This is a genomic window from Streptomyces sp. NPDC085900 (assembly GCF_044540925.1).
Taxonomy (GTDB): domain Bacteria; phylum Actinomycetota; class Actinomycetes; order Streptomycetales; family Streptomycetaceae; genus Streptomyces; species Streptomyces gilvifuscus.
This window is the reverse complement of the sequence record NZ_JBITSP010000003.1, coordinates 113,337-227,064: the sequence shown is the minus strand read 5'-3', so window position 1 is coordinate 227,064 and position 113,728 is coordinate 113,337. Positions and strand designations below refer to the sequence as shown.

Genomic DNA, 113,728 nt, shown 5'->3' with positions numbered 1-113,728 from the left:
CCGACAGCCCGTGCGGCGCGTACACCCGCCAACGCCCGCCGGCCTCCAGCCGCACGCCCAGACAGCACGTGGTCGCGGCGAAGCTGTCGATCGCCGCCTCACTGGACTCGTACGGCGGACACGGCACCCCGAACCGGTCCTCGTACCACAGGTGCACCCGCGCCTCGTTGCGGATCTCCACCTCGGCCGGGAGGCCGGCGAAGACCTCCCGGCCGGCCCTGATCACGGCGTCCTCGGCCTCCCAGGACAGGTCGCGGGCGTCGTGGTAGAAGACGTCGTAGTCCTTGATGCCCTCGGTGGGCGGCCGGCCGGTGACGACGTTCCAGACGGTCTGGAAGAGGCACCCGGCCGTGAGGTACCAGCCGGGCAGCCCCATCGTCGCGCCCCGCTCCAGCACCTGGGTCAGCACGCTGTTGCGGGACAACGCCGCCCGCAGGGCGTCGAGTTGCTCATCGAGCGGAAGACGACCGATCACCCCGCAGGCCTACCACACGGGCGCCGTCAGAAGTCCTCGTCGAGATCGACCGTTCCCTCGACCGCCACCTGGTACGCCGACGGCCGACGCTCGAAGAAGTTGGTCAGCTCCTGGACGCCCTGGAGTTCCATGAAGGAGAAGGGGTTCTCCGAGCCGTACACCGGGGCGAAGCCGAGGCGGACCAGGCGCTGGTCGGCGACGCACTCCAGGTACTGGCGCATGGACTCGGTGTTCATGCCGGGCAGCCCGTCGCCGCACAGGTCGCGGGCGAACTGCAGCTCGGCCTCCACCGCCTCCCGCAGCATGTCCGTGACCTGCCGCTGGAGTTCGTCGTCGAAGAGGTCCGGCTCCTCCTTGCGGACGGTGTCGACCACGTCGAAGGCGAAGGACATGTGCATGGTCTCGTCGCGGAACACCCAGTTGGTGCCGGTGGCCAGACCGTGCAGCAGACCCCGGCTGCGGAACCAGTACACGTACGCGAAGGCGCCGTAGAAGAACAGGCCCTCGATGCAGGCCGCGAAGCAGATCAGGTTCAGCAGGAAGCGGCGCCGGTCCGCCCTGGACTCCAGGCGGTCCAGCTTGTCGACCGAGTCCATCCACGTGAAGCAGAACTCCGCCTTCTCACGGATGGAGGGGATGTTCTCCACCGCCGCGAAGGCCGCCGCGCGGTCCTCCGGGTCGGGCAGGTAGGTGTCCAGCAGGGTCAGGTAGAACTGGACGTGGACGGCCTCCTCGAACAGCTGGCGCGACAGATACAGCCGCGCCTCCGGGGAGTTGATGTGCTTGTACAGGGTCAGCACGAGGTTGTTCGCCACGATCGAGTCGCCCGTCGCGAAGAACGCCACCAGGCGCCCGATCAGGTGCTGCTCGGCGGGCGTCAGCTTCGCCAGGTCGGACACGTCGGAGTGGAGGTCCACCTCCTCCACGGTCCAGGTGTTCTTGATGGCGTCCCGGTAGCGCTCGTAGAAGTCGGGGTAGCGCATGGGGCGCAGCGTCAGCTCGAATCCCGGGTCGAGGAGATTGGCGTTACGGGTGGTCATCACTGGCAGGCCTCGCAGGACTCGGGGTTTTCCAGGGAGCAGGCGACCGCCTCGGGGTCGGCGGCCTGCTGGACGGGGACGGCGGTCTGGGCCCGGGCCGCCCGCGCGATGCGGGTCGCCGGGCGCGAGCGCAGGTAGTACGTCGTCTTCAGGCCCTTTTTCCAGGCGTACGCGTACATCGAGGAGAGCTTGCCGATGGTCGGCGTCTCCAGGAACAGGTTCAGGGACTGCGACTGGTCCAGGTAGGGGGTGCGGGCCGCCGCCATGTCGATCAGGCCGCGCTGCGGGATCTCCCAGGCGGTGCGGTACAGCGCCCTCACCTCGTCCGGGATCCAGGCGAAGTCCTGCACCGAGCCGTTCGCCTCGCGCAGCGCCTCACGGGTACGGGCGTCCCAGACGCCGAGCTCCTTCAGATCCCGCACCAGATACGAGTTGACCTGGAGGAACTCGCCGGAGAGCGTCTCGCGCTTGAACAGGTTCGACACCTGCGGCTCGATGCACTCGTAGACGCCGGCGATCGACGCGATGGTGGCGGTCGGGGCGATCGCGAGGAGCAGCGCGTTGCGCAGGCCGACGGCGGCGACGCGCTCGCGGAGGGCTGCCCAGCGCTCGGGCCAGGCCCGCTCCACGTCGTAGTGGTCGGGGTGCAGGACACCGCGGGCCGTGCGGGTCTTCTCCCAGGCCGGCAGCGGTCCGCTGCGCTCGGCGAGGTCGGCGGACGCCTCGTACGCGGCGAGCATGATCCTCTCGGCGATACGGGTCGACAGCCGCCTGGCCTCGGGCGAGTCGAAGGGCAGGCGCAGCTTGAAGAAGACGTCCTGCAGACCCATCGCGCCCAGGCCCACCGGGCGCCAGCGGGCGTTCGAACGGCCCGCCTGCTCGGTCGGGTAGAAGTTGATGTCGACCACGCGGTCCAGGAACGTGACGGCCGTGCGGACCGTCTCGTCCAGCCGCTCCCAGTCCATGCCGCCGTCGCGGACGAACGCCCCCAGGTTCACCGAACCCAGGTTGCACACCGCCGTCTCCCCGTCGTCCGTGACCTCCAGGATCTCCGTGCAGAGGTTGGAGGAGTGGACGACGTGGCCCGGCTCGGCCGTCTGGTTGGCGGTGCGGTTGGCCGCGTCCTTGAAGGTCATCCAGCCGTTGCCGGTCTGCGCGAGGGTGCGCATCATGCGGCCGTAGAGCTCGCGGGCGGGGAGGGTCCGGCGCGCCAGCCCGGCCGCCTCGGCCCTGCGGTAGGCCGCGTCGAACTCCGCGCCCCACAGGTCCACCAGCTCCGGTGCGTCGGCGGGGGAGAACAGGCTCCACTGCCCGTCGGCTTCGACCCGGCGCATGAACTCGTCCGGGATCCAGTGCGCGAGGTTCAGGTTGTGCGTACGGCGCGCGTCCTCACCGGTGTTGTCGCGCAGCTCCAGGAACTCCTCGATGTCGGAGTGCCAGGTCTCCAGGTACACCGCGGCGGCACCCTTGCGCCGGCCGCCCTGGTTCACGGCGGCGACCGAGGCGTCGAGGGTCTTCAGGAACGGGACGATGCCGTTGGAGTGGCCGTTGGTGCCGCGGATCAGCGAACCCCGGCCGCGGATGCGGGAGTAGGCGATGCCGATGCCGCCGGCGTGCTTGGAGAGGCGGGCGACCTGGAGGTAGCGCTCGTAGATGGAGTCCAGCTCGTCCTTGGGGGAGTCGAGGAGGTAGCAGGACGACATCTGGGGGTGGCGGGTGCCGGAGTTGAAGAGGGTGGGGGAGGAGGGCAGGTAGTCGAGGCGGCTCATCAGGCCGTACAGGGCGGCCACTTCGTCCAGGGCGCGGACGCTGTCGTCCTCGGCGAGGCCGGCGGCCACCCGCAGCATGAAGTGCTGGGGCGTCTCGACGACCTTGCGGGTGATCGGGTGCCGCAGCAGGTAGCGGCTGTGCAGGGTGCGCAGGCCGAAGTAGCCGAACCGGTCGTCCGCCCGCCGGTCGATCAGCGCGTCGAGGCGGTCGGCGTGCACGCGCACGAACTCGGCCGTACGGTCGGCGATGAGGCCCTCGCGGTGCCCGACGGCGACGGACTCGGTGAACGACGTGACGCCCTGCGAGGCGGCCTCGGCGGCGATGCCGATGGTGAGCAGCCGGGCGGCCAGCCTGCTGTAGGCGGGGTCCTCGGAGATCAGGCCCGCCGCCGCCTCGGTGGCCAGCTCGCGCAGCTCCGCCTCGTCGGCGCGCGCCGACCGGCCGCGCAGCACCGCGGCGGCGACCCGGCCGGGGTCGGCGTCGGGAAGGTCGGCGGTGAGCTCGGTCAGGGTCCGCAGCAGAGCGGCTTCGGTACCGTCGGTCTCCGGCGCTGCTGAGACCGGATCGGCTGGCGCGATGGTCACGTGGGGCTCTCCCTCGCTCGGCACGGGGCCTTGCGGGCAGGGGGCAGCTCACGAGCGCACGGGGCGTCGCGTCCACCGGCCCATTCCACGAGGCCCGGACGTCATGGCACCCGGGCCACGGCGGCCGGGCGCACTGTCGGCAGGTCCTCGGACTGACGCCCATACGTGGACGAACACGCATGGGTACACCGTTGCGGGACAGTTCCGGATTCGCACCGGATTCCCCTGCGGCGACAGCGAGCATGAGCATACATCTTGTGCCGGGTGGGAACAGCGCCCCCATATGTTGTGTCGCGGCGACTTCGGAGCGTGTCAGAGTGTCAACTCGTAGGTGAGGAGCGTGAACGCGTCGCCGGGGATCGGATTCCAGTCGCGGCCGGGCGCGCGGAGGAAGCCGAGGCGTTCGTAGATGCGGTGCGCGGCGTGCATCCTCTGCTGCGTGGACAGCACCACGCCGGTGCACTCCGAGGCTCTGGCCCGGTCGACACAGGCCCGTACGAGGGCCTCGCCGGCGCCCTGGCCGCGGGCCGCGCGGTCCACGGCCAGCATGCGGATCTCGGCCTCCCCGGGGCGGGCGAGGTCGGCCATCGGGCCGCCGGCGGGGACGAAGGTGACGCCGCCGAGGAGGCTGCCGTCGCGCACGGCCACCAGGACGTCGGCGGCCGACGCCCGCTTGGCGACGTCGCGCAGCTCCTCCAGGTACCAGTCGCTCTCGCCGAAGGCCAGCAGGCCGTCCTGGAGGTAGGCCCGGGCGGTGATCTCGCCGAGGGCGCCGTACTCGCCGGGTTCCACCGGCCTGATCACGATGTCCATGGGCTCGAGTCTGCCGGACGGGTACGACGACGGGCCGCCGGATTTCTCCGACGGCCCGCCCATCGTCGTAGCAACCGGTGGGGGCTAGTGCGAGGTTCCCGCCGTGGCCGGCGGCAGCTTCACCTGGACGCCCGGGTCGCCCGCGTCCGCCGTGTAGTCCTCCGGCCTGGTCTCGTCGATGCCGTCCGGCGCCTTGAAGGCCCTCAGGGCGAAGGTCAGGACCACCGCGACGACCGCGTTGAGCACGAACGCCGTCAGACCGATGTAGCCCATCTCGCCGATGCCGGGGATCTCCGCGTTCGAGCCGCCGAAGTGCTTCTGCGAAGGGTTGGTCGGCGAGGCGACGCCGTAGGCGGCGAGGGTGCCCCAGACCATGCCGACGGCCCAGCCGGCGAGCAGCGCCCAGCGGTGGAACCAGCGCGTGAACAGGCCGCCGACCAGGGACGGGAAGGTCTGCAGGATCCAGATGCCGCCCAGCAGCTGGAAGTTGATGGCGACCGTCTTGTCCATGGTCAGCACGAAGACCAGCGCGCCCACCTTCACCAGCAGGGACACCAGCTTGGAGACCTTGGTCTCCTGCTCGGGCGTCGCGTCCGGCTTGATGAAGTCCTTGTAGATGTTGCGGGTGAACAGGTTCGCGGCCGCGATGGACATGATGGCCGCCGGCACGAGCGCGCCGATGCCGATCGCCGCGAAGGCCACGCCCGCGAACCAGCTCGGGAACATGTCCTCGAAGAGCTGCGGGATCGCCAACTGGCCGTTGGTGACCTTGACTCCGGCCGCGATCGCCATGAAGCCCAGCAGTGCCAGCAGACCCAGCATCAGCGAGTACAGCGGCAGGATCGTGGTGTTGCGGCGGATGACGTCACGGCTCTTGGAGGAGAGCGTGGCGGTGATCGAGTGCGGATACATGAACAGGGCGAGCGCGGAGCCGAGCGCCAGGGTGGCGTACGTCCACTGGGTCGCCTCCGCCGGAGCGAGCGCGCCGCGCGGCTTGCCCGTCACCGGGTTGGTCTGGCTGAACGCCTGGCCGGCCTTGGCGAAGATGTCGTCGAAGCCGCCCAGCTTGATCGGGATGTAGATGATCGCCACCGCGATGACGATGTAGATCAGCGTGTCCTTCACGAACGCGATCAGGGCGGGGGCCCGCAGACCGGACGAGTAGGTGTACGCGGCCAGCACGCCGAAGGCGATCAGCAGGGGCAGGTCCTTGACGAACCAGTTGGTGTTCTCGCCGCCGCCGACGCCCATCACGTCCAGCACCGCCTGGATGCCGACCAGTTGGAGCGCGATGTACGGCATCGTCGCGAGGATGCCGGTCAGCGCGACGGCCAGCGACAGCCCCTTCGAGCCGAACCGCCCGCGGACGAAGTCCGAGGTGGTGACGTACCCGTGGCGGTGCGAGACCGACCACAGGCGGGGCAGGAAGGTGAAGATCAGGGGGTAGACGAGGATCGTGTACGGCACCGCGAAGAACCCCGCCGCGCCCGCCGCGTAGATCGCCGCCGGCACGGCGACGAAGGTGTACGCCGTGTACAGGTCGCCGCCGAGCAGGAACCAGGTGATCCAGGTGCCGAACGACCGGCCGCCCAGGCCCCACTCGTCCAGCGAGTGCTCGGTCTCGGCCCGGCGCCAGCGCGCGGCCAGGAAGCCCATGACCGTGACGGCCACGAAGAAGAAGATGAAGACGCCGAGCGCGACGCCGTTCACACCGTCCTTCACTTCGACGCACCGCCCTTCTGCGAGGCACGGGCGCGCTGGTCACGCTGCCACAGCTTGTACGCGGTCATGGTCAGCGCGGTGGAGATCAGCACCCACAGCATCTGGTACCAGTAGAAGAACGGGATGCCGATGAACGCCGGGTCCGTCTTGGCGTAGGAACCGACCCACAGCATCGCCACGAAGGGCGCGATCAGGCAGACGGCGATGACCACCCGGACCGGGGTCACCACCGGAGGTCTCACTTCGGGCACTTCGGACATACGGCGGCTCCGTCCCCTCACGATCACCTGTGATCACGTGTGTAATGCGCAGGCAATCTAGGTCACGCCGTCGCAAGAGCGGAAGACCTCGTCCGCATATCGGTATGTCGATTCCGTGAAGGCCCGACATCGGTGTCAGCAACAGCGGAAGCCCTGGCGCGGATCCTCCTCCTGACGGTCCGTCCGCATGCGCTCGAACTCGCGCCGGGAGGGCACCGCCGCGTCCGGGTGCGTTCTGCGTACGTGCGCCACGTACCGCTCGTACGCGGACTCGTCGGTCAGCTCCCGTACGTACCAGCGCACTCCACTAATCGCCCGGCGCAGCAGTGCCGACGACCGCACGGCGCTCCTCCTCCCGCTCGACTCGGGTCGGGATCAGGCCCGCCGGCGCGGTGATCCTCGACTCCACGTAGGGCGACTCGCTGAGCGTGGACAGTGCGGGCCGGCGGATGTGCCGTACGCACACGTGCAGCGCGTCCGCGATCACGACGACGATCAGCAGGGCGAGCACCGCCGACAGGACGCCGTCCACCGTGGAGTTGACGACCACGGTGTGCATGTCGTCCATGTTCTTGGCGGGCGGCAGCACCTTCCCGGCGTCGATCGCGTCCTGGAAGACGGAACGCTGCTTGAAGAAGCCGACCTTGGGGTCGCCGGAGAACACCTTCTGCCAGCTGGCGGTCAGGGTGACCGTGGCGTCCCAGGCGAGCGGGACGGCCGTGATCCACGCCCACTTCAGCCGGCCGGACTTCACCAGCAGCGTGGTGCAGACGGCCAGGGCGACGGCGGCCAGCAGCTGGTTGGAGATGCCGAAGATCGGGAAGAGCTGGTTGATCCCGCCGAGCGGCTCGTGGACGCCGACCCAGAGGAAGTAGCCCCACAGCGCGCACACGATGCCGCTGGTGACGACCAGTCCGGGCTTCCAGCCGATGTTCTTGAACGGCCGTACGACATTGCCCAGCATGTCCTGCAGCATGAACCGGCCCACCCGGGTGCCGGCGTCCAGCGCGGTCAGGATGAACAGCGCCTCGAACATGATCGCGAAGTGGTACCAGAAGGCCCGGAGGCTTCCGCCGGTGACCTTGGAGAAGATCTCCGAGACACCGACGGCGAGGGTGGGCGCGCCGCCGGTGCGGGAGAGCAGGGACGACTCCTGGACGTTCTTCGCGGCCTGCGCGAGGTCGGCGGGGGAGATGTGGTAGCCCCAACCGCTCACCACCTGCGAGGCGTTCTGCACCGTCGTGCCGATGGCGCCGGCCGGCGCGTTCATCGCGAAGTACAGCCCCGGGTCGATGATGCTCGCCGCGACCAGCGCCATGACCGCCACCGACGACTCCATCAGCATGGAGCCGTAGCCGATCATGCGGACCTGCGTCTCCTTCTGGATCATCTTCGGCGTCGTGCCGGACGAGATGAGCGAGTGGAAGCCCGACAGGGCGCCGCAGGCGATGGTGATGAAGACGAACGGGAAGAGGGAGCCCGCGAAGACCGGGCCGTCGCCGCGGGTGGCGAAGCCGGTCACCGCGTCCATCCGCAGCGTCGGCAGGGTGATCACCACGCCCAGCGCGAGCAGCGCGATCGTGCCGATCTTCATGAAGGTCGAGAGGTAGTCGCGCGGTGCCAGCAGCATCCAGACCGGCAGGATCGAGGCGATGAAGCCGTACGCCACCAGCCAGATCACCAGCGTGGAGGGTGCGAGCGTGAAGGTGCCGGCCCACGACGACTCGGCGACCCAGCGGCCCGCGACGAGCGCGAGCAGCAGCAGCGCGACGCCGATCAGGGAGACCTCGGCGACCCGGCCGGGCCGCAGGACGCGCAGATAGAAGCCCATCAGCAGGGCGATGGGGATCGTCATCGCGATGGAGAAGGTGCCCCACGGAGAGGCGGCCAGGGCGTTGACGACGACCAGGGCCAGCACGCCCAGCAGGATGATCATGATGGCGAAGGCGGCGATCAGGGCCGCCGCGCCGCCGAAGGGGCCGATCTCCTCGCGGGCCATCTGACCGAGCGAACGGCCGTCCCGGCGGGTGGAGAAGAACAGCACCACCATGTCCTGCACCGCCCCGGCGAAGATCACCCCCGCGATGATCCAGACGGTGCCGGGCAGATATCCCATCTGCGCGGCCAGCACCGGCCCGACCAGCGGACCGGCGCCCGCGATCGCGGCGAAGTGGTGGCCGAGCAGGACCCGGCGGTCGGTGGGGTGGAAGTCGATGCCGTTGTCGAGGCGTTCGGCCGGGGTGGCGCGGGTGCCGTCGACCTTAAGGACCCGGTTCGCGATGAACTTCGCGTAGAAGCGGTAGCCGATCGCGTAACTGCCCAGGGCGGCCGCGACCATCCAGGCGGCGGAGACGTTCTCGCCCCGGGCGAGTGCGAGGACGGACCAGCCCGCCGCGCCGACCAGGGCGACGAGGGTCCAGATGACGATGGTTCGGACGTTCGCGGTACGCACGAGGCGGTCCTCCCGTCCAGACGGAGTCGGGAGGACCGTAGAACAGCATCGGCGGTTGCGCTACACCATGTGCGTTACTCCATCGGCCTCTTCAGCCTCGCCACGAACTTGTACCGGTCTCCCCGGTACACCGAGCGCACCCACTCCACCGGCTCGCCGTCCTTGTCGAAGGAGTGCCGGGAGAGCATCAGCATCGGCAGGCCGACGTCGGTGCCGAGCAGGCCCGCCTCGCGCGGGGTGGCCAGCGAGGTCTCGATGGTCTCCTCGGCCTCGGCGAGGTGGACGTCGTAGACCTCGGCCAACGCCGTGTAGAGGGACGTGTACTTGACGAGGGACCTGCGCAGGGCGGGGAAGCGCTTGGCGCTGAGGTGGGTGGTCTCGATGGCCATCGGCTCGCCGTTGGCCATGCGCAGCCGCTCGATGCGCAGCACCCGGCCGCCGGCGGCGATGTCGAGCAGCTCGGCGAGGCGGTCGTCGGCGGTGATGTACCCGATGTCCAGCAGCTGCGAGGTCGGCTCCAGGCCCTGCGCCCGCATGTCCTCGGTGTACGAGGTGAGTTGGAGGGCCTGGGAGACCTTCGGCTTGGCCACGAAGGTGCCCTTGCCCTGGATGCGCTCCAGGCGGCCCTCGACCACCAGCTCCTGCAGCGCCTGGCGCACGGTCGTGCGGGAGGTGTCGAACTCGGCGGCGAGGGTGCGCTCGGGCGGTACCGGGGTGCCGGGCGACTGTGTCTCCGTCATGTCGAGCAGGTGCTTCTTGAGGCGGTAGTACTTGGGCACGCGCGCGGTGCGGACGCCTGCCCCGCCCTCGGTCTCCGCACTGCTGACGTCGCTGCTCATGCTCTGCCTTCCCGGCTGACGGATGCGGGTCACTTCGTGATCCCTTCTGTATACCGTCGCCGTCTTTGTTGGTCTAGTCCACAGGGCCAAGTGGTCTAGCGGACGAGAGTACTCCGCCGGCGCTGATTTCGCTGGTTTCTTACTTAAAGGTTCCTGCATATGTAGGTCGCATAACGGCTGGTCAGGGCGGTTTCGAGCACCCTTGACAGGCTTCATGGTCTGGTCCAAGCTCCGGGTACTGGTCTACACCATTGGTTCAGGTCCCGGCGTATGGGCGGGGAGGTGTGGGCATCCCTGAGGAGGGTGGCGTGAAGCGCAAGCTGGCAGCCGCGATCGGTATCGCGGGCATGATGGTCTCGGTCGCTGCGTGTGGGGGCGGCGACGACAAGAGCTCGACGTCCGGCACCGACGCCAAGGAGCTGACGGTCTGGCTCACCGTCGATGCCCAGAACAACTGGCCGAACCTGGTGAAGGCGGCCGACGCGGCCGTGCAGAAGAAGCACCCCGGCATCAAGATCAAGCACGAGTACTACGGCTGGCCGGACAAGAACACCAAGCTCGACGCGGTCCTCGCCACCGACAAGGCGCCGGACGTGGTCGAGATGGGCAACACCGAGATGCTCGGCTACATGGTCAAGGGCGCCTTCGCCCCCGTGGACGCGTCGAAGTTCGCGGGCTCCTCCGCGTGGCTCGACGGCCTCAAGGCCTCGGTGACGTACCAGGGCAAGACCTACGGCGTCCCGTACTACGCCGGCGGCCGCGTCGCCAACTGGCGCAAGGACCTCTTCGCCTCGGCCGGCGTGAAGTCCGCCCCCAAGACGTACGCCGAACTGACCGCCGCCCTCGACAAGGTGCAGAAGAAGGAGGGCAACAAGTTCTCCGCCTGGTACCAGCCCACCCGTGACTGGTACGCGGCCATGTCCTTCGTCTACGACGCCGGCGGCTCCATAGCCAAGGAGGAGGGCGGCCAGTGGAAGGCCAACCTCTCCTCGCCCGAGTCGATCAAGGGCCTGACCGAGTTCAAGAACGTCGTCGACAAGTACATGCACGGCGACAAGACCAAGGACGAGTCCGACCGTTACATCGTCTACGGCCAGGGCAAGTCCGGCATGATCTTCGGTGCCGCGTGGGAGGGCGCGACCTCCGCCGACCCGAAGAACGACAAGACCGGCAAGCTCAAGGACAACCTCGAGAACTTCGTGATGCCGGGTCCGTCCGGCAAGAACATGCCCGTCTTCCTGGGCGGTTCGGACCTCGCCATCCCGGTCAAGTCCAAGGCGCAGGGCGTCGCCGCCGAGTGGATCAACGCCTTCACCGGCCCCTCCGGCCAGAAGGGCCTGATGGCCAAGGGCAACCTGCCCAACAACAAGACCGACCTCGCGACCCTCAAGAACGACCCCGCGACGGCGGTCCCGGCCACCGCGGCCGAGTCCAACTGGTTCGTCCCGATGGCGCCCGGCTGGGGTCAGGTCGAGAAGGCCCAGGTCCTGCAGACGATGCTGCAGAACATCGGCACCGGCAAGAAGTCGGTCGAGGCCGCCGCGAAGGACGCGGACACCGCGATCGACAAGGTCATCAACACCAAGTGACCTGCAAGCGGGGTTCCGTCTCGGCGGAACCCCGCTGTCCGTGAGACCTGAGGGATCGCTGAGGAGCGCGCGATGAGTGCCGCAGACACCACCACCCCTGCCAAGGTGCCGCCGCCGCGGCAGGCGCCGCCACCACCGCCGGTCGCCAAGGCCCCGCGCAGAGGCGGGACTTCGGGCGGCGCGGCCACGCCCTGGCTGCTGCTCGCGCCCTGTCTGCTGATCCTGGCGCTGGTCCTCGGCTACCCGCTGGTCCGCCTGGTCACCCTGTCCTTCCAGAAGTTCGGGCAGTCCCAGCTGTGGGGCTTCCAGCCGGCCGACTGGGTCGGGTTCCACAACTTCAGCGGGGTGCTGGGCGACGGCGAGTTCTGGCAGGTCGTGCTGCGCACGATCGTCTTCGCGGCCGGCTCGGTCGTGTTCACGATGGTGCTGGGCATGCTGATCGCCCTGCTCCTGCAGCGGGTCTCCGGCTGGGTGAAGACGCTGGTCAACATCGCGCTGGTGGCCAGCTGGGGCATGCCGATCATCGTCGCCACCACGGTCTTCAAGTGGCTGTTCGACGCCGACTACGGCATCCTCAACGCGCTGCTGAGCAGGTTGCCCGGCGTGGACCTGATCGGCCACAACTGGTTCGCCAGCGGCCCGCAGGGGCTCGCCGTGATCATGCTGCTGGTGGTGTGGGGAGCGGTCCCCTTCGTCGTCATCACCCTCAGTGCCGGCCTCACCCAGGTCCCGGCCGAACTGGAAGAGGCCGCCCGGCTCGACGGCGCGGGCTCCTGGGGCGTCTTCCGTTACGTCACCCTGCCCATCCTCAAGCCGATCATCGTGATGCTCACGACCCTGTCGGTCATCTGGGACATGGGCGTCTTCCCGCAGGTCTTCGTGATGCGCAACGGCCATCCCGAGCAGGATTTCCAGCTGCTGACCACCTACTCCTACGACCGGGCCTTCGTGGTCAACGACTACGCCCAGGGTTCGGCAATCGCCCTGATCACCGTGGTGCTGCTGCTCGGTGTGGTCGCGGTGTACATGCGTCAGATGCTGAAGATCGGAGAGGTCGAATGAGCGGCACGATCGCGACGGGGCGGCGGCCCCGCAAGTCCAGGGCCGGCTGGAACCTCCTCGGTCTGCTGGTCTTCGTCACCGCCGGCTTCCCCGTCTACTGGATGCTCAACACGGCCATCAAGCCGGCCAAGGACACCATCGACCCCGACCCGAGCCTGTTCCCCACCGGCTTCACGCTCGACAACTTCCGCCGGGCACTGGACATCGCGGACTTCTGGGGCCCGGTCGGCCGCAGCCTGATCGTGTCCCTGTCCGTCGTGGCGATCGGCATCGTCGTCGGCATGCTGGCCGCGCTCGCCATCTCCCGGTTCGCCTTCCGCGGCCGCAAGATCGTCATCGTGGGCATCCTCGCCGTCCAGATGGTCCCGCTGGTCGCCATGATCATCCCGGTCTTCCTGCTCCTGAACGACCTGCATCAGTACGACAAGCTCACCGGCCTGATCATCACGTACCTGACCTTCATCCTCCCGTTCACGGTGTGGACGCTGCGCGGCTTCATCGTCAACATCCCCAGGGAACTGGAGGAGGCGGCCATGGTCGACGGCTGCTCCCGCACCGCCGCCTTCGTCCGCGTGGTCTTCCCGCTCCTCGCCCCCGGCATGGTCGCCACCTCCGTCTACGGCTTCATCCAGGCCTGGAACGAGTACCTCTACGCCCTGATGCTGCTCAGCCAGGAGCACCAGACGGCGACCGTGTGGCTCGGCAACTTCACCACCAAGCACGGCACCGAATACGCCCCGATGATGGCCGGCGCCACGATGATGGCCGTGCCGATCGTCGTGCTGTTCCTCCTCGTCCAGCGCAAGATGGCCGCGGGCCTGACCGCGGGCGCAGTGAAGGGATAACGCCCCCCGATGACGACATTCGCCAGCGGCACAGACACCCTGACGCGCGACGCCCTGACGGTCCTGCAGCCCGGTTTCACCGGCACCACGGCCCCCGACTGGCTGCTGCGGCGCCTCGGGGAGGGCCTCGCCTCCGTCGGTCTGTTCGGCCGCAACATCGCCTCCGCCGAGCAACTGTCGGTGCTGACCGCCCAGTTGCGGGCCGAGCGGGACGACGTCCTGGTCGCCGTCGACGAGGAGGGCGGCGACGTGACCCGGCTGGAGGTGCGGACCGGGTCCTCCTTCCCCGGCAACCACGCCCTGGGCGCGGTGAACGACGTCGACCTCACGCGCGACGTGGCCGCCGAACTGGGCCGCCGCCTCGCCGCCTGCGGCGTCAACCTCAACTGGGCACCGTCCGCCGACGTCAACTCCAACGCCGCCAACCCGGTGATCGGCGTCCGCTCCTTCGGCGCCGAGCCCGGCCTGGTCGCCCGCCACACCGCCGCCTACGTCACCGGCCTGCAGTCGGCGGGAGTGGCGGCCTGCACGAAGCACTTCCCGGGCCACGGCGACACGGCCGTCGACTCCCACCACGCGCTCCCGCGCATCGACGTGCCCGCCGAGGTGCTCTCCGAACGCGAACTGGCCCCCTTCCGCGCGGCGATCGCCGCCGGCACCCGCGCCGTCATGAGCGCCCACATCCTGGTCCCCGCCCTGGACCCGGACCGCCCGGCGACCCTCTCCCACCGCATCCTCACGGAGCTCCTGCGCCGCGAACTCGGCTACGACGGCCTGATCGTCACCGACGGCATGGAGATGCGGGCGATCGCCGACACCTACGGCATCGAACGCGGAAGCGTCCTCGCGATCGCCGCCGGCGCCGACGCGATCTGCGTGGGCGGCGGCCTCGCCGACGACGAGACGGTACGGCGCCTGCGGGACGCCCTGGTCTCGGCGGTCCGCTCCGGCGCACTCCCCGAGGCCCGCCTGGCGGAGGCGGCGGACCGGGTCAGGTCCCTGGCCCGCTGGACGACCACCGCGAAGGCGGCCCGGCCGCAGCCCGACGCCGACACCGAGGTGGGCCTGCGCGCCGCCCGCCGGGCGCTGCGCCTGACCGGCGCGGACACCTTCACCCCGCTCACCGACCCGCCCTATGTCGCCGCCCTCTCCCCGGTGGCCAACATCGCGGTCGGCGACGAGACCCCCTGGGGGGTGGCGGCGGAGCTGTTCCGCCTCCTGCCGGGCACGGAGACGGGCACGTTCTCCGGCGAGGACGCGGGCCTGGCCACGCTGGCCGCCGCGGGCCCCCGCCGTATCGTCGCCGTGGTCCGCGACGAGCACCGCCACCCCTGGATGGCGGCGGCCCTGGACTCGATCCTCAGGACCCGCCCCGACACGGTCGTGATCGAGATGGGCCTGCCCCAGGCACCCCCGCGCGGCACCCTGCACATCGCCACCCACGGCGCGGCCAGGGTCTGCGGCCGGGCGGCAGCGGAGATCATCGCGGGCGCCTAGCCCCCACGACGCAAAGGCGCCGGTTCCTGGACAAGGAACCGGCGCCTTTGCCACGCCCCGAAGGGGCGCGGGGAACTGCGCGACCAACCCACCACGGCCCGCGGTCCGAAGACCACGGTCACCCGGCAGACGAAACCGCCTAGATCCCCTGCCACTCAGGCTTGTTGACGTAGGTGTGCCGAAAGTAGTGCGCCAGCTTCAACTTGGACGCGGCGTCCTCGTCGACCACGACCGTCGCATGCGGATGCAGCTGCAGTGCCGACGCCGGGCACACCGAGGCCAGCGGCCCCTCCACGCTCGCGGCGACCGCGTCCGCCTTGCCCTCGCCCGTGGCGAGGAGCACCACGTGCCGGGCGTCGAGGATCGTCCCGATGCCCTGGGTGATGACGTGATGCGGCACCTGCTCGATGTCGCCGTCGAAGAAGCGCGCGTTGTCGATCCGCGTCTGCTCGGTCAGCGTCTTGATCCGCGTCCGGGAAGCGAGCGAGGAGCACGGCTCGTTGAAGCCGATGTGCCCGTCCGTGCCGATCCCGAGCAGCTGCAGATCCACGCCCCCGGCCTCGGCCAGCGCCGTGTCGTACGCCTCGCAGGCTCCCGGTATGTCCTCGGCCGTCCCGTCGGGCCCCATGAACGCGTCCACCCCGATGCCCAGCGGCTCCAGCACCTCGCGCCGCAGCACGGACCGGTACGACTCGGGATGGTCGGCCGGCAGCCCCACGTACTCGTCGAGCTGCGCCACCCGGGCCCGCGAGGTGTCCACGGCACCGGCGGCCACCTTGGCGGCCAGCGCCTGATAGACGGGCAGCGGGGTCGAGCCGGTGGCCACGCCGAGCAGCGCGTCCGGCTTGCGCCGCAGGAGCCGCGCCATGGCCTCGGCAATGATCTCGCCGCCCGCCTTGGCGTCCGGGACGATGACAACTTCCACGCTGGGCCTGCCGATCTGAAAGAGGGGGACTCAACCGGTACCTGGAAGGGTCAGGTGGTTTAGACCAATCTAACAGAGGTGATCCCTGGGGCCCAGGGGACCGCCGGCACTCCGATTCCACCCCGAGGACGGGCATCATTCGCCCCGGGGGAGTGGAATGGGTGCTGCCCCGCGGACCGAGCCAGGAGGAACGACCATGACCGCCACGACACCGGAGCCCCGGACCGACGTCCCGGGCCGGACCATGGCCCGGGAGATGGCCGAGCAGCCGGCCGCGCTGCGCCGCCTCCTGGACGAGGGAGCCCCCGCCATCGCGCAGGTGGCCCGTGAGATCGCCGCCCGCCGGCCCCGCTTCGTCCTGCTGACCGCCCGCGGCACCTCCGACAACGCCGCGCTCTACGCCAAGTACCTCCTCGAGATCCGCCTCGGCCTGCCCTGCGGCCTCACCTCGATGTCCACCACCACGGCCTACGGCGCCCGACCGGACCTCACCGACGTCCTGGTCGTCACCGTCAGCCAGTCCGGCGGCTCCCCGGACCTCGTCGCCTCGACCAGGGCCGCCCGCGAGGCCGGTGCGATCACCCTCGCCGTCACCAACAACCCCGACTCCCCGCTGGCCGGCGTCTCCGAGTACCACGTCGACGTCATGGCCGGACCGGAGAAGGCCCTCCCGGCGACCAAGACCTACACGGCCTCCCTGCTCGCCCTCTACCTCTTCGTCGAGGGCCTGCGCGGCGGCGACGGCGCCGCCGCGAAGCCGCTGCCCGACCTCGCCGAGCAGCTGCTCGCCCGCCAGGACGAGGTCCGTGCCCTCGCCGCCCGCTACCGCTTCGCCGAACGCATGGTCATCACCTCCCGCGGCTACGGCTATCCCACGGCCAAGGAAGCCGCCCTGAAGCTGATGGAGACCAGCTACATCCCGGCGCTCTCGTACTCCGGCGCCGACCTCCTGCACGGTCCGCTCGCCATGGTCGACAACGTCTCCCCGGTGATCGCGGTCGTGACGGACGGCAAGGGCGGCGAAGCCCTCCAGCCCGTGCTCGACCGGCTGCGCGGCCGGGGCGCCGACCTCTTCGTCGTCGGTCCCGCCCATCAGGTCGAGCAGGCCTCGGCCGGCTTCGTCCTGCCCACCGAGGGCGTGGCCGAGGAGGTCCAGCCGATCCTGGAGATCATCCCCCTGCAACTGCTGGCCTACGAGGTCACCATCGCCCGCGGCCAGGACCCGGACGCGCCCCGCGCCCTGGCGAAGGTCACCGAGACCCACTGAGCCCGGCCCGCCCACCCCGCCCGCGGCGGGCGGATCGCGGAAATTGCATGGCCATCTGCCCCCGCACATGAACCCACACAGGCTAGGCTGCGTGGTGGATACCAGGGAGTCCGACCAGTTGGAGTCGGTCGGGAAAATAACAACAACGAACAGCCTCCAACGCATGGACACCCCGAGTGGTCTAGTCCACAATTGAAACAGTGCGCAGCAGCACGAACAGGCTTCCGTCTTCCCCGCACAGGAAGACGGACCGAGGAACCGGAGCTCTCTGCCCTGACTGCCCCGGCTCCTCAACCTTCGGCCGATACCGGGACCGCACACCCCGCGGCCGATACTGCTCCGGGCTGCGGTGCCGGGAGGGTTGAGGGTCCCTCTCAGGCGCCGCGGCCCGCGGGTGTTTTTAGGCCACACATACCGCCAGGTACGCTCGCACACGTGCCCTCCATGAACGAACTGGTCCGCCAGCACACCGCCCTCGACGACTCCGACCTCGAGTGGCTCCATCTGCTGGTCTCGGAGTGGCAGCTGCTCTCCGACCTCTCCTTCGCCGACCTCGTCCTGTGGGTGCCCACCAGCGACGGCACCCGGTACGTGTCCGTGGCCCAAATGCGGCCCAACACCGGCCCCACCTCCTACCAGGACGACATGGTCGGCCACCTCGTCCCGCGCGGCCGCCGCCCCATGCTGGACGCGGCCCTGGACGAGGGCCGGATCGTGCGCGAGGGCGATCCGGAGTGGCGCGAGGAGGTCCCGGTCCGGGTCGAGTCGATCCCGGTACGACGCGAGGGGCGCGTCCTCGGCGTCATCGCCCGCAACACCAACCTGCTGACCGTGCGCACGCCGAGCCGGCTGGAGCTGACCTACCTCCAGAGCGCCTCGGACCTCGCGCAGATGATCGCGGCCGGCGCCTTCCCCTTCGCCAACCAGCAGATGGACATGGACGCCGCCCCGCGCGTCGGCGACGGTCTGATCCGGCTCGACGCGGACGGCATCGTCCAGTACGCCTCGCCGAACGCGCTGTCCGCGTACCACCGCATGGGCCTCGCCTCCGACCTCGTCGGCCAGCACCTCGGCAGGACCACCGCCGAACTCGCCCCGACCCGCGGCCCGGTGGACGAGGCGCTGTCCAAGGTGGCCAGCGGCTGGGCGCCGCGCGAGTTCGAGATCGAGGCGCACGACGGGGTCATCCAGTTCCGCGCCATCCCGCTCAAACCCAAGGGCACCCGCATCGGTTCACTCGTGCTGCTCCGAGACGTCACCGAACTGCGCCGCCGTGAACGCGAGTTGATCACCAAGGACGCGACCATCCGGGAGATCCACCACCGGGTGAAGAACAACCTCCAGACGGTCGCCGCCCTGCTTCGCCTCCAGGCCCGGCGCATCGACTCCGAGCGCGGCCGTGAGGCGCTGGAGGAGGCGGTGCGGCGGGTCGGCTCCATCGCGATCGTCCACGAGACGCTGTCTCAGAACCTGGACGAGCGCGTGGAGTTCGACGAGATCGCCGACCGGGTGCTGGCCATGGTGGCGGAGATCTCGCCGGGCAAGGTCACCGGTCGGCGCACCGGCCGGTTCGGCATCCTGGACGCGGAGGTCGCCACCCCGCTGTCCATGGTGCTCACCGAGATCCTGCAGAACGCCCTGGAACACGGTTTCCGCGAGGGCGACACCGGCACGGTCGAGGTCTCGGCCGTCCGCGGAGGCACCACGAAGGAGGCCCGCCTGCTGGTCACCGTCCAGGACGACGGCGTCGGCCTGCCCGAGGGCTTCGACCCGCACACCGCGGGCAACCTCGGCCTGCAGATCGTACGGACGCTGGTGGAAGGCGAGTTGGGCGGGACGTTCGACATGGTCCCGGCTCCCGACCGGGGCACCCGGGTCATCCTCGACGTGCCGGTGCGGGCCCACAAATAGACCGGCCCCCGGCCCCGCGGCAGCCGCCTTGGAGGACCACAGCAAGAAGCCCCGGACCCATTCCCGGGTCCGGGGCTCGAATGCTCGTTGCCAGCTTGTGCTGCGCATCGGGGGTACTGCGCGCTGCGGCTCGGGGGCGGGAGATGCGTACTCGCTGTACGCGCCGCCAAGCTCAGGCTTTGTGGGGCGGGTGGGTCAGGCGGAGGCCTGACGGGCCCGGTTGCGGGCGGCACGGCGCTTCATCGCGCGACGCTCGTCCTCGCTGAGACCACCCCAGACGCCGGAGTCCTGACCGGACTCGAGCGCCCACTGCAGACACTGATCCATGACGGGGCAGCGACGGCAGACGGCCTTGGCTTCCTCGATCTGCAGCAGCGCAGGACCGGTGTTGCCGATGGGGAAGAAGAGCTCGGGGTCTTCCTCGCGGCAAACGGCGTTGTGACGCCAGTCCATGGCTGCTACCTCTCCTTGGTATTACGTGCAAGTTGCTTGTGAATGTGAACGCTTTCACGAATCCCTCAACAAGTGAAGGGCCTACCGCCAGGTTCCCTGGCGTGGGTCCTGTGAATTGAAGAGGGGTTCCGGTGATCTGTGGATGCCGGTGTTGCGGGCTGTCCCGATCGCCACGTAGAGACTCGCAAACCTCAGCGGCGGATACAACCCCTTCTGGAAAGTTTTTTTTGATTCCTCGGTGTCGACTAGGTCACAGCCGTACTTCCATGGGGTGGATCCTGGCCTAAACGTTCGAGTGAAAGGACTTTAGCCCCTTCTGCTCACACAATCACACGCAGTGCACGGCGTACGCCTGTGAACGTCACGCTGGTTCGCAGTCCGAGGTGGTCGCCGTCCATCTGAAGGGGTAGGGGCACCTTCGAATGCAAGGTGAACCGGTCCAGGTCGTGCAGGGATGCCACATGCCGGCCATGGGGTCCGCGGTCCGCGGACGAAGTGAGCAACTGTGTGGCATACCGGGCAACCGCGACCGTGGACATACGGCTGAGACCGAGTACGTCGAGCCCGGTATCGAACGAGGCCTTAGGCGACGCGTACACCGGACGATTACCCAGATACGTCCAGGGCGAGGTGTTGCAGATTATGGAGAGCACCAGATCGGTCACCGGTTCTTCACCGGGTCGCTCCAGGGTGATCGTGCCGTGGCGCTTGTTCGGCTCCTGCAGGTACTGCCGTACCACCTGGCGCAGGTAAAGGGCGTGCGTGGACTTCTTGCCCTGTTCACGCTGCTGTTCCACCCGGCCCACCACGCCCGCGTCGAAGCCGAGCCCCGCGCAGAAGGTGAACCAGCGGGCGGGCGCCGCCTCGTCCTCGGTGCCCGGAGTGCCGGCCGCGAGGCCCATGCCGACCGTGCGCTCGCTGCCCTCGTGCAGAGCGTCCAGCAGCGCGCCGGTCGCGTCGACGGCGTCGTTGGGCAGCCCCAGCGCTCGGGCGAAGACATTGGTGGAGCCGCCGGGGACCACGGCCAGGCGGGGAAGCCCGTCCGGATTGGGCCCGGCGTGCAGCAGGCCGTTCACCACCTCGTTGACCGTGCCGTCGCCGCCGAGGGAGACCACGAGGTCGATGTCCTCGCTCTCCGCGGCCTGCCGGCCGAGGTCGCGCGCGTGGCCGCGGTACTCGGTGTGGACGACCTCGAGCTTCATCTCGCTGGCGAGGGCGTGGATGAGGACATCGCGCCTACGTGCGCTTGTGGTGGTGGCTGCCGGGTTGACCACGAGAAGTGCACGCATGGGTTGCAGCGTACCTACTGGGTGGTACCGGGCACAGGGCGAGGTGTGGATCAGGTAAGAGGCCGAGGCGTGAGCCTCACCACGGGCGGCGGCCTCAACCTCGCCGCGGGGGCCCGCGTCCCCGGGGCTACCCTTCAAAGGTGACCACTGAGCAGACCCCCGCCACCGAGGAAGACAGCGGCCCCCGCCCGCGCCGCCTGACCTACGCGGCCGTGCTCGCCGCCCTGGAGGGGCTGGCGCTGGTCGTCGGCGGCGTCTGGATGCTCGTGGAGGGCCTGGCGGGCGCCCCGGACGACCGCGGCTCCGCCGTCACCGGCGGCATCACCCTGATCGTCCTCGCCCTGCTGCCGCTGCTGGCCGCCCGCGGGCTGCTGAAGCGCAGGAGCTGGAGCCGGGGCCCGGCCGTCATCACGCAGATCATGGCGCTGCCGGTGGCGTACAACCTGCTGCAGGCCGACAGCGTGGCCATTCCGGCGGGGATCGCGCTGGCGGTCGTCGCCGTCGCCTCCCTGGTGCTGCTGGTCAATCCGGCGACGACCCAGGCCCTCGGGATCAAGGGTCCGGGTCGCGCACAGGACGGCGGGCGGTAGCCCCACGACGCCGTAGCGGCCGTCGGTCTACTCCTCCACCAGGAGCTTCTCCCGCAGCTGGGCCAGCGTGCGGGCCAGCAGGCGCGAGACGTGCATCTGCGAGATGCCGACCTCCTGCGCGATCTGCGACTGGGTCATGTTGCCGAAGAAGCGCAGCAGCAGGATCCGCTTCTCCCTGGGCGGCAGGTCCTCCAGCAGCGGCTTGAGGGACTCGCGGTACTCGACGCCCTCCAGCGCCTCGTCCTCCGCGCCGAGGGTGTCCGCGACCGCCGGGGACTCGTCGTCGGTGTCGGGGACGTCCAGGGACAGCGTGGAGTACGCGTTGGCGGACTCCAGGCCCTCCAGGACCTCCTCCTCCGAGATGGCGAGCTTCTCGGCGAGCTCGTGGACCGTGGGGGAGCGGCCGTGCTGCTGGGAGAGCTCCGCGGTCGCCGTGGTGAGCGCCAGGCGCAGCTCCTGCAGGCGGCGCGGCACGCGGACCGCCCAGCCCTTGTCGCGGAAGTGACGCTTGATCTCGCCGACGACCGTCGGTGTCGCGTACGTGGAGAACTCCACGCCGCGGTCCGGGTCGAAGCGGTCGACCGACTTGATCAGGCCGATGGTGGCGACCTGGGTGAGGTCGTCCAGCGGCTCGCCGCGGTTGCGGAAGCGGCGCGCGAGGTGCTCGACGAGCGGCAGGTGCATCCGGACCAGCCGGTTGCGCAGCTCCGCGTACTCCGGGCTGCCGTCCTTCAGCCCCCGCAGTTCGACGAACATGGCGCGCGCCCCGCTGCGGTCCTGTGCGTCGTGCTGCGTGGCCCGCGGCACGCTCTGCGCGTCCTGCTGGTCGTCTCGCTCGTGCTCGCTCATCGTCCCGCCCGTTGTCCTTCGCCGAGCCCTCGCCGCCGGGCGGGCCGGGGTGGTCCCCGTCGGCCCGTCCGCGGGCGTACCCGGCGCGACACCTTCCCGATCCCACTGCCCGTCGTCCAGGAGGCCGGCCGCCAGGGAGGTGTCCTCCGGGTGCGGCCGGGCCTGCTCGGGAATGCCCGCCATGCCCTCGACTGCATCGCCCGTGCTGCGGGACCCGCCCGTGCCCTCGGCCGGCAGCTCCCTTGTGCCGCGCTCTTCGTCACGCACCGGCCCGTCCCCTGTCCTCACGCCGGCCCGGGTCCCGCGCCGCGCTGTTTGTAGAGGCTGATCGAAACGGTTTTGTCCTCGTCCACGGCGGAGGAGACCTTGCCCGCGAGAGCGGACAGGACGGTCCAGGCGAAGGTGTCCCGCGAGGGGGCGTGACCGTCCGTGGTCGGGGCCGAGACGGTGACCTCGAGAGAGTCGTCGACGAGGCGGAAGACGCAGCTGAGCACCGAGCCGGGCACGGCCTGCTGGAGCAGGATCGCGCAGGCCTCGTCCACCGCGATGCGCAGGTCCTCGATCTCGTCGAGGGTGAAGTCCAAACGGGCCGCGAGACCGGCCGTGGCCGTACGCAGCACCGACAGGTAGGCACCCGCGGCCGGCAGCCGGACTTCGACGAAGTCCTGGGTCGCGGGCTCGCCTGCGATCTGGGACACCCTCACCTCCATGGTGGTACAAGCTTTACAGGGCCGAGGGTCGCCCCCCGGGGTAACGCGACGTGTGCTTCAGCGGTGACGCTATCGCGCTCTCAACTTTCCTGTCCCCAGGACCCCATCCCCTTGCCGTCACTCACAGTAAAACTGTGGACACGCTCCGTGTCTAGGGGTCTGCGGCTCCAATTGGGAAGAACGCGCGCCGGGTTGACGTACCCAGACGTCAGACGGTCGAACCGTCCGGATCGTTGCCCGTCCCCGCCCCTCCAGGGTCACACGAGAACGTGGTCCACGAAGCACCAACGCCAGTTCTCCCCGGGCTCGAACGTCCGCATGATCGGGTGGTCGGAGTCCTTGTGGTGCTCCGTGGCGTGCCGGCCGGGCGAGGAGTCGCAGCAGCCGACGTGGCCGCAGGTGAGGCACAGCCGAAGCTGCACCGGGTGCGTGCCGTCCCGCAGACACTCCGGACACGTCTCGCTCAGCGGCTCGGGGTCCGGGTGCGGCAGCGCGTCGGCGTGCGTGCACTGTTTCATGATTGCCAGGTTACGACGGCCGCGAGGATGGGCGCGCGGAAAATCGAGGGTGGGCGGACGACGATGAACGAGGGCGGGCGAGGGTCATGGACGTGATGCCACTGCTGTTGCTGGTGGCGGGCAGTACCGCGGTCGCGGCGGCGGCCCGGCGCACCCCGGTGCCGGCGCCGCTGGTGCTCGTCGCCGTGGGGCTGGTGGTCTCGGGCATCCCGGGCATGCCGGACTACACCCTCGACCCCGAGATCGTGCTGCCGCTGGTGCTGCCCCCGCTGCTGCACAAGGAGGGCGTCGAGAGCTCGTACCTCGATCTGCGTGCCTCGATGCGGCCGGTGGCCCTGCTGTCGGTGGGGTACGTGCTCTTCGCGACCTTCGTCGTCGGCTGGGCCGCCTACGTGATCGTGCCCGGCCTGCCCCTGCCCGCGGCACTGGCGCTCGGCGCGGTCGTGGCGCCGACGGACGCCGTCGCCGCGGCCGCGGTCGCCCGCCGGGTCGGACTGCCCTCCCGGATCACCACGATCCTGCAGGGCGAGTCCCTGCTGAACGACGCCACCGCGATCACCGCCTACCGGGTCGCCGTCGCGGCCGCCGTCGGCGAGGGCGCCTCCTGGATCGGCGGGATCGGCGAGTTCCTGCTGGCGGCGGTCGGCGGCGTCGCGGTCGGCCTGGTGCTGATGCTGCCGATCCACTGGCTGCGCACGCACGTGAAGGAGGCGCTGCTGCAGAACACCATGTCCCTGCTGATCCCGTTCGTCGCCTACGCCGTCGCCGAGCAGGTGCACGCCTCCGGTGTCCTCGCGGTCGTGGTCGTCGCCCTCTACATCGGGCACCGCGCGTGGGAGGTCGACTTCGCCACCCGGCTCCAGGAGGAGGCGGTGTGGAAGGTGGTCGCGTTCGTCCTGGAGTCGGCCGTCTTCGCGCTCATCGGACTGCAGCTGCCGGTGGTGCTCAGGGGCCTCGGGGAGTACAAGGGCGTGGACGCCGCCTGGTACGCGGTCGCCCTCTTCCTGGTGGTCGTCGCGGCCCGGTTCGTCTGGGTCTACCCGGGGACCTTCGTGCCCCGCATGCTGTCCACCCGGATCAGGGAACGCGAGGAGAACCCCACCTGGAGAGGGCCGATCGTCACCTCCTGGGCCGCCATGCGGGGCGTGGTCTCGCTGGCCATCGCCTTCTCGATCCCGCTCACCGTGCACGGCGGCGAACCGTTCCCGCAGCGCAACCTCATCCTCTTCCTGACCTTCACCACCGTCATCGGCACCCTGGTCGTGCAGGGCCTGACCCTGGCCCCGGTGATCCGTCTGCTCAAATTCCCCGGCCGCGACGCCCAGGCCGAGACCCTCGCGGAGGCCAACGCCCAGGCGCAGGCCTCCCGGGTCGCCGAGCAGCGCCTCGACGAACTCCTCACCGACGAGCGCAACACCCTCCCGCCGCCCCTCGCCGACCGCCTCCGCCAGTCCCTGGAGCGCCGCCGCAACGCCGTCTGGGAACGCCTCGGCCAGACCAACCCGATCACCGGTGAGTCCGTCGACGACACCTACCGCCGTCTGTCGAGGGAGATGATCGGCGCCGAGCGCGCGATGTTCGTCCGCCTGCGCGACGGCCGGTACATCGACGACGAGATGCTGCGAACCCTGCTGCGCCGGCTGGACCTGGAGGAGGCGGCGGCCTACCGGGAGGCGGTGGACGGCGCCTGAGGAAAGGGCCGCCCCGTCACCACGGCCGCCACGGTCGTCCCCCGCGCGAACGCCCCCTCCTCCGCGAGGGCGACAAGTCCATACAGCAACTTGGCGACATACAGCCGCTCCACCGGCACTCCGTGACGCTGCTCGAAGTCCTCGGCGAAGGCGTCGAGGGCGGCGGGCACGCGCGCGTAGCCGCCGAAGTGGAAACGGTCGTCCAGGTGCCAGCTGCCGCGCGGGCCGCCGAACGCCTCCTCCTGGAGCCGCCTTATGTCGGCGGTCAGGAAGCCGCCCTTGAGGACCGGTATGCCGAGGGCCCGCCGGCCGGGCGCGAGTCCGGCGGCGAGCCCGGCCAGCGTGCCCCCGGTTCCGCAGGCGATGCCGACGACGTCGGCGTGACCGCCCAGCTCCTCGCCCAGCGCCCGGCAGCCGCGTACGGCCGCCGCGTTGCTGCCGCCCTCCGGGACGACGTACGCCTCCGGCGCGCCGGCCGCGTCCAGCACGCGCGCGAGGGTGTCCGGCTCGGTCTTGAGGCGGTACGTCGACCGGTCGACGAAGTGCAGCCGCATGCCGTCGGCCGCGCACCGCGCCAGGGAGGGGTTGAGGGGCCGGCCGGCAAGCTCCTGGCCGCGGACCACGCCGACGGTCGGCAGCCCGAGGAGGCGGCCGGCCGCGGCCGTGGCCCGCAGGTGGTTGGAGTAGGCCCCGCCGAAGGTGACCAGCGTCCGGCCGGCCGCGGCTCGCAGGTTCGGCGCGAGCTTGCGCCACTTGTTGCCGACCAGGTCCGGGTGGATGAGGTCGTCGCGCTTGAGAAGCAGGCCCAGGCCGTGCCGGGCGAAGCGCGGGTCCGACAGCTCCTGCACGGGGGAGGGGAGGCGGGGGCGCAGGGTGTCGAGGCCGGTCACCCGACCATTGTGACCTGGGGCGTCACTTCAGGCGCTCGTGGATCCGCTCCCTCAGCCAGGCCATCGTGAACCCCTTCGGATCCACCTTCCCCGGCTGCCACTCCCGGTGTCCGATCACCGACCGCTCGGTCCACCCGTGATACCGGCACACCGCGGCCGCCGCCTTCTCGATGGCCTCCAACTGCGCCTGCGGCCAGGGGTCCTCGCCGTCGCCCAGGTTCTCGCACTCGAAGCCGTAGAAGTACCGGTTGCCGTCCGTGTCGGCCTCGTTGTCCGGCGGCAGCGCCTTCTCGGCGATCACCGCGCGCAGTACGTCGTCGTCGCCGAGGCCCGCGTGGTTGGCGCGGCCGTAGCCGACCAGGTGGACCGTGCCGTCCTTGGTGATCACGCCGTGGCACAGCGGACCGGGCAGGCCCGCGTAGCCGTCCCGGCAGATCTCCACCGTCCGCTCGCTGCCGCTCGATGCCGTGTGGTGGATCATCACGCCGTGGACCGGGCCCCACGGACCCTTGTGATTGCGGTTGTGATGGGCCCAGTCGCCGACCTCGACGACGGTGACGCCCTCCGCCCGGAGAGCGTCGAGAAATCTGCCCGCGGACATGGGTGAGGCCATGACCGCCTCCTTCGTGCCGTGCTGACGGCCGCCCGTTGCGGCCTCCTCGTGCCGCTTCTCTTACCGACAGTGCACGGTCGATTACACATCGTGCTCACGTCGAGGGGGCGCTTTTCGGACACCCGGCACCTCCTGGTCGGCTTTACGCGGGCCGCGTGTCTGCCCAGGCCGCCGGTGATCCATTCCCGCTCTTTCGGGTAATAGCACCGACACGTTCCGTGATGAAAGGCTGGCCACGCAGATCGCGATGGGCGGTGCGGTTCGACCGCCGTCCATGACCGGGAGGGCAATTCTCATATGTCGGTAGGCGAAGAGGTCCGTACGGAACAGGGCAGGCCGCAGCAGAGTCTCGGCACCGCCGCCGCGCGGAACCTGGCCACCACGACCAAGTCCGCGCCGCAGATGCAGGAGATCAGCTCCCGCTGGCTGCTGCGCATGCTGCCGTGGGTGAACGTGCAGGGCGGCACGTACCGGGTGAACCGGCGACTGACCTACGCCGTGGGGGACGGCCGCATCACGTTCGTGAAGACGGGCGACCGGGTCGAGGTCATCCCCGCCGAACTGGGCGAGCTGCCCGCGCTGCGCTCCTACGAGGACGAGGAGGTGCTGTCCGAGCTCGCCCAGCGCTGCCGGCAGCAGGAGTACGCGCCCGGATCGGTGATCGCCTCCTTCGGCAGCCAGGCCGACGAGGTCTACCTGCTGGCGCACGGCAGGGTCGAGAAGGTCGGCACGGGCCCCTACGGCGACGACGCGGTCCTCGGCGTGCTCGGCGACGGCTCCTACCTCGGCGAGGCCGCCCTGCTGGACCCCGACGCCATCTGGGAGTACACGGCCCGCGCCGCCACCGCCTGTACCGTGCTGATCCTGTCCCGGCAGGACGTCGAGCAGGTGGCGGAGCGCGCCGAGTCCCTGCGCGAGCACCTCCAGCGGCTGCGCTCGATTCCCGAGCAGAGCACCAACAGGTACGGCGAGAAGGAGATCGAGCTCGCCGCCGGCCACTCCGGCGAGCCGGACATCCCGCACACCTTCGTCGACTACGAGGCCCGGCCCCGCGAGTACGAACTGAGCGTCGCCCAGACCGTGCTGCGCATCCACACGCGCGTGGCCGACCTCTACAACCAGCCGATGAACCAGACCGAGCAGCAACTGAGGCTGACCGTCGAGGCGTTGAAGGAGCGCCAGGAGCACGAGCTGGTCAACAACCGGGAGTTCGGGCTGCTGCACAACTGCGAGTACGACCAACGGCTGCAGCCGCACGACGGGGTGCCCAGCCCCGACGACCTGGACGAACTGCTCAGCAGGCGGCGCGGCACCAAGTTCATGCTGGCGCACCCGCGCGCGATCTCCGCGATCGGCCGCGAGTTCAACAAGCGCGGACTGGTCCCGGAGACCATCGAGGTGGGCGGCAACCGCATCCCCACCTGGCGGGGTGTGCCGATCTACCCGTGCAACAAGATCCCCGTCACCGAGGCCCGGACCAGCTCGATCATCGCCATGCGTACCGGCGAGGCCGAGCAGGGCGTCGTCGGCCTGCAGCAGGCGGGCATCCCGGACGAGATCGAGCCGAGCCTGTCCGTGCGCTTCATGGGCATCAACGAACAGGCCGTCATCAAGTACCTGGTGACGGCCTACTACTCGGCCGCGGTCCTCGTCCCGGACGCGCTCGGCGTCCTGGAGAACGTCGAGATCGGCCGGTGGAGGTGACGTTTCGCCACCTGGAGGCGGTGTCCCCGCCCGGCCGGACGGGTAGACCTCGGTCGTATGCGCCCGGCCGGAGCCCAGAAGCCGCCGTCCGCGGACCGACCGAGGGGGAGCCCATGACCGCCGAGTCCCTGGCGGAGACCAAGCACCGCCGAGACGACGCGGGAGACCGTGCCCCGGCGGTGCGCCGCCGCCCCGCGGGGCCGGGCGCTCTCGACGGTCACGAGGCGACGGTGATCCTGGAGCGCACCCGGGCGTCGGTCGATCCCGAACTGCGCTCCGCCATCGACTCGTTGCCCGGTTCCATGCGCCGGATCGCGCTCTACCACTTCGGCTGGGAGCGCGCCGACGGGACACCGTCGGCCGGCAACGCGGGCAAGGCGATACGCCCCGCGCTCGTCCTCACCGCGGCCACCGCGCTCGGCGGACCGGCGGCGGCCGGGGCGGCCGTACGGGCGGCGGCCGCGGTGGAACTGGTGCACAACTTCACGCTGTTGCACGACGACGTGATGGACCGCGACACCACCCGCCGCCACCGGCCCACCGCGTGGACCGTGTTCGGTGACGCCGACGCGATCCTCGCCGGGGACGCCCTGCAGGCGCTGGCCCTCGGGCTGCTCGCCCAGGACCCGCACCCGGCGGCCCCCGCGGCCGCGGCCCGGCTCGCGGCCTGCGTCGTCGAGCTGTGCGCCGGACAGCACGCGGACACGGCACTGGAGCGGCGCCGGCCCGGCGAGGTCCGCCTCGACGAGGTGCTGACCATGGCCGAGGCCAAGACGGGAGCGCTGCTGGGGTGCGCCTGTGCGCTCGGCGCGCTGTACGCGGGCGCCGGGGAGGAGGACGTCGAGGCGCTGGACGCGTTCGGCCGCCAGGCCGGGCTCGCCTTCCAGCTCATCGACGACGTCATCGGCATATGGGGCGACCCGCACCGCACCGGCAAACCGGCCGGCGCCGACCTGGCGGCCCGCAAGAAGTCCCTGCCGGTGGTCGCCGCCCTGACCTCGGGCACCCCGGCGGCCGCCGAACTGGCCGAGCTGTACGAGGCGCCGTACGAGAAGGAGGACGTGGCGCGCACCGCCCTGGCCGTCGAGCGGGCCGGCGGGCGGGACTGGGCGCAGGACGAGGCCGCCGACCGGATGGCCCGCGCGATGGACGAACTGTCCCGCGCGGTCCCCGACCCGGAGGCGGCGGGCGGGTTGCTGGCGCTGGCGGAGTTCGTGACGCGGCGCACCGGCTGACCGGACCGCCCGAAGACCCCGGGGCCCACCGGCCCGGCCGTACGGCTCCTGACCCCGTACGGCCGCCGAGGGCTCCGGCCGACGGGTCCCGCACATCCCCACGGTGTGCGGGCCCCGTCATCACACCCGTCCGCCCCGCGTCGCATTTTGCCCCTGCCGTCCTCTCCCGCCTTCCGGATAGGCTCAACCCCCGTGCGACCAAGGCTGGTTGAGACGGAGGGGCGGCGCATGGGTGTGGCGATCCGGACGGCGGAGGAGGGCGACCGCGACATGGTCGTGCGGCTGCTGGACGAGGCCTTCCAGGACGATCCGGTCAGCGGCTGGGTCTTCCCGGGCGACGAGTACCGCCGTACGACGCACCACCGGCTCATGGCCGCCTTCACGGGGATCGTGCTCGCGGAGGGGCGGATCGACGTCACCGAGGACGGCAGCGCGTGCGCGCTGTGGCTGCCGGTGCCCGCCGAGGCGCACGAACCCGACGCCGACGACGCGAAACAGCTGCGGGACGCCGTCGACCCCGACAACGAGCGCGTCGAACTGATCGGCCGGCTCACGGCGGACATCCATCCCGCGGGCCGCGCCCACGAGTACCTGTGGATGATCGGCGTGCAGCCCGGACGGCAGGGCGAGGGCCTGGGCACCGCGCTGATCCGGCACGTCCTCGACCGCTGCGACCGCGAGAACCTCCCCGCCTACCTGGAGGCCAGCAGCGCCCGCAGCCGCGCCCTGTACGAGCGCCTCGGCTTCGAGCCCGCCCGCGCCCCCCTCGACCTTCCCGACGGCCCCAGCATGTGGCCGATGTGGCGCGAACCCCGCGCGCAGGCGGTAATCGGCCTACCCTGAGGGCATGGACAGCTCGGACCAGGTCTGTCCCGTCTGCGGACAGCCCGTGGAGACCGTCGTCAAGCGGCACAAAACGCTCGGCGTCTGGGTCCCGGTGTGGACGCCGGGCCCCTGCCACAACCCCGAGTGCGAGGCGTACGTCCCCGGGGGCGCCAGGCCCCGCGAGGAACCCGGCAGGACGGTCTCCGAGGAATCCTGACAGCCGCGGACTACGAGGCCGTGCGGGGCAACGGCAACGCGAGCCTCCAGCCCGTCGACAGCCCCTCCGCGGACGCCTGAGCCCCGCGCGGACCGCCGCCGAGGACGCCGTAACGTGACCCCAATGAGCGACCACATCGTCCACCTCACCGAGCGCTCCCTGTGGGAGGCCGCCCGCGCGACGGGCACCTACGAGATGTCCACCCGGGGCCGCACCCTCGGCCAGGAGGGTTTCGTGCACTGCTCCACCCGCGCCCAACTCCCGGCGACCGCCCGCCGCTTCTTCGCCGGTCTCGACGACCTGGTGGTCCTGGTCATCGACCCCGACCGCCTCGACGTACCCGTGAAGTACGAGGCGAACACGCCCGGCGGCGAGGAGTTCCCGCACGTGTACGGGCCGATACCGGTGACCGCCGTCGTGGATGTGGAGCCCTGGGCGTGACCGGCTTATCGCGCCACCGGGTCTGGCGGCGGGTGGTGATCGCGTGGGCCGTCGCGGTGGTCGTCGGAGGGGGACTCACGTTGTGGCTTCAGGACTCCGCCGCGCCGCCGCCCCCCACCCGCTGGGAGAACGCGCCGCCCTCGGAGCGGCCCGTGCACAGCGACTGCCCGGACGACGAGGGCCCCACGGTCGTCCTGTGCGCCTGGGCGACCGTCAGCCCTTCCGTTCCATGAACCGCAGCATGTTCCCCGCCGGGTCGCGGAACGCGCAGTCGCGCACCCCGTACGGCATGTCCGTCGGTTCCTGGATCACCTCGGCGCCGGAGGCCTCGACGCGGGCGAAGAGGGCGTCGCAGTCCTCGGTGGTGAAGTTGACCCCGCGCAGCACGCCCTTGGCCAGCAGCTGTTCCATCACCTCCCGGTCGGCGGGCGAGAGGTCGGGGTTGGCCGCGGGCGGCTCCAGGACGATCGACACGTCCGGCTGCAGCGGCGGCCCGACTGTGGTCCAGCGCATGCCCTCGTACTTGACGTCGTTGCGGATCTCCAGGCCCAGGACGTCGCAGTAGAAGGCGATCGCCTTGTCGTGGTCGTCGACGGCGATGAAACAGTTGTGCAGTTTCAGGTCCATGGCTCCAACCTAAGTCGACAACCGCCGTCACGTCCGTCGCGGACGCGTGTACGCGCGCACCACGCAGGGCGGGATCTCGGCGCTCTCCTCGTGCGAACGGGCCCGGTAGGAACTGGGCGTCTCGCCCACCAGCTCGGTGAAGCGGGCGCTGAAGGAACCCAGCGAGGTGCAGCCGACCGCCATGCAGACCTCGGTGACGGTGAGGCCGCCGCCGCGCAGCAGGATCTTGGCGCGCTCGACGCGACGGGTCATCAGATAGCCGTACGGCGTCTCGCCGTAGGCCTCGCGGAAGCTGCGCTGGAAGTGGCCCGGCGACATCAGGGCGGTGCGCGCGAGGGCGGCCACGTCGAGGGGCTCGGCGTACTCGCGGTCCATGCGGTCGCGCGCCCGGCGCAGCCGTACCAGATCCTCACGGTTCACCACGTCAGCATCGCACGATCCTCACCGGTCGGGCGCGGGAAGCCGAGTTGGGCTTCGCCCGCAGTTCGCCTGCTGTACGAAAGCGCTTGTTCCCATGGGGCGATGGACCACATCACGTTCCTCGTGGCGGTCGTCATCGTCACGGCTCTCGCCTTCGACTTCACCAACGGATTCCACGACACGGCGAACGCGATGGCCACCTCCATCGCCACCGGCGCGCTCAAACCCAGGACGGCCGTCCTGGTCAGCGGAGTCCTCAACATCGCCGGGGCCTTCCTGTCGACGGAGGTCGCCAAGACGATCTCCGGGGGGATCGTCGACGACACGCTCGTCAGCCCGGCGATGATCTTCGCCGGGCTGGTGGGCGCGATCCTGTGGAATCTGCTGACCTGGCTGGTCGGGCTGCCGTCGAGCTCGTCGCACGCGCTGTTCGGCGGCCTGATCGGGGCCGTGTGGGTCGGGGCCGGTTCGCACGGCGTGCACTTCGACAAGGTCGTCGAGAAGGTGCTGATCCCGGCGGTGGCCTCGCCCGTCGTGGCCGGTGTCGCCGCCCTGATCGCCACCTACTTCGCCTACCGGCTCACCGCCCGCGCCCGCAGGGGCTCGGTCACCAAGGGCTTCCGGCTCGGCCAGATCGCCTCGGCCTCCCTGGTCTCCCTCGCGCACGGCACCAACGACGCGCAGAAGACCATGGGCATCATCACCCTCACCCTGATCTCCGCGGGTGCCCTCGGGCACGACGCCGGCCCGCCGGTGTGGGTGATCGCCTCGGCGGGTCTCGCCATCGGCCTGGGCACCTACATCGGCGGCTGGCGGATCATCCGCACGATGGGCAAGGGCCTGACCGAGATCCAGTCCCCGCAGGGCTTCGCCGCGGAGACTGCCTCCACCGCCGTCATCCTGACCTCGGCCCACCTGGGCTTCGCCCTGTCCACCACGCAGGTCGCCTCCGGCTCCATCCTCGGCGCCGGTCTCGGCCGGCGGCTGGCGGAGGTCCGCTGGGGCGTGGCCGGCCGCATGGTCGCCGCCTGGCTGATCACGCTGCCCGCCGCCGCGCTGGTCGGCGGCGTGTCGGCGAGCGCCGTCAAGCACGGCGGCGACCTCGGCACGGTGGTCGTCGCGTTGGTCGGTGCCGCCCTCGCCGCGGGCATCGTCGTGCTCTCGCGCCGCAACCCGGTGCACGCGCGCAACGTCAACGACGCCCACGAGGTCACCATCCGCACCGAGCCGCCGGCCCGCGTCGGCACGGCCGCCTGAGGCAGGGAGAGTTTCGATGAGTCTGGACTGGAACGCACTCGGCCAGGTGACCGCGGTGAGCATCGGCGTCACCGTCGCCGTGGTCGTCGTCTTCGCCCTCGGGGTACTGGGTCTCGCGCGGCACGAGGGCGCCCGTGAGGAGGGCGACGGCGCCTCGTCCCTCGGCACGGCCCAGGCCGGGCTGTGCTTCCTGGCCTGCGCGGCCGTGGTGGCGTACGGGATCTGGCTGATCGTGCCGCAGTTCCACTGAGCACCGGAAAGGACCACGGGATGACGACGCCCCTGACGGCCGACCTGAAGGTCGACTACACCGACCCCGACGAGCCGGTGCTGATCCGCCCGGACGGATCGCCGATCGACACCTGGAAGGAGGACTACCCGTACGGGCAGCGCATGGAGCGCAGGGAGTACGAGCTCCACAAACGGCTGCAGCAGATCGAACTGCTGAAGCTGCAGAGCTGGGTGAAGGAGACCGGGCGCCGGATCGTCATCCTCTTCGAGGGACGGGACGCGGCCGGCAAGGGCGGCACCATCAAGCGCTTCACCGAGCACCTCAACCCGCGCGGCGCCCGGGTGGTGGCGCTGGAGAAGCCGACCGAACGCGAGCGCGGGCAGTGGTACTTCCAGCGCTACGTCGAACACCTGCCGACCGCCGGCGAGATCGTGCTGTTCGACCGGTCCTGGTACAACCGGGCGGGCGTGGAGCGCGTGATGGGCTTCTGCGACGACGAGTACCGCCGCTTCATGCGCCAGGCCCCGCTGTTCGAGCGGATGCTCGTGGACGACGGTGTGGACCTGGTGAAGTTCTGGTTCTCGGTCTCCCGCAGCGAGCAGCGCACCCGCTTCACCATCCGCCAGGTCGACCCCGTACGGCAGTGGAAGCTCAGCCCGATGGACCTCGCCTCCCTCGACCGCTGGGACGACTACACCTCCGCGAAGGTCGCCATGTTCCGCGAGACCGACACCGACCACGCGCCCTGGACGGTGGTGCGGAGCAACGACAAGAAGCGGGCCCGCGTGGAGGCCATGCGCAGCGTGCTGGCCCGCTTCGACTACACCGACAAGGACGGGGAGGTCGTCGGTCGCCCCGACCCGCGGATCGTGGGCGCGGCGGCGGGACTGCTGGAGGCGGGGGAGGACGACGACGGAAGCCGTTAGGCCGGGGAACGCCGAAGGGGCCCGCCCGGAAAACCGGTCGGACCCCTTCGGGAAGCCCGCGGACCCGCGATGGTGCACCGATCGCCGGTCCCCGCGAACGGGACGTTCGTCAGGCCTTCTTGGTCTCCCAGAAGATCTTGTCGATCTGGGCGATGTAGTCCAGGGCCTTCTGGCCGGTGGCCGGGTCGGTGGACGCCTTGGCGGCCGAGAGGGCCTTCAGGGCGTCGTTGACCAGCTGGTGCAGCTCCGGGTACTTCTCGAAGTGCGGGGGCTTGAAGTAGTCGCTCCAGAGCACGGAGACGTGGTGCTTCGCGAGCTCGGCGCGCTGCTCCTTGATGACGGTGGCACGCGCCTGGAAGTGCGGGTCGTCGTTGCCGGCCATCTTCTCCTGGACGGCCTTCACGGACTCCGCCTCGATGCGGGCCTGGGCCGGGTCGTACACGCCGCAGGGCAGGTCGCAGTGCGCGCTGACCTTGACCTTGGGGGCAAACAGGCGGGAAAGCATGAAGCGTTCCTTCCTCGTGATCGTCTTCTCAGGTGCGACATTACTCCCTGGGAGAGGCTAATTCGCGAGTGCCCCCATGGGCTTAGGACAAAAGTCCAGGGTGAGACTGAGACTGGTGGAGGATCGGACCGGGGAGGTGCCGGTGATGCCGGAGCTGTCGCAGGACGTCGAGCGCGGACGGGCGCTGCTGCCCTTCGGGGTGGCGGAGGTGACCGGACCGTCCATGGTGCCCACGCTCCACCACGGGGATCGCCTCGTGGTGCAGTACGGCGCCCGGATCCGGCCCGGTGACGTCGTCGTACTGAGGCATCCGTTCCAGCAGGACCTGCTCGTCGTCAAGCGGGCCGCCGAGCGGCGCGAGGGCGGCTGGTGGGTGCTCGGCGACAACCCGTACGCGGGCGGCGACAGCACGGACTACGGGACCGTCCCGGAGGACCTGGTACTGGGCAGGGTCCGCTTCCGGTACCGGCCGCTGAAGGCCGGTCAGCGCTCCCCGTTCGCGCTCGCGCGCTGGGCGCTGTCGGCCGCGTGGCCCGTCGTCTCCGACCGGTCGGCCTCCAGGCGCTTGCGGGCCCGGTAGGCGGCCACGTTGGCCCGGGTGGCGCAGCGGTCGGAGCAGTAGCGCCGGGAGCGGTTCGTCGAGGTGTCGAGGTAGGCGTTGCGGCACGGCGCTGCCTCGCACAGCCCCAGGCGGTCGACGCCGTACTCGGTCAGATGGAAGGCCAGGCCCATCGCCGCGATGGCCGCGTAGCCCGCGGTCGCGTTCGACGGGTGGTCGGCCAGGTGCATGTGCCACAGGGGCCGGCCGTCGTCGTCCCGGAAGTTGTGCCCCGAGATCTGGGGGCTGACGGGGAACTCCAGGAGCAGCGAGTTCAGCAGGTTCACCGCCAGTGTCTCGTCGCCGGCGTCGGCCGCCTCGAAGACCGCCCGCAGCCGGGCCCGGACCGAGCGGAAACGCGTCACGTCCGCGTCCGTCGCGCGCCGGGCCGCCTCCTTGTTCGTGCCGAAGAGGTCCCGGACCGCCTCCACCGAGGTGAGCGCGTCCTTGCCCCGCTTGGGCTCCTCGCTGTTGACGAGCCGTACGGCGTAGTCCGAGTAATAGGCCAGTTCCACTTGTGGTCCTTACGCAGGCGCTCTATGGTCGTGGGTGCGGTCGGTAACAGACGATCGTGCTTCCAGGGTATTACGAACGTCGACGGGTGGAGGGGCAGCGATGACGACTGGCGCGACGAACGCGACGGAGACCGGCGGCCGCGAGTGGGCACTCGGGTACCAGCAGTCGTGGGACCGGCAGCAGGAGTGGTACATGCCGGACCGCGAGGAGCGGTTCCGCGTCATGCTCGACATGGTCGAGGCCTGCGTCGGCACCGAGCCGCGCGTCCTCGACCTCGCCTGCGGCACCGGCAGCATCACCGCCCGCCTGCTCGACCGCTTCCCGAACGCCACCAGCACCGGCATCGACCTCGACCCCGCCCTGCTCGCCATCGCGCGCGGCACTTTCGAAGGTGACGAACGGGTGGGCTTCGTCGAGGCCGACCTCAAGGACCCGGACTGGCCCGCGCGGCTGCCGTACGACACCTACGACGCGGTCCTCACCGCCACCGCCCTGCACTGGCTGCGCACCGACGCCCTGGACGACCTCTACGGCCGGCTCGCCGGACTCGTCCGGCACGGCGGCGTGTTCATGAACGCCGACCACATGCCCGACGACACCACACCCCGCATCAACGCCGCCGAACGCATCCAGCGCCACGCCCGCATGGGCCAGGCCCAGACCGACGGCGCCCTCGACTGGGCCGAGTGGTGGGCCCAGGCCGCCAAGGACCCGGTCCTGGCCGCCCCGACGGCCCGCCGCTTCGAGATCTACGGCGCCCACGCCGACGGCGAGATGCCCTCCGCCGCCTGGCACACCCGCACCCTCCTCGCCCACGGCTTCGACGAGGCCAGGGCGGTGTGGTGCTCGCCTTCGGACACGTTGGTGCTGGCGCTGAAGTAGCTCAGTTGCGCAATGAAGTGCACATGTACAAGGTGCAGACGGAAGGCAACCTGTCGCCGCGCAGTCCCTGGCTGAACCTCTGATGCGGTTCTGAAAAGAAAATGCCGTCCACCCCGGCCGGGGTGGACGGCATCTGTCATTCGTACCAGGTCACAGCACCTTGGAAAGGAAGGACTTGGTGCGCTCGTGCTGAGGGTTGGTGAGGACCTCTCGCGGGTGACCGGACTCCACGACCACGCCGCCGTCCATGAAGACCAGGCTGTCGCCGACCTCGCGGGCGAAGCCCATCTCGTGGGTGACGACGATCATCGTCATTCCGGACTCGGCGAGGTCGCGCATGACGTCGAGGACGTCACCGACCAGCTCCGGGTCGAGGGCGGAGGTCGGCTCGTCGAAGAGCATCAGCTTCGGGTCCATGGCGAGCGCGCGGGCGATGGCCACGCGCTGCTGCTGACCACCGGAGAGCTGCGAGGGGTAGCTGCCCGCCTTGTCGGCGAGACCCACGCGCTCGAGGAGCTGGTGGGCGCGCTCCTTGGCCTCCGCCTTGTTCTGCTTCTTGACCTGCATCGGCGCCTCGATGACGTTCTCCAGCGACGTCATGTGCGGGAACAGGTTGAAGCGCTGGAAGACCATGCCGATGTCCCGGCGCTTCACGGCGACCTCGCTGTCCTTGAGCTCGTACAGCTTGTCGCCCTTCTGGCGGTAGCCGACCAGCTCCCCGTCGACGTACAGCCGCCCGGCGTTGATCTTCTCCAGGTGGTTGATGCACCGCAGGAACGTCGACTTGCCGGAGCCGGAGGGGCCGATGAGGCAGAACACCTCGCCGGACTTCACCTCCAGGTCGATGCCCTTGAGGACCTCGAGGGGACCGAAGCTCTTGTGGACGCCCTCGGCCTTGACCATGGCGAGGGACGGGTCGCGCGGGACGCTGGTGTCCGTCTGCTTGCTCAGCTTGTCGGTCATGCGCCCACGGCTCCCTTCGGCCGGCCCAGCGACAGCAGGTTGGCCCTGACCTTCTGCAACGGTGTCGGCGGCAGCTGGCGGCTGGACCCCCGCGCGTAGTACCGCTCGATGTAGTACTGGCCCACGCTGAGGACCGACGTCATGATCAGGTACCAGGCCGCGGCGAGGAAGTACATCTCCACCGGGGCGCCGGAGTTCTGGCCGATGTCCTGGGCGTATCTGAAGAGCTCTTGGAACTGGACGGCCGCCACGAGCGAGGTCGTCTTCAGCATGTTGATCACTTCGTTGCCCGTCGGCGGCACGATCACGCGCATCGCCTGCGGGATGATGATCCGCCGGAGCGTCTTGCCGTGCCCCATGCCCAGTGCCTGGGCCGCCTCGGTCTGTCCCTCGTCGACCGCGAGCAGACCGGCGCGGCAGATCTCCGCCATGTAGGCGGCCTCGTTGAGACCGAGGCCGAGCAGCGCGGTCAGCAGCGGGGTCATGAACACGGACCAGTACTGCTTGTAGAACGGCCCGAGGTCGATGTACGTGAAGACCAGGCCCAGGTTGAACCAGACGAACAGCTGGACCAGGACCGGGGTGCCCCGGAAGAACCAGATGTAGAACCAGGCGATGGACGAGGTCACCGGGTTCTTCGACAGCCGCATCACCGCGAGGACGATGCCGCCCACGATGCCGATGATCATGGACAGAACCGTCAGCAGAAGGGTCTTGTAGACACCCTTCAGGATCCGGTCGTCGAAGAAGTAGTCGGGGACCGCGCTCCAGTTGATCTTTCCCTGGCCGAACGCGTAGATGATCGCGACCAGCAGCCCGATCGCGATGACGGCGGAGACGTAGCGTCCGTAGTGCCGTACCGGAATGGCCTTGATGGCCTCCGGGCCGGCCGGGGGCGCGTCCTCCGGCCCCGCCGTCTTGTTGTCGATGTCAGAAGTCACGGGTATTGCCTCTCAGTGCCCGCTCGAACGGTGACCGCTCGCAGGGTCACTTGCCGCCGTTGATCACGGACTCCTTGACGGCGCCGTCCTCCGCGCCCCACTTGTCGAGGATCTTCTGGTACTCGCCGCTCTTGATGATCGCGTTCATCGCGGCCTGCAGCGCGTCGCGGAGCTGGGTGTTCTCCTTGGACACCGCGATGCCGTACGGCGCGGCCTCGACCTGGTCGCCGACGACCTGGAAGTCCTTGCCGCCGCCGGAGGTCTTCACCGCGTACGCGGCGACCGGGAAGTCGGAGGAGGCCGCGTCCGCGCCACCGGAGCGCAGGCGGGTCTGGGACTGCTGGTCGTCGTCGAAGGCCTCGATGGTCAGCTTCTTGCCGCTCGGGCACTTCTTCGCCTCGGACTTGGCCAGGTCCTCGGAGACGGTGCCGCGCTCCACGGCGAGCTTCTTGCCGCACAGGTCCGACCACGAGGTGATGCCCTTGGTGTCGCCCTTGCGCGTGTAGATGGAGACACCTGCGGTCAGGTAGTCGACGAAGTCCACGCCCTCGCCGACCTTCTTGCCGGTGTCGGGGTCGACGCCCTCCTGCCGGTTCTTGTTGTCCGTCATCGCCGACATGGCGATGTCGTACCGGTCGGAGCGGATGCCGGTGAGCAGGGCGTCGAAGGTACCGTTCTGGAACTGGAACTTCACACCGAGCTGCTTGCCCATCGCGGCGGCCAGGTCCGGGTCGATGCCGACGACCTTGCCCGCGCTGTCCTTGAACTCGACCGGGGCGTAGGCGATGTCCGAGCCCACCCGGATGACGCCCTTGTCGCGGATCGAGGCCGGGAGCTTGCTCGCCAGCGGGGCGGAGCTCGCGGCGGCGCTGCTGCTGGAGTTGTCCTTCTTGGTCTGGTCACCGCAGCCGGTGAGGATCAGGGTGCCTGCGACCGCGATCGCACCGACCGCGGCCAGACGGTGGTGCGCGGCGGTCGCACGACGGGTGGAGCTTGCGGTCATTTTGGGTTCCTCCGGCTGATAAGTGGAGTTGCCGATGGGTCGACGAGAACACACACCATCGGGTGTCGCGACCTCGTGGGTTTACGGCATCTTGCCATTCGGACGGAGCCGTTCAGGGGGCTGGAGATGTCAAAATCGGATAACGGGTGACCCCCGAACCCGGCCAGGTCCGGACAAGATGACGGGACCATCTCCTGAAATCCGTCATTCCGGCCGGAAGATCTCCGGTCGATCTCAGGATGCGGACCCGCGCGACGAGGTGTTGATCACTGTTCGACCGGTCGTCGAGCGCTGGTCGATGGGCTGTTCCCTACATTTGGGGACGATTCTCGTCACCTAGATGTGACCTTCCGGCGCTGTGGTGTGACCTTGCACTTAATGGACTCGTCCTCGGCGGGTCCGTCCGGTAAGAAGGTTCTTTACACCCCTCATCCGGGGCTCGTGGCGCGTGTGCGGCGCGCCCGTCGCGTATGACCCGTACGCATCAACAGATCGGGGCATGCGCGGTCCCGCCCACTTCTCACCAGGAGTGGCCACCCTCAACCATTGAAGACTTAAGGGGTAAAACAAAGTGGCAGCGGAGATCGTCAATCCTCGCAGCGACAGCAATACGGACCAGGACGGCGGGGCGGAGCCCCTCGATTCCTTCGATCCGGCGTTCGCGCTGCACCGCGGCGGCAAGATGGCCGTGCAGGCCACCGTGCCCGTCCGTGACAAGGACGACCTGTCCCTCGCATACACACCCGGAGTGGCGCGCGTGTGCACCGCGATCGCCGAACAGCCGGAGCTGGTCCACGACTACACGTGGAAGTCGTCCGTGGTGGCTGTCGTCACCGACGGCACCGCCGTGCTCGGACTCGGGGACATCGGCCCCGAGGCCTCCCTCCCGGTGATGGAGGGCAAGGCCATCCTGTTCAAGCAGTTCGGCGGCGTGGACGCCGTGCCGATCGCTCTGAACTGCACCGATGTGGACGAGATCGTCGAGACCGTGGTCCGGCTCGCGCCCTCCTTCGGTGGCGTCAACCTGGAGGACATCTCGGCACCCCGGTGCTTCGAGATCGAGCGCAAGCTGCAGGAGCGGGTCGACATCCCGGTCTTCCACGACGACCAGCACGGCACCGCGGTCGTGACGCTGGCGGCCCTCCGGAACGCCGCGCGGCTGACCGGCAGGGGCCTCGCCGACCTGCGGGCCGTCATCTCCGGCGCCGGCGCGGCCGGTGTCGCCATCGCCAGGATGCTGGTCGAGGCCGGCATCGGTGATGTCGCCGTGGCCGACCGCAAGGGCGTCGTGTCCGCCGACCGCGAGGACCTCACGCCGGTCAAGCGGGAGCTCGCGGGCTTCACCAACAAGGCCGGCATCACCGGTTCGCTGGAGGACGCCCTCGCGGGCGCGGACGTCTTCATCGGCGTCTCCGGCGGTACGGTCGCCGAGGAGGCCGTCGCCTCGATGGCCGAGGGGGCGTTCGTGTTCGCCATGGCCAACCCGAACCCCGAGATCCACCCCGACGTCGCGCACAAGTACGCGGCCGTCGTGGCGACCGGGCGGTCCGACTTCCCGAACCAGATCAACAACGTGCTGGCGTTCCCGGGCATCTTCGCGGGCGCGCTGCAGGTGCGGGCCTCCCGGATCACCGAGGGCATGAAGATCGCTGCCGCCGAGGCGCTGGCGGGCGTGGTCGGGGACGACCTCGCCGCGGACTACGTCATCCCGTCGCCGTTCGACGAGCGCGTCGCTCCGGCCGTCACGGCCGCGGTCGCGGCCGCGGCTCGCGCGGAGGGTGTCGCGCGTCGCTGACGTCCGTGACACCGGCCGTCGCATCGGCTGGATGACTCTTCCGAGCCGTGGCATCGGCTGGATGACTCTTCAGAGTCGCCGCATCGGCTGAATGACCCCGTCCGTCAGGGCGGGGTCATTTCTTTACCCGGCCGCTCACCCTTGCGAGTGAATGTGCCTCGGGCGCCCGGACCGGCGGGTGCAAGAGGGCATGTGTCACAGGGCCGCACGGTTCCGTCGGTTCGGGTCGCCGCCTATCGTCAAGGTCATGTTCGCCGTCTACGCCGCCCGAATCGACCGCGACCAGCCGCTGAGCGGCCTCGAACTCGGGGACCGCCCCGCCCCCGAGGCCCGGCCCGGCTGGAGCACCGTCAACGTCAAGGCCGCCTCCCTCAACCACCACGACCTCTGGTCGCTCCGGGGCGTGGGTCTGACCGAGGAACGACTGCCGATGATCCTCGGCTGTGACGCCGCCGGCGTCGACGAGGACGGCAACGAGGTCGTGTTGCACTCGGTGATCGGTCAGAGCGGACACGGGGTCGGACCCAGGGAACCCCGTTCCATCCTGACCGAGCGCTACCAGGGGACCTTCGCCGAGCAGGTCGCCGTGCCGACCTGGAACGTACTGCCCAAGCCCAAGGAGCTCTCCTTCGCGGAGGCCGCCTGTCTGCCGACCGCCTGGCTCACGGCGTACCGGATGCTCTTCACCAACGCCGGTGTCCGGCCCGGTGACTCAGTGCTGGTGCAGGGCGCCGGCGGTGGTGTCGCCACGGCCGCGATCGTGCTCGGCAAGGCCGCCGGCCTGCGGGTCTTCGCCACCAGCCGGGACGAGGCCAAGCGGAAGCGGGCCCTGGAGCTGGGGGCCGTGGAGGCGGTGGAGTCGGGGGCCCGGCTGCCGCAGCGGGTCGACGCCGTCATCGAGACCGTCGGCGCCGCCACCTGGTCGCACTCCATCAAGTCCCTGCGCCCCGGCGGCACACTCGTCATCTCCGGTGCCACCAGCGGTGACCGTCCCTCGCACGCCGAACTCACCCGGATCTTCTTCCTCGAACTCAAGGTCGTCGGCTCCACGATGGGCACCAAGGACGAACTGGAGGACCTGCTCTCCTTCTGCGCCGCCACCGGCGTCCGTCCCGTCATCGACGAGGTGCTGCCGATGGACCGCGCGCGTGAGGGCTTCGAGCGGATGGAGTCCGGGGAGCTGTTCGGGAAGGTCGTCCTCACCAACGACTGACCATTCCCCTGTACTTGGTCCGTGTCTGCGGCCGACCCGTTCTCCGGGTCGGCCGCTCGCGTTTGTCAACCACAGTTGACGCGAGTGGGTTGTCAACGTAGGTTGACATCATGACCGAAGCAACGGATCTCGCCGAGCGGGCCGGTGACCGTGATCCACGGGTCGGACTGCGCGCCGTCGCCGCACTTCGCCGTCTCCTGGAGCAGTTGGAGGCGGTGCAGGTGCGCAGTGCGCGCCATCAGGGCTGGTCGTGGCAGGCGATCGCCGCGGAACTCGGCGTCAGCAGGCAGGCCGTGCACAAGAAGTACGGGAGGCATTGATGTTCGAACGGTTCACGAAGGACGCCCGTGCGGTGGTGCGGGGCGCGGTGGAACATGCGGAGCGGACGGGGGCGGGCACGGTCGACGCGGAGCATCTCCTGCTCGCGCTTCTCGAACGGGAGGGCAGCCGGGCCTCTTTCGCGCTGGCCTCGCTGGGAGTGGCCGGGGGAGTGGCCGGTGCGGGCAGGCAGTCCGTGCGGGACGCCGTGGCCGAGGGGCGGCGGCGCGCCGGACTCTCCCGAGCCGATGCCGACGCCCTCGCCGGGCTGGGCATCGACGTGTCGGAGATCGTCGCCCGCGTCGAGGAGGTGCATGGCGTGGGGGCCATGTCCGGTGGCCGGGGGGACAGGGGTTGGTGGTCGGGCCGCCGTGCCTTCGGCCGCGACGCCAAGGGCGTCCTCGAGAGGTCGCTGCGCACCGCGATCGCCCACGGCGACCGGCACATCGGCGACGAGCACCTGCTGCTGGCCCTGACCACCGGCGGCGGTGTGGCGGCCGAGGCCCTCGCCGACCACGGTGTCACGCATGAGTCGCTGACGCGGGTTCTGTACGGCGGGGGTGAGGGGCGGGCGAAGGCCGGCTGAGGGGAGGGCGGTGGCGGGGCCTTCTCGTGCCCGGTCGTGAGGAGGGCCGCTTCCTCCGGCGGTGGCGCCGACGCCGCCCCCGCCCCCGACGCCGGTGCCTGTGGCTGTGGCGTCGGCGGGCGGAGCGGCCCTCCGGTGCTCAGACCCTGGGGCCGCGCAGCATCGCCCCGATGTGGGCCGCCGCCGTCGACAAGTGGCGTCGGGCCTCGCGGAGTTGGTCCTCCGTGACGCCGTGGTCCCTGGCCGCGTCGCGGATGTCGTCGCGGAAGCGGTCCAGGAGACGGTCGAGGTCACGGGACGGATCGCCGGTGGCGTCCTCGTGCGCCCAGGCCGGCTCGTAGTCGGCGGGGAAGTCCTCGGGCGTCTGCGAGTACTCCGGGCGCGGTGCCGAGGCGCTGGCGCCGGTGCCGTTCCGTCCGAAGCCGAAGTCCTTCCCGAACTCCTTGCCGAAGTCCTTCCCGAAGTCCCCGAACTCCTTGGCCAGTTCGGTCAGGCCCTCGCGCACCCCCGTCGGCCAGTCACCGCGCGCGAAGTGGTCCTGGACCTGCTCCTGCACGCGCCGGCCGATGCGCTGCAGCTCCTCCTGAGCCTGGGCCCGGGCCCGCTCCTGCGCCTCCTTGGCCTGGCGCCGGGCACGCTGCGCCTCCTCGCGGGCCCGCCGGCTCTCGTCCTTGGCCCGCCGGGCCTGCTCCTTCCACTCCTGCTTGACCCGCCGCATCTCCTCCTTGGCGGCGCGCCAGGCCTCCTTCTCGTCGTAGTCCCCGAAGTCCTGCGAGGAACCGTCACGTTCGCCGTGGCCCTTGGCGCCCCCACCCCGCTGTGCCTCCGTGGCCGCCGCCCGCATCTCGCGCCGCAGGTCGCCCGCGGCGCCGCGCACGTCGGCCCGGATCTCGGCGGCGAGTTCGGCGACCGACTCGCGGATCTCCAGCTCCAGGTCGGCCAGTTCGCCGGAGCGGTCGGCCAGTTCGGCGCGGCCCGCGTCCGTGATGGCGTACACCTTGCGGCCGCCCTCGGTGGTGTGGGTGACCAGGCCCTCGGCCTCCAGCTTGGCGAGGCGGGGGTAGACGGTGCCCGCCGACGGTGCGTACAGCCCCTGGAACCGCTCCTCAAGGAGCCGGATCACCTCGTAGCCGTGGCGCGGAGCCTCGTCCAGCAGCTTCAGCAGGTAGAGGCGGAGGCGGCCGTGGGCGAAGACGGGGGGCATGTCAGAGCACCTTCTTGTCGGTCGTGCCGTCGGCCGGGGCGCCGCTCGCGCCGCCGCCCTGGCCGGAAACGGAATTGTCCCCCGAGCCGCCGTGCGGTCCGTCCGCCGGGGTCTCCGTCGGATCCGTCCGCGGGGCGGCGTCCGACGGTGCGGAGTCGGTCCCCGTGTCCCCGGGAGACGCGTCCGGCGGTGTGGCCTCCGTCCCGGCACCGCCCGGAGCCGGGTCCTCGACGACCGGGCCGATGTCCTCGGGATCGACGTCCCAGGGCTCGTCCTCGATCGGGGGCCGGCGCAGCAGGGCGATCGAGCCGGAGACCGTGGTCGCCTTGAGGCTGCCGCTGCCCGAGCCGAGCCGTCCGGTGATGCGCTTGGCGCCCCACTGGCCGCTGACCCGCAGGTCCTCGAAGGCGTTGGAGACCGTCCCGCTCGCCGTGTTCGCCTCCACCCTCGCGTCCGCCGGGTGGGGCAGCCGGATGGCGATCTCGCCGGAGACGCTCGTGAGACTGATGTCGGTCGGCCGGCTCGCCGGGTCGAGATCGACGATCATCGAGCCGCTCACCGAGTCCGCCTTGACCGAGGAGCCCGCCTCGACGACGGTCAGGTCCCCGGAGACGGAGTTGAAGCGGAGGTCACCGCGCAGGGCCTGCGCCTCCACATTTCCCGAGACGGTGTCGGCGCGCACCGGGCCGGTGAGCCCCACCAGGGTCGTGTCCCCGGTGACCCCCTTGACCTCCGTGCGCCCCTCCAGGCCGGAGACCACGGCCGCGGCGCCGACCACGCCCACCTCGAGGCGGGTGTCGGCCGGCACGGCCAGCGAGACCACGGCACTGCGCCGCCATCCCTTGCGGTCGAGCCACTTGAGGAACCCCTTCCAGGGCAGGTCCTCGTAGGCCACGGTGAGTGTGCCGTGGTGCTGGGTGACCACCAGGGGTGGTCCCTCGATGTCGGACAGCTCAAGGCGGGCGGAACCTTCGTCCGTGCCCACCACGTTCACCGTTCCGTTGACGATGCGTACGTGGAGCTCTCGCACGGGCTCGTCGAACGTGAGCTTCCGCGGCTCTGAGACGGACCACTCGGGCATGGTGCTGACCTCCCCGTCGCAACGCGCCATATCGCGTCTTCTTGATTTCACGATATATCGCGGGCACGGAAAGTCAAGACACTCTTTCCGGGGACGTCGTCCGCCCCGAATCGACCCGGAGATCGACTCCGAGGCGGAATCGTCCTATTTTGTGACCATGTCGACGGATACTCCTCGCCCTGGTGCCGCCGCCGGAGCTCTGCTGCTCTGCCGGGCCGATCCCGACTCCGTCGCCTTCGCCGCCCGGCTGTTGCGCGAACCCATGCTGCTCACCGGGGCGGGCGAGACCTGGAGCGTCCTGGTGCCCGAGGGCCGGCCCTGGCGGGACGGCGGCGAGCCCGTGGACCGGGTCCTGACCGGCTGGGCCTCCGCCCTCGCCGTCGGCGCCCCGTGGCCCGTACTGGCCCTGTGGTGGGACGCCGACCGTTCCGGTTACACCCTCGCGTCCGGCTTCCGCCGCCCCGTCGGCTACGTCTGGCTCACCAACGGCACGCCCGCCGGCGAGGACGAGGCGATGCGCACCTTCGCGGCCCGCCTCGGCCTCGACCCGGTCCTGGACGTGTAGGCCCTCGACGAACTCACCGAACCCGACCCCGCCATCGACGCCGCGGCCCGATTGCGCGCCCTGCTCGCCGTCCTCACGCGCGCGGGGGTCGCCCTGCCGGCCGGACTCACCCCCGGCGAACCCGCCGACCGCCTGCGCGAGGCCGCTCGGGAGCAGCGGGACACCCGTCCGGTGGAGTGGCCGGGATGGCGCGAGGCCGTACGGGCGGAGCTGGACGTCGTCGACAGCGGCGGCGGTCTGAGCCCGTGGCGTCCCTGGGCCGGCACACCCCAGTCCCGCGCCCTGGCCCTCGCCCAGGTGGCGGCAGGCATCCCACTCGCCGTCCTCGGCGCCCGGCGACACAGCGCCGCCTGGGCCGCGGCGGGGGCGCTCCTGCTGGCGCACGGGGCGCTCGGGCTGGCGTACGAGGTGGTGCGACCGCGCGACTGACGGGGGCCGGGAGTCCGCCACCACGGAAGAGCGCGCTCATGCGGAGCGAGGCGGCCTGGCAAGGTGGGTGGCCCCGCTGGGACGGGTGGCCCGGCAAGACGCGTGGCTCTGCCGTGACGGGCGACCCAGCAGGGACGGGCGACTCAGCAGGGACGGGCGACCCAGCAGGGACGGGTGGTCCCGCAAAGGCGGGCGGCCCTGCGAGGACGGGCAGCGCCGCAAGGACGGCAGGCGGCAAACGCGGGCGAACCTGCAAGGACGGGCGCCCCCACAGGCAGGGCGTGCGCGGAAGCCCCCGTACGGGGCCTCGAAGCGCCGCAGGTCAGCGCGGCCCCCACAAGCCCCCGTCCCGGCGCCGAAGCGCCGCAGGCCTACTCCTCGTCCTCGTCGTCCAGGCGGGCCAGCCACGTCGCCAGGCGTTCCACCGGGACCTCGAAGTCCGGGTTGAGGTCGACGAACGTCCGCAGCTGCTCGGCGAGCCACTCGAAGGTGAACTCCTCCTCGCCGCGCCGCTTCTCCAGTTCCTCGATGCCGCGGTCGGTGAAGTACATGGATCGTGCTCCGTGATGGGTTGCGGGGGTTGGCACGCTCCCTGAGGGGAAGGACCCTTTCCCCTGCGATGGGTGGGACGGGGAGAGAAAGGTCCTCCGGTTCGTCCGGGGAGACGGAAAAAGCATATGCGGCGATGGGGGAACGCCATGAGCCAGGACGTGACGCGGGTAGCGCGCATCGCACTGCCGGACGGGACACCGGTGTGGGCCCGGATCTCGGGCACCGAGGAGCTGAGCGCGCCGCCGGGCCAGTTGTCCTTCAGCGACGTCGGCTTCGCCGACCGGGTCGAGGCGAGCGTGGACAGTCTGCACTCGCTCATCACCGGAGTCGCCCGCTCGCTCGCCGAACCGCTGCGCGCGGTGCGTCCCGACGAGGTCAGCGTCGAGTTCGGCATCGAGCTGACCGCCAAGGCCGGCAAGGTCGTCGGCCTGCTGGCCGACGGCGAGGCGAAGGCCGGCATCACGGTCACCCTCACCTGGAACGGCGGCCCGCCCCAGCCGGACGCGCCGCCCGCCGCGCAGGCGCACGCCGCCACGCCACCCACCCCGTCCGCCCCGCCGTCCGGTGAGCCCACGCGCGCGGGAGCGTCTCCCGGCGCTCCGGTGCACGGCGGCACCGGAGCGGGCGCCGACGGGGGCGGGGAGTGACCCCGCAGCACGAGGGGGGCGCAACCGGCGGTCTCGACAAGGCTCACCGTGCGCTGCGTGACCTCGTCATGGCGGCGACCGTGCGCATCCATCGCACAGGTGTCGGGTATGCACCTGACGAACCGGACACCTTTCTCGGCAGCGGCTTCTTCGTCGCTCCGAACTGGGTGCTGACCTGCGCGCACGTCGTGCCCGGCGGAGATGGGGCGGAGATCGCGGTGATCCACCAGAGCGGACCCCAGCAGGCATCCTCCGTCGTCCTCGGCGAGGTGGCCGCGACGCTGCCCGACCGTGCCGGGCAGTCCCCGGCCGGCAGCTGGCCGGCCCCGGACCTGGCTCTGATCCGGCTGCGCGAACCGGTGGGCCACGACTGCATGTACATGTCCGAGCGGCCGACGACGTATGCCGGCGAGGGCAAGGTGCTCTACGCGGGCTGGACGGTCGTCTCGGGACAACTGCAGATCCTGGACGGGCCGATCGAGGTGCAGGGCACCATCGGCGGCTGGTCCACGGGCGTGCAGATGCGCCTCGGCCACAACGACCTGCCCTACGGCGTCTCCGGCGGCCCCGTCGTCGACCCGCTGCGCGGCGAGGTCGTGGGCGTCCTGAAGTCCCGCTCCGACCACGGCCAGGGCGGCACCTGCACCGGCATCGAGCGGCTGCGGACCCTGCCCGTCCCGCAGGGCGCCGTGACCGCGGAGCACGAGGACGTCTACCAGGCGGTCTTCCATGCCCACGACCGCTACCACCGCGACCGCCAGCAGCCCTCCGACTCCCGCCGTCCTACCTGGGCCGACGCGCAGAAGCGGCTCGGCGCCCGGCCGGGTCGCACACTGGACCCGGACGAGCGCACCGAACTGCTGGGCCGGCTCGCCGAGCTCCCGCCGCCCGCCAGCACCCGGGCCCTGCTGGACATCGTGGACACCCTGCCCAACTTCGAGGCCCCGCACCTGCTGCCCGCCCCGCGCGCCTGGCGCGACGGCCTCGGCATGCTCTACGAGAACGCCTGGGACGACGGCGTCCTCAAGCTGGTCATCGACTACACGATGCGCGTGATGTGCGCCGACCGGCCGCTGACCCCCAGCACGCTGAGCGCCGAACACGCGCTGTGGGACTGGGTGCGCCAGGCGGCGGCGAGCCTCGACAGCGGCTACCGCAGCAGCCTCGCGCGCCGCCGTGAGGAATGGTCCGCACTGCGCCGGCGGCAGCGGACGCGGGGGCCGGACGCCGAGGGCACGGCAGGCGGCGGCCAGGACCGGCCGGGCATCGCACCGCCCTGGCCGGGAGCCGCGACGTCCGCCGCACCCGCGGTGACGCCGGGGGCTGCCCGTACACCCGTCCCGGGCCCCGGCGGGCACGCACGCGCGACGCCCCGCCTGACCGTCCTGCTGGAGGTGCTGCGCCGGGGGTGGGAGCCGGACCGGTGCGACTGGTCCGTCTCCCTGGCTCGCCCCGACGGGGACGTGCTGCGGCTGCACGAGGCCGAGCGCACCCCGGTGGACCGGCTGCGGGCCGAGGCCGCCGGACCGCTCGCCGAGGCCTTCCGCCGCTGCGACGCCCCCGGCAGCTCCGCGCCGCTCCAGGCGGCCCTGCCGCACCTGCTGCTCGGACTGCCGGTCGACACCTGGCAACTGAGTGCCGACGAGCCGCCGTTGGGGGCGCAGCGCCCGGTCGTGGTGCGCTGCTCCGACCGCGACCAGCTTCCCGACGACGGCGAGTACGACATCCAGGACGCCGCCGACGACCACCACGAACGGCACGACCGCTGGCGCTGGTTGCACCTGCACGACGCCCGCGCGGAGGTCCTGGACTGCGAGGACGGCGTACGACAGCCCGTGCCGGCCCTGTCCGACCTGCGCGGGCTTGCCCACCGCACCGTCCCGGTGCTGTGCCGGTACGGCGACCACCGCTACGAGGACGACGCCGCGGCCCTGGCCCGCATCGTGCACGCCGGCTTCGGCGTGGCCCTGTGGCGGCGCCGCCCTGGCCGCCCGGACGACGTCTGCGGCGAATTTCACCGCGGGGCGCGCAAGGCCGTGGACGACGGCGGCAGCACGGTACTGCTGCCCGACGTCGTGCACGACATACGCGCGCGCCTGCGCGCCGGACTGACCGACGCCTTCTGGGCCGAGGGCATAGCGCTCTACTACGACGACCCGCACCAGCCCCTGCCCGGCACCGGAGACCTGCTGGAGGCCCCTTGAGGAGGCCGTCGCCCGCTCTCCGGCCCCCTTACCACGCCCCCTGAGGGTCGATACCGTGATGCACGTTCGACGGCCGCCATGGACGAGTGACGACGAGGACCGGACCATGACCGATTCCAATGAGTGGCTCATCTACCGAGGCGCCGGCGAACCCCACGACGGGATAGACCGGTTGCCCGCCCCACCGCCCTGGCGCGACTTCTCCGGCCGGGACTCCGGCGCCCCCGGCGACGGCTCCCAGGACCGCAGGCTCGGCGCCAACCGCCACCTGGCGGAACTGCACCGGCCGGGCGCCGAGGAGCTGGAGATGATCAACGCGGCGCTGTATCTGCGCCGTCCGCTGCTCGTCACAGGCAGTCCGGGCGCGGGCAAGAGCACCCTGGCCCACTCGGTGGCCTACGAACTGGGCCTGGGCGAGGTGCTGCGCTGGTCCATCGTCAGCCGCTCCACGCTCCGCGACGGGCTGTACGAGTACGACGCCATCGCCCGGCTGCAGGACGTGCAGATCGCCGCCCAGGGCGGGTTCGGCGGCGCCGCCGGCAGCCCCGGCGCCGTGGAGAGCATCGGCAGCTACATCCGCCTCGGCCCGCTCGGGACCGCTCTGCTGCCCTCCGACACCCCGCGCGTGCTGCTCATCGACGAACTGGACAAGAGCGACATCGACCTGCCGAACGACCTGCTGAACGTGCTGGAGGAAGGCGAGTTCGAGATACCCGAACTCCAGCGCGCGGCCGACCGGTTGCCGGACGGCGAGGCCGAGGTGCTCACCGCGGACGGGGTCAAGGTACGGGTGCGCGACGGCCGGGTGCGCTGCCGCGCCTTCCCGTTCGTCGTCCTCACCAGCAACGGCGAACGCGACTTCCCGGCCCCGCTGATGCGCCGCTGCATCCACCTGGAGCTGGACCGCCCGGACCACAACCGGCTCGCCACCTTCGTCCGGGCCCACCTCGGCGCCGAGGCGGCCCGCGCCGGCGACGACCTCATCAACCGCTTCCTGGAGCGCTCACGCAGTGAACTCCTGGCCGCCGACCAGCTGTTGAACGCGATATATCTCACCGACGCTGCCGCGCCGCCCAGTCGCGACCGGCTGGCCGACCAGCTCATCCAGCGGCTCGACCGCCCGAGGTGAGGCGCTGATGCCCGACGCGACCGCACGCCACGGTCCCAGCGGCTCCGGCCCGGCACCCCAGGACGGCCCCCGCGCCCCCGAGGAGACCCCCACGGCGGGCGGCCCGGAGTCGGCGCAGCCGACGGACGGCCGTGACCCGATCGCCGAACTCGTCGCACGGCTGCGGCAGATCGGGCTCGACCCCGACGTGGAAGGCCTCAGCGACGCCCTCTGGCTGGCCCGTTGGTCCCGGACCCCGGACGGCCGGACCGAGCAGGAGCCGAACGCGCCCGGCGGGCAACGGCCGGGGCGGCCGCAGGACGGCACGTCCGGCCAGGGCCCCGTACCGCCCGCCCCGGACCACCCGGCGCCCCGGCCGCCCGCGCCACCGTCCTCGTGCGACACCGGGGCCGGGCGCGTCGCCCTGTACCCGCCCTCGCGCGGCGACGCGGCACGCACGCGTGCGTCGCGGCACGCCTCCGCGCTGCCGGTCGGCGTGCCCGCCGCCCCCGTGCTGCCCGCTCCACTCGAACTCCAGCGCGCCTTACGCCCGTTGCAGGGCTACCGCAGCGCCGCCCCGCCGCTGCGGCGCACTCTCGACGAGACAGCGACGGCCGAACTCAGTGCCCGTGCGGGCGGCCTGGTGATGCCGGTGTACCGGGCCGTGACCCGCGGCGACACCCGGTTGCAGCTCGTCCTGGACGCCTCGCCCTCGATGCGCGTGTGGGACCGCATGTTCGGCGAACTGGAGCAGGTATTCGCCCAGTTGGGCGCCTTCGGGGACGTACAGGTCTGCCACCTGCACGAGAGCCCGGACGGCGAACCGGTGGTCTCCCGCAGTCTCGACGCGCACGCGGCCCCGCTGCACGCGGCGGACCGGCTCAGCGACCCGACCGGACGCCGGATCACCCTCCTGGTCAGCGACTGCGCGGGGCCCCTGTGGCGCAGCGGCGCCGCGCACCGGCTGCTGCACCACCTCGCCCGGCAGGCCCCCGCGGCGGTCCTGCAACCCCTCCCGCAACGCCTGTGGACCCGCACGCGGCTGCCGGTGACCTACGGCGAACTCACCCGCGGCGAGACGCTCGGTGGAGCCGCCGTACTGCGGGTGCGCACCCCGGTCGGCCCCCCGGCCGAACCGCGCCGCGGCGCGCTGCCCGTTCCCGTGCTGCCGCCCGAGCCGGTCGCGCTCGGCTCCTGGGCCCGGCTGCTGTCCGGCGCCGGGTCCGGCCCGGTCGCCGGGGCCGTGGGCTGGGTGCGCGCCGACCAGCCGCCCGCCCCCGCCGCCGGTACCGCACGCCCGCGCTCCTGGGTGGAGCGCGTCGGCCGCTTCCGCGCCACCGCCTCCCCGGCCGCCGGCCGGCTCGCCGTCTACCTCGCGGCGGCCCCGCTGTGCCTGCCCGTCATGCAGCTCGTGCAGCGCACCATGCTGCCCGACTCCGGCCCCTCCGAACTGGCCGAGGTGCTGCTCAGCGGCCTGGTCAGCCGGGCCGGCGACAGGTACGGCGACGACGGCGCCCAGTGGTACCGGATGCAGCCCGACGTACAGGAGGCGCTGCTGTCGACGCTCGGCCGGGACGAGGCGGTCCTCGTCCTCAAGCACTGCTCTGAGTACATCGAGCACCGCTACGGCAAGGGCGGCCCCAACTTCCCCGCCCTGGCCCTCGCTCAGCTCGGCAACGGCGGCTCGGGACGCCCGTACGCACCCGGCGGCGGGTACCCCGGCGACAACGGCGACGTGACGCTCGTACCGCAGCCCTTCGCGGAGGTCGCCGCGCGCGTGCTGGAGCGATTCATGCCGCTGCCCGAGCAGTTCGCGGTCTACGGCGGCCGGGCCACGCCCGGGTCGGCCGGACCCCGCGAGCCGCACCGGGCGGTCGTGCGGGCCCGCTCGCTGCTCGAGCGGTTCGACGACGAGGGCATGGTGCAGGACCTCATCGACGCCGTGCAGTTGCTGCGAGGCGCCACCGAGCACGAGCGGCCCGCGGGCCGTGACCCCGAACTGTGGGCGCAGTACGCCCGCTGCACGCTGCGGCTGTGGGAGGTGCAGGGCGGCCCCGAACTGCTCCACGAGGCCGAACAGGCCGCCGAACGGGCCGTCGCGCACCCGCACGCCCTGCGCGAACGGGCCGTCCTCGCGCGCGTGCTGCACGCCGCCGCAACCGACCGCCGGCGCCACGGCGACCCGCACGGCGCGATGGACCTGCTCAGTCGCGCCGACCGCGAGTACGCCGGAGCCTTCGCCGCCCCCGACCTCACCCAGGACGAGGCGCTCGAACTCACTCTGGAGCGGGTCGGAGCCCTGGAGGCGCAGTGGAGCCTGGGCGGCGACAGCGCGCTGCTGCAGGGCGCCGTCGGCATGCTGGAGGCGTTCGCGGACGCCTGGCCCGACCGCAGCCGGCGGCCCCCCGAACTCCCGCTGGCCCACGGCCGGGTCCTGCTGCGGCTGGCCGCCGCGACCACGGACCCCCAGCTGGCCCGCGACCACGCCGAGCAGGCCGCCCGGTCGCTGCGGGACGCGCTGGAGACCGCCGGCACCGAGGAGCGGGAGCAGGACGGCGTACGCGTGCGGCGCGACCTGGTCGACGCGCTGCTGGCCTCGGGCGGTTCGCTCGACGAGGCGCAGGAGCGGATCGACGAGGCGCTGCTGCTGGTCCGGGAACGGGCGCTGCGCTCCACGCTGCTGGTGCGGGCCGGGCGCATCGCCGTGGCCCGGCACCGAGAGACGGGGGAGACGGCGGAACTCCGCACGGCCGCCGACCGGTTCGAGCAGGCCGCCCACGGCATGCCCCGGGACGCCCCCGCGCACGCGGACGTCCTCGCCGAATGGGGCGAGACGCTGCTGCGGCTGGCCTCGCCGGAGACCGGCACCCGGGCGCTGGGCTCGCTGTCGCACGCGATCAGGGTGCTGCGCGAGTGCCGTACCGAGACCGCTTCCGGGGACGCCCGCCTCGCCCACCGCCTGCTGCTCCTGGGCCAGGCACTCATGGCCCGCTACGGCACCCGTGGCGACCCGGTGGACCTGCGCGAGGCGGAGTACCTGTTCGGACTGGCGGCGGCCGAGGCCACCCAGGCGATGACGGCCGCCCGGGCCCGGCTCGCCCTGGGACAGGCGCAGTTCGAGGCGTACCGGGGCCTGGGCCGGCCCACCCGCCTGGACGCGGCGGCCGACGCGTTCCGGGACGCGGCGGAGTCCGCCCGGGAGGCCGAGGAGCAGGCCGAGACCGAGCGGCGCAGCCACGAGGCCATGGAGTTGTGCGCTCAGGCGCACCACTGGCGGGGTATGACCTATGAGGCGGCCGCGCGCCCGCGCGCCGCCCGCGAGGCGTACCGCGCGGCGCGCGCGGAGTGGCAGCGGCTGCCGGACGACTGGGCCGGCACCGGCGCACCCACCGCGGAACAGACCGCGCACAGGCTCGCGGAGCTGGAGTGACGAGGGGGAGACCATGCAAGCGGAGTCAGCTGAGCAGCCGGCGCCGGACGAGCCCGTCACCGACGTACTCGCCCTGAACCTGGCCGAGTTGCGGACCGTCGCGCATCCGGTGCTGCGCGAGGTCCTCGACGACCTCCGGGAGCGGGCAGCCCGGCCGGGCGAGATGCTCTGGGGCTACGGCAGCGCGTTCTGACCGGAGCCGAGACGGGCGGGTTTCGGTCAAATTCCTTTCGCAGTACATGAGTTCAGGTCGTGATGCCGGTCGGGCGGGCGGCGCGGGGCCAACGGGCGTTTGCCGGGACACCGCTCGGGAAAGCGGCCTTGGACGGCCGAGGGCAGGGGGTGGCGGAGTGTCGCACGGCGTCGTTCACGTCGGGCCGTTCCCCTTTCGGCAGTTCATCGTGAAGATGCACGGCCGCTGCAACCTCGCCTGCCGCTACTGCTACCTCTACGAGGGGCCCGACCGCACCTGGCGCGACCGCCCCGCCAAGGCGTCCTGGGCCGTGCTCGACCGCACCGCGGAGCGCATCGCCGAGCACGCGCGCACCCACGGGTGCACCGACCTGTCCCTCGTCCTGCACGGCGGGGAACCCCTCCTGGCCGGGGCCGGCACCCTCGCCCGCTTCACCGACCACGTCCGCGCCCGCGTCCCGCACGGCACCACAGTCCACGCGGCCGTCCAGACCAACGCCACCCTGCTCACCGAGGACCGGCTCGCCACCCTGGCCGCCGCCGGCATCCGGGTGGGCATCAGCCTCGACGGCGGCCTGCCCGGACACAACGCGCGACGCGTCGATCACGCCGGACGCCCGTCCTGGCCCGCCGCCGCACGCGGCGCGCGCCTGGTCGCCGGCCGCTTCCCGGACTCGTACGCGGGCATCCTCACCGTCGTCGACCCCACGCTGGACCCGGTCGAGACCTACGACTCGCTGCTCGCCCTGCGCCCGCCTGCCCTGGACCTGCTGCTGCCGCACGGCAACTGGTCGTCCCCGCCGCCGCACCTGGCCGGCGACCGTCACGGGCGGTGGCTGTGCGCCGTCTTCGACCGCTGGTGGCACGCGGGACGGCGGGAGACCAGGGTCCGCCTGTTCGAGGCCTGCATCGCCCTGCTGCTGGGCCGGCCGGCCGCCACCGAACCGCTCGGACTGGCCCCCTTCGAGACGGTCGTCGTCGAGACCGACGGATCGATCGAGCAGGTCGACTCCCTGAAGTCGGCCTACGACGGCGCGGCCGAGACCGGGCTCGACGTCTTCCGGCACACCTTCGACGAGGCGCTGCGCCACCCGGCGGTGGCGGCGCGGCAGGCGGGCGCTGACGCGCTGGACGCCACCTGCCGGGCCTGCCCCCTGCTGCACGTCTGCGGCGGCGGCCAGTACGCGCACCGCTACCGGGCCGGACACGGCTTCACCAACCCCTCCGTCTACTGCAGCGACCTCCAGCGCTTCATCCGGCACGTGGCGCAACGGCTCACCGAGGAGACGGCCCTGGCGGCCGCCGTCCCGGCCGAAGGAGGCACCCCGTGATACTTCCGCCGCTGACCGACCGCGCCCTCGCCGAACTCGGCGGCACCGGCGGCGGTCCCGACACGCTCGCGCTGCTCGTCCGCGACCAGGACACCCGGCGGATGCTGCTCCTGCGGGCGATCCTGGAGGCGGCCGACGCGGCCGGACCCGAGGTGTGCCCACCCGACGCCCGCGAGCGGCTACGGGCTGACTGGGCCCTGCTGGAGGCCGCCGAGGCGGCGAACGGCGCTCTGGTCCGCGCCGCCCTGTGCCACCCCCTCCTCGGCCCCTGGGCCGGGCGCTGCCTACAGGCGCTGACCTCCCCGGCCGCCCGAACCACCGGCATGCCCCCCGCCCCCGGCCCGGCCGCCCGAACCACCAGCGCGCCGCCCGCCGCCGACACCGGCGCGTCCCCGGGCTCGGGCACAGTCCGGCACACCGAGGCCGGTCCGGACCATGGCGCGGTCCCGCACGTCGGCGGGGGCACGCACGGTGGCGCGGTCCCGGACCTCGAGGCCGGTCGGGACGCCGGCGCGGTCCCGTACGCGGGAGCGGTCCCTCACGCGGTGCCCGGCCCAGGTGCCCGCGGCCTCGGGCCCGGGCAGCAGTGCCGTGAACTGCTGGTCGATCTCGCTCACTTCAGCGCCGTCGCCGCGGCGGTCGCCGCTCGGGCCGGGGTGGCGTACGCCGTGCGGCTCAGTGCCCATGATGGGCGCCTCGTGCTGCCGGGCCTCGGGGCGCTGGGCGTCGACGGGGCCGAGCCGGTGGCCGTCGACGTGGTCCACCGGCACGGGCGGCTGACGCTGCGCAGGCCGGGCGCCGCGGACGTGTCCGTGTTCCTGGAGGACGGCTTCGGCGCCTGGTCGGACTCCCGGGCCTGGCACCCGGCGTACGCGCTGCCAGGACTGCTCCCGGACGGCGCGCCGCTGCCGCTGGAGGACTTCGACCCCTACCGCGCCGCACCCGGCGACCCGCAGTGCTACGGCCTGACTGGCCCCGCCACCCTCGACGACGGTGAGCGCAAGAACTGGCTCCAGGCGTGGTCCGGCACCGCGGGAGCGCTGCTGCTGTCCGGGGAGCAGCGGCTGACCGAGGCGGCGACCCTGCTGCGCTGCCTGGTCCCGCTCGCCACGCCGGACCGGGCCACGGCCGAGGCCCGGCGCGGCTCGTGCAGCGCCACCCGCAGCGAGGCGTTCGGCGCCGTGCTCAGCAGCACCCCGCCCGACGCCACCCGCCTGGCCGCCACTCTCGTACACGAACTCCACCACGCGAAACTCGCCGTCGTCAGCGAGATGATGACTCTCCATCACGCCGACGGGCAGGCACGGTACTTCGCCCCCTGGCGGCCCGACCCGCGACCGTACGACGGTCTGCTGCAGGGCGCCTACGCCCATCTGGCACTCGCCGACTTCCACCAGCGCCGGGCGCTCGACGGCTCGGACCGGGCGCACCTCGACACCGACTGGAGCCAGTTCGCCCGCTACCACGCCCAGGTCGGCGCGGCCCTCCCCGCGCTCGTCGGTTCCGCGGAACTCACCCGGCCGGGGCGGCGGTTGGTGGAGTTCATGGTCGACGCGCACGCCCGCATGGGCGAACATCCCGCGCCCCGCGCGCACGCGGTGCGCGCCCTGGAGTACGTGCGCACCGCGCGCCGGCTGTGGGCACGCCGGGTCCCCCAGGAGCTGCGTGCGCCACTCGCGTGACCGGGCCGCCGCATTCGGCGGAGAACGTTCCCCCCGAAGGTGGTGATCGTTGCGCTTGCGGGAAAGGATGCGAACCACGAGCGTCGGCGGCGGTGCGTCGTGCGCCTTCCCGGAGCCGTGTTCAGCTTCTAAAATTTCGTGCGGGAGGCCGCTGGATGTCTGGAACTCGTAGGCCGGTCGGGTCAGCCGAGAGGAGGGCCGCGCGGCAGACCGTCACGATCAGCTTCGCCGGGTTCAACCGGGCCTGGGCGGCCTGGATCGGCGACCGCTTGGAGCGGCGCGGTCTACGCGTGGTGTACCTGCGCTGGGACGCCCCGCCGGACGCCCCGCTCGCGGACCTGCTGCGCGGCCTGAGCCTGGCGGAGGGCCGAGTCCTCATCCTCGTCAGCGACTGGTACTTCAAGCTGGGCCCGCGCACCCACGAGGAGTGGAACGCGGCCCTCGGCGAGGTCGTCGCGCCGGACCCCTCCCGTTTCGCGGCCGTCTCGGTGACCACCGCCCCGATCCCCGCCGCCGCCGCGGTGCTCGCCCCCGCCGACCTCGTCAACATCGGCCCCGACGAAGCCGAACGCCGGCTCGTCGAACGCCTCGACCTGCCCTTCGAACCGCTCCCGGAGCCCGCCGACGGCCGCCGCGCGCCGCGCTTCCCGTCCGCCATGCCCGAGGTGTGGGGCAACGTCCCGCGCCGCAACACCCGCTTCACCGGCCGCGAACCGCTGCTGAACGACGCCTACCACCTGCTGCACGGCAGCGAGCCGGGGGCCGGCGTCCTCGCCCTCTACGGCATGTCAGGCGTGGGCAAGACCCAGCTCGCAGCCGAGTACGTCTACCGGTTCAGCTCCGAGTACGACGTGGTGTGGTGGATCAACGCCGAGAAACGCGTCTCCTACCGCCGCCAGCTGGCCGAACTCGCCCCGAAACTCGGCCTGTCGACGGGGGCCGAGTACGGCGAGCGGCTGCGCGCCGTACGCGACGCGCTGCGCCGCGGCGAGCCCTTCTCCCGCTGGCTGCTGATCCTCGACGGCGCCGACGACCCCGACCAGATCTGGGACCTCGTCCCCACCGGCCCCGGCCATGTGCTGATCACCTCCCGAAACCCCCAATGGGGCGAGCACAACAGCCAGTTGATGCAGGTCCCGGTGTACGCCCGCGACGAGTCCGTGGCCTTCATCCGGCGCCGCGCGCCCCGGCTGTCGGAGCCGGACGCCGACCAGCTCGCCGAGGCCCTGGAGGACCTGCCGCTGCTGCTGGACCAGACGGCCGGCTGGCTCAACGACTCCGACCTGTCCGTCGAGGACTACATCGCCCTGCTGGAGGGCGGCATCGACCAGGACGTCGTCAAGGTCTCCGCCGACTTCCCGGTCGCCTTCCAGACCGCCTGGTCGATACTGCTGAACAAACTCCGTGAGACGGTCCCGGAGTCCGTCGACCTGCTGCGCCTGTGCACGTTCTTCGCGCCCGGCTTCGTACCCGTACGACTGCTGAAGGACATGCCGCACGACGACCTGCCCGAACAGCTCACCGGGCTGCTGGAGGACCCGCTGCTGTGGAACCGGGCGATCAACCAGCTGCGCCAGTACTCCGTGGTGCGCCTGGAGTCCCACGAGTCGACCGGCGAGCCGGGTTCGACCTCGGGTGAGTCGCTGTACCTGCACCGCATGGTGCACCAGATCGTCCGCAACGACATGCCGGAGCAGGAGCGCCGCGAGTTCATCGAGGTGGTCCGGCGCGCCCTGGCGGCCGCCGACCCCGGCCGCGCCACCGACACCCGGCTGTGGGACACCTACGCCGAGCTCGTGCCGCACCTGAAGCACGCCGACGTCCTCAAGAGCCAGGACACGAAGGTGCAGCGGCTGGTCCTCAACTGCCTGCGCTACATGTACTTCGCCGGCGAGTACAGCTCGGGCGTCAAGCTCGGCGAGCGCGCCCTGCGCGCCTGGCGGACCACCCTCGGCGAGCACCACCCGCGGATCTGGGAGCTCACCTACCACTACGCCAACCTGCTGCGTTCCTCCGGGGACTACGAACTCACCGAGGCCCTCGAACGCCAGGCGGCCGACCATCTGCGTCAGGAGCGCGGCGACCGGGACCTGGACTACCTCCGGGCCGTCAACGGCCTCGGCGCCGACCTGTGGGGACTGGGCCGCTACGACGAGGCACTGGAGATCTACCAGTGGCTCTACCCGACCTACCGCGACCTGCTCGGCGAAGAGGACTCCCGCACCCTCAACGCGCTGAACAACCTGGGCTTCGGTCACCGCCTCCTCGGCCACTACCAGCAGGCCCTGGAGATCGACGAGAAGACGCTGGAGTCGCGTCGCCGACTGCTGAAGGCCCGCCACCCCTGGGCGCTGATGTCGGAGAACTCCTACGCCACCGACCTGCGGCTGCTGGGCCGCTACACCGAGGCGGAGTCCGTCCAGGCGAAGAACGTCCGCGAGTGCCGGCTCGTCCTGGGCGCCGACAATCCGCAGACGCTGCACGCCGAGCACAACCTCGCGCTGTGCCGGCTGCGGGTCGGCGACCGTACGGCCGCCGGGGCACTCCTGATGCGGGTGCTGGAGCGCTACGAGCGCAAGGTGGGCGAGCGGGACACGAAGGCGCTGGCCGCCGCCGTGAGCCACAGCTGCTTCGCCCGTGAGCACGGCGACATCGACCAGGCCCGAGAGACCAGCGAGTCCATCATCGCCCGCTACGAGGCGCAGCTGATCGCCGGTCATCCGTTCATCGCCGGGGCCCGCGCCAACCACGCGCTGATCCTGCGCAGCGTCGGCGAGCGGGACCACGCCCATGTGCTGATCGAGCAGGCCCTGGCCGAGATGAGCACGGCCGTGGGGGAGAACCACCCCTACACGCTGGGCTGCGCCATCAACGCCTCCGCCCTGCGCAACCTGGTCGGTGACACCGAGGGTGCCGCCGAGCTGAGCAGGCAGACCGTCACGCGGGCCACCGAGACCCTGGGCCGCACCCACCCCCTCACCCTGTCCGCCCGGGTCGCCCACGCGGCGGACCTGCGGGGCCTGCGCGACGTCCAGCAGGCCGAGAAGGTCGAACAGGGCGCCCTGTCGGATCTCGAGTCGACGCTGGGCAAGCAGCACGTCCACACGATCTCGGCCCGCTCCCGCAACCGGCCCTACTGGGACTTCGAACCCCAGGCGACGTGACGCCGGCGTCACGCACGCCGAAGGGCCCGCCCCCGGAGGATCCTCCGGGGGCGGGCCCTTGGTGGTGCTCGTGGTCAGAGGCTCACGCCTCGAAGACCTCCCGTACCAGCTGCTCCTGCTCCGCCTGGTGACGCTTGGCGGAGCCGACCGCCGGGGACGAGGAGTGCGGGCGCGAGATGCGCCGCAGCCGCTCGCCGTGCGGGACGTCCGCGCCGACCGCCAGGTCCAGGTGGTCGATCAGGTTGAGGGCGATGAACGGCCAGGCACCCTGGTTCGCCGGCTCCTCCTGGGCCCACAGGTACTTCTCGGCGTTCGGGTACTTGGCGATCTCCGCCTGGAGCTCGGCACCCGGCAGCGGGTACAGGCGCTCGATGCGGATGATCGCCGTGTCCGTGATGCCGCGCTTCTGCCGCTCGGCCTCCAGGTCGTAGTACAGCTTGCCCGCGACGAACACGACCTTGCGGACCGCGGCCGCGTCGACCGTCGAGTCGCCGATGACCGGACGGAACTGACCCGAGGTGAACTCCTCCGTCTTCGACGCGGCGGCCTTCAGGCGCAGCATCGACTTCGGGGTGAAGACCACCAGCGGCTTGTGGTGCGGGTTGTGCACCTGCCACCGCAGGAGGTGGAAGTAGTTCGACGGGAGCGTGGGCATGGCCACCGTCATGTTGTTCTGGGCGCACAGCTGCAGGAAGCGCTCGACACGGGCCGAGGAGTGGTCCGGGCCCTGGCCCTCGTAGCCGTGGGGGAGCAGGAGCGTGACGCCGCTCGTCTGGCCCCACTTCTGCTCCGCCGCCGAGATGTACTCGTCGACCACCGTCTGCGCGCCGTTGACGAAGTCGCCGAACTGCGCCTCCCACATCACGAGCGCGTCGGGACGGGCGAGCGAGTAGCCGTACTCGAAGCCCATGACCGCGTACTCGGACAGCAGGGAGTTGTAGACGTTGTAGCGGGCCTGCTCCTCCGCGAGGTACTGCAGCGGGGTGTACTCCTCGCCCGTCTCGCGGTCGATGAGGACCGCGTGGCGCTGGCCGAAGGTGCCGCGCTGGGAGTCCTGGCCCGACAGGCGGACCGGGGTGCCCTCCAGCAGCAGCGAACCGACGGCCAGGGTCTCGCCCATGCCCCAGTCGATCGTGCCGTCCTCGACCATCGCCGCCCGGCGCTGCAGCTGGGGCAGCAGACGCGGGTGCACGTGGAAGGAGTCCGGGATGTTGACCTGGGACTCGGCGATCCGCTTGACGGTCTCCGTGGAGATCGCGGTGTTCACGGCGACCGGGAACTCCGCCTGCGGGTCCGACACCGGGCCCGAGGTGGGCTGGGCGGTGATGGCCTCGCGGACCTCCGTGAAGACCTTCTCCAGCTGGCCCTGGTAGTCCTGCAGCGCCTGCTCGGCCTCTTCCAGGGTGATGTCGCCGCGACCGATCAGGGACTCGGTGTAGAGCTTGCGCACCGAGCGCTTCTTGTCGATCAGGTCGTACATCAGCGGCTGGGTGAAGGCCGGGTTGTCCGACTCGTTGTGACCGCGGCGGCGGTAGCAGATGAGGTCGATCACCACGTCCTTGTTGAACGCCTGGCGGAACTCGAAGGCGAGCCGCGCGACGCGGACCACGGCCTCCGGGTCGTCGCCGTTCACGTGGAAGATCGGGGCCTCGATCATGCGGGCCACGTCCGTCGCGTACATGGAGGAGCGCGAGGACTCGGGGGCCGCGGTGAAGCCGACCTGGTTGTTGATGACGATGTGGACCGTGCCGCCGGTGCGGTAGCCGCGCAGCTGCGACATGTTCAGGGTCTCGGCCACCACGCCCTGGCCCGCGAAGGCCGCGTCGCCGTGCAGCGCGATCGGCAGGACCGTGAAGTCCGTGCCGCCCTTGTTGATGATGTCCTGCTTGGCGCGGACGATGCCCTCGATGACCGGGTCGACCGTCTCCAGGTGGGAGGGGTTCGCGGCCAGCGAGACCTTGATCTGCTCGCCGTCCAGGCCGGTGAAGGTGCCCTGGGCGCCCAGGTGGTACTTCACGTCGCCGGAGCCGTGCATCGACTTCGGGTCGAGGTTGCCCTCGAACTCACGGAAGATCTGCGCGTACGACTTGCCGACGATGTTGGCCAGGACGTTCAGGCGGCCGCGGTGGGCCATGCCGATGACGACCTCGTCCAGCCGGGACTCGGCCGCCGAGTCGAGGACCGCGTCCAGCAGCGGGATGACCGACTCGCCGCCCTCGAGGGAGAAGCGCTTCTGGCCGACGTACTTCGTCTGCAGGAAGGTCTCGAAGGCCTCCGCCGCGTTCAGCCGGCGCAGGATGCGCAGCTGCTCCTCGCGCTCCGGCTTGGCGTGCGGGCGCTCCACGCGGTCCTGGATCCACTTGCGCTGCTTGGGGTCCTGGATGTGCATGAACTCGATGCCGGTGGTGCGGCAGTACGAGTCGCGCAGCACGCCGAGGATGTCGCGCAGCTTCATCATCGACTTGCCGGCGAAGCCGCCGACGGCGAACTCGCGCTCCAGGTCCCACAGGGTGAGGCCGTGCTCGGTGATGTCCAGGTCGGGGTGCTTGCGCTGGCGGTACTCCAGCGGGTCGGTGTCGGCCATGACGTGGCCGCGGACCCGGTAGGAGTGGATCAGCTCGAAGACGCGGGCGGCCTTGGTGACGTCGTCGTCGTGGCTGGCGTCGATGTCCTTGAGCCAGCGGACCGGCTCGTAGGGGATGCGCAGCGCCTCGAAGATCTCGTCGTAGAAGTTGTTCTCGCCGAGCAGGAGGTTGGCGACCTGGCGCAGGAACTCGCCGGACGCGGCGCCCTGGATGACCCGGTGGTCGTAGGTCGACGTGAGCGTCATGACCTTCGAGATGCCGAGCTTGTTCAGCGTGTCCTGGCTGGTGCCCTGGAACTCCGCCGGGTAGTCCATGGAGCCGACGCCCATGATCACCGACTGGCCGGGCATCAGCCGTGGCACGGAGTGGACGGTGCCGAGGCCGCCGGGGTTGGTCAGGGAGACCGTGACACCGGTGAAGTCGTCCATCGTCAGCTTGCCGTCGCGGGCGCGGCGGACGATGTCCTCGTAGGCCTGCCAGAACTCGAAGAAGTTCAGCGTCTCGGCCTTCTTGATCGCCGCGACGACGAGCTGGCGGTCGCCGTTGGGCTTCACCAGGTCGATGGCCAGGCCGAGGTTGACGTGTGCCGGCTTGATCAGGGTCGGCTTGCCGTCCTTCTCGCCGAACGCGTAGTTCATCGACGGCATGGCCTTGATGGCCTGCACCATCGCGTAGCCGATCAGGTGCGTGAAGGAGATCTTCCCGCCCCGGGCGCGCTTCAGGTGGTTGTTGATGACGATGCGGTTGTCGAACAGCAGCTTCACCGGGACCGCGCGCACGGACGTGGCCGTGGGCAGCTCCAGCGAGGCGTTCATGTTCTTCGCGACGGCGGCGGCGGGGCCGCGCAGCGTCACCAGCTCCGGGCCGTCGGGGGCCTGGGCGGCGGGCTCGGCCTTCGCGGCGGGCTTCGCGGCGGCGGGCTTGGCCGCGGCGGGCGCCGGGGCGGCAGCGGCCGGCTTGGCGGGCGCCGGAGCGGCGGCAGCGGGCTTCGGCTGCGCGGGGGCGGCCTGGGCCGGGGCGGGAACGGAGGCGGCGGCCGGGGCCGCGGCGGGGGCCGCAGGGGCCGCTGCTGGAGTCTCCGGGGCCGCCGTCGCCGGAGCCGAGGCGGCAGCGCCCGGCTTGTAGTCGGCGAAGAAGTCCCACCAGGCTCGGTCTACCGAATTCGGGTCCTGGAGGTACTGCTGATAGATCTCGTCGACGAGCCACTCATTGGGACCGAACGCGGCCGCGGGGTTCTTCCCGGCTTGGTCGGTGTCGGTCGAGATGCTCGAGTTACTGGGGGACTGTGGCGACACGGCGGCAACCGCCCTCTTCCGCTTCACAAGGTGATGGACAGCGGGAATAAAGGCTACGCCCCCTCGGGCGGGTAGGTCAGGCCGAGCAAGGTCATCGTCGCGTAAGTCACATCGGAAACCGTGTTTCGGGCGCGGAAATGGCGGGAAACAAGCGTGGTTCCGCTTCTGCTGCGAGTTCCCGCGGGTTCGCCGATCAAGCCCGGCAGACACCGTCTGCGGGCGTGTTCCTGATCACACGTGTCAGTCAGCGGGTCCGGCCCGGCGACACAGATGGATCTTGAGGCTCCGGTTCGGACTTTACGTCAACTTTGAACGGATGTCTCTCCCGGAAGGGTGACGAGAATCCGGCAGCCACGCTCGGATTCGGCCACTCCGATCCGGCCTCCGTGCAGATCGACGGCCCAGCGGGCGATCGCGAGCCCCAGGCCCGTACCGCCGTCTCCGCCCTGGCCGTTGGACGAGCCCGCGCCACCGCGGTTGAAGCGCTCGAAGACGCGGTGCCACTCCGAGCGCGGGATGCCGGGGCCCTCGTCGAGCACCTCCAGCTCCAGCGACTCCGGCAGCGCGCCGCGCCGGGCCTTCACCGTCACCCGGCCGTGCGCGGGGCTGTGCTTGACCGCGTTGTCGATGAGATTGGCCACGACCTGGTGGATGCGCTCGGGGTCCGCGTGCGCGGTCAGCTCCGGCGGGGAGACGTCCAGGTGCAGATGAACGTCCGTGCGCGTGCTGCTGCCGGAGCCCGAGGCGATGCCCGCGCGCGCCGGCACGGCCATGTTGGCCTCCTTCAGCACGCCCGACAGGTACGGCCACACCTCGAAGCGCCGCTGCCTGAGCGGTACGACGCCGTTGTCGAGGCGGGACAGGTCCAGCAGCGTCTCCACGAGCCGGCCCAGCCGCTCGGTCTGCTTCAGTGCCGTGCGCATGGTCTCGGGGTCGGCGGTGGTGACGCCGTCCACGATGTTCTCCAGCACGGCGCGCAGCCCCGCGATCGGCGTGCGCAGCTCGTGCGAGACGTTCGCCACCAGCTCCTTGCGCTGACGGTCCTGGGCCTCCAGGTCGTCGGCCATGCGGTTGATCGTCTGCGCCAGGTCGCCCAGCTCGTCACGCCGGTTCTCCCGCACCCGGCGCGTGTAGTCGCCGTGCGAGATGGCGCCGGCCACCGCGTTCATGTCGTCCAGCGGCGCGGTGAGCGAATGCGCCACGAACTGCGTTATCAGCAGTGTGGCGATCATCGAGAAGACCGTGATGAAGCGCAGCTCCGTCGCCGTGCGCATCGCGATCATCATCAGGCCGGTGGTGATCAGCACCGCGATGACGACGAGCGCGCCCAGCTTCGTCTTGATCGAGAAGGGGCGCAGGCCGCCCCAGGGCTCCGGCTGCTCCCCGGGGCCTCTCCGTGCGGACGGACCGCCGCTCATGGCGTCGGGGTCTCCAGCGCGTAGCCCACACCGTGCACGGTGCGGATCCGCTCGGCGCCGATCTTCCGGCGCAGCGCCTTGATGTGGCTGTCGACGGTGCGCGTGCCGGACGCGTCCGCCCAGTCCCACACCTCGGCCAGCAGCTGCTCCCGGGAGAGCACCGCGCGCGGGGTGTTGGCCAGGCACACCAGCAGGTCGAACTCGGTGGGCGTGAGGTGGACGTCCTCACTCCTGACCCGCACCCGGCGCTGCGCGTGGTCGATCTCCAGCTCGCCCAGGCGCAGGATGCCGCTTCTCGGCGTCGCGGCGGCCAGCGCGGCCCGCTCCACGCGCCGCAGCAGGACGTGCACGCGCGCGGCCAGCTCCCGCATCGAGAACGGCTTGGTCATGTAGTCGTCGGCGCCGACGCCGAGCCCGACCAGCATGTCGGTCTCGTCGTCGCGCGCGGTGAGCATCAGCACCGGCACCGGACGGGCGGCCTGCACGCGGCGGCAGACCTCCAGACCGTCGAAGCCGGGCAGCATGATGTCGAGGATCAGCAGATCGGGCTGCCAGGCCTCGGCGGTGTCGACGGCGGCCGGGCCGTCACCCGCGGTCTGCACGAGGAAACCCTCGGCGCGCAGGCGGGCCGCGATGGCGTCGACGATGGTCGGGTCGTCCTCGACCACCAGGACCCGGCGCTGTGCGCCAGGGGTCGCCGTCGTGCCGTTGTGGGATGTGTGGGTCTGCTCCATCGCCCGCCCCTGAGTTGCTTTCCGGAATGCGTGGGGTCATTCCTTCTGACTGGCTCATGCCTGCGCATGCTTGCGATTGACGCTTGAATGATCCGCGCCAGGGAAGCAGAGTACGGGGAGTAACCGCGCTTCGGCTATCCAGGTCGGACGGCGAGGTGCACCGCGTCCGGAACGCCCCGGGCAACCGGGATCTCTTCGGTACGCACCCGCTGGAACCCGGCATTCCGCAGTGTTCCTTCAAATTCCGGAGAGGGTCGCGCGGACCACACCGCGAGTACGCCGCCGGGTTTCAACACCCTTGCGCAGCTTGCGAGTCCGGCCGGCGAGTACAGCCCGTCATTGCCGTCGGTGACAGTCCAGTCCGGACCGTTGTCGATGTCCAGGCAGAGGGCGTCGTAAGTGGCGGATGTCTCACGGAGGTATTCGACGAGATCCGCCTGTACGACGGTGGTGCGGGGGTCGGCGAGGGCCCGGCCGGACTTTTCCGAAAGGGGCCCGTGCAGGTGCCAGTCGACGACGGCGGGCTCCCGTTCCACGACGGTTACGGCGCCCCAACGCGGGTTCGCCGCGGCGTGTGCGAGCGAGAAGCCGACGCCCAGGCCGCCGATCAGCACCTCGGGGTCGGGCCGGGAACCGAGTTCGGCGAGCGCCACGTCGACGAGCAGGCGCTCCGAGCGCCCGTCCGAGGTGTCCATCAGGAAGCACCCGTTGGCGATGATCTGCAGCAACTCCCCGTGCCGGCGCAGCGCGACCTCCCCGTAGGGACCCTCGCGACGGTCCAGCACAACTGGCGTGTCGTAGGCGGCGGTCATGGTCCCATCCTGCACGAACCCGGAACGAGGGCGCGGGGAATTGCGGGGGTGACGAGCGCGGGGGCGGCCGCCGGCCCGGCCGGCGTCACCTGCCCGCCCCGCCCGCCGGGCCCCGCCCGTGCTCCGCTCATGCTCCGTCCGCGCCTCGCGCGCGCCGCGGCGGGTGCCTACGCTCGAGACAGCGAGAGATCGGCGAGATCGGCGGGTCTGTATGGCCGCGGAATACCCGTTCGTGGGACGCGAGGGCGTGCTGGGTGAGCTGCGCGCGGCTCTGGAGGGTGCCGCGGCCGGCCGGGGCGGGCTGGTGACGCTGGCCGGGCCGGCGGGCGCGGGCAAGACGCGTACGGCCGGGGTGGCGGCCGGGCACGCCGAGGGCTTCCGCACGCTGTGGACGTGGTGCCCGCCGCAGACCGTCGGGCGCGCGTTCCGGCCCTGGTCGCGGCTGCTGCGCGAACTGGTCGCCGACGACGTGGCCTGCGGCCGGCTGGTCGCCGCGTCACCGCCGCTGCGGGCGCTGGTGTCCGGGTCCGGCCCCGGCGCGCTGCGCGGCGCGGACCCGGAGGCGGCCCGCCTGCGCCTGACCGCCGACGTGGCCGAGCTCCTCTCCACGGCCGCCCGGCGCCGGCCTCTCCTCCTCGTCCTGGACGACGCCCACGCCGCCGACGCGTCCTCCCTGCGCCTGCTCCTGGAGACGGCCGACACCGCCCGCACGATGCCGCTCCTGCTGCTGGCGACGGCTCGCGACGAGGAGGCGGCCTGGCAGGAGGGCGGTGGCGGGCCGGGCCGGGACCGAGAGCGGGCGCAACTGGTCCGCCGGGGGCGCGTGTTGGCGCTCGGGCCGTTGCCCGAGAGGGACGTGGCGACGCTCGTGGAGGCGGTGACCGGGGCGATACCGGAGTCGGAGGCGGTGCGGTCTCTGGTACGGCGCACCGGGGGCGAGGCGTTCTTCGTCACCGAGCTTCTGCGGAACGGGAGTTGGAACGGCGGGGCGGCGGAAGCAGAGGGCGCCGGGGCGTTCCCGGGTGCCGTGCGGGCCGCCGTACGGGAGCGGTTGGCCGATCTGACCCCACGGGCCGCGCGCCTGCTGGACGTGGCGGCCGTGCTCGGCACCCGGTTCCGGCTGGACGTGCTGGCCGAGGCCGCGGAGGTGCCGTTGCCGGAAGCGCGGTCGCTGTTGGGCGAGGCCGCCGGGGCCGGGCTGCTGGCGGAGGTGGGCCCCCACCGGGCCGGGTTCCGCCACGACCTGCTCCGCGACGCCGTGTACGACGCCCTCGCCCCCGCCGACCGCGCCGCCCTCCACCACACCGCCGCGGAGGTCCTGGCCGGTTACGCCCGCCGCGGCCGCGACACCGGCCCCGCGGAGGTCGCCCACCACCTGTTCCTCGCCGGCCCCGAACACGCGACGGAAGCGGCGAGACACGCCTGCGACGCGGCCGCCCGAGCGGAGGCACTGTTCGCCTTCGAGGACGCGGCCCGATGGTACGAACGCGCGGTGGACGCCTGGACCGACCGCGCCGAGCCGGCTGTTCCTGTCTCCGGGGGGCGTGTCGAGGGGGCCGCCCCTGCGTCCGACGGCCTTGTTGAGCGGTCGGCCCTTGCGTCCGGGGGGCGTGACGAGTCGGCCTCTTCGGTGTCCGGTGGCCCTGTCGAGTCGGCTGTCCCTGTGCCGGGTGGTGGTACCGAGTCCGCCCCGGCGTCGGGCGGCCGGGCCGAACCGGCGGCCCCTGTGTCGGGTCGTCGTGACGAGCCGGCTGTTCCTGACTCCGGGGACCGTGCTGAGCGGGCTGCGCCCGTGTCCGGTGGCGGTGCCGAGCGGGCCGTTCCTGCGTCCGGTGGTCGTGTCGAGTCGGCCGACCCTGTGCCGGGTGGCGGTGCCGAGTCCGCCCCTGTGTCAGGCGGCCGGGCCGAATCGGCGGCCCCAGTCTCCGGTGGTCGTGCCGCGTCGACCGCCTCTGTGTCCGGTGGTCGTGCCGAGCGGGCCGTTCCTGCGTCCGGTGGTCGTGTCGAGTCGGCCGGCCCTGTGCCGGGTGGCGGTGCGGAGTCCGCCCCTGTGTCGGGCGGCCGGGCCGAATCGGCGGCCCCAGTCTCCGGTGGTCGTGCCGCGTCGACCGCCTCTGTGTCCGGTGGTCGTGCCGAGCGGTCCGCCCCTGCGTCCGGTGGTCGTGCCGAGCGGTCCGCCCCTGTCTCCGGGGACCGTGCCAAGCCGGCCGCCCCCGCCGCCGGTGGTCGTGCCGAGCCCGCCGCCCCCGCCGCCGGTGGCCGTGCCGAGCCCGCCGCCCCCGCCGCCGGTGGCCGTGCCGAGCCCGCCGCCCCCGGGTCACCCGACCGTGCCGAGCTGGTCGAGATGTTGCTCGGGCTCGGTGCCGCGCGGCTCGGGGCGGGGGAGCGGGAGGCCGCTCGGGGTGCGCTGCTCAGGGCCGCCGGGACGGCGCGGGAACTCGGGCGCCCGGATCTGCTGGCGCGGGCGGCGCTGGGGCTCGGTACCGGCCCCGTCGGGTTCGAGGTCGACCTGGAAGACCGCCGGCAGGTCGACCTGCTGACGGAGGCGAGGGCCGCCCTCACCGCCGAGAGCGCCGCTCCCTTCACCGCACTCCGCGCCGCCGTCACCGCCCGGCTCTCGCTCGCCGCCGGGCTCGTCGAGTCGGCGGGGCGGCGGCTCGCCCTTGCCGAGGAAGCCGTCCGCACCGCCCGCGAGGCCGGTGACCCGGCCACCCTCGCCGCGGCCCTGGCCGCCCTGTGCGACGCCCGGCCCGGCCCCGACCACTGCCGTGACCGGCTCGACTGGTCCGCGCGGATCGTGGCCACCGCCCGCGACCTGCGCGACCCCACCCTCGAACTCCTAGGCAGACGGCTGCGGTCGGTCGCGCTGATGGAGACCGGCGCGTTCGCCGAGGCCGACGCGGAGGCGGCGGCGTACGAGGCGGTCGTACGACCGCTGCGGCACCCCCTGTACGCCTGGTACGTGCCGCTGTGGCGCGGCACGCGGGCGCTGATGGAAGGCCGGTACGAGGACTGCGCGACCGAGCTGGACGAGGTCGAGCAGCTGGGCCGCAGGGCCGGCAGTGCGAACGCCGGCCTGCTCGCCGCCACCCAGCGCTGGTGCCTGTACGCCGAGACGGGCGACCGCGCCGGGCTGGAGCGCGTCGGGGCCGAGGCGACCGTGCTCGAACGCTCCCCGATGCTGTGGCCGCGCGTCACGCTCGCGCTCCTGGCCGCCCAGTTCGGGCGCCCGGAAGAGGCCGCGCGCCGTCTGTCGGCCGTGGCACCCCGGATCGGCGGCGCGCCCCGGGACAGCGAGTGGCTGCCGATGGTGGCGCAGGCCGCGGAGACGGTGGCCGCCGTGGGCTCCCATCCCGCCGCCCCCGACCTGTACGACCTCCTCGCCCCCTACGCCGGCCTGTTCGTGGTGGAGGGCATCGGCGCGGCCGTACGGGGTCCCGTCGAGAGGCATCTCGCCCTGCTGGCCGCGGCCATGGGCGACCTGGACCGGGCCCGCACACACCGGGACGCGGCCCTGCGGGCGGCCGAGGCGGCGGGCGCCGTCGCACTCGTCGACCGGATCGCGCACGAGACGGCACAGCCCCCCACAGCCTCCACGCCCGCCCCCGACACCGCCCTCTTCCACCACGAAGGTCCCCTCTGGCACCTGTGCTACGCCGGTCGCGAGGCGCGTGTCCCCGACAGCAAGGGCCTGCACGACCTGGCCGTTCTCCTCTCCCGCCCCGGCACCCCCGTGCCCGCCGTCGAGCTGGCGTCACCCGGGCCCGTGGGCGAGCTCGGCGGGGACGCCACGGGCCTTCACCCCCAGGGCGACACCGGTGAGGCCGTCGACGCCGTCGCCCGGGCCGCGTACCGCCGTCGGCTGCGGGAGCTGGAGGAGGAGGCGCGGGACGCCGATGCCGCGGGGGACGCGGGGCGTTCGGAGCGGATCGCCGTCGAGCGGGACGCCCTCGTCGGGCAGCTCGCCGCCGCGTACGGGATCGGGGGCCGGGTCCGACGTACCGGCTCCCCGGCCGAACGCGCCCGCACGGCCGTGACCGCCCGTATCCGGGCGGCGGTGGAGCGTGTCGCCGCCGTCCATCCCGAGCTGGGCCGCCATCTGCGTACGGCCGTGCGCACCGGCACCCTCTGCGTCTACCAGCCGGAACAGCCGCCGGCGTGGCGCCTGTGAGCCCGCGCCTCACATCGTGCCGCCCGACCTGACGCCTCCTTCCCGACGGAGACACTCCGAGGGAAGGCAGGACACCATGCCCCGCACATCCAAGGCCGAGGCCGGACTCCAGGTGGACGAGCCGGTCATGGAAGGTCGCTACGCGCAGGTCGGTCCGTACACCGTGGGTTACGAGAGCATGAAGGCGGACATGGACCCCGCCCCGCTGTTCCGGGGCCTGCCCGACGACCGCTGCCAGTGCCCGCACTGGGGCCAGGTCATCAGCGGCAGGCTCGTGCTGCGCTACGCCGACCACGACGAGGTCTTCCACGCCGGCGACGCCTACTACGGCGCCCCCGGCCACCTCCCGCTCGTCTTCGCCGGCACCGAGATCGTCGAGTTCAGCCCCACCGCCGAGCTGACCGCCACCATGGAGGTCATCGGCCGCAACCTCGCCGGGGGCCGGTCATGACCACCGCGACCGACACCCGCGTCAAGGAACTCGCCGATCTCTTCGTGCGGTTCCTTCAGACCAACACGGCCCCCGACGGGCTGTTCACGGACGACGTGTTCATCGACCTGACCGTGCCGCAGTGGCGGCTGCAGGCCCGGGGGCGCGAGGAGTTCGTCGCGCTGCGCCGCCGTAGCCACCCCTTCCTCGGCACGGTCCCCCGCCATCGAGTCGACGCCACTCCCACCGGCTTCGTCCTCGAGGTCGAGGAGAGCTGGGAGGACGGACAAGGCACTTGGTACTGCCGGGAGTTGATGCGCGCCGAGATCAGGGACGGCCGCGTCGCAGAGGCCTGCGTCTACTGCACCGGCGACTGGGACCCGGCGACCAGGGCCGCACACGCCAGGGAGGTGGTCCTCCTGCGGCCCTAGCGGCAGGGGCGGAAGGACGGACGGGCGGACGTAGGAAACTCCTTAGAGGTTCCTGAGAATCGGCTCACGCGTGGCGTCGGTCATAGACAGTGGCTCGTGGGGCCCCGAAAGGTGGGGTGAAACGGAAGGAGCACCTCACCGTGGAACCCGCCGCGACGGCCGACGCCCACTCCTTGGCCGCGCCCCTCCCCGAGGTCTCCGACCTGCTCGACGGGCTGCCACGGCAGCGGGGCCCGGCCGCGGCGCCGGCACCGGTCGGCGCGCGTCGCACGGCCGGCCCCTCGCTGCTCCGCCCCTGGCGTCTCCTGCCCACCCCCACCGGCACCCCGGTCACCTTCGGTTACGCCGCCGTCCTCGCCGTCACCTCGCTCGTCGCCGCCTGTGCCTCCCCGGCCCTGGTGAACGCCCTGCAGCAGGGTTCCAGCACGGACGTGGCCCACCTCGTCCGCACCCCGGTGCTGGTCCTGCTGGCCAGCGCGCTGTGGGTGGCGGGCGGGCTCGTGTCGCCGTACGTCCTGTGCTTCCTGCTCGTCCTGACGGCCCTGGAGCGGCGGATAGGCGGCGCCCGCGCGATCGTCGTCTTCCTCCTCGGCCACGTCCTGGCCACCCTCGCGACGGAGGGCTCGGTGGGTCTGGCGGTTCTGGCCGGGCACCTCCCGGACAGTTCCCTGCACCGCCTCGACTACGGCATCAGCTTCGGGGTGGCCGCCGCCGTCGGCGCCCTCGCGGGCCTGCTCGGGCCGTGGCTGCGCTGGCCCCTGCTGATCCTGTTCGGCGGCATGCTGGTGGAGGACCTGATCGAGTTCACCGACCCGATGACCAACTGGGGTCACCTGATCTCCCTCTCGATAGGCATCGCGACCTGGCCGCTGGTCCGCCGCTGGCGTCACGAGGGCTGGGCGGCCCGTTCCTAGACGCGCGGCGCGCCCGTCACCGACATCACCAGGGAGTACACCGTGGTCGCGGCCGTGATGAACAGGCGGTTGTTCTTCGGGCCGCCGAAGGCCACGTTGGCCACCGTCCCGGGCACCCGGAGCCGACCGACGAGGGTGCCGTCCGGGTCGTAGCAGTGCACCCCGTCCTCCAGGGCGGCGGCCCACAGCCGGCCCTGGTCGTCGAGCCGGATGTTGTCGTAGTGCACGCCCTCCTCGGCCGCGGCGAAGACCTTTCCGCCGGACAGCGTGCCGTCGTCGGCGACGTCGAAGACGCGGATGCGGGCGGCCCGCGAGTCGGAGACGTACAGCCGCCGCTCGTCCGCCGACAGGATCACGCCGTTGGGTCCCTCGAACCCGTCGGCGGCCAGCAGCACCCGCCCGCTCGCGGGGTCGATCCGGTACACGTTGCAGGCGCCGATCTCTGACTCGGCGCGGTGGCCCTCGTAGTCGCTGAGGATGCCGAAGTCCGGGTCGGAGAACCAGATCGTGCCGTCGGAGCGTACGACGGCGTCGTTCGGGCTGTTGAGGCGCTTGCCGTCGTAGCGGTCGGCGAGGACGGTGACCGTGCCGTCGGGCTCGGTGCGGGTCACCCGCCGGTTGCCCTGCTCGCAGCTGACCAGCCGCCCCTGCCGGTCGAGCGTGTTGCCGTTGACGTGACCGGCGGGGTGCCGGAAGACGCTCACCGCCCCACTGGCCTCGTCCCACCGCAGCAGCCGGTCGTTGGGGATGTCGCTCCAGACCAGCTGCCGCCAGGCGGGCACGTACAGCGGCCCCTCCGCCCAGCGGCAGTCGTCGTACAGCACCTCCAGCCGCCCGTCGCCGTTGGCGCAGCGCCCCGTGAGGAAGCGGTCGTCCAGAACCTCGTACAGGCCGTTGACGACGTGACCGGACATGTCCACCCCTCGCTGCCGCTGATCGGAACGTGATCCAAGTTACGCCGTGTCAGGCCCCTCGCTGATCGCTTACAGCGAACGGCGCACGACCCCGGGAACATCCACGGGCCCCCGCGCATTGAGTCGGCATAGCTCAACTTGACTGCCGAAGGGGAGATCATGGCTTCGACGTCCACACCGCTCACCCTGCCTGTGCTGCCGCTCGACGGCGAGGTCGTGCTGCCCGGCATGGTGGTTCCGCTGGACCTCAATGACGCCGACGTACGCGCCGCGGTGGAGGCCGCCCAGGCCGCCGCCCGGTCCGAGCCCGGGAAGCCCAAGGTCCTCCTGGTTCCACGCATCGACGGGACGTACGCCGGCACCGGTGTCCTCGGCACCGTCGAGCAGGTCGGCCGGCTGGCCGACGGTGACCCGGGCGCCCTCATCCGCGGCCGTGGCCGTGTGAAGATCGGCGCCGGCACCACCGGGCCGGGCGCGGCGCTGTGGGTCGAGGGCACGCGGATCGACGAGACCGTTCCCGAGCCGCTGCCCGGTCACGTCGCCGAACTGGTCAAGGAGTACAAGGCCCTCGCCACCGCCTGGCTGCGCAAGCGCGGCGCCTGGCAGGTCGTGGACCGCGTGCAGGCCATCGACGACGTGTCCCAGCTCGCCGACAACTCCGGCTACTCGCCCTTCCTGACCACCGATCAGAAGATCGAACTGCTGGAGACCACCGACCCGGTGGCCCGCCTCAAGCTCGCCACCCAGCACCTGCGCGACCACCTCGCCGAGCAGGACGTCGCCGAGACCATCGCCAAGGACGTCCAGGAGGGCGTCGACAAGCAGCAGCGCGAGTTCCTGCTGCGCCGCCAGCTGGAGGCCGTGCGCAAGGAGCTGCGCGAGCTCAACGGCAAACAGGACGGCGAGGAGTCCGACGACTACCGCGCCCGGGTGGAGGCCGCCGACCTGCCGGAGAAGGTCCGCGAGGCCGCCCTCAAGGAGGTCGACAAGCTGGAGCGGTCCAGCGACCAGTCGCCCGAGGGCTCCTGGATCCGCACCTGGCTGGACACCGTCCTCGAACTGCCGTGGAACGAACGGACCGAGGACGCCTACGACATCCAGGGCGCCAAGGCGATCCTCGACGCCGAGCACGCGGGCCTGGAGGACGTGAAGGAACGCATCACCGAGTACCTGGCGGTGCGCAAGCGCCGCAGCGACCGCGGCCTCGGCGTCATCGGCGGCCGGCGCGGCGGTGCCGTCCTGGCCCTCGTCGGACCGCCCGGCGTCGGCAAGACCTCGCTCGGCGAGTCCGTCGCGCACGCCATGGGCCGCAAGTTCGTCCGGGTCGCCCTCGGCGGCGTCCGCGACGAGGCGGAGATCCGCGGCCACCGCCGTACGTACGTCGGCGCGCTGCCGGGCCGGATCGTCCGCGCGATCAAGGAGGCCGGTTCGATGAACCCGGTCGTCCTGCTCGACGAGATCGACAAGGTCGGCTCCGACTTCCGGGGCGACCCGGCGGCCGCCCTGCTCGAAGTCCTCGACCCGGCGCAGAACCACACCTTCCGCGACCACTACCTGGAGGTCGAACTCGACCTGTCGGACGTGGTGTTCCTCGCGACGGCGAACGTCCTGGAAGCCATCCCGGAGGCCCTGCTGGACCGGATGGAGCTGGTCCGCCTGGACGGCTACACCGAGGACGAGAAGGTCGTCATCGCCCGCGACCACCTGCTCCCGCGCCAGCTGGAGCGGGCCGGCCTGGACAAGGACGAGGTGACCCTCGACGAGAGCGCCCTGCGCAAGCTCGCCGGCGAGTACACCCGCGAGGCGGGCGTGCGCACCCTGGAGCGCTCGATCGCGCGGCTGCTGCGGAAGGTCGCGGCCCAGCACGAACTGGGCGACCGCGAACTGCCGTTCACCGTCACCGACGCCGACCTGCGCGGGCTGATCGGCCGCCCGCACCACGTCCCGGAGTCGGCGCAGGACCCGGCGGAGCGCCGTACGGCCGTCCCCGGTGTGGCGACGGGCCTGGCGGTCACCGGCGCCGGCGGCGACGTCCTGTTCGTCGAGGCGTCCCTCGCGGACCCCGAGACGGGCGCGGCGGGCCTGACGCTCACCGGCCAGCTGGGCGACGTCATGAAGGAGAGCGCACAGATCGCCCTGTCCTTCCTGCGCTCGCACGGCGCGGAACTGGAGCTGCCGGTCGCGGACCTCAAGGACCGCGGCGTGCACATCCACTTCCCGGCGGGCGCGGTCCCGAAGGACGGCCCCAGCGCCGGCGTCACCATGACGACGGCCCTGGCGTCCCTGCTCTCGGGCCGGCTGGTCCGCACGGACGTGGCGATGACCGGTGAGGTCTCGCTGACCGGCCGGGTCCTGCCGATCGGCGGGGTGAAGCAGAAGCTGCTGGCCGCGCAGCGCGCGGGGGTCACGACGGTGATCATCCCCAAGCGCAACGAACCCGACCTGGACGACGTCCCGGCCGAGGTGCTGGACAAGCTCGACGTCCACACCGTGACCGACGTCCGCCAGGTCCTGGAACTGGCGCTCGCGCCCGCGACGAGCGGCGCCGAGCCGGAGGTTCCGGTGGCGGCGTGACGGACGCCGCCGGACAGGCAGGGCCCGGGTCCCGTGAGGGAGGCCCGGGCCCTCGCCGTACGCGGGTGCGTCAGCCGTTCGCGAGAGCCTGGACGCGGTCCAGGGCGCCGTTGAACTTGTCGTGGTCGCCGACGGTCGGACCGGACGAGGTGTACTGCCACATCGTGTAGTAGCCCCAGCCGGCCGGCAGCGTCCCCGCGTCCGAGGCGTACCGCGCGATCCACAGCGGGTTGTTCGCCGCGAAGCCGCCGTAGTTGCCGGTGCAGTCCGTCCACCAGCTGGTGGCCGTGTAGATCACGGCGTCCCGGCCGGTGCGCGACCGGTAGGTGTTCAGGAAGTCGGCGATCCAGCTCGCCATCGCGCTCTGCGACTTGCCGTAGCAGGCGGCGCCGTACGGGTTCCACTCGATGTCGAGGACGCCGGGCAGGGTCTTGCCGTCGCGGGACCAGCCGCCGCCGTGGTCGACGAAGTAGTTGGCCTGGGTCGCCCCGCTGGTGGTGTCGGGGGTGGCGAAGTGGTACGCGCCGCGGATCATGCCGACGTTGTAGGAGCCGTTGTACTGCTGGGCGAAGTAGGGGTTGGTGTAGTACGTCCCCTCGGTCGCCTTGGTGTAGGCCCACCTGACCCCGCTGCTCCACAGGGTCGACCAGGCGACGTTGCCCTGGTAGCCGGAGACGTCGACGCCCTCGGTCTGGGTGACGGCGGTGGGGGCGGGAGTGCCGTGCTGCCCGTCGTGCGTGAGGACGCCCATGCCCATGTGGGCGGAGCCGCGGGCCGGGGTGGTGGTCGCCGCGTCGGCCGGGGCGGCGAGCGCGAGGGAGAGGGCGGTGAGCAGGAGCCCGGCGAGGAAGAGGCGCCGGGGGCGGAGCGGGTTCGGTCTGTGCACGGGCATGGCGTGACTCCGAAGGCTCGGTGATGCTCGGTGGGGGGAACACTGGGGTGCCGGTGGGGCGGCCGGCGCGGGCGGCCCGGTCCCGGCTCGTCAACGAAGCTACGCACGTAGACGAGCGGCTGGGAAGAGGGGCCGGACGGTGCCGTTGGTCTAGCCCTGCGAAATACTGACGGAGCTGCGGCGATGACGGGGTTTGGCGGAAACTTTCAGGACCGGGAAAACCGAGGCAGGGACTGACGTGCACGAAGACGGAAACGGCGACGGAGGCCGGCTCGGAGCGGAGCCGTCGGCGAGTGGTGCAGACCAGGAGTACCTGTCCCTGGAACGCGAACTGACGATCCTGTTCCGGCGCGCCCGCGCCAACCAGGGCGAGATGGCCCGCGAGGTCCACCCCGACCTGGAGTCGGCGGCCTACGGTCTGCTGATCCGGCTCGACGAGTGCGGACGCCAGCGCGCGACCGAACTCGCCGCCTACATCGGCGTCGGCAAGGCCACCATGTCCCGTCAGCTCCGGGCTCTGGAGGATCTCGGCCTGGTGGCCCGCGAGCCCGACCCGGCCGACGGACGGGCGTGGCTCGTGCATCTGACCCGGGAGGGGCACGAGCGGGTCGCCAAGGTGCGCGACGCCCGACGGGCCCGGTACTTCAGCCAGCTCTCCCACTGGGACCGCGGGGAGGTGGCCCAACTGGCGCACCTTCTGGGGCAGTTGAACCGCGGTATGGAGCGGTAGGGAAGCCCTCCCGCGGGGTCGGCCGGTCGTTCAAGAGTGCGTCATGTGGCGCCGGACGGTGAGAGCACGGCGGCCGCCGGACGTACCAAGGGGCGACAGGACGGCGACTCCCCCAGAAGGGCAACCTCGTGATCCCGCACCGCATCGTGATCGCCTCGGCCACCGGCCTCATCGCAGCGTTCCTGCTGGCGGCGTGCAGCTCCACCGGCTCCGACGCCTCCGGCACGGCTGCCGGCACCCCGGCGGCCGTCGCCTCCTCCGGTCCCGCCACCTCGGCACCTGCCGCCTCCGCACCGGCCGACCCCTCTCCGGCCGGCGGCGGACAGTCGGTCACGACCGCCGTGCGCGGCGCGGGCGGCACGGTCACCGACGGCAACGGGATGACCCTCTACCGCTACGACCGTGACCGGCCGAACCCGTCCCGGTGGACGTGCTCCGGCGCGTGCGTGAAGACGTGGATCCCGGTGATCGTGCAGGACCCGGTGCAGAGCTCGGGAGTCGACAAGAGTCTGCTCGGCACGGTCCACCGCGACGGCAAGCCCCAGCTCACCCTCGCCGGCTGGCCGCTGTACCGGTACGTGGGCGACACCGCGGCCGGGCAGACCAACGGCCAGGGCAGGGACGGGCAGTGGCACGCCGTCACCCCCACCGGCGGCCGGGCCGGCTGAGCGGGTGCGGCCGCGCGCCTCAGGGAAGCTCGACGTACACGACCGTCGCGTCGTCGTGTGTCTTGCCGCGCCGCAGATGCACCCGCTCGTGCTCGTCGGCCCGTTCCAGCTCCCGGACCCGGTTCACGAGCGCCTGCGCCCCCTCCTTGCCCATGAACCGCAGACAGTCCTCCCAGTCGCCCTCCCCGAACCGCTCCACCCACCGCGCGGCCCCGTCCGTCAGCGCGGCCAGCGCCCGCACCCGGCCCCGCGGCACCGCGCCGGTCACCGCCCGCGCCGCCACGGCCGGATCGGCCGCCGCCGTGAAGAAGCCGCCCTCCTTGTTGCGGACCGTCGAGTCCACGATCGCGTCCGTGGCCAGCGAGGCGGCCGGCAGGCGGGAGATGCGGTCGTCCAGCACCGCCGTGACCAGGCCGTCCGCAGATCGCAGCAGCAGGACCGAGTCGGACAGGACCAGGTACTCGACCGTCTCCGTGTCCCACCGGGCGACGACCACGGTCGCCTGCGGTGTACGCGGGTGAGAAAGGTCACAGGTCCGCTCATGCGCCTCGGCGGTACGGGTGATGGCGCGGGAGAGCACCTCGGTCAGCGGCACATCCGGGAGGGAAACGGTCAGTTCGGTCAGCGCGCCGCCCAGGCGGGCCGTGAACCAAGGGACCGAATGCAGACAGCCCGTCCCGCCGCGCGGCGGCGTCACACCGTCCAGGACGACCACCGCGCCGCCCCGGCCGGAAGCGGGCAGCGCCACCGCGGCGAAGTCCTCGTTGGGACGGCCGGGATCGCCGGGTTCCGAAACAAGTTCCGTACGCATCCGGCCAGTCTCCACGACGTCTTCACAGTGTTCACCAAAGGCTGGCACCGGTCGCCGAATTGGCGCACTCGCGCAGGTCAGACGTCTGATTTGGGGGGTAATCCGTTGGTCCGGGAAAGCGCGGCGGCGAATACTGCCACCGCCCGTCGCAGACGTCCAACCGGCCCGCCCCGAAGGGCGCCCGCAATCGCCGGAGGAACTTGCCCGCCAACTCCACTCCGAGGTTCACTCCTTCGGGTGGCGGGTCAGGTGATGCGCGACCGCTGCCCAACGGAGTTGGGAGGGTCGGGACCCGTACCCGGGTGCGCGGTCGGCGTCAGTTGACGGAACGTCACCCGGGCCCACGAGTATCACGAGTCAGGAATGCGAGCACCGGTGCAGAAGACGCGGCCTCGTCGCACAGGCAAGCAGACGGCCCCCCAAGGGGGTTCGGAGCAGCCCTCCGGCACCGTCACCGGCAAGGGCCGGCCCACTCACGTACGCAATCGGCTCATCGTCGCCGTAGCCGTCGTGGCCGCCGCCATAGCCGGCGCGGGAGCCCCGTCCGTCCTGGCCGCCTCCGGGCAGCTGAAGGACTCCCAGGACCTGGTGACGCTGGCGGGCCAGACCCAGGACGCGCTGGTCCTCGCGCACTCCCTGGCCGACGAGCGGGACGACGTCACGTCGTACATCGCGGCCGGCCGGTCCAAGTCCAAGGCGCCCTCCGAGCAGCGCAGCGCCCGCGTCGACCGGCAGATCGAGGAGCTGCGCGCCGACCCCGACATCCCCGCCTCGCTCCGCGGTGACCTCGACGGCATCGCGAGCCTGCGCCGCTCCGCGCTCACCGGCAAGAGCAGCGCCCTCGAGACGCACGACGCCTACTCCGCGGCCATCGCCGGACTCCACCGGCTCGCCGAGGAGCTGGCCGAGAAGATGCCGCCCGGGGCCGGAGGCGGCGCCCACGCGCTCGCCCAGCTCGACACCGCCGTACAGCAGTCGGCCGCCGCCCGCGGGCTGCTGCTGGCCGCCCTCGGCGTGCCGCGCTCCACGCAGACCGTCATCAGCCCCGTCACCGGGCTGCCGACCACGACCACCGGCTCCTCCACCGCCGACGCCAAGACGCGCGACGCCCTGACCGCCGCCGCCCAGCAGGCCCGGCTGCGCTCCGACGCCGCCCTCGCCGGCTTCCGCGAGACGGCGCCCAAGGCGGCCCTCGCGTCGTACGACTCCACGGTCACCGGCGGCGAGGTCAACCAGGCCGAGAAGTACCTGGCCTCCCTCACCGACCAGCCGACCCTGAGCGACTCCGAACTCGGCACCTCCGCCTCCAAGGTCGACGCCGCGCTCTCCGCCCGCGTCGACATGATGCGCGGCGTCGAGTCCGCCCTCTACGACCGCCGCACCAAGGACCTCGCGAAGCTGCGCGACGACGACGTCACCGCGCTGGAGATCCGGATCGCCGTCCTGGGCGCGCTGATGCTCCTCGCCGTCGGCGTCGCCACGGGGATGGCCCGCAGCCTCACCCGCCCCCTGTCGGTGCTGCGCCGCGGCTCCGCCCGGCTCGCCGAGTCGGCCGACCCCACCGCCGAGGAACCGGTCACCTTCACCGGCCGCAACGACGAGTTCGCCCAGGTCGTCCGCTCCGTCAACGCCCTGCACGCGCACGCCGCCGCCCTGCACGAACGCGTCACCACGCTGGAGTCCGACCGCAAGCACCTGGTCGGGCAGCGGCAGAAGATGGCCGACGCCCGCGAGGAGCTGCGCGCCGAACTGACCGACTCCGCCGCCCAGCTGGAGCGCCTGCGGGACAGCATCGGCGGCACCTTCGTGAACCTGGCGCTGCGCACGCTCGGCCTGGTCGAGCGCCAGCTGACGGTCATCGAGAGCCTGGAGGAGCGCGAGCAGGACCCCGAGCGCCTCGCGACCCTCTTCAAGCTCGACCACTTCGCCACGGTCATGCGCCGCCACAGCGAGAACCTCCTGGTCCTCGCCGGTACGGAACACGTGCAGCAGCACGCGGGTCCGGTGCCGCTGGTCGACGTGGTGCGGGCCGCGGTGAGCGAGATCGAGCGCTACGAGCGGGTCCGCATCTCCGCCCTTCCCCCGCACGCCCACGTGGCCGGCTTCGCCGCGGACGACCTCTCGCACCTGCTGGCGGAACTGCTGGAGAACGCGGCCTCGTTCTCCCCGCCGGACATGCCCGTCGAGGTCTCCGGCTGGCTGCTGGAGAACGGCGAGGTCATGCTCTCCGTCCAGGACGAGGGCATCGGCATGACCGCGGACCGGATGACCCGCCTGAACACCCGCCTCGCCGAGTTCGACCCCGAGTCCCCCTACGACCAGGAGGGCGAGGAGGGCCTCGGTCTCGGCCTGTACGTCGTCGCCCGCCTCGCCCACCGGCACGGCGTCCGCGTCCAGTTGCGCGAGCAGAAGCAGGGCGGGGTGGCCGCGGTCGTCGTCCTGCCCAAGCCGCTGCTGGCGGCGGCACCGTCGTCCGCGGTGCCGGTGTCGTCGTCCTCGGTGCCGACCCCCCACACCTTCTCGCTCCCCGGCGCCGACGCCGAGGCCAACTCCAACGTCCTGCACGCCCGCAAGCCCGCCACCGACCCGCTGGTGGCCCTGGCGGAGAAGGCGGTGCAGGAGGTGCAGGAGAGCCCAGAGGCCCAGGACGCCGTGACGGAGCCGCCCGGGGCCCCGGAGACGGCGGCGGACCTCCCCGCCCCGCGCCCGGCCGCGGAGTCCGCGGACGACTTCGTCGCCGACCGGCGACGGGAGTCGGCGCCCGGCGCCCGCGGGGCGCACGAGGAAGCGGCGCCCGCCCCGGAGCGGCCGGCCGAGACCACCATGGAGCTCCTGATCCCGGCCCCGGCGACGGAGGAACCGGCTCCCGCACCGGCCGACCTGCCGGAGGCGCACGGCCGTCCGGCGGAGGCGACGGCCGAGCAGGGATCCGCCCACCCCCGTACCACCCCGGAGCCCGCGGCCGCCGACGGCGAGTACGCCCCGACGGCCGAAGGCGGAGCCGAGGGCGCGGCCGAACACACCCGCACCCCGGACGAGGAGGAGCCCGTCACCGCGAAGGGTCTCCCCAAGCGCACCCCGAAGATCACCACCCCCACCGAGGCACCCCGCCAACGGGGCGGATCCGTCGACGCCGATGCTCTGCGCCGCAGGCTGGGCGGCTTCCGTCGGGGGGCGGAGGCCGGCTACCGCGACGTACAGGCGGAGATCGCCGAGCAAACAGGCCAGACCCAGGCTCCCGCCACAGAATCAGCCACATCCGAAGAAGCCACGGGGGGCACAGTCGAGGAGGCAAGCAGTTGACCGCGCCCAGTACCTTCGGACTGAGCAGTGAAGCCCGTAACCTGCACTGGCTGCTGACGAACCTGGTCGAGGAGGTGCCGGGCATCCAGTCAGTGGCGGTCGTCTCCTCCGACGGGCTGCTCCTGCTCTCCTCCGACCAGTCCCGCAACGACGAGGCCCGCCAGGCGCAGACCCGCACCGCGGCGAAGGGCCCCCGCGGCTCCGCCGCCGACCTCGCCACCATCGTCTCCGGCATCGGCAGCCTCACCATCGGCGCCGCCCGGCTGATGGACTCCGGCCCCGTGAAGCACACGATGGTCGCGATGGACGAGGGCAGCCTGTTCGTGATGTCGATCAGCGACGGCTCGCTGCTCGGCGTGCACGGCTCCGCGGACTGCGACATGAGCGTGGTGGCGTACCACATGGCGCTGTTCGTCGGCCGCGCCGGCCACGTCCTGACCCCTGAACTCCGCAGCGAGCTGCGAAAATCCCTGGAGCAGGAGTCCGCGGGGAGTGCCCGATGACCAGTGACAAGCAGCAGAGGCGGACGCTCCCCGTCCGCGGCGGCGACCGCAAACCGGCCCGCGTCCGCCCCTACTCGCTCACCGGCGGCCGTACCCGCTTCGGACACGTTCTCCTCGTGGAGACGTTCGTCGCGGCGCTCGAGGCCCCCGAGGAGCGCAAGGAACTGACGAATGGTTCCCTCAGCACCCGGGTGATGCCCGAGATGCAGGCCATCGTCGAACTGTGCCGCCGTATGCGCACGGTGGCCGAGATCGCCGCGCTGCTGAAGATGCCGCTCGGCGTGGTCCGCGTGCTGCTCAGCGATCTCGCGGACCAGGGAAAGATCCGTGTGTACGGCACCGGGACCGGCCACGGCACGGGCCGTCCGGACCGCGCGCTGCTGGAAAGGGTGCTGAGTGGACTCCGCCGTCTCTGACGCCGCTGGCGTCGCCGCCTTCGCCGACCCCGACGAGAACCTGCAGTCCTGGCAGACGGACCGCACCCGCGCCCCGATCGCCACGAAGATAGTCGTGGCGGGCGGGTTCGGCGTCGGCAAGACGACCCTGGTCACCGCCGTCTCGGAGATCACGCCCCTGCAGACCGAGGCGCTGATGACCGAGGCCAGCGAGGAGACCGACGACCTCACCGCCACGCCCGGCAAGCTGACCACCACCGTGGCCATGGACTTCGGCCGTCTCACCCTCGACGACGACCTGGTGCTCTACCTGTTCGGCACGCCGGGCCAGCAGCGGTTCTGGTTCATGTGGGACGACCTGGTGCGCGGCGCGATCGGCGCCGTCGTGCTGGCCGACACCCGGCGGCTGAAGGACTGCTTCCCCGCGCTCGACTACTTCGAGAGCTGCGGACTGCCGTACGTCGTCGCGGTCAACCACTTCGACGGCAGCGAGCTGTTCGAACCGGAGGACGTGCGGGAGGCGTTGACGATCCCCGCCCACATACCTGTAATGATCATGGATGCGCGGCGGAGGATCTCGGTGATCGAGACTCTCCTGTCCCTCGTCGGCCACGCGCTCGACGAGACCCCCGAGTAGTCGCCCTTTAGGAGCAGTCACCCGCATGCGGAAGATACTCGTCGTAGGAGCCGGCCAGTCCGGACTCCAGCTCGCCCTCGGCCTCCAGTCGCACGGGTACGAGGTCACCCTGATGTCCAACCGGACGGCGGACGAGATCCGTTCCGGCCGGGTCATGTCGACGCAGTGCATGTTCCACACGGCACTGCAGCACGAGCGCGATCTCCAGCTGAACTTCTGGGAGTCCCAGGCCCCGAAGATCGAGGGACTCGGCGTCTCGGTGGCGGCCCCCGGCTCCTGGAGCGAGGGCCCGGCCGCCCGTGCGATCGACTGGGTGGGCGACCTCGACGGGTACGCGCAGTCGGTCGACCAGCGGGTGAAGATGGCCGGCTGGATGGAGACCTTCGCGCAGCGCGGCGGCCAGCTGGTCATCCACGGCGCGGCCGTGTCCGACCTCGACTACTTCTCCCGCACCTACGACCTGGTGCTGGTGTCGGCGGGCAAGGGCGAGCTGGTGTCGATGTTCGGCCGGGACGCCTCGCGTTCCCAGTACAGCGAGCCGCAGCGCGCCCTGGCCGTCTCCTACGTGCACGGACTCGGCCCGCGTCCCGAGCACCCGGACCGCGAGGCGGTCCGCTGCAACCTGGTCCCGGGCGTGGGCGAGCTGTTCGTCATGCCGACGCTCACCACCTCCGGCCGCGCCGACATCCTGTTCTGGGAGGGCATACCCGGCGGCCCGCTCGACGTCTTCAACGGCGTCAAGGACCCCGCGGAGCACCTCTCCCTGACCCTGGAACTCATGGAGCGGTACACGCCCTGGGAGTACGCGCGGGCCACCAAGGTCGAACTGACCGACGCCGGCGGCACGTTGTCCGGCCGGTACGCCCCGACCGTCCGCAACCCCATCGGCCGCCTCCCCGGCGGCGGTCTGGTCCTCGGTGTGGCCGACGTCGTCGTCGCCAACGACCCGATCACCGGACAGGGCTCCAACTCGGCCTCCAAGTGCGCCGCCGCCTACCTCGCGTCGATCCTGGAGCACGGCGAGAAGGAGTTCGACGAGAGCTGGATGCAGGCGACGTTCGACCGCTACTGGCAGACGGCCCAGCACGTCACCAAGTGGACGAACGCGATGCTCGCGCCGCCGCCGGAGCACATCCTCAACCTGATCGGCGCCGCCGGCCAGCTGCAGCCGGTCGCCGACCGGTTCGCCAACGGCTTCGACAATCCTGCCGACTTCGAGAACTTCTTCTACGAGCCGGCGAAGGCGGAGGCCTACCTCGCCTCGGTCGCAGGGGCCTGATCACCGTCCGGCCGCACGGCCCCGAGGACGGGATACGAGGCGATGGGGGAGACCTTGATCTGCTCGCCCGTCCTGGGGGCCTGGATCACCTTTCCCGCGCCCAGGTACATCGCCACGTGCGTGGCCTCGGGGAAGTAGACCACCAGGTCGCCGGGGCGCAGCCGGTCGAGGGGGACCTTCGGCAGCCGCGCCCACTGCTCCTGGCTGGTGCGGGGAACCGGCACCCCGGCGTGCGCCCACGCCTGGGACGTCAGCCCCGAGCAGTCGTACGACTCCGGGCCCGCCGCGCCCCACCGGTACGGCTTGCCGAGCTGCTGCACCGCGTAGCGCAGGGCCCGGTCGCCCGCCCGTGACGGCTCGCGCTCGTCGCCGAGCGCCCCGGAGGTCACGAGCGAGCGCTGCGCGGTGTCGACGCCGCTCTTCTCCAACTCGCCGACTGTGGCGATCTGTTGCGGGGTGAGCGAGACGAGGAGCTCCTCGACGTCCCGCAGCCGCTTCTGTACGTCGTCGCGGTTCTTCTTCTGCCGTGCGTCGAGGGTGAGTTGCTCGTCGAGCGCTTTGCGCGCCTTGCGGGCGAGGTCGGCGGCCTTCTTCTCGGTGCCGGTGAGGCGGCCGACGGTCCTGGCGCGTTCCTGGGCCAACTGGCCGATGACATGGCCCTCGTCGAGGGCCTGCTGGGGGTCGCGGGCGAGGAGCAGGCGGACGTAGGGGGAGAGGGCGGTGCTGTTCTGGTACTGCTCGCGGGCCAGCCGTCCCGCCGCGCCCCGGCTGTCGCGCAGGGCGAGCCGGGTGCGGGTCAGCTCGGTGTCCAGGCGTTCGACCTCGGCCCGCTGCTTCGTCAGCTTCTCCTCGGTGGCGTCGTACGTCTCGGTGGCCCGCTCGGCCTCCCGGTACAGTCGCTGAAGGTCCGTCAGCAGTTCGGAGACGGAACGCTCGCCGGTCCCGGGCTCGGGAGCGGCCGTGGCGGGCAGCGGTGCGAGGACGGTGCCGGCCGCCACCGCGGCCGTACACACCAGACGCAGAAGCCTTCCTGACATGCCATCACCTCCGGTGCGGGGCAGCCCCTCTGCCCCGCACCGCGAGCCTGCGACGGACTCCGGAGCTTCGCGCGGCGAGTGTGCGCGGTTCGGCGCAACCTCGTCACCCGTCGGTGTCCTCCGGCTTGCCGCCCGGCGTGGCGTCCGGACGGGACCAGGGCCACTTCGGCCGGCCGGTGTCCCCGCCCTCCGGGTCGTACGCGTACTTCCAGCCCTGCGGGATCCCGAGCCGCTTGCTGTGCCCGCGGGGCACCCGCCGGTAGACCAGCACGGTGTCCGGCCCGCCGGCCGGGTCGGGGACCGGGATGCGGTAGGTCTTGGGCGGGTGCCCGGTGGCACCGACCAGCACCGGCAGCACCCGGCCGTCCATGGGCCCACCCTCGAAAGGGGTCGGTTCGCTTCTCACGGCACCAGTGTCAGACATCCTCGGCCATGGTCCGCACCAGTGCCGCGGTCTGCGGGTCCCGGTTCGCGGTCACGCTGAGGACGGCCACGAACTGCTCCACCAGCCAGTCCCGCAGTTCGTCGAGCGGCGGCTGCTTGTCCTCGTCCAGCCAGATCAGCGAGGCCGCCTCCACGGCGGTGATCCACATCCGCACGGTCATGCGCAGTCGCAGACCGGGGTCGCTCACCCCGAGGTGGTTGAGGATGTGCTCGGCGGCGGCCCGGCGCACGCCGTCCACGATGGCGGTCGTCCGGGACGTCTCGACGACGCTGCCGCCCTGGAGGAGGGCGCTGAACCCGGCGTCGTGCTGGTCGACGAAGGCCAGGTAGCGGTCGAGGGCGCGGGCGAGGCGGGGCAGGAGCGGCCCCTTCCGTGGTTCGTCGAAGCACAGCCGCAGCTCGTCGGCGGCCGACCGCAGCGCGGCCTCGTACAACTGCTGCTTGCCGCCCGGGAAGTACCGGTACACCAGTGGGCGGGAGACTCCGGCCGCCTCTGCCACGTCGTCGAGGGAGACCTCTTCGGGCGCGCGGTGCGCGAAGAGGCCGAGGGCGGCCTCGAGGAGCTGACTACGGCGCTCCTCGACACTCAGGCGGCGATAGGCGGGCGCGGCAGGGGTCATGGATGCAGCGTAGTCGGCCCCCCACCGGCCCGCGGACGGCGTCAGGCCAGAAGACCCGACGACTTCCACAGCCGCCGGCCGACCCCCCGCAGCACACCGATGTCGTCCAGGAAGTCGGTCAGCCGCTTGGCGCCCGTCTGCATGATCTCGCGCCGGTGCCCGCTGGCCTTCACCTGCGCCAGAGCCTCCCGCTTGTCGAGCCCGACGTTCGTGTAGACCTCGGGGTTGACGAACGCCACCGAGAACACCCGCGCGAACTCGCCGGAGGTGACCCGGGTGAACTCCTGCGACCACCTCGGCGCCGTCACCATCTGCCGCCGCAGCTCCTCACGCGCGTACCGCACGTGCCGGGCCTCCTCCACGACGTGGATGCGCGTGACGCCGCGGATCAGCGGCTGCACCCGCTCGTCCGGGAAGGTCAGCCGCTGCATCCAGTCGAGGACCTCCTCGCCCAGCAGCGTGGCGGTGAACGACCCCGGTGTGGTCGAGATCGTCTTGAACAGCCGGCCGAGGTGCTGGTGCGCCCGGGCCACCGGGTACCAGGGCGTGCCCCCGTGCGAGATCAGCCGGGCGAACATCTTCGAGTGCCGGCACTCGTCCTCGATCTCGGTGAGCGCGTAGCGCACGTGCGCGCTCGTCGCCGCCTTGTCGTAGATGTGCCGCACGAGCAGCTGCATCAGGATGATCTCGAACCAGATGCCCAGCGAGGCGAGGGCGGCGGCCTCGTGCTGGGACAGCAGGATCCGCTGCTTCTCGCTCATCCGCCGCCACATCGGGGTGTCGTAGAGGGACACCAGCTCCGGCGGCCAGAACCACTTGCCCTCCTCGAAGGGGGCGTCCCAGTCCAGTTCCTTGTCGGGGTCGAAGGAGTGTTTGGCGGAGGACGCGAGGAGTCGCTCGGCGACCTGCTCGCGGTCCTTGAGCAGCCCGAGAGCGTCGCGCAGGCCGTCGAGCGCGTCGGCTTCCGTGAGAGTCGTCATGGCTCTTATGAGACTGCCTGTCAGCAAGGCAGTCAATCCCCTGCACGGGACTTGTTGACTCGGCGTCTACGTGTGAGCCTGCGGGGTATGCCGACCCATGACCTGTACACCAATGACCCCGGTGACTATCTCTGGCAGGTTCCCGCCTCCGGCGCGGCCCGTTTCAGCTGGGAGTACGACGACGGACGGGACCGGCTGCTCGCCCTGTACCAGAAGGGCAAGGACAAGCAGTGGGACGGGCAGCGGCGCATCGACTGGGACCTGGAGGTCGACCCGCACGACGTGCTGGGCACCCCGGACGAGGCCATCTCGCTGTACGGGACGCCGTACTGGGCGAAGATGAGCGACCGGGAGAAGGGCGAACTGCGGCAGCACTACGCGTCCTGGCAGTTCAGCCAGTTCCTGCACGGCGAGCAGGGCGCCATGATCTGCGCGGCGCGGATCGTGGAGTCGGTGCCGGACCTGGACGCCAAGTTCTACTCGGCGACGCAGACCATGGACGAGGCGCGGCACGCCGAGATCTACGGCCGCTTCCTGCACGAGAAGGTCGGGATGGTCTACCCGATCAACGACAACCTCCAGTCGCTGCTGGGGGACACGCTCCGCGACAGCCGCTGGGACATGCCCTACCTGGGCATGCAGGTGCTGATCGAGGGGCTGGCGCTGGCGGCCTTCGGCATGATCCGCGACACGACCACCAAGCCGCTGCCCAAGCAGATCCTCGCCTACGTCATGCAGGACGAGGCCCGGCACGTCGCCTTCGGGCGCATGGCGCTGCGCGACTACTACAAGCAGCTCACGGACGCCGAACTGCGCGAGCGCGAGGAGTTCGTCATCGAGGGCTGCTACCTGATGCGCGACCGGCTGCGGGGCGTCGAGGTCCTGGAGAACTTCGGCATTCCCACCGCGCAGGCCGAGGAGTACAGCGAACAGTCCGAATTCCTCGCGCTGTTCCGGCAGTTGCTGTTCTCCCGCATCGTGCCGTGCGTCAAGGACATCGGCCTGTGGGGCAAGCGGCTGCAGCAGGCCTACGTCGACATGGGCGTCTTCGAGATGGGCGACTCCAACCTGGACCTGCTGATGGCGCAGGACGAGGAGATCGCCGAGCAGCTGGACGCAGAGCGGTTCGCGGCGGAGGAGAGCGAGCGGGTCGCGGAGGTGACGGAGGCCATCGAGGCGGGCGTCGGGGAGGGCGTCGGGGAGGGCTGACACCCCGTCGCGGGCCGCGGACACGCCCGTATGCAGTAACGTGCCGACGTGTCCACGCCACCACCGCCGCAGGGCCCCTACGGGCCGCCGAACCCCTACGGAGGGCAGCAGCCCCCGCAGGGCCCCTACGCCTCCGGCCCGTACCCGCAACAGCCGCAGCCGCAGCCGCCGTACGGAACGCCCTACCCGCAGCAGCAGCCCTACGGCTGGGGCGCGCCCCCGATGGCCCCGCCCCCGCGCAAGCGCCGGACCGGTCTCGTGCTCGGCATCGTCGGCGGAGTCGTCGCGCTGATCGTGGCGGTCGTCGTGGGGCTCGCGATGGTCGGGGCGAAGGTCACCGGCGGCAGCTTCCCCGAGGCCAAGTACACGCTGTCGCTGCCCAGGACCCTGGTGGACGGCCGTTACGAGCTCGCCAAGGACCTCTCCGACACCGAGGGCCAGAAGGTGGAGAACGAGGCGGAGGGCGCCTGGGACGCCAAGGACGTGCGGGCCGTGGTCGGCCAGTACAGCCTCGGCGGCGACCAGACCCGCGGCACGCTCGTGGTGTCGGGCATGTACGGGCGGTTCAACCACACCGAACTGACCCGCAAGAACATGATGCGGGGCGCAGCCGAAGGCGCCGGGGCCAAGGTGGCCGTACCCGCGCAGGACTTCCACCCCGAGGGCTCCGACGGCATCACCGTGAGCTGCGAGGTGCTCACCCAGACCCAGCTCGGCACTCAGGTGACCGTGCCGGTCTGCGGCTGGGCCGACGGCAACACCGGTGCCTCCGTCGCCGAGGTCACCACCGCCACCATGAGCCAGGACCCCTCCGAGGTGGACCTGGACAAGGCGGCGGCGACCACGGCGCGGATCCGCACGGAGATGCGCAAGCCCATCGGGTGACGGACGGTACGTCAGACCGGGCAGCCCAGGTCCTCGGGGAGATCCGCCGACACCGGGGTCCGAGTGCCCGGCGGGAACGAGGTGCGCAGGGTGAACGCGTACGGCGTCGGGCCGTTGGCCCGCAGATGCAGGACGCGTTCCTCCGCCTCCGCGACCGTGGGGCGGTGGCCCGCCGGGACCCACCACAGGGCCACCATCGCCTCCGCGACCCGCTCGAACCACTCCCGGCGCCGCGCCAGCATCTCGCGGTGCCGGCCCTGGTACATGTAGGCCGTCAGGGCGTTCGGGTCCCGCCACACGGACATGTTGATGATCAGCCACTCGTCGCCGAACACGGCGATGTCCGTCGCGTCGCCGGCGTCGCTCTGCAGCCGCCACACGAATCCGTCGGCGGCGTCCGCGTCGGCGTTCACGGGGTCGAGGTTGTCGACGAAGTCCTTCAACTGAGGTGAGTCCAGAGGGGCTTTGAGACGGCCGATGTTGACCTGGGCGAGTTCGTACGCGGCTGAATCCATGTACCGAACGTTAGGTAGGGAGCCGCCGCGTCCGGTAGCCCCGTCTCATCGACCGAGAAGGCCCGCTCAGGAGTCCAGGACCGCCTCCATCACCGCCCGCGCGATCGGCGCGGCCACCCCGCCGCCGGTGATCTCCCCCCGGTCCGCCGACGCGTCCTCCACCACCACGGCCACCGCCACCCGTGGCTCCGGGTCGCGGTCCCCCTGCGCCCAGGACACGAACCAGGCGTACGGCGTCCCGGAGTTGCCGACGCCGTGCTGGGCCGTGCCGGTCTTGCCGCCGACCGTCGCGCCGGGGATGGCCCCGTTGGCTCCCGTGCCCTCCGTGACCACGTCCTCCATCAGCTCCTTCATCCGCTCCGCCGTCGTGCGGCGCATCACCTGGCGGACCGGGCGCGGCCCCGGCGCGGACAGCGTGCTGCCACCGTCCGTCGTGGTCCGCTCCACCAGGTACGGCTCCCGCAGCTCCCCGTCGTTCGCGACGGCCGCCGCGACCATCGCCATCTGCAGGGGTGTGGCCCGCGTGTTGTACTGGCCGATCGAGGACAGCGCCAGCTGCGCCCTGTCGACCGTCGTGTCGAAGGTGCTCGGCGCCACCGAGAACGGCACGCGCACGCCCGGGTCGTTGAAGCCGAACGCCTGCGCCGTGGCCGCCATGTCGGCCACCCCGACATCCACCCCGAGCTTCGCGAACACCGTGTTGCACGACCACTCGAACGCGTCCCGCAGCGGTGCGTCCTCGCACCCGTCGCCCTCGTTCGCCAGCAGCGTCCGCGTACCCGGCAGCCGGTACGGGTCGGGCGAGTCCGTCGGCCGGTCGACGTCCCGGACGACCCCCGCGTCCAGCGCCGCCGCCGCCGTGACCACCTTGAACGTCGAGCCCGGCGGATACGTCTGCCGCACCGCCCGGTTCAGCATCGGCTTGTCCGGGTCGGCGTTCAGCCGCGCCCAGGAGCGTTCGGTGGCGGCGGAGTTCCCCGACAGCAGACCCGGGTCGTACGACGGCGACGACACCAGCGCCAGCACCTTCCCGGTGGTCGGCTCCACGGCCGCGACCGCGCCCTTGCGCCCGTCCAGGCCCTCGTAAGCGGCCTCCTGCGCCGCCCGGTCGAGCGTGGTGACGACGTGTCCGCCCGGGCTGTGGGCCCGCGTGAAGTCGTTCCACAGGGGGAGCGGCGTGAGGACCGGGTCGGTGCCGGAGAGGATCGCGTCGTGCGTGTGCTCCAGCAGCGTGGTGCCGTACATCTGCGAGGCGAAGCCGGTGACGGGCGCGTACAACGGGCCGTCCGTGTACGTCCGTTCGTAGCGGAGCTGCTCGCGGGAGTCCCGGGAGCCGGTGACGGACCGTCCGCCGACCAGGATGTCGCCGCGGGGCCGGTCGTAACGGGCGATCGTGGTGCGGCGGTTGGCCGGATCGTGGTCGTAGGGGCCGGCCAGGACGATCTGGATGCGGGCGGCGTTGACGAGGAGCGCGACCAGGAGGAGGGCGCAGAAGACGGCCGCGTGCCGGATGCAGCGGGTCATGGGGCGCTCTCGCCGTCGTACTGCCTGCGGGCGCGATCGCTGATCCGGATCAGCAGGGCGACGATCGCCCAGTTGGTGACGACCGAGGAACCTCCCTGCGCCAGGAAGGGCATCGCCAGGCCGGTGAGCGGGATGAGGCCGGTGACCCCGCCCGCGATCACGAAGACCTGCAGCGCGACGATCGAGGCCAGACCGACCGCGAGGAGGCGGCCGAAGGGGTCGCGCAGGGCGAGGCCGGCCCGGTAGCCGCGCTCCACCAGCAGGCCGTAGAGCAGGAAGATCGCGGACAGGCCGGCCAGGCCCAGCTCCTCGCCCGCCGTGGCAAGGATGAAGTCCGACTTGGTGGCGAAGCCGATGAGCACCGAGTGGCCGAGGCCCAGGCCGGTGCCCAGGACACCGCCCGCGGCGAAGGCGAACAGGGACTGGGCGAGCTGGTTCGGCCCCAGCCCCGCCTCGATCGACGCGAGCGGGTGCAGCCAGTCCTCCACCCTGCTGTGCACGTGCGGCTCCAGCCAGCCGACGGCCACGGCCCCCAGGGACGCCAGCAGCAGGCCGACGGCGATCCAGCCGGTGCGGCCCGTGGCGACGTACAGCAGCACGACGAACAGGCCGAAGAAGAGCAGGGAGGTGCCCAGATCGCGCTCCAGGACCAGGACGCCGACGCTCAGCAGCCAGATGGCGAGGATCGGGCCGAGGACGCGGCCGGTGGGCAGCTGCACGAACCACACCCGCCGGCCCGTGTACGCCAGCGCGCTGCGGTTCGCGGCCAGGTACGCGGCGAAGAACACCGCCAGCAGCACCTTCGCGAACTCGCCCGGCTGGATGGAGAATCCGGCGATCCGGATCCAGATGCGGGCGCCGTTGACGGCCGGAAAGAGGATCGGCAGCGCCAGCAGGACGAGGGCGGCGGCGACGCACACGTAGGAGTAGCGCTGCAGCCACCGGTGGTCGCGCAGCATCAGTACGACCACGATGAACAGGGCCACCCCCAGCGTGGACCACACCAGTTGGGTGGGGGCCGCCCGGTCGCCGGGCGTCTCCAGGTCGAGGCGGTAGATCAGGACCAGGCCGAGTCCGTTGAGCAGCACGCCGATCGGCAGCAGCAGCGGATCGGCGTACGGGGCCCGCAGCCGCACCGCCCAATGGGCGAGCAGCGCGAGCACGCCGAGCCCGGCGCCGTAACCGGCGGCGCCGGGCGGGACGGTGCCGTTCCTGGCGAGGCCGACGTCGCAGTAGCCGTACACGCAGAGCAGGACGGCGAGGACGATCAGGGCCAGCTCGATGCCACGGCGCCGGGGGAGGCGGACGGCGGGAGCGGGGGCGTCCGCCTCGGCCACGGCGGTTCCGGCGTTGGTCATGTCCGGAACTTACCCAAATAGTGGGTGTTGTGACCTCAGGGTCTCAGCACCAGCGTGGCGTGGGGCCGATGGTGTCGATGTAACGGGCCGCCCCCCAGGCCCAGGTGCCGTCCGTGAGGAGGTACCAGAGGTTGTTGCCCTGGATGTTCTGGCCGGTGGTCTTGCAGAAGATCGAGACGCGCTCGCCCCGGTGAGCCACGCGGATCACCTGGCTGCCGCGGTTGGGCGCGCTGCGCAGGAACAACTCGCTCGCGGTGACGACGCCCCGGTACAGCCGCGGGTCGTGCTGGTCGCCGTGGTCGCCGCCTCCGTTGCCGTTCCAGCCGTCGTCACGGCCGGCCGTCTGGTCGCCGCCTCCGTCCCCGTTCCAGCCGTCGCCCCGGCTGACCGACTGCTCACCGCCTCCACCGCCCTCGTCGTCGGCGAGTGCCGGGGTGGTGGCGACGGAGGCGAGGAGGGCACCGGCGGCGGTGGCTATGGCGAGGCGGGTGAGGGCGCCGCGAGGGGAGCGCAGGGACATGGGGTACCTCCACGAAAGGGACGAACCTGACTATCCGCCACGTTAGGAGGGCCGCCCGGCGACCGCCCGTCACGCTGGGCCATCGGGGAGGGGGACCGTCCGTCAGGTCGAGCCGTCGACGGCGGTCGGGTCGTGTTGAGGGAGCGTCAGCACCGCCACCGCTCCGCCCTCCGGCGCGTTGCCGAACTCCAACCGGGCGCCGAGCACCTCCGACTGCCCCACCGCGATGGTCAGCCCGAGGCCGTGCCCCGTGGCCCCGCCTTCCGTCCGGAACCGCTGCGGACCGTGCTCCACGAGATACTCCGGGAACCCCTCCCCGTGGTCCCGCACGGTCACCACGGGCCCGTCCACCGTCACCGACACCGGCCCCCGCCCGTGCTTGTGCGCGTTGGCGACCAGATTGCCCAGCACCCGCTCCAGCCGCCGCCGGTCGGTCTCCACCCGCACGTCCCGTGCGACGACGACCTCCGTGTCCGTACCCGACGCCCGCACCACCCGGACCGCCAGCGCCCCCAGCTCCTCGGTGTCCACGTCGAGCTTCTCCCGGCCGGCGTCCAGCCGGGAGATCTCCAGCAGGTCCTCGGTCAGCGTCCGCAGCGCCGCCACCCGGTCCCGCACCAGCTCCGTGGGCCGCCCGGGCGGCAGCAGCTCGGCCGCCGCGTGCAGCCCGGTCAGCGGCGTACGCAGCTCGTGCGCCACGTCCGCGGTGAACCGCTGCTCGCTCAGCAGCTTCCCCTGCAGCGAGGCCGCCATGGAGTCCAGCGCGGCGGCCACCGCGCCCACCTCGTCCTGCGGCCGCGTCGCATCCTTCGCGCGCGGATCGCCGACCCGCGCGTCCAGGTCACCGGCGCTGATCCGGCGCGCCACCGTCGCCGTCGCGTGCAGCCGCCGCGTCACCCGCGTCACCGCGAACGCCCCCACCAGCAGCGTCGCCCCGATCGCCAGCCCCGAGGACCACAGGATCGCCCGGTCGAGCCCCGCGATGGTGCGGGACTGCTGCGAGTAGTCGACCTCCACGGCCAGCGCCCGCTTCCGGTCGGCGGGACCGGCCGCCCACATCGTGGGATGCCCGTGGTGCCGGGAGACCATCGTGCCGCGCTCGCCGTCCATCGCCAGCTCGCGCAGCGCCCGCGGCAGCCCCGGCGGGTCGACCCCCGCGCCCGGCAGCAGCGTGTCCCCGGCCTGGTAGGCCCGCGTCGCGTCGGTCAGCCGCGACAGCGCCAGGTCGCGGGCCTGGCCGACGGTCTGGTTCGTCACCGAGACGTGCACGAGCACGCCCAGCAGCGCGGCCAGCGCACAGCACATCACCGCGATGAACACGGCGGCCTTCACGGCGAGCGTGCCGGCCCACTGGGGCAGCGCGATCCGGCTCACGGGGTCACCGAGGGGGAGGGGTGTCCGGTGTGCCGCCGGCCGTGCTCTCGCCTGCCGATGCGCAGCATCTCGTCATGGGTGAGCAGCATCACCTTCTGCTCCGGGTCCCAGGTCCACTGGAAGCGGTACTCGTAGTCCGCGAGGTCGGACGGAGCGTGGATGATCACCGACCGCCCGGCCAGCTCGACTCCGCTGACGGCGTCGTTGTTCGACATCACCTGCACCACCCGGCCGGCCTCGACGGTGTACACGCGCACGGCCGTCTGGTTGCCGGGCAGCAGCCGGAAGCCCAGCGTCAGATCCGGCTTCCCGTCCCCGGTCATGTCCCGGTAGTACGCCTTGAGCAGCGGACACCTGCTGTCGGCCGGGTTCTTGTCGCAGTAGGCCATCCGGCGGGCCGTCACACGGTACGGGGCCTTCGACCCGGCGTAGTCGTCGCGGTGCTGGGCGATCTCCTGCCGCACCAGCGCCGACGGCCGCACCTTGCGGATGTCGTCCCCCGGCGCGGTGATGTGCATGGCCTCGGCCTCGCCGTTGTCGTAGTCCCAGGCCGGACTGGACGCGGGGGCGAGGTCCGGCCACAGCTTCGCCGGGCTGGTCGCGGTCGGCGTCGCCCCGGCCTCCTCCAGCCCGCCCGCGTCACCGCAGGCCGCCGCCGTCGCCGCCAGCAGCGTGACGGCGACCGCGGCGAGGACGGTGCGGAGGGGGCGGGGCACGGGACTCCTGAGGCTGATCCTGTGGCTGAGAACGATCGGTGGCCCAGTACACCCTATGGGGCCGGAGAAACGATTACCTCGCTACTCGGCCAGCTCCTCCAGCAGCCGGGCCGTCGGCAGCCCGGCCCGCAGATAGTCGACGAACAGTTCGTTGTGCAGCGCCCAGGGCGAGCGCCGGGCCCGGATCAGCCGGATCGCCTCCTCCGCCGTGTGCCCGCGCCGCACCAGGGCGTGCGCGACCACCAGACCCGAGCGGTTGTACCCGTGGTAACAGCGGACGAGGACCCTGCGGCCCTCGTCCAGTGCCTCGCTCGCGGCCCGCGCCAGGCGGATGACCCCCGCGAGCTGGGTCCCGTCCAGCGGCCCGTCCGGAATGGGCCACACATGGTGCTCGACGCCCGGATCGGGACCGTATCCGGGCAGTCTCAACAGGGTCTGCACGAGATCGAACTCATCCCGTACGAGGACCGTCTCCACCTGTCCCGTCCGGCTCCGGAACTCGTGCCCGCCCATCCACAGACCGGGCACGATCTCGTTCCAGGGGCCGTCCGGAGCCGGCACGTCGGGTTGTTTTCTGCGGGTACGCAATCACGCCTCCCCAACTCCCCTCCAACGGGGCCCAACTGTTCTCAAAGGTAGCCGGGTTCTTGCCGATGGAGCACCCCGCCTGTTCCCATGGTCGAGGGGTGATGGTGCATGAAGGGACTGCGCGTCATACCGACCTGGCGACACGGTCAGGAACGGCTCTACGTCAGCCGCACGGACGGCCGCAATATCGCCTGGTACGACCGGGAGGCGGCCAGGATCAACCTGCTCAGCGAGGAGGTGAGGGAGGACGTACTCGAAGTGCTCGGCCCCTTCCTCACCGGCCCGGTGACGGTCGGCCCGCCACCGGTGCCCACGCCGGCCGAACTGGCCAGGCTCTCCCTCCACCCGGACGACGACCTCGCGCCCAACCGGCCCGGCGAGGCCCTGATCGTCTCCCTGGACCGCGACCCCGGCCCGCCCCACCGCCTGCGCCCGGACCCGCGACGCCGGGCCCTGGCCGCGGAACAGACGGTCGGCGACGCCCTGGACCGGCTCGACGGCGCGGGCTGGCACGCCCTGCACTCCGTCCCCCTCCCCGGCGGCGACCGCATCCACCACCTGGCGATCGGCCCCGGCGGTCTGTTCGCGATCCACACCCTCCCCGCCCGCAAACAGCGGGTGACGGTGACGGACCCCATGATCGCCCTCGGCCGCCGCGACCCCCAGCCCCTGCTGCGCCGCGTCCGCGCCGACGCCGACCGCGCGTCCTACGCCCTCACCGCCGAGGTCCACCCGGTCCTGGTCCTGGTCGCCCCCACGGACGTCTCCGTCACGGCCCCACCCCGCGAGGTCCGCGTCCTGCTCGACACGGAGGTCGAGGGCCTGTCCCGCACCGGCGGCGTCCTGAAGCCGGCGGACGTGGAGGCGCTGCACGCGATGGCGCGGGATCGGGGGACGTGGGGGCGGGTGTGAGGTGCTCACGGAAGTGAGCCGGCCTTGGCCCGGTCGAGGAGGGGTCGAGGAGGGGTGGCTCACGGAAGTGAGCCGGCGTTGGCCCGGTCGAGGAGGGGCGCCAACAGGTCGCCGTAGTCCTGTACGCGAGGGGCGATGTCCGGCGCGAGGAACGTGAGCTGCCCCGGCGCCTCGCACTCCTCGACCTCGGTCCAGGTCACCGGCGCGGAGACGGTGGGCTCGGGGCGGGCGCGCAGGGTGTAGGGCGTGGCGGTGGTCTTGCGTGCGGCGTTCTGGCTCCAGTCGACGAAGACCTTCCCTGGTCGCAGGCTGCGGGTCATCCGGTGCAGGGCGAGCCGGGGCATGGCCCGCTCGGCCTCGACGGCGAGCTGTCTGGCGTAGTCGCTGACCTGCTCGGATGGCGTCGGCCGTACGGCGGCCAGCAGATGCAGCCCCTTGGAGCCGGAGGTCTTGACGCAGGCGTCGATCCCGTCGGCGGCCAGTCGCTCGCGCAGCCACAGGGCGACCTCGCAGCAGTCGACCACGGTGGCGGGCGGGCCGGGATCGAGGTCGAAGACGATCCGGTCGGCGACGCCGGGGTCCTGGATCACCCACTGATGCGTGTGGAACTCGGTGACGAGGTTGGCGGCCCACATCAGGGACGCCAGATCCTGCACGAGCACCATCCGCGCGGGCCCCTCCGAGCGCGGCACCTCCGCGGTGGTGACCCAGTCGGGCGTACCGGGCGGCACGTTCTTGGCGAAGAAGACCTGCCCGTCCGGCCCGTCGGGGTAGCGCAGGAAGGAGACCGGCCGATCCCGCAGGTGAGGCAGCAGCACCTCGGCGTTGCCCGCGTAGTAGTGCAGGACCTCGGCCTTGGTGAACCCGGTCTGCGGATACAGCACCTTCTCCAGGTTGCTGAGGGCGAGCCGTCTCCCCTCCACCTCCGTGATGGGCGTCATACGATGAGAATCTCACGCAAATAGTGTCATAACGCCAGAAAGCGACCGAAAGGGTGCCGCACGTGAGATCCATTTGGAACGGCGCCATCTCCTTCGGCCTGGTCAGCATCCCGATCAAGCTGGTCAACGCCACGGAGAGCCACTCGATCTCCTTCCGCCAGATCCACACCGAGGACGGCGGCCGCATCCGCTACCGCAAGTTCTGCGAGGCGGAGGACAAGGAGGTCAGCGGGGCGGAGATCGGCAAGGGCTACGAGGACGCGGACGGCTCGATCATCCCGATCACGGACGAGGACCTGGCCCATCTGCCGCTGCCGACGGCGAGGACGATCGAGATCGTGGCGTTCGTGCCGGCGGACCGGATCGACCCGTTGCAGATGGACGCGGCGTACTACCTGGCCGCGGGCGGCGCCGCGGCCGCCAAGCCGTACACACTCCTGCGCGAGGCCCTCAAGCGCAGCAACAAGGTGGCGATCGCCAAGTTCGCGCTGCGCGGGAAGGAACGGCTGGGCATGCTGCGGGTGGTCGGCGAGGCGATCGCCATGCACGGCCTGCTCTGGCCGGACGAGGTACGCGCCCCCGAAGGCGTCGCCCCCGACACCGACGTCACGGTGAACGACAAGGAGCTCGACCTGGCGGACGCCCTGATGGACACGCTGGGCGAGATCGACCTGACCGAGCTGCACGACGAGTACCGCGAGGCACTGGAGGAGGTCGTCGCCGCGAAGGCAGCGGGCGAGGCCCCGCCGGAGACCCCCGAGCCGGCGAAGGGCGGCAAGGTCCTGGACCTGATGGCGGCCCTGGAGAACAGCGTGAAGGCGGCGCGGGAGTCGCGGGGCGAGGGCGCGGGCGCGGAGCAGAAAGCGGAGGCCGAGGTCACGCGCCTCCCCGCCCGCAAGACTTCCCGCTCGACCCCGAAACAGACCGACGGCAAGAAGTCGACGTCGACGGCGAAGAAGACGGCGGCCAAGAAGACCACGGCCTCGGCAAGGAAGTCGACGTCCAAGTCGACGCAGGGGACGAAGAAGACGGCATCCGCGAAGAAGACGGCGAGCTCCGGAACGGCGAAGAAGACGACGGCGAAGAAGACGACACCGCGGAAGCGGTCGGCGTGAGGGGTGCGGGGGCTGGCGCGGCCGGCGCGATACCGACCGCCATCACGGCCCGAGGGGGGTGACTGCGTGTGGCGACCCCCAGGAGGACTCCGCGTCCGAAGGCGGTGTCGTCGCAGCATGGCGAGCCAGGCCCCACGGGCTGTTGACCGGGTACGCCCTGGCTCTCCTGCCTGATGTCGGAGCCGTCCCTAACCACTCGACACCGGCTCCAGCACGGTCCGATCCGATCCGATCAGGCTCCGGCCGCCGCTGGCGACTGGCGCGACTATGCGACGGCCGGACGGAGACGCTGGTGCACGCCTCCGCCCGGCGTGTTGATGTCAGCCGTGTACGTCAGCTGCCGATCAAGCAACGATGCCGCCTCTCACCTCAGATCCGCCCACCGGTCAGACGGGTGATCGGACCGTGCGTGCGGCGCCCGGCACGACGACCCGCCAGGTACGACGTGGCACCCAACGCCGACAGGCCCGCTCCCAGACCGGCGGCGAGGACCTTTCGATGGGCGATCACCGTCCACGCCGTCTTGGCAAAGGCCACGGCCTGTCCCGAGGCGGCGATGACGGCCTGGCGGCCGGCCTGCACACGCTCGGCCGCGCCGTGCACGACCGCGGTGCTCGCCTCGGCCGTACGCTCGGCCGCGCCCACGGCTGCTGACTTGACGTCACCCGACTTCTCAGCGGCCTTGTCAGCCGCCTGCGACGCGGGAGCAGTCGCCTTCGCCGTAGCACGCCGGGCCTTGGCCGATGCACTGCGAGTTGATGCAGAGTTCCGATTGGTCCCACTGTTCGCTTGACTCATGGACTTCGCGTTGCCGCTCGCGCCAACGACAAACACACTCAGTCAGGACGGTGCACACCGACAGGCATCGACCCCAACTCCTCCTCACCTCGGCGTAACTTGGGCAGGCGCTCTCCGTTGGGCCGGAGGTGGGCCGCTGCGAACGGCTGCCCCGCTTGTGAGGCGGGCATTCACCGGCCTGCACGGGCGGTTGGCCCGTACGGCAGGCCGGGTGACCGACCCTCGCTGCACTGCCACGAACCGTGCTCTGCGACACAGCAAATTGGGATGAGCGCTCGGGCAGGGCTCGATCCATCCGCCGACTTCATGCCCTCGCCCTGAGCAAGCCAACAAGAGCGTGACTCAACTCGAGCGTGTCCGCACAGAAGGTGGCCGCCTGCACCCTCCACGCGGTGAAGGTGCTCTTGCATATCTCCGCAAAGTGCACCGACGGCCAGGAGCAGGAGTTGGGCGACTGAAATCCTGCAACGTCTGTAGAAGAGGACCGCACTGAAGACTCACTGACGCAGTCCACGCAGCCGGAGCCCGAAGCACCGGAGAAATGCTGAGCTGGCCGTATCGGCTTCATGCCGGGCTCTCGCGACCCTACGACCTCACTCCGCCGGAACTGCCGGTAGACCCGCAGCTCCGGTCAACGTGGCGGGTTCCAGAAGTCCCGCCACTACAGCCTGGATGATGACGTCGTTGGCTATCCGCTCGCTCCCGACCCCCGCGGTGTAGAGCCGGAGAGGCACGATCAGCATGAGAGCCCACCAAGGGGAGTAGAGCCAGCTGAGTGCGGCTGCCAGACCTACGAGGGCGTAAGCGACGTTCTTGCGGAACTCGGCCTCACCCACGGCCCGGTCGTACTCGTTGAACAAGTCGTAGTTGGCGATCAGAAGCTTTATCCGAAGCTGCCTGGTCTCGCCAAGTACGTCACGTGCCACAAGGTTGACCAGACTACGTTCACCCTGCTCACGCCGAGGATCTCTCAACTCTCCCTGCTTCGGTACTGGCACTCGTCCTTGCGTCTGAAGGAAGTGAATCAGGTCATCGAAGGCGAGCTTTGATACGCGCGGCCTGAGGGCCATCTGAAAGTTCCTGATTCTCGCCGTCTTCCGTGCCTCCTGCACGTTCACAGTGGCGACTCGGACGATCAACATGGCGCCGATGAGGTACGCGACAAAGGCTGCGGACGCCAATAAGGCGGCAGGGCCCATCAAACCGCCGAGGCGATACAGCGAAGCCCACACGCCACTGGCTTGCTCCCGCGTCGGAACTCGATGCTCCACGATCAGCCAGAGGGTCAGGAGCCATATGCACCCCGCCGACAGCGGTGCCCGGACGTCACGAAGCCCAGGCAGTAGGTTCGCCAGCATCTCTCCTCCTTGATCCGACACGCAGGCCGCATGGGACGGCAGAACCATAGACGCCCGTTGACAGCGCTGATCGCCCACACCCAAGGTCTCGCTTCGCGGACCTCACAGGGGCAGCGTGAAAGCTGAAAGCGGGTCGTGTGGCCACATGCCCGGGATCTTCACACGCGTCGGCGCCGACGGACATCTGCTCCTGACGGCACACGGCTGCACATACGCGAAGACCCCGACCGCAGCGTTTCCGCTGGTGACGGGGTCTTTGGGCACCTCATGCAGGGTGCCCCCGGCAGGATTCGAACCTGCGCACACGGCTCCGGAGGGGGCTTGATACCACGGCTGCTGCGCTGGTCAGAGGCATCTGGTTGGGGGCACGTGAAGACCTCGTCCACCAACGGTCCACGTGATCAGTGGGCGCAACACGCAGTCTCCCCCTACGCTAGTGCGTTCTGGCGTGGGGTTGTTGGGGGTACGGATGACCAAGGGCGTGCAGGACATGCCTCTTGAGGTGCAGCACATCAGGAGCGCCCTGCTGCGGGAGTTCCAGGATCGCATCTCGATGGAAGACTTCGTGAAGAAGGATCCGAGGGAGCGCGAGACCGCCTTGTTGTCACGGGCAGTGTCCGCGAAGGCCGCCCGTATGCTCACGGATTGCTCCTCAGATGAGGCGGCTGCAGGTGTAATTGACGGCCGGGACGATTTTGGCATCGACTGCGTCGCGTTTTCTGCCTCCGGATCTGAACTTTGGCTAGTACAGGCCAAATGGAAGGACAAGGGAACGGCTGGCTTCGATACCGAAGCTGCCCTCAAGCTCGTTCACGGCCTGAAGAAGCTGGATAACCGCGACCTCGATCACTTCAACGAACGGTTGCAAGTGCTTGCAGATCGTGTGCACGGAGTTCTCCGACTCCCCACCTGCAAGGTAAATCTGGTCATCGCACTCATTGGCGATGGCCACCTCTCCCCTGAGACCCAAAATATCCTCGAAGAGGCAGCCCGGGATTTTGGTGGGCTCGGACGGACTGTGGAATATCGAGTGCTAGATCAGCGAGACTTCCACCGAGCGATCCGCGAGGACCTTGAGCCACAACCGATCACGCTCAAGGCGGCCATGGATCGGGAGTGGTACACGAGAGAGATTCCTTACAAGGCAGTGATCGGCGAGGTTAGCGCAGACCAGTTGGCTCATTGGTATGGCGGAAAGGGCGACGAACAGGGTAACGAAAAGGGACACGGTGAACGCCTCTACGACCGCAATGTTCGACAGTCACTAGGGTTGACCGGGGTCAACCAAACGATGGTGGAATCGATGCTGGAAGACCCCGAAGGATTTATGTATCGCCACAACGGGATCACCGTTCAATGCGACCGGATCGAGCAGGAGTACCATTCCAAGAGGGCTGTTGGTCAACCCACCACCCTCACCCTGCACAATGCAAGCGTTGTAAATGGCGCCCAGACTGTGACTTCGGCATTCCGGGCTTATGAGCGCGACCCCGAGGCTGTCGCAGAGGCTTACGTCCTCGTACGAATCATCTCCCTTGACGGGGCGCCTGTGGGCTTTGGGCGCTCCATCACTAAGGCGACGAACACTCAGAACCATATGGAGCGTCGAGACTTCATCGCCATCGATACCGTCCAGAGCGAAATCCAAAAAGACTTTAGGCTTTCGCTCGACAAGGAGTACGTATTTCGGCGAGGCGAGCTCGACCCTGCACCGGAGTCGGGTTGCTCCGTCACGGAAGCTGCCACTGCGTTGGCGTGCATGCACACGGACTCGTCGCTCGCAGTGCGAGTCAAGGGGTCCACTAACGTGCTGTGGGGAGAAGGCCCGGGGGGTGCATACACCCGGTTGTTCGGCCAGCAGCCGACGGCTCAGCAGATCTGGCGTGCGGTGCAAGTCTTCAGGCTGGTGCGCGACCAATTGACTGAGGTGAGGGCCAAGCTCACCGGCCGCCCAGCGGCAATCGTGGATAGCGGATCACTGCTTGTAGCGCATATCGTCTTCCAGCGCATCGGCCGGGACAAGTTCGACGAGCCGGACGATGAGTGGGAGTCGCTCCTCGACGAGGTACCCGAGCAGGTGAACTCCGTGCTCGCGTGTGTCATCGCTACAGTCGACATTCTGTTTACCAACAAGAGCTTCGTCACGAGTACTTTCGCCAACGAGGAGCGCTGCGCCCGACTGGTAGATGCCGTTCTCAACACTCTTGAGCGTGGTACGGGGCTAGACTCGCCCACAAATTTGCAGGAATTCATGGATGGTGCCAAGAAAAGTCGACAGCGGCGGCCACAGACCGTTCGTCTGCTTGTCGACCATGATGTAATCGCGGACGGTACACCTCTGCTTTATGCACCAAGTGCTGCTGAGGAGCAGGCCATCGGTGCATGGCTCGACGCAGATCCTCGGCGCCGCCGAGCCAGCTGGGTTAATGACCGGAAGGCGCCTCTCATCTGGGAGGCCGATGGTCAACGCTACTCACCGACCGGACTGGTATCCCGGATATGGGATGCGGCCGAATGGAAGGACCAGTGGAGCACGGTCCAAGGTCCCAAGCAGTGGAGGGTTTCAGGCGAAGGAACATTGGTTGAGATTGTGGAGCGCCTTTGGCGGCAGATCGCTGATGCGGGGGAGTCGGGGGAAGCGGTTTTGGCATAGTGTTCGCCTATGACGGTGTGACGGTGCCGTTCAGATCAATCCTATGAACCGGCCCTGGCGGTCGACGCTGAGCCGGGTGACGAAGACCACCGTCACGGCGCCGGCGCGGCCTCCAACAGGCTCTTTACACTGCAACCTGATGACCTAGACCCGTAATCCGGAGACAATGGGTTTATGATCAGTCGCGAGGAAGTTGATGAGATGGGCGCCACGCTTGGCGTCCACGCTGCTGACGTGCAGCGTGACTACGTTTTCGGTTGGCTCCTAGCGGGTCTATACGGTGACACTCAGTTCGCAGACCGCCTGGTACTCAAAGGCGGGAACGCATTCCGTAAGGGGTACTTCAGCTCGACTCGCTTCTCAAGCGACCTAGACTTCGCAGCGCCTGATGCCGTCGATCCTGACCAGCTGCTTGCGGCGCTGAACGAGGTTTGCCATCTCGTACAGGCACGCACCGGTATCGGCTTCGACTTTGAGCGCAATCGGCAGACCGGTGGTCACAGCATCGGACATGAGAAGACGGTCTACAAGTACACTCTGTACTTCACGGATTTCTATGGAAATCGAAACAATGTGACGATCGGCCTGCGTATGGATGTCACCGAGTTCGGTCGTCTCTACCAACCACCGCAGACCCGTCAGCTCATTCACCCCTATAGCGACCGGGACGAGTGTGCAGTTGACCTCCGCGTCGTGAGTCTGGAGGAAGGTCTGGCAGACAAGCTAAAGTGTCTGCTGCAGCGTCGATCCTCCTTTGATCTGTTCGATCTCGTCTACTCAATCTTCGTGAACGATGACATCGAGGTGGACAAGCGTGCCGTCATCACCACCTTTCTGAAGAAGACAATCTTCACGCCTAGCCCGAAGGCTGCTCTAGGTCTCTTGCTGGCGGTGCCATTCGACAGCATGCGCCGTTACTGGGAGAGCAAGATCGTTTGTGCTCGGGAAAGCTTGCTGGACTTCACGACAGCCGTCGATTCCTTCAAGGAAGAGTTGAGTTCAATGTTCTCAACCTTCCGATATGGTGACGACGGCGAGTTGGCGTTCTTCCCGGCTGAGCTCCGTACGCCAATCATGGAGGCTGGCGCGAAACGCACGCTATTGCGGATGACGTATGAGAACACAGAACGTCTTGTGGAGCCTTACTCGTTGCGATTCAAGAGGCGCAAGGATGGTGTTGGTCAGGAATACCTGTATGCATGGGACCAAACCGGAGGACGGTCTGGACCGGGCCTCAAGTCCCTGTTTAACTATAAGATTGGCAAGGTAGACGTCACGGATATACCATTCGAGCCTCGTTATGAGATTGAGCTCGCCAAGGCAGGTGAGGTTGGTGAGCGCCAGACCTTCTCCCACTATTCCCATCGACGGGCGGTCGTTCGTCGCGCACCCGCCACAGCGCGCTACCGGATTCAGTGTGCGTACTGTGGAAAGACATTCAACTCTAGTGTTCTTTCGTTGAAACTAAATGCCCACAAGGATCGTTACGGCAATTCCTGTTACGGGCGTAGCGGTTACCGCGTCCTTTAGGCCAGACGCGCTGATGCCTGTGCCCCCGTCAGCTCATGCGGTTAGTGAGCTCCCCTGGGGGGCGCCGACTTCGCTCCGGCTGCCTCCACGGATTCCGCACCCGCTTCGGTCTGAGGTAGCTCAGCCTGTTGTTTGAGAGGGCAGCTTGGGTCTCCTTCCCATCGTGGCGACGTCCTTGCTGGCTGAACGAAATAGACTTTGGGGTATACCCGACGGCTGAGCTGCGCGCGCTCCGTCGGCCGCGCAGGCCGACGGCATCATCAACCCAAGGCCAGCCGCTCGGGACGATCCCCTCGGTAAGGGCGCCAGGTGCGCCGGCTAGCTCCTCGGTTTGAGAGGCACACAGCAACAGGCGGATAGATGCCCTGGACGATCATGGAGGTGGCACGGCGACTTGACCCGGGTGTCACCCGTAGCACCTGTCAGTTAGTAGAGTGCCGTTCTTAGACTCGAAGATCTACTCCTGTCGTGTCCACGGCGACAGGGCGAAGCGGATGGTGGCTGCCTTGAGCATGGAAGAGCTCGCCCAAAAGGGATATCTCACTTCCGAAGGACTTCAGGGTAAGCGGTTCGGAGACTACGAAGTCCTAGAACTCGGTGCGACGTCAGTAACACGACTCGCTAAAGCTGGCCTGGACTTCACCCCCGCAAGTTCGATTCCCTTTCTCTGTGAACGCTATAAGGCCCCGAAGAGTGCTCACCTTTGCAAGCCTGACAACATTTATGTCGAGCGTGTAGCAGGACGCTTGGTTCCGATTGCCGTGGCCGAATGGAAGGATGCATCAAAGCTCAAGAGGGACGCGGATATCCTCGCGGCCGCGGAGCAGGCTGTCGTGGGCGCGCTTGCCATGGGTGTTCGGCTGGCCATTACCACCGATGGACAGCGGTTCCGATACATCGATGCCGCAGCCTCCGCGGACGCGGGAAAGATCGTCGAAATTCCGGAGAGTAGGGACTTTAACCCGTCCGTCCTTTCAGACCTGCATCGGGGCGAGTCCGACGTGGAGCGAGACCCTCGTCCGCTTTCCGAAACGGTGTGGCAGATTATTTGGCATGCGACGAAGGCTGAACCGAAGGACTGCTTGCTCACCTTCGTCGAAATTTTTATGTTGAAGTTCCTTTCCGATAATTTGCCTCTCTCTGTTCTCCCTAAGGATTATCGGTTTGAGGTGCTACTCAAGGAGCCTGACGAGTTCAAGCTCGATAAGGGTGTATCCCAAATCGAGTACTACGTCCGCACGATTCGGCCTCGCATTAAGGAAATCTTCGCCGAGCGCCTAGTGGTGGATGACGAGAAGGTGCGGGAGCTGTTCGGCATGGCTACGATCACCTCCCACACTTCGATCATCAATGGTTTCGCTTTCTTGAAGTCCTCTCCCACCACTACGATTTCGTCGTACAATCGCGTCTTTTGTGAGATCCTGGAGCAATTTCAAGACTACGGATCGTTGACGAACATCGACAAGGAATTCAAACTTCGCCTCTACGAAACATTCCTCAAGCGTTCGGCGCGTCAGCAGCGACTGGGTCAGTTCTTTACGCCTAGAAATATTGTTAAGCCCATGGTGAAGATGGCTCAACTTAACGCGTTGCCTGACGATGCCACGGTTCTGGACCCTGCGGCTGGCGTGGGGGGATTCCTGCTGGAACCGTTGCTGTTTCCCGACGCGCTCCCGGGAAATGTCACCTTCAGTGATGGAAAGCCTCATCAACGAGTAAAGCTCGTGGGTGTCGACGTCGATGCTTCAACCAATATACTGGCTAAGGCCAATATGCTCTTGCACCTTGCCGAATCGGTCCGGGATTCGCAGACAACTCCAGAAGCTCTGAATCAGGCCCTGACGAACACGTTCCTCTTGATGAACGAGAATGAGACTCTCGGGAGTCTGCTATACCCGCCGCAAAATTCCGTGGACGTCATCCTTACAAATCCTCCCTATGTCACGCAGGGATCCGCGATCTATCGTAAGGAGCTAGACCACGTCAAGGGTAAGCGGAACGGCGTCCACCTTGAATCGTATTACGACACCGGCGGCCTCGGTGTCGAAGCCCTCTTCCTGCGGTACATTGCGGGAGCACTGAAGCCTGGCGGCCGTGCTTTTGTGATCGTCCCCCTGGGTTTGCTTAATCGGACCGCACAGAGGATGAAAAAGGAGCTTCTGAGGGAGTGCAACATCCTCGCCAGTATTCAGCTCCCAAGGAATGCCTTCTTCAATACTGCTCAGCCGACTTACATTCTCGTTCTCGAGAAGCGCAGGGTGAGTAGTCAATCACGTCCGCCGGTATTCTGTGGGATCGCCCGCAGCGTAGGTGAGACTTTGGATCACGAGCGGGTTCCTACACCCAGCGATAATGATCTATCGATACTGGCTGACCTGTTTGTTCGATATTCGAATGGCGGGACTGGCGGAACGGTAAGTCGTCCTACGGTCTACGCAGACTGCATCTTCGCGAAACTCGTTCCCGCGAGCGAGTTTGCCCCTGATGAGCGCTGGGACGTAATTCGTCACTGGACGGACGCCGAGCATGTTGCACTCGGCGAACGCTCAGAGACGATCGACCGATCGGACTTCATCGATGTGGCGACTGAGACTCTACAAGAGCTGATCGACGACCTTCGAGCGGCCAAGGAAGAACTCGCGGAATTGCAGACTGGCCCTACACGGGCATTCTCACTTTCTGATACGAGTAGATTCCAAGTCCGGTCTGGTGTACGAATTCGAAACGTCGACCTACGGGAAAATCCGGGCGATGTCCCGGTCTACTCTGTCTTCACTCGGCCCGAAACAGTCAAGGGCTATATCAGCAAGGAATGGTTGCTCGATAGGGGGGTGGAGCCGGAGCCTTACCCATCCGTAACGGTCATGGCGACAGGGGCTTCGGCCGTTGGAACTGTCTTTTATCGTGAAGCAAACTGCGTCATGACAGATGACGTTGTGATCGTGCAGTCTTGGCCTAGGGAAGACGATGATTTGCAGTTGAGCTTTGATGATGACTCCCAAAGCCCTGCTGATATTGTCGCCGGTGATCACGAAGTACCCGAACATGACATCGATTTGGGGTACCTGGCTGTGGCTTTGTCTCAAGCTATTGCGCAGGGTGGATACCTCTACGAGGCGAAGCTCTATACAAAGCGCGTAGCCCAGTTGTCCGTTGACGTGCCGGTAGATTCAGAGGGCGATCCTGACATCCATCGGCAGCGGCAGATTGCTGCAGTCGCCAAACGCTTGGACCAGATCCGTTCTAAGCTTCAAGAGACGGGAACGTGGAGCAAGAGCGTCCGCCTTTCTTAAAGCTGTTGCTCGCGCTGCCCTGCAATGCTTGCGATGGACCATCTTTGGTTTTGCGATTGGATGTAAGGCCCTGCTACAACCTCTAGAGGTCGGCGGAGCGGCTTTGGGCTGGAGCTGCTTTGGCGCGAGTGATCATGGCCCCGTAAGCTTCCGGCGCGTCGGGCAGTCTGTGGACCTGCCCGGTAAAGCACGACGTTGGGGCCATGATCTTCGAGGCTCGCGCCAAAGTGGCTGCCTAAAGCCGTGTAGCCGACCGCCCCAGCCACGACGTACCCCTTCTCTGGCATCAGGTGACTGATTGCTCTGTGCGCGGTGCGGGCGCCGGCCGGGCTGGAGCGGGGCGGAGACAGGAGCGCAGGCCCGGCCGGGGGCCGGGCCGCGCGCGGGGAGCGGAGCGAGCCGCCTTGAACCAGTAGGGAGACTTTGAATCACGCCTGTTCTGCTGGACGCTGACGTCGCTTCTGTCTCTGCTGCCTGCTGGCTCGTGGTGTAGAACCCTGGACATGGGGAGTGAACGGCGAGAGCGGATGCGGGCGCTAGGGATGCGTCTTCGTGCGCTTCGCAGAGAAGCCGGCCTGACGGGTGCTGTGTTGGCGCAGCGTGCCCGTGTGGGGCAGCCGACGGTGTCCAAGGTCGAGAACGGGCGCATGGTTCCGAGCCTCGATGTGCTGGACCGGCTCTCACGTGCCCTCGACCTGGATGAGACGGCCACCCGCGAGGTGCGTGACCTCCTGGCCGCGGTAGAGGCGGCTCCAGTCTCCGGCGGACCGGAAGACGCTGAGCCCTCAACGGGTGCGGCTGTTGACGAGGAGGTTCGTTCCGCTCGGCTGGTGCGCTCGTTTCAGTGCGTTGTTCTGCCGGCCATGCTCCAGAGTGCGGAGTACGCACGGCACGTCTTCGAGAGTGCGCCGGATGCGGCGCCTGAGTCCGTGGGCCGAGCTGTGGCTGCCCGTGTGGATCGGCAGAGCGTGCTGTACGAACCTGGGCGCGAGTCGGTGTTCGTGCTGACTGAGGGCGTGCTCCGTACTTGGCCGGGTACCCCGGCACTGATGCTCGCTCAGCTGGATCGGTTGCTGGCCGTCGAGAGTCTGAGCACCGTCCGGCTCGGGGTCGTCCCTTGGCGTCGCCCGGTTCCGGTCCTGCCTCGCCATGGGTTCACGTTGTGCGACCGGCGAGCGGTTGTGGTCGAGACGTTCGGCGCCGAGTTGGTGTCGACGGACTCCACCGAGGTGGCCGCGTACGAGGACACGTTCGGTCGCTTCGAACGGGCTGCCATCTTTGGGGAGGACGTGCGGAAGCTCCTGCTCCAGGTGATGCAGGAGTTTCACGCCTTGGGAGACAGCCTCACTCCATAGAGGAATAATTCCTCTGTATGCCTGGCCTGTTGGATGCCGTTGGGAATACGCTGCCGCTGGCTGTCTAGTCCCCTAGACGATAGTGAGGAGCTTCCCATGCGGTCCAAGTGGTGCCGTGCCTTTCCCGGGGTGGCCGATGAGGTGGCGCATGCCCGTCACTTCGTCGCTGCACTGCTCGACGGGTATGACCCCGTCGACGACGCCGTGTTGATCGTGAGTGAACTCGCCACCAATGCCGTGCGGCACTCGCTGAGCGGTGCGGTCGGCGGATGGTTCCTCGTGGTCGTCTGCTTCGGTGATGACCGCGTGCGCATCGAGGTGGTCGACCAGGGCGGCGAACACGTGCCGCACCTGTGTGACGTGACCGGCCAGGAAGAAAGTGGACGCGGGCTGCTGCTGATCGCGGCCTGTGCCAAGGACTGGGGTGTGAAGAATTGGCCCGACGGGCGCACCGTCTGGGCCGAGCTGGCAATGGAGAGGGTGTGATCACGCCCGGTTCGTGGGCGCTCGACGATCACACGGCGGGCGGTGGCGGGTGACTCCTCGGGGTGTGCCTCGGCGGCGGTCCCGGTTCTTCGTGGTCGATGTTCGTACAGGGCGGCGCCTCCCGCCCATTCCGTCTAGGGCCCTAGACTCCTGGTTACTTCTAGGAGGTGCGGTCATGTCGGACGAGCTGCAGCGGATCACGGCCATCGATGATCCGTATCTGCTCCTACGCGAGGTCACCAAAAGGCTGGCCGACGCGCAGCAGGAGGTGACCGAGCTTGCCCGGCTCCGCCGCCGCGTGGTCCAGGACCTCCACGCGCAAGGGCTGTCCTACGCGCAGATCGCCGAGAAGGCCGGCCTGAGCCGTGGGCGGATTCACCAGATCCGGCACACCGGCCCGGCGCCCGAGGGGGCCTTCCTGGGCGCGGGTGCCGTCACCGTGGTGACACCCCTGCGGTGGGACGCCGAGAAGAAGCGCCCGGTCGTCGCCATGGCCGACATGAACTCCGGGAAGCGGCTGGAGGAGCTGGCCAAGTCCTATGGGCTTGCCGTCAGCTCCGGTCACGTGCAGGTG

Annotated in this window: 101 protein-coding genes, 1 pseudogene and 1 riboswitch (2 of these 103 only partly in view); of the genes and pseudogenes, 54 read left to right on the top strand and 48 right to left on the bottom strand. The window is 70.5% G+C overall.

Annotation, left to right across the window (positions count from 1 at the left end):
- From ACIGDI_RS10395 to ACIGDI_RS10355, 9 genes are all read right to left on the bottom strand, one after another.
- Positions 1-475, bottom strand: the 5' portion of a protein-coding gene (locus tag ACIGDI_RS10395; RefSeq protein WP_399893504.1) for a nucleotidyltransferase family protein. It extends 131 nt beyond the left edge of the window; the window shows 475 of its 606 coding nt (coding positions 1-475); it begins with the start codon at positions 473-475; the stop codon falls past the left edge of the window.
- 26 nt (positions 476-501) lie between these two features.
- Entirely contained in the window at positions 502-1,515 is a 1,014-nt protein-coding gene (locus ACIGDI_RS10390) for a ribonucleotide-diphosphate reductase subunit beta (RefSeq protein WP_200705396.1), read from the bottom strand.
- On the bottom strand, positions 1,515-3,869 hold the full coding sequence (locus ACIGDI_RS10385) for a ribonucleoside-diphosphate reductase subunit alpha (RefSeq protein ID WP_399893500.1): 2,355 nt from the start codon (positions 3,867-3,869) through the stop codon (positions 1,515-1,517). Before ACIGDI_RS10385 ends, ACIGDI_RS10390 begins: the two co-directional genes overlap by 1 nt.
- A gap of 142 nt (positions 3,870-4,011) precedes the next feature.
- A riboswitch (cobalamin riboswitch) is annotated at positions 4,012-4,094 on the bottom strand.
- An 87-nt stretch (positions 4,095-4,181) separates the two neighbouring features.
- Positions 4,182-4,682: a GNAT family N-acetyltransferase gene (locus ACIGDI_RS10380; protein ID WP_399893497.1), complete on the bottom strand. Its 501-nt coding sequence runs from the start codon at positions 4,680-4,682 to the stop codon at positions 4,182-4,184.
- Positions 4,683-4,766: 84 nt separating this feature from the next.
- Entirely contained in the window at positions 4,767-6,404 is a 1,638-nt protein-coding gene (gene mctP / locus ACIGDI_RS10375; protein WP_399893494.1) for a monocarboxylate uptake permease MctP, read from the bottom strand.
- Entirely contained in the window at positions 6,401-6,664 is a 264-nt protein-coding gene (locus ACIGDI_RS10370; RefSeq protein WP_200705400.1) for a DUF3311 domain-containing protein, read from the bottom strand. The genes mctP and ACIGDI_RS10370 overlap by 4 nt, the downstream gene beginning before the upstream one ends.
- Positions 6,665-6,799: 135 nt before the next feature.
- A complete protein-coding gene (locus ACIGDI_RS10365; protein ID WP_399895210.1) occupies positions 6,800-6,991 on the bottom strand; it encodes a YbdD/YjiX family protein in 192 nt (63 codons plus the stop codon).
- Positions 6,972-9,116, bottom strand: a complete 2,145-nt coding sequence (locus ACIGDI_RS10360; protein ID WP_399893490.1) for a carbon starvation CstA family protein — start codon at positions 9,114-9,116, stop codon at positions 6,972-6,974. Before ACIGDI_RS10360 ends, ACIGDI_RS10365 begins: the two co-directional genes overlap by 20 nt.
- A gap of 74 nt (positions 9,117-9,190) precedes the next feature.
- Positions 9,191-9,955: a GntR family transcriptional regulator gene (locus tag ACIGDI_RS10355; protein ID WP_399893487.1), complete on the bottom strand. Its 765-nt coding sequence runs from the start codon at positions 9,953-9,955 to the stop codon at positions 9,191-9,193.
- A 308-nt stretch (positions 9,956-10,263) separates the two neighbouring features.
- Between ACIGDI_RS10355 and ACIGDI_RS10350 the strand changes: the two genes are divergently transcribed.
- The 4 genes from ACIGDI_RS10350 (at position 10,264) to ACIGDI_RS10335 (ending at position 14,948) form a co-directional block, all read left to right on the top strand.
- Positions 10,264-11,544 (top strand): extracellular solute-binding protein, encoded by a 1,281-nt coding sequence (locus tag ACIGDI_RS10350; RefSeq protein ID WP_399893484.1) that lies wholly within the window; start codon positions 10,264-10,266, stop codon positions 11,542-11,544.
- Positions 11,545-11,616: 72 nt separating this feature from the next.
- Positions 11,617-12,606, top strand: coding sequence for a carbohydrate ABC transporter permease (locus ACIGDI_RS10345; protein ID WP_399893481.1), 990 nt, complete (start codon positions 11,617-11,619; stop codon positions 12,604-12,606).
- A complete protein-coding gene (locus ACIGDI_RS10340) occupies positions 12,603-13,451 on the top strand; it encodes a carbohydrate ABC transporter permease (protein ID WP_399893478.1) in 849 nt (282 codons plus the stop codon). Before ACIGDI_RS10345 ends, ACIGDI_RS10340 begins: the two co-directional genes overlap by 4 nt.
- 9 nt (positions 13,452-13,460) lie before the next feature.
- Positions 13,461-14,948: a glycoside hydrolase family 3 protein gene (locus tag ACIGDI_RS10335; RefSeq protein ID WP_399893475.1), complete on the top strand. Its 1,488-nt coding sequence runs from the start codon at positions 13,461-13,463 to the stop codon at positions 14,946-14,948.
- Positions 14,949-15,087: 139 nt separating this feature from the next.
- On the opposite strand, the gene nagB is transcribed toward ACIGDI_RS10335, so the two are convergent.
- A complete protein-coding gene (nagB, locus tag ACIGDI_RS10330; RefSeq protein ID WP_384818605.1) occupies positions 15,088-15,873 on the bottom strand; it encodes a glucosamine-6-phosphate deaminase in 786 nt (261 codons plus the stop codon).
- A gap of 196 nt (positions 15,874-16,069) precedes the next feature.
- On the opposite strand from nagB, the gene ACIGDI_RS10325 reads away from it, so the two are divergent.
- On the top strand, positions 16,070-17,140 hold the full coding sequence (locus ACIGDI_RS10325; protein ID WP_399893472.1) for an SIS domain-containing protein: 1,071 nt from the start codon (positions 16,070-16,072) through the stop codon (positions 17,138-17,140).
- A 444-nt stretch (positions 17,141-17,584) separates the two neighbouring features.
- Positions 17,585-19,051 (top strand): sensor histidine kinase, encoded by a 1,467-nt coding sequence (locus ACIGDI_RS10320; RefSeq protein ID WP_399895207.1) that lies wholly within the window; start codon positions 17,585-17,587, stop codon positions 19,049-19,051.
- A 195-nt stretch (positions 19,052-19,246) separates the two neighbouring features.
- Here ACIGDI_RS10320 and ACIGDI_RS10315 read toward each other — a convergent pair whose 3' ends face one another.
- Both ACIGDI_RS10315 and ACIGDI_RS10310 read right to left on the bottom strand, forming a co-directional pair.
- Positions 19,247-19,504 carry a WhiB family transcriptional regulator gene (locus ACIGDI_RS10315; RefSeq protein ID WP_006142322.1) on the bottom strand — a complete coding sequence of 86 codons (258 nt, stop codon included), beginning with the start codon at positions 19,502-19,504 and terminating at the stop codon, positions 19,247-19,249.
- Between the two features lie 320 nt (positions 19,505-19,824).
- Entirely contained in the window at positions 19,825-20,793 is a 969-nt protein-coding gene (locus ACIGDI_RS10310) for a diacylglycerol/lipid kinase family protein (protein ID WP_399893469.1), read from the bottom strand.
- A gap of 140 nt (positions 20,794-20,933) precedes the next feature.
- Here ACIGDI_RS10310 and ACIGDI_RS10305 point away from each other — a divergent pair, with 140 nt between their 5' ends.
- Positions 20,934-21,383, top strand: coding sequence for a hypothetical protein (locus tag ACIGDI_RS10305; RefSeq protein WP_399893466.1), 450 nt, complete (start codon positions 20,934-20,936; stop codon positions 21,381-21,383).
- Between the two features lie 27 nt (positions 21,384-21,410).
- On the opposite strand, the gene ACIGDI_RS10300 is transcribed toward ACIGDI_RS10305, so the two are convergent.
- From ACIGDI_RS10300 to ACIGDI_RS10290, 3 genes are all read right to left on the bottom strand, one after another.
- Positions 21,411-22,520, bottom strand: coding sequence for an RNA polymerase sigma factor SigF (locus ACIGDI_RS10300; RefSeq protein ID WP_399893463.1), 1,110 nt, complete (start codon positions 22,518-22,520; stop codon positions 21,411-21,413).
- Complete coding sequence (locus ACIGDI_RS10295) at positions 22,517-22,930, bottom strand: anti-sigma regulatory factor (RefSeq protein ID WP_004925829.1); 414 nt, start codon at positions 22,928-22,930, stop codon at positions 22,517-22,519. The genes ACIGDI_RS10300 and ACIGDI_RS10295 overlap by 4 nt, the downstream gene beginning before the upstream one ends.
- Before the next feature lie 269 nt (positions 22,931-23,199).
- On the bottom strand, positions 23,200-23,460 hold the full coding sequence (locus tag ACIGDI_RS10290) for a UBP-type zinc finger domain-containing protein (protein WP_200702517.1): 261 nt from the start codon (positions 23,458-23,460) through the stop codon (positions 23,200-23,202).
- Between the two features lie 86 nt (positions 23,461-23,546).
- Here ACIGDI_RS10290 and ACIGDI_RS10285 point away from each other — a divergent pair, with 86 nt between their 5' ends.
- Complete coding sequence (locus ACIGDI_RS10285; protein WP_399893459.1) at positions 23,547-25,151, top strand: Na+/H+ antiporter; 1,605 nt, start codon at positions 23,547-23,549, stop codon at positions 25,149-25,151.
- Here ACIGDI_RS10285 and ACIGDI_RS10280 read toward each other — a convergent pair.
- Together ACIGDI_RS10280 and ACIGDI_RS10275 are read right to left on the bottom strand one after the other, a co-directional pair.
- Positions 25,124-26,041, bottom strand: coding sequence for a 1-aminocyclopropane-1-carboxylate deaminase/D-cysteine desulfhydrase (locus ACIGDI_RS10280; protein WP_399893456.1), 918 nt, complete (start codon positions 26,039-26,041; stop codon positions 25,124-25,126). The genes ACIGDI_RS10285 and ACIGDI_RS10280 overlap by 28 nt on opposite strands.
- Positions 26,042-26,063: 22 nt before the next feature.
- Complete coding sequence (locus ACIGDI_RS10275) at positions 26,064-26,654, bottom strand: N-acetylmuramoyl-L-alanine amidase (RefSeq protein ID WP_399893453.1); 591 nt, start codon at positions 26,652-26,654, stop codon at positions 26,064-26,066.
- 297 nt (positions 26,655-26,951) lie between these two features.
- On the opposite strand from ACIGDI_RS10275, the gene ACIGDI_RS10270 reads away from it, so the two are divergent.
- From ACIGDI_RS10270 to ACIGDI_RS10245, 6 genes are all read left to right on the top strand, one after another.
- Positions 26,952-28,358: a family 2B encapsulin nanocompartment shell protein gene (locus ACIGDI_RS10270; RefSeq protein ID WP_200702521.1), complete on the top strand. Its 1,407-nt coding sequence runs from the start codon at positions 26,952-26,954 to the stop codon at positions 28,356-28,358.
- Positions 28,359-28,471: 113 nt separating this feature from the next.
- Complete coding sequence (locus tag ACIGDI_RS10265; protein ID WP_399893449.1) at positions 28,472-29,593, top strand: family 2 encapsulin nanocompartment cargo protein polyprenyl transferase; 1,122 nt, start codon at positions 28,472-28,474, stop codon at positions 29,591-29,593.
- A 228-nt stretch (positions 29,594-29,821) separates the two neighbouring features.
- Positions 29,822-30,436 carry a GNAT family N-acetyltransferase gene (locus ACIGDI_RS10260; protein WP_399893445.1) on the top strand — a complete coding sequence of 205 codons (615 nt, stop codon included), beginning with the start codon at positions 29,822-29,824 and terminating at the stop codon, positions 30,434-30,436.
- Between the two features lie 4 nt (positions 30,437-30,440).
- Positions 30,441-30,635, top strand: coding sequence for a hypothetical protein (locus ACIGDI_RS10255; protein ID WP_399893442.1), 195 nt, complete (start codon positions 30,441-30,443; stop codon positions 30,633-30,635).
- Between the two features lie 123 nt (positions 30,636-30,758).
- Entirely contained in the window at positions 30,759-31,076 is a 318-nt protein-coding gene (locus tag ACIGDI_RS10250; RefSeq protein WP_399893439.1) for a DUF952 domain-containing protein, read from the top strand.
- Entirely contained in the window at positions 31,073-31,309 is a 237-nt protein-coding gene (locus ACIGDI_RS10245) for a hypothetical protein (protein WP_399893436.1), read from the top strand. Before ACIGDI_RS10250 ends, ACIGDI_RS10245 begins: the two co-directional genes overlap by 4 nt.
- On the opposite strand, the gene ACIGDI_RS10240 is transcribed toward ACIGDI_RS10245, so the two are convergent.
- Both ACIGDI_RS10240 and ACIGDI_RS10235 read right to left on the bottom strand, forming a co-directional pair.
- The gene (locus ACIGDI_RS10240; protein WP_200702526.1) at positions 31,290-31,703 is read right to left on the bottom strand and encodes a VOC family protein; all 414 of its coding nucleotides are present in this window, start codon (positions 31,701-31,703) and stop codon (positions 31,290-31,292) included. The two genes, ACIGDI_RS10245 and ACIGDI_RS10240, sit on opposite strands and share 20 nt — an antisense overlap.
- A gap of 27 nt (positions 31,704-31,730) precedes the next feature.
- On the bottom strand, positions 31,731-32,123 hold the full coding sequence (locus tag ACIGDI_RS10235; protein WP_399893431.1) for a helix-turn-helix transcriptional regulator: 393 nt from the start codon (positions 32,121-32,123) through the stop codon (positions 31,731-31,733).
- 102 nt (positions 32,124-32,225) lie between these two features.
- On the opposite strand from ACIGDI_RS10235, the gene ACIGDI_RS10230 reads away from it, so the two are divergent.
- From ACIGDI_RS10230 to ppk2, 3 genes are read left to right on the top strand one after another with little or no spacing between them, the layout of a single operon-like run.
- Positions 32,226-33,380 (top strand): anion permease, encoded by a 1,155-nt coding sequence (locus tag ACIGDI_RS10230; RefSeq protein ID WP_399893429.1) that lies wholly within the window; start codon positions 32,226-32,228, stop codon positions 33,378-33,380.
- A 16-nt stretch (positions 33,381-33,396) separates the two neighbouring features.
- Positions 33,397-33,630, top strand: a complete 234-nt coding sequence (locus ACIGDI_RS10225; protein ID WP_272177243.1) for a hypothetical protein — start codon at positions 33,397-33,399, stop codon at positions 33,628-33,630.
- Between the two features lie 20 nt (positions 33,631-33,650).
- Positions 33,651-34,538: a polyphosphate kinase 2 gene (ppk2, locus tag ACIGDI_RS10220; protein ID WP_399893427.1), complete on the top strand. Its 888-nt coding sequence runs from the start codon at positions 33,651-33,653 to the stop codon at positions 34,536-34,538.
- A 109-nt stretch (positions 34,539-34,647) separates the two neighbouring features.
- On the opposite strand, the gene sodN is transcribed toward ppk2, so the two are convergent.
- Positions 34,648-35,043, bottom strand: coding sequence for a superoxide dismutase, Ni (gene sodN, locus ACIGDI_RS10215; RefSeq protein ID WP_023546844.1), 396 nt, complete (start codon positions 35,041-35,043; stop codon positions 34,648-34,650).
- A gap of 145 nt (positions 35,044-35,188) precedes the next feature.
- On the opposite strand from sodN, the gene sodX reads away from it, so the two are divergent.
- On the top strand, positions 35,189-35,623 hold the full coding sequence (gene sodX, locus ACIGDI_RS10210) for a nickel-type superoxide dismutase maturation protease (RefSeq protein WP_142147322.1): 435 nt from the start codon (positions 35,189-35,191) through the stop codon (positions 35,621-35,623).
- On the opposite strand, the gene ACIGDI_RS10205 is transcribed toward sodX, so the two are convergent.
- Entirely contained in the window at positions 35,527-36,156 is a 630-nt protein-coding gene (locus tag ACIGDI_RS10205; protein WP_399893424.1) for a CGNR zinc finger domain-containing protein, read from the bottom strand. The genes sodX and ACIGDI_RS10205 overlap by 97 nt on opposite strands.
- Before the next feature lie 100 nt (positions 36,157-36,256).
- Between ACIGDI_RS10205 and ACIGDI_RS10200 the strand changes: the two genes are divergently transcribed.
- Positions 36,257-37,039 carry a class I SAM-dependent methyltransferase gene (locus tag ACIGDI_RS10200; protein ID WP_399893421.1) on the top strand — a complete coding sequence of 261 codons (783 nt, stop codon included), beginning with the start codon at positions 36,257-36,259 and terminating at the stop codon, positions 37,037-37,039.
- Between the two features lie 150 nt (positions 37,040-37,189).
- Here ACIGDI_RS10200 and ACIGDI_RS10195 read toward each other — a convergent pair whose 3' ends face one another.
- The 3 genes from ACIGDI_RS10195 to ACIGDI_RS10185 are packed head-to-tail and all read right to left on the bottom strand — an operon-like array spanning position 37,190 to position 39,946.
- Positions 37,190-38,002: an amino acid ABC transporter ATP-binding protein gene (locus ACIGDI_RS10195; RefSeq protein WP_399893418.1), complete on the bottom strand. Its 813-nt coding sequence runs from the start codon at positions 38,000-38,002 to the stop codon at positions 37,190-37,192.
- Positions 37,999-38,943 carry an amino acid ABC transporter permease gene (locus ACIGDI_RS10190; protein WP_399893415.1) on the bottom strand — a complete coding sequence of 315 codons (945 nt, stop codon included), beginning with the start codon at positions 38,941-38,943 and terminating at the stop codon, positions 37,999-38,001. Before ACIGDI_RS10190 ends, ACIGDI_RS10195 begins: the two co-directional genes overlap by 4 nt.
- A gap of 46 nt (positions 38,944-38,989) precedes the next feature.
- Positions 38,990-39,946, bottom strand: a complete 957-nt coding sequence (locus tag ACIGDI_RS10185) for an ABC transporter substrate-binding protein (protein ID WP_399893412.1) — start codon at positions 39,944-39,946, stop codon at positions 38,990-38,992.
- 571 nt (positions 39,947-40,517) lie between these two features.
- On the opposite strand from ACIGDI_RS10185, the gene ACIGDI_RS10180 reads away from it, so the two are divergent.
- The 4 genes from ACIGDI_RS10180 to ACIGDI_RS10165 all read left to right on the top strand — a co-directional run bounded on the left by ACIGDI_RS10180 (position 40,518) and on the right by ACIGDI_RS10165 (position 43,858).
- Positions 40,518-41,741, top strand: coding sequence for an NADP-dependent malic enzyme (locus tag ACIGDI_RS10180; protein ID WP_200702536.1), 1,224 nt, complete (start codon positions 40,518-40,520; stop codon positions 41,739-41,741).
- A 247-nt stretch (positions 41,742-41,988) separates the two neighbouring features.
- Positions 41,989-42,954 (top strand): zinc-binding dehydrogenase, encoded by a 966-nt coding sequence (locus tag ACIGDI_RS10175; protein ID WP_399893409.1) that lies wholly within the window; start codon positions 41,989-41,991, stop codon positions 42,952-42,954.
- 110 nt (positions 42,955-43,064) lie between these two features.
- Positions 43,065-43,274 carry a helix-turn-helix domain-containing protein gene (locus ACIGDI_RS10170; RefSeq protein ID WP_399893406.1) on the top strand — a complete coding sequence of 70 codons (210 nt, stop codon included), beginning with the start codon at positions 43,065-43,067 and terminating at the stop codon, positions 43,272-43,274.
- Positions 43,274-43,858 carry a Clp protease N-terminal domain-containing protein gene (locus ACIGDI_RS10165; RefSeq protein WP_399893402.1) on the top strand — a complete coding sequence of 195 codons (585 nt, stop codon included), beginning with the start codon at positions 43,274-43,276 and terminating at the stop codon, positions 43,856-43,858. The genes ACIGDI_RS10170 and ACIGDI_RS10165 overlap by 1 nt, the downstream gene beginning before the upstream one ends.
- A gap of 139 nt (positions 43,859-43,997) precedes the next feature.
- On the opposite strand, the gene ACIGDI_RS10160 is transcribed toward ACIGDI_RS10165, so the two are convergent.
- Both ACIGDI_RS10160 and ACIGDI_RS10155 read right to left on the bottom strand, forming a co-directional pair.
- On the bottom strand, positions 43,998-45,062 hold the full coding sequence (locus ACIGDI_RS10160) for a helix-turn-helix transcriptional regulator (protein ID WP_399893399.1): 1,065 nt from the start codon (positions 45,060-45,062) through the stop codon (positions 43,998-44,000).
- A 1-nt stretch (position 45,063) separates the two neighbouring features.
- Positions 45,064-46,143 carry a DUF4097 family beta strand repeat-containing protein gene (locus ACIGDI_RS10155; protein ID WP_399893396.1) on the bottom strand — a complete coding sequence of 360 codons (1,080 nt, stop codon included), beginning with the start codon at positions 46,141-46,143 and terminating at the stop codon, positions 45,064-45,066.
- A 157-nt stretch (positions 46,144-46,300) separates the two neighbouring features.
- On the opposite strand from ACIGDI_RS10155, the pseudogene ACIGDI_RS10150 reads away from it, so the two are divergent.
- Positions 46,301-47,137, top strand: a pseudogene (locus ACIGDI_RS10150) (hypothetical protein).
- 371 nt (positions 47,138-47,508) lie between these two features.
- Here ACIGDI_RS10150 and ACIGDI_RS10145 read toward each other — a convergent pair.
- Entirely contained in the window at positions 47,509-47,688 is a 180-nt protein-coding gene (locus ACIGDI_RS10145) for a DUF6104 family protein (RefSeq protein ID WP_272177252.1), read from the bottom strand.
- 147 nt (positions 47,689-47,835) lie between these two features.
- On the opposite strand from ACIGDI_RS10145, the gene ACIGDI_RS10140 reads away from it, so the two are divergent.
- The 8 genes from ACIGDI_RS10140 to fxsT all read left to right on the top strand — a co-directional run bounded on the left by ACIGDI_RS10140 (position 47,836) and on the right by fxsT (position 61,447).
- On the top strand, positions 47,836-48,336 hold the full coding sequence (locus ACIGDI_RS10140; protein WP_399893393.1) for a CU044_2847 family protein: 501 nt from the start codon (positions 47,836-47,838) through the stop codon (positions 48,334-48,336).
- The gene (locus ACIGDI_RS10135) at positions 48,333-50,540 is read left to right on the top strand and encodes a trypsin-like peptidase domain-containing protein (protein ID WP_399893390.1); all 2,208 of its coding nucleotides are present in this window, start codon (positions 48,333-48,335) and stop codon (positions 50,538-50,540) included. Before ACIGDI_RS10140 ends, ACIGDI_RS10135 begins: the two co-directional genes overlap by 4 nt.
- 106 nt (positions 50,541-50,646) lie before the next feature.
- Entirely contained in the window at positions 50,647-51,669 is a 1,023-nt protein-coding gene (locus tag ACIGDI_RS10130; RefSeq protein WP_272177255.1) for a MoxR family ATPase, read from the top strand.
- A 7-nt stretch (positions 51,670-51,676) separates the two neighbouring features.
- Positions 51,677-55,078 (top strand): SAV_2336 N-terminal domain-related protein, encoded by a 3,402-nt coding sequence (locus tag ACIGDI_RS10125; protein WP_399893385.1) that lies wholly within the window; start codon positions 51,677-51,679, stop codon positions 55,076-55,078.
- Between the two features lie 13 nt (positions 55,079-55,091).
- A complete protein-coding gene (gene fxsA, locus ACIGDI_RS10120; RefSeq protein ID WP_272177257.1) occupies positions 55,092-55,271 on the top strand; it encodes an FxSxx-COOH cyclophane-containing RiPP peptide in 180 nt (59 codons plus the stop codon).
- A 214-nt stretch (positions 55,272-55,485) separates the two neighbouring features.
- A complete protein-coding gene (locus tag ACIGDI_RS10115; RefSeq protein WP_399895204.1) occupies positions 55,486-56,601 on the top strand; it encodes an FxsB family cyclophane-forming radical SAM/SPASM peptide maturase in 1,116 nt (371 codons plus the stop codon).
- Complete coding sequence (locus ACIGDI_RS10110) at positions 56,601-58,283, top strand: aKG-HExxH-type peptide beta-hydroxylase (RefSeq protein ID WP_399895201.1); 1,683 nt, start codon at positions 56,601-56,603, stop codon at positions 58,281-58,283. The genes ACIGDI_RS10115 and ACIGDI_RS10110 overlap by 1 nt, the downstream gene beginning before the upstream one ends.
- Before the next feature lie 155 nt (positions 58,284-58,438).
- Positions 58,439-61,447 carry an FxSxx-COOH system tetratricopeptide repeat protein gene (gene fxsT, locus ACIGDI_RS10105; RefSeq protein ID WP_399893380.1) on the top strand — a complete coding sequence of 1,003 codons (3,009 nt, stop codon included), beginning with the start codon at positions 58,439-58,441 and terminating at the stop codon, positions 61,445-61,447.
- 82 nt (positions 61,448-61,529) lie between these two features.
- Here fxsT and ACIGDI_RS10100 read toward each other — a convergent pair whose 3' ends face one another.
- From ACIGDI_RS10100 to ACIGDI_RS10085, 4 genes are all read right to left on the bottom strand, one after another.
- Positions 61,530-65,327, bottom strand: coding sequence for a multifunctional oxoglutarate decarboxylase/oxoglutarate dehydrogenase thiamine pyrophosphate-binding subunit/dihydrolipoyllysine-residue succinyltransferase subunit (locus ACIGDI_RS10100; protein ID WP_399893377.1), 3,798 nt, complete (start codon positions 65,325-65,327; stop codon positions 61,530-61,532).
- 302 nt (positions 65,328-65,629) lie between these two features.
- The gene (locus tag ACIGDI_RS10095) at positions 65,630-66,745 is read right to left on the bottom strand and encodes an ATP-binding protein (protein WP_200703269.1); all 1,116 of its coding nucleotides are present in this window, start codon (positions 66,743-66,745) and stop codon (positions 65,630-65,632) included.
- Complete coding sequence (locus ACIGDI_RS10090; RefSeq protein WP_058923261.1) at positions 66,742-67,479, bottom strand: response regulator transcription factor; 738 nt, start codon at positions 67,477-67,479, stop codon at positions 66,742-66,744. The genes ACIGDI_RS10095 and ACIGDI_RS10090 overlap by 4 nt, the downstream gene beginning before the upstream one ends.
- Positions 67,480-67,613: 134 nt before the next feature.
- Positions 67,614-68,291, bottom strand: a complete 678-nt coding sequence (locus tag ACIGDI_RS10085) for a spermidine synthase (RefSeq protein ID WP_399893372.1) — start codon at positions 68,289-68,291, stop codon at positions 67,614-67,616.
- A gap of 211 nt (positions 68,292-68,502) precedes the next feature.
- Between ACIGDI_RS10085 and ACIGDI_RS10080 the strand changes: the two genes are divergently transcribed.
- The 4 genes from ACIGDI_RS10080 to ACIGDI_RS10065 all read left to right on the top strand — a co-directional run bounded on the left by ACIGDI_RS10080 (position 68,503) and on the right by ACIGDI_RS10065 (position 74,237).
- Positions 68,503-72,462 (top strand): AAA family ATPase, encoded by a 3,960-nt coding sequence (locus ACIGDI_RS10080; protein ID WP_399893369.1) that lies wholly within the window; start codon positions 68,503-68,505, stop codon positions 72,460-72,462.
- Positions 72,463-72,538: 76 nt separating this feature from the next.
- Positions 72,539-72,913, top strand: a complete 375-nt coding sequence (locus tag ACIGDI_RS10075) for a hypothetical protein (protein WP_399893366.1) — start codon at positions 72,539-72,541, stop codon at positions 72,911-72,913.
- On the top strand, positions 72,910-73,323 hold the full coding sequence (locus tag ACIGDI_RS10070; protein WP_399893363.1) for a hypothetical protein: 414 nt from the start codon (positions 72,910-72,912) through the stop codon (positions 73,321-73,323). Before ACIGDI_RS10075 ends, ACIGDI_RS10070 begins: the two co-directional genes overlap by 4 nt.
- A gap of 116 nt (positions 73,324-73,439) precedes the next feature.
- Complete coding sequence (locus ACIGDI_RS10065; protein WP_399893360.1) at positions 73,440-74,237, top strand: rhomboid-like protein; 798 nt, start codon at positions 73,440-73,442, stop codon at positions 74,235-74,237.
- Here the strand turns inward: ACIGDI_RS10065 and ACIGDI_RS10060 are convergent.
- Positions 74,234-75,151 (bottom strand): SMP-30/gluconolactonase/LRE family protein, encoded by a 918-nt coding sequence (locus ACIGDI_RS10060; RefSeq protein ID WP_399893356.1) that lies wholly within the window; start codon positions 75,149-75,151, stop codon positions 74,234-74,236. The two genes, ACIGDI_RS10065 and ACIGDI_RS10060, sit on opposite strands and share 4 nt — an antisense overlap.
- Positions 75,152-75,310: 159 nt before the next feature.
- Here ACIGDI_RS10060 and lon point away from each other — a divergent pair, with 159 nt between their 5' ends.
- Complete coding sequence (gene lon / locus ACIGDI_RS10055; protein ID WP_399893353.1) at positions 75,311-77,725, top strand: endopeptidase La; 2,415 nt, start codon at positions 75,311-75,313, stop codon at positions 77,723-77,725.
- A 70-nt stretch (positions 77,726-77,795) separates the two neighbouring features.
- Here the strand turns inward: lon and ACIGDI_RS10050 are convergent, their stop codons facing one another.
- Positions 77,796-78,617 carry a lysozyme gene (locus ACIGDI_RS10050; protein ID WP_399893350.1) on the bottom strand — a complete coding sequence of 274 codons (822 nt, stop codon included), beginning with the start codon at positions 78,615-78,617 and terminating at the stop codon, positions 77,796-77,798.
- Between the two features lie 238 nt (positions 78,618-78,855).
- On the opposite strand from ACIGDI_RS10050, the gene ACIGDI_RS10045 reads away from it, so the two are divergent.
- Together ACIGDI_RS10045 and ACIGDI_RS10040 are read left to right on the top strand one after the other, a co-directional pair.
- Positions 78,856-79,347 carry a MarR family winged helix-turn-helix transcriptional regulator gene (locus tag ACIGDI_RS10045; protein ID WP_399893347.1) on the top strand — a complete coding sequence of 164 codons (492 nt, stop codon included), beginning with the start codon at positions 78,856-78,858 and terminating at the stop codon, positions 79,345-79,347.
- A gap of 128 nt (positions 79,348-79,475) precedes the next feature.
- A complete protein-coding gene (locus ACIGDI_RS10040) occupies positions 79,476-80,015 on the top strand; it encodes a hypothetical protein (protein WP_399893344.1) in 540 nt (179 codons plus the stop codon).
- A 19-nt stretch (positions 80,016-80,034) separates the two neighbouring features.
- On the opposite strand, the gene ACIGDI_RS10035 is transcribed toward ACIGDI_RS10040, so the two are convergent.
- Positions 80,035-80,826 (bottom strand): protein phosphatase 2C domain-containing protein, encoded by a 792-nt coding sequence (locus tag ACIGDI_RS10035; RefSeq protein ID WP_399893341.1) that lies wholly within the window; start codon positions 80,824-80,826, stop codon positions 80,035-80,037.
- A gap of 375 nt (positions 80,827-81,201) precedes the next feature.
- Here ACIGDI_RS10035 and ACIGDI_RS10030 point away from each other — a divergent pair, with 375 nt between their 5' ends.
- Genes ACIGDI_RS10030 through ACIGDI_RS10010 form a run of 5 tightly spaced genes read left to right on the top strand, consistent with a single transcriptional unit; the run spans position 81,202 to position 86,943 of the window.
- Positions 81,202-84,129, top strand: a complete 2,928-nt coding sequence (locus ACIGDI_RS10030) for a nitrate- and nitrite sensing domain-containing protein (protein ID WP_399893338.1) — start codon at positions 81,202-81,204, stop codon at positions 84,127-84,129.
- A complete protein-coding gene (locus ACIGDI_RS10025) occupies positions 84,126-84,632 on the top strand; it encodes a roadblock/LC7 domain-containing protein (RefSeq protein ID WP_142142437.1) in 507 nt (168 codons plus the stop codon). The genes ACIGDI_RS10030 and ACIGDI_RS10025 overlap by 4 nt, the downstream gene beginning before the upstream one ends.
- Positions 84,629-85,048, top strand: a complete 420-nt coding sequence (locus ACIGDI_RS10020; RefSeq protein ID WP_200702154.1) for a DUF742 domain-containing protein — start codon at positions 84,629-84,631, stop codon at positions 85,046-85,048. Before ACIGDI_RS10025 ends, ACIGDI_RS10020 begins: the two co-directional genes overlap by 4 nt.
- The gene (locus ACIGDI_RS10015; protein ID WP_399893333.1) at positions 85,029-85,664 is read left to right on the top strand and encodes a GTP-binding protein; all 636 of its coding nucleotides are present in this window, start codon (positions 85,029-85,031) and stop codon (positions 85,662-85,664) included. The genes ACIGDI_RS10020 and ACIGDI_RS10015 overlap by 20 nt, the downstream gene beginning before the upstream one ends.
- A gap of 25 nt (positions 85,665-85,689) precedes the next feature.
- Entirely contained in the window at positions 85,690-86,943 is a 1,254-nt protein-coding gene (locus ACIGDI_RS10010) for a styrene monooxygenase/indole monooxygenase family protein (protein WP_399893330.1), read from the top strand.
- Here the strand turns inward: ACIGDI_RS10010 and ACIGDI_RS10005 are convergent.
- The 4 genes from ACIGDI_RS10005 to ACIGDI_RS09990 all read right to left on the bottom strand — a co-directional run bounded on the left by ACIGDI_RS10005 (position 86,916) and on the right by ACIGDI_RS09990 (position 90,024).
- Positions 86,916-87,980, bottom strand: a complete 1,065-nt coding sequence (locus ACIGDI_RS10005; RefSeq protein WP_399893327.1) for an NlpC/P60 family protein — start codon at positions 87,978-87,980, stop codon at positions 86,916-86,918. The two genes, ACIGDI_RS10010 and ACIGDI_RS10005, sit on opposite strands and share 28 nt — an antisense overlap.
- A 103-nt stretch (positions 87,981-88,083) precedes the next feature.
- On the bottom strand, positions 88,084-88,404 hold the full coding sequence (locus ACIGDI_RS10000; RefSeq protein ID WP_399893324.1) for a hypothetical protein: 321 nt from the start codon (positions 88,402-88,404) through the stop codon (positions 88,084-88,086).
- A complete protein-coding gene (locus tag ACIGDI_RS09995) occupies positions 88,397-89,044 on the bottom strand; it encodes a TetR/AcrR family transcriptional regulator (RefSeq protein WP_399893321.1) in 648 nt (215 codons plus the stop codon). The genes ACIGDI_RS10000 and ACIGDI_RS09995 overlap by 8 nt, the downstream gene beginning before the upstream one ends.
- Before the next feature lie 41 nt (positions 89,045-89,085).
- A complete protein-coding gene (locus ACIGDI_RS09990; protein ID WP_399893318.1) occupies positions 89,086-90,024 on the bottom strand; it encodes a diiron oxygenase in 939 nt (312 codons plus the stop codon).
- Positions 90,025-90,111: 87 nt separating this feature from the next.
- Between ACIGDI_RS09990 and ACIGDI_RS09985 the strand changes: the two genes are divergently transcribed.
- Positions 90,112-91,233 carry a ferritin-like domain-containing protein gene (locus ACIGDI_RS09985; RefSeq protein WP_399893315.1) on the top strand — a complete coding sequence of 374 codons (1,122 nt, stop codon included), beginning with the start codon at positions 90,112-90,114 and terminating at the stop codon, positions 91,231-91,233.
- Positions 91,234-91,281: 48 nt separating this feature from the next.
- Entirely contained in the window at positions 91,282-92,118 is an 837-nt protein-coding gene (locus ACIGDI_RS09980; RefSeq protein ID WP_399893312.1) for a hypothetical protein, read from the top strand.
- 11 nt (positions 92,119-92,129) lie between these two features.
- Here ACIGDI_RS09980 and ACIGDI_RS09975 read toward each other — a convergent pair whose 3' ends face one another.
- From ACIGDI_RS09975 to ACIGDI_RS09945, 7 genes are all read right to left on the bottom strand, one after another.
- On the bottom strand, positions 92,130-92,633 hold the full coding sequence (locus ACIGDI_RS09975; RefSeq protein ID WP_399893309.1) for a DUF3291 domain-containing protein: 504 nt from the start codon (positions 92,631-92,633) through the stop codon (positions 92,130-92,132).
- A 66-nt stretch (positions 92,634-92,699) separates the two neighbouring features.
- Positions 92,700-94,157, bottom strand: a complete 1,458-nt coding sequence (locus ACIGDI_RS09970; protein ID WP_399893306.1) for a penicillin-binding transpeptidase domain-containing protein — start codon at positions 94,155-94,157, stop codon at positions 92,700-92,702.
- On the bottom strand, positions 94,154-95,515 hold the full coding sequence (locus ACIGDI_RS09965) for an FtsW/RodA/SpoVE family cell cycle protein (protein WP_399893303.1): 1,362 nt from the start codon (positions 95,513-95,515) through the stop codon (positions 94,154-94,156). The genes ACIGDI_RS09970 and ACIGDI_RS09965 overlap by 4 nt, the downstream gene beginning before the upstream one ends.
- Positions 95,516-95,558: 43 nt before the next feature.
- Positions 95,559-96,035: an SH3 domain-containing protein gene (locus tag ACIGDI_RS09960; protein WP_399893300.1), complete on the bottom strand. Its 477-nt coding sequence runs from the start codon at positions 96,033-96,035 to the stop codon at positions 95,559-95,561.
- Positions 96,036-96,137: 102 nt separating this feature from the next.
- A complete protein-coding gene (locus tag ACIGDI_RS09955; protein WP_399893297.1) occupies positions 96,138-97,409 on the bottom strand; it encodes an ATP-binding protein in 1,272 nt (423 codons plus the stop codon).
- Positions 97,406-98,125 carry a hypothetical protein gene (locus ACIGDI_RS09950; RefSeq protein ID WP_399893294.1) on the bottom strand — a complete coding sequence of 240 codons (720 nt, stop codon included), beginning with the start codon at positions 98,123-98,125 and terminating at the stop codon, positions 97,406-97,408. The genes ACIGDI_RS09955 and ACIGDI_RS09950 overlap by 4 nt, the downstream gene beginning before the upstream one ends.
- 81 nt (positions 98,126-98,206) lie before the next feature.
- Positions 98,207-98,713: a dual specificity protein phosphatase family protein gene (locus tag ACIGDI_RS09945; protein WP_399893291.1), complete on the bottom strand. Its 507-nt coding sequence runs from the start codon at positions 98,711-98,713 to the stop codon at positions 98,207-98,209.
- A gap of 108 nt (positions 98,714-98,821) precedes the next feature.
- Here ACIGDI_RS09945 and ACIGDI_RS09940 point away from each other — a divergent pair, with 108 nt between their 5' ends.
- Entirely contained in the window at positions 98,822-99,625 is an 804-nt protein-coding gene (locus tag ACIGDI_RS09940; RefSeq protein ID WP_399893289.1) for a nuclease-related domain-containing protein, read from the top strand.
- A 59-nt stretch (positions 99,626-99,684) separates the two neighbouring features.
- On the opposite strand, the gene ligD is transcribed toward ACIGDI_RS09940, so the two are convergent.
- The gene (ligD, locus tag ACIGDI_RS09935) at positions 99,685-100,566 is read right to left on the bottom strand and encodes a non-homologous end-joining DNA ligase (protein ID WP_399893286.1); all 882 of its coding nucleotides are present in this window, start codon (positions 100,564-100,566) and stop codon (positions 99,685-99,687) included.
- 53 nt (positions 100,567-100,619) lie between these two features.
- Here ligD and ACIGDI_RS09930 point away from each other — a divergent pair, with 53 nt between their 5' ends.
- Positions 100,620-101,681 carry a Ku protein gene (locus ACIGDI_RS09930; protein ID WP_399893283.1) on the top strand — a complete coding sequence of 354 codons (1,062 nt, stop codon included), beginning with the start codon at positions 100,620-100,622 and terminating at the stop codon, positions 101,679-101,681.
- Positions 101,682-102,050: 369 nt separating this feature from the next.
- Here ACIGDI_RS09930 and ACIGDI_RS09925 read toward each other — a convergent pair whose 3' ends face one another.
- Both ACIGDI_RS09925 and ACIGDI_RS09920 read right to left on the bottom strand, forming a co-directional pair.
- Entirely contained in the window at positions 102,051-102,326 is a 276-nt protein-coding gene (locus tag ACIGDI_RS09925; protein WP_399893280.1) for a hypothetical protein, read from the bottom strand.
- A 746-nt stretch (positions 102,327-103,072) separates the two neighbouring features.
- Complete coding sequence (locus ACIGDI_RS09920) at positions 103,073-103,837, bottom strand: hypothetical protein (protein WP_399893277.1); 765 nt, start codon at positions 103,835-103,837, stop codon at positions 103,073-103,075.
- A 469-nt stretch (positions 103,838-104,306) separates the two neighbouring features.
- Here ACIGDI_RS09920 and ACIGDI_RS09915 point away from each other — a divergent pair, with 469 nt between their 5' ends.
- The 6 genes from ACIGDI_RS09915 to ACIGDI_RS09890 form a co-directional block, all read left to right on the top strand.
- Entirely contained in the window at positions 104,307-106,490 is a 2,184-nt protein-coding gene (locus ACIGDI_RS09915; RefSeq protein WP_399893274.1) for an AIPR family protein, read from the top strand.
- A gap of 174 nt (positions 106,491-106,664) precedes the next feature.
- Complete coding sequence (locus ACIGDI_RS09910) at positions 106,665-108,020, top strand: nucleotidyl transferase AbiEii/AbiGii toxin family protein (protein ID WP_399893271.1); 1,356 nt, start codon at positions 106,665-106,667, stop codon at positions 108,018-108,020.
- A 512-nt stretch (positions 108,021-108,532) separates the two neighbouring features.
- On the top strand, positions 108,533-111,313 hold the full coding sequence (locus tag ACIGDI_RS09905) for an N-6 DNA methylase (RefSeq protein ID WP_399893268.1): 2,781 nt from the start codon (positions 108,533-108,535) through the stop codon (positions 111,311-111,313).
- A gap of 503 nt (positions 111,314-111,816) precedes the next feature.
- The gene (locus ACIGDI_RS09900) at positions 111,817-112,668 is read left to right on the top strand and encodes a helix-turn-helix domain-containing protein (RefSeq protein ID WP_399893265.1); all 852 of its coding nucleotides are present in this window, start codon (positions 111,817-111,819) and stop codon (positions 112,666-112,668) included.
- 96 nt (positions 112,669-112,764) lie between these two features.
- Positions 112,765-113,154, top strand: coding sequence for an ATP-binding protein (locus ACIGDI_RS09895; protein ID WP_399893262.1), 390 nt, complete (start codon positions 112,765-112,767; stop codon positions 113,152-113,154).
- A gap of 175 nt (positions 113,155-113,329) precedes the next feature.
- Positions 113,330-113,728 carry the 5' portion of a sigma factor-like helix-turn-helix DNA-binding protein gene (locus ACIGDI_RS09890; protein ID WP_399893259.1) on the top strand. The gene runs 453 nt beyond the window's last position, so only the first 399 of its 852 coding nucleotides appear in the window; the start codon lies at positions 113,330-113,332; its stop codon lies off the right edge, out of view.

Bases quoted from the DNA above. Each gene is read 5' to 3' on its own strand.
- ACIGDI_RS10230 (WP_399893429.1), top strand. From the start codon at position 32,226: ATGGACCACATCACGTTCCTCGTGGCGGTCGTCATCGTCACGGCTCTC.
- ACIGDI_RS09960 (WP_399893300.1), bottom strand. From the start codon at position 96,035: ATGTCCCTGCGCTCCCCTCGCGGCGCCCTCACCCGCCTCGCCATAGCC.
- ACIGDI_RS09920 (WP_399893277.1), bottom strand. From the start codon at position 103,837: ATGCTGGCGAACCTACTGCCTGGGCTTCGTGACGTCCGGGCACCGCTG.
- ACIGDI_RS09895 (WP_399893262.1), top strand. From the start codon at position 112,765: ATGCGGTCCAAGTGGTGCCGTGCCTTTCCCGGGGTGGCCGATGAGGTG.
- ACIGDI_RS10125 (WP_399893385.1), top strand. From the start codon at position 51,677: ATGCCCGACGCGACCGCACGCCACGGTCCCAGCGGCTCCGGCCCGGCA.
- ACIGDI_RS10070 (WP_399893363.1), top strand. From the start codon at position 72,910: ATGACCACCGCGACCGACACCCGCGTCAAGGAACTCGCCGATCTCTTC.
- sodN (WP_023546844.1), bottom strand. From the start codon at position 35,043: ATGCTTTCCCGCCTGTTTGCCCCCAAGGTCAAGGTCAGCGCGCACTGC.
- ACIGDI_RS10335 (WP_399893475.1), top strand. From the start codon at position 13,461: ATGACGACATTCGCCAGCGGCACAGACACCCTGACGCGCGACGCCCTG.
- ACIGDI_RS10010 (WP_399893330.1), top strand. From the start codon at position 85,690: ATGCGGAAGATACTCGTCGTAGGAGCCGGCCAGTCCGGACTCCAGCTC.
- ACIGDI_RS10320 (WP_399895207.1), top strand. From the start codon at position 17,585: ATGAACGAACTGGTCCGCCAGCACACCGCCCTCGACGACTCCGACCTC.
- ACIGDI_RS10275 (WP_399893453.1), bottom strand. From the start codon at position 26,654: ATGGCCTCACCCATGTCCGCGGGCAGATTTCTCGACGCTCTCCGGGCG.
- fxsA (WP_272177257.1), top strand. From the start codon at position 55,092: ATGCAAGCGGAGTCAGCTGAGCAGCCGGCGCCGGACGAGCCCGTCACC.
- ACIGDI_RS10325 (WP_399893472.1), top strand. From the start codon at position 16,070: ATGACCGCCACGACACCGGAGCCCCGGACCGACGTCCCGGGCCGGACC.
- ACIGDI_RS10080 (WP_399893369.1), top strand. From the start codon at position 68,503: ATGGCCGCGGAATACCCGTTCGTGGGACGCGAGGGCGTGCTGGGTGAG.
- ACIGDI_RS10165 (WP_399893402.1), top strand. From the start codon at position 43,274: ATGTTCGAACGGTTCACGAAGGACGCCCGTGCGGTGGTGCGGGGCGCG.
- ACIGDI_RS10060 (WP_399893356.1), bottom strand. From the start codon at position 75,151: ATGTCCGGTCACGTCGTCAACGGCCTGTACGAGGTTCTGGACGACCGC.
- ACIGDI_RS10200 (WP_399893421.1), top strand. From the start codon at position 36,257: ATGACGACTGGCGCGACGAACGCGACGGAGACCGGCGGCCGCGAGTGG.
- ligD (WP_399893286.1), bottom strand. From the start codon at position 100,566: ATGACGCCCATCACGGAGGTGGAGGGGAGACGGCTCGCCCTCAGCAAC.
- ACIGDI_RS10000 (WP_399893324.1), bottom strand. From the start codon at position 88,404: ATGTCTGACACTGGTGCCGTGAGAAGCGAACCGACCCCTTTCGAGGGT.
- ACIGDI_RS10075 (WP_399893366.1), top strand. From the start codon at position 72,539: ATGCCCCGCACATCCAAGGCCGAGGCCGGACTCCAGGTGGACGAGCCG.
- ppk2 (WP_399893427.1), top strand. From the start codon at position 33,651: ATGACGACGCCCCTGACGGCCGACCTGAAGGTCGACTACACCGACCCC.
- ACIGDI_RS10255 (WP_399893442.1), top strand. From the start codon at position 30,441: ATGGACAGCTCGGACCAGGTCTGTCCCGTCTGCGGACAGCCCGTGGAG.
- ACIGDI_RS10370 (WP_200705400.1), bottom strand. From the start codon at position 6,664: ATGTCCGAAGTGCCCGAAGTGAGACCTCCGGTGGTGACCCCGGTCCGG.
- ACIGDI_RS10345 (WP_399893481.1), top strand. From the start codon at position 11,617: ATGAGTGCCGCAGACACCACCACCCCTGCCAAGGTGCCGCCGCCGCGG.
- ACIGDI_RS09965 (WP_399893303.1), bottom strand. From the start codon at position 95,515: ATGACCAACGCCGGAACCGCCGTGGCCGAGGCGGACGCCCCCGCTCCC.
- ACIGDI_RS10050 (WP_399893350.1), bottom strand. From the start codon at position 78,617: ATGCCCGTGCACAGACCGAACCCGCTCCGCCCCCGGCGCCTCTTCCTC.
- ACIGDI_RS10225 (WP_272177243.1), top strand. From the start codon at position 33,397: ATGAGTCTGGACTGGAACGCACTCGGCCAGGTGACCGCGGTGAGCATC.
- ACIGDI_RS10380 (WP_399893497.1), bottom strand. From the start codon at position 4,682: ATGGACATCGTGATCAGGCCGGTGGAACCCGGCGAGTACGGCGCCCTC.
- ACIGDI_RS10155 (WP_399893396.1), bottom strand. From the start codon at position 46,143: ATGCCCGAGTGGTCCGTCTCAGAGCCGCGGAAGCTCACGTTCGACGAG.
- ACIGDI_RS09910 (WP_399893271.1), top strand. From the start codon at position 106,665: ATGATCAGTCGCGAGGAAGTTGATGAGATGGGCGCCACGCTTGGCGTC.
- sodX (WP_142147322.1), top strand. From the start codon at position 35,189: ATGCCGGAGCTGTCGCAGGACGTCGAGCGCGGACGGGCGCTGCTGCCC.
- ACIGDI_RS09975 (WP_399893309.1), bottom strand. From the start codon at position 92,633: ATGGATTCAGCCGCGTACGAACTCGCCCAGGTCAACATCGGCCGTCTC.
- ACIGDI_RS09990 (WP_399893318.1), bottom strand. From the start codon at position 90,024: ATGACGACTCTCACGGAAGCCGACGCGCTCGACGGCCTGCGCGACGCT.
- ACIGDI_RS10260 (WP_399893445.1), top strand. From the start codon at position 29,822: ATGGGTGTGGCGATCCGGACGGCGGAGGAGGGCGACCGCGACATGGTC.
- ACIGDI_RS10195 (WP_399893418.1), bottom strand. From the start codon at position 38,002: ATGACCGACAAGCTGAGCAAGCAGACGGACACCAGCGTCCCGCGCGAC.
- ACIGDI_RS10160 (WP_399893399.1), bottom strand. From the start codon at position 45,062: ATGCCCCCCGTCTTCGCCCACGGCCGCCTCCGCCTCTACCTGCTGAAG.
- ACIGDI_RS10315 (WP_006142322.1), bottom strand. From the start codon at position 19,504: ATGGACTGGCGTCACAACGCCGTTTGCCGCGAGGAAGACCCCGAGCTC.
- fxsT (WP_399893380.1), top strand. From the start codon at position 58,439: ATGTCTGGAACTCGTAGGCCGGTCGGGTCAGCCGAGAGGAGGGCCGCG.
- ACIGDI_RS10240 (WP_200702526.1), bottom strand. From the start codon at position 31,703: ATGGACCTGAAACTGCACAACTGTTTCATCGCCGTCGACGACCACGAC.
- ACIGDI_RS10270 (WP_200702521.1), top strand. From the start codon at position 26,952: ATGTCGGTAGGCGAAGAGGTCCGTACGGAACAGGGCAGGCCGCAGCAG.
- ACIGDI_RS10140 (WP_399893393.1), top strand. From the start codon at position 47,836: ATGAGCCAGGACGTGACGCGGGTAGCGCGCATCGCACTGCCGGACGGG.
- ACIGDI_RS09915 (WP_399893274.1), top strand. From the start codon at position 104,307: ATGACCAAGGGCGTGCAGGACATGCCTCTTGAGGTGCAGCACATCAGG.
- ACIGDI_RS10310 (WP_399893469.1), bottom strand. From the start codon at position 20,793: ATGCGTGCACTTCTCGTGGTCAACCCGGCAGCCACCACCACAAGCGCA.
- ACIGDI_RS10355 (WP_399893487.1), bottom strand. From the start codon at position 9,955: ATGAGCAGCGACGTCAGCAGTGCGGAGACCGAGGGCGGGGCAGGCGTC.
- ACIGDI_RS10175 (WP_399893409.1), top strand. From the start codon at position 41,989: ATGTTCGCCGTCTACGCCGCCCGAATCGACCGCGACCAGCCGCTGAGC.
- ACIGDI_RS09940 (WP_399893289.1), top strand. From the start codon at position 98,822: ATGAAGGGACTGCGCGTCATACCGACCTGGCGACACGGTCAGGAACGG.
- ACIGDI_RS10130 (WP_272177255.1), top strand. From the start codon at position 50,647: ATGACCGATTCCAATGAGTGGCTCATCTACCGAGGCGCCGGCGAACCC.
- ACIGDI_RS10170 (WP_399893406.1), top strand. From the start codon at position 43,065: ATGACCGAAGCAACGGATCTCGCCGAGCGGGCCGGTGACCGTGATCCA.
- ACIGDI_RS10115 (WP_399895204.1), top strand. From the start codon at position 55,486: ATGCACGGCCGCTGCAACCTCGCCTGCCGCTACTGCTACCTCTACGAG.
- ACIGDI_RS10085 (WP_399893372.1), bottom strand. From the start codon at position 68,291: ATGACCGCCGCCTACGACACGCCAGTTGTGCTGGACCGTCGCGAGGGT.
- ACIGDI_RS09970 (WP_399893306.1), bottom strand. From the start codon at position 94,157: ATGACCCGCTGCATCCGGCACGCGGCCGTCTTCTGCGCCCTCCTCCTG.
- ACIGDI_RS10340 (WP_399893478.1), top strand. From the start codon at position 12,603: ATGAGCGGCACGATCGCGACGGGGCGGCGGCCCCGCAAGTCCAGGGCC.
- ACIGDI_RS10035 (WP_399893341.1), bottom strand. From the start codon at position 80,826: ATGCGTACGGAACTTGTTTCGGAACCCGGCGATCCCGGCCGTCCCAAC.
- ACIGDI_RS10290 (WP_200702517.1), bottom strand. From the start codon at position 23,460: ATGAAACAGTGCACGCACGCCGACGCGCTGCCGCACCCGGACCCCGAG.
- ACIGDI_RS10285 (WP_399893459.1), top strand. From the start codon at position 23,547: ATGGACGTGATGCCACTGCTGTTGCTGGTGGCGGGCAGTACCGCGGTC.
- ACIGDI_RS10005 (WP_399893327.1), bottom strand. From the start codon at position 87,980: ATGTCAGGAAGGCTTCTGCGTCTGGTGTGTACGGCCGCGGTGGCGGCC.
- ACIGDI_RS09900 (WP_399893265.1), top strand. From the start codon at position 111,817: ATGGGGAGTGAACGGCGAGAGCGGATGCGGGCGCTAGGGATGCGTCTT.
- ACIGDI_RS09985 (WP_399893315.1), top strand. From the start codon at position 90,112: ATGCCGACCCATGACCTGTACACCAATGACCCCGGTGACTATCTCTGG.
- ACIGDI_RS10145 (WP_272177252.1), bottom strand. From the start codon at position 47,688: ATGTACTTCACCGACCGCGGCATCGAGGAACTGGAGAAGCGGCGCGGC.
- ACIGDI_RS10090 (WP_058923261.1), bottom strand. From the start codon at position 67,479: ATGGAGCAGACCCACACATCCCACAACGGCACGACGGCGACCCCTGGC.
- ACIGDI_RS09905 (WP_399893268.1), top strand. From the start codon at position 108,533: ATGGAAGAGCTCGCCCAAAAGGGATATCTCACTTCCGAAGGACTTCAG.
- ACIGDI_RS10250 (WP_399893439.1), top strand. From the start codon at position 30,759: ATGAGCGACCACATCGTCCACCTCACCGAGCGCTCCCTGTGGGAGGCC.
- ACIGDI_RS10020 (WP_200702154.1), top strand. From the start codon at position 84,629: ATGACCAGTGACAAGCAGCAGAGGCGGACGCTCCCCGTCCGCGGCGGC.
- ACIGDI_RS10185 (WP_399893412.1), bottom strand. From the start codon at position 39,946: ATGACCGCAAGCTCCACCCGTCGTGCGACCGCCGCGCACCACCGTCTG.
- ACIGDI_RS10095 (WP_200703269.1), bottom strand. From the start codon at position 66,745: ATGAGCGGCGGTCCGTCCGCACGGAGAGGCCCCGGGGAGCAGCCGGAG.
- lon (WP_399893353.1), top strand. From the start codon at position 75,311: ATGGCTTCGACGTCCACACCGCTCACCCTGCCTGTGCTGCCGCTCGAC.
- ACIGDI_RS10390 (WP_200705396.1), bottom strand. From the start codon at position 1,515: ATGACCACCCGTAACGCCAATCTCCTCGACCCGGGATTCGAGCTGACG.
- ACIGDI_RS09995 (WP_399893321.1), bottom strand. From the start codon at position 89,044: ATGACCCCTGCCGCGCCCGCCTATCGCCGCCTGAGTGTCGAGGAGCGC.
- ACIGDI_RS10265 (WP_399893449.1), top strand. From the start codon at position 28,472: ATGACCGCCGAGTCCCTGGCGGAGACCAAGCACCGCCGAGACGACGCG.